Annotated in this window: 114 protein-coding genes, 1 tRNA gene and 1 riboswitch (2 of these 116 cut by a window edge); of the genes, 33 read left to right on the forward strand and 82 right to left on the reverse strand. The window is 46.1% G+C overall.

Translation table 11 applies throughout. The features are described 5' to 3' along the window. The 15 genes from fliJ to Q1Q15_RS02920 form a co-directional block, all read right to left on the reverse strand. Window positions 1-42 carry the 5' portion of a flagellar export protein FliJ gene (fliJ, locus tag Q1Q15_RS02850; RefSeq protein WP_300456381.1) on the reverse strand. Its footprint begins 414 nt before the window's first position, so the window shows 42 of its 456 coding nt (coding positions 1-42); the start codon lies at window positions 40-42; its stop codon lies off the left edge, out of view. Window positions 43-45: 3 nt separating this feature from the next. Further along, window positions 46-1,380 carry a FliI/YscN family ATPase gene (locus tag Q1Q15_RS02855; RefSeq protein WP_300456384.1) on the reverse strand — a complete coding sequence of 445 codons (1,335 nt, stop codon included), beginning with the start codon at window positions 1,378-1,380 and terminating at the stop codon, window positions 46-48. Then, window positions 1,377-2,513, reverse strand: coding sequence for a FliH/SctL family protein (locus Q1Q15_RS02860; protein WP_300456387.1), 1,137 nt, complete (start codon window positions 2,511-2,513; stop codon window positions 1,377-1,379). Before Q1Q15_RS02860 ends, Q1Q15_RS02855 begins: the two co-directional genes overlap by 4 nt. Next, a complete protein-coding gene (gene fliG / locus Q1Q15_RS02865; protein WP_300456390.1) occupies window positions 2,497-3,513 on the reverse strand; it encodes a flagellar motor switch protein FliG in 1,017 nt (338 codons plus the stop codon). The genes Q1Q15_RS02860 and fliG overlap by 17 nt, the downstream gene beginning before the upstream one ends. Continuing rightward, a complete protein-coding gene (gene fliF / locus Q1Q15_RS02870; RefSeq protein WP_300456393.1) occupies window positions 3,510-5,219 on the reverse strand; it encodes a flagellar basal-body MS-ring/collar protein FliF in 1,710 nt (569 codons plus the stop codon). Before fliF ends, fliG begins: the two co-directional genes overlap by 4 nt. Window positions 5,220-5,253: 34 nt before the next feature. Beyond that, complete coding sequence (fliE, locus tag Q1Q15_RS02875) at window positions 5,254-5,544, reverse strand: flagellar hook-basal body complex protein FliE (protein WP_300456396.1); 291 nt, start codon at window positions 5,542-5,544, stop codon at window positions 5,254-5,256. A gap of 15 nt (window positions 5,545-5,559) precedes the next feature. Continuing rightward, window positions 5,560-6,057: a flagellar basal body rod protein FlgC gene (gene flgC / locus Q1Q15_RS02880; RefSeq protein ID WP_300456399.1), complete on the reverse strand. Its 498-nt coding sequence runs from the start codon at window positions 6,055-6,057 to the stop codon at window positions 5,560-5,562. Window positions 6,058-6,060: 3 nt separating this feature from the next. Beyond that, complete coding sequence (gene flgB, locus Q1Q15_RS02885) at window positions 6,061-6,468, reverse strand: flagellar basal body rod protein FlgB (protein ID WP_300456402.1); 408 nt, start codon at window positions 6,466-6,468, stop codon at window positions 6,061-6,063. 98 nt (window positions 6,469-6,566) lie between these two features. Beyond that, the gene (locus Q1Q15_RS02890) at window positions 6,567-7,925 is read right to left on the reverse strand and encodes a sigma-54 dependent transcriptional regulator (protein WP_300456405.1); all 1,359 of its coding nucleotides are present in this window, start codon (window positions 7,923-7,925) and stop codon (window positions 6,567-6,569) included. A 24-nt stretch (window positions 7,926-7,949) separates the two neighbouring features. Continuing rightward, a complete protein-coding gene (locus Q1Q15_RS02895; RefSeq protein WP_300456408.1) occupies window positions 7,950-10,553 on the reverse strand; it encodes a tetratricopeptide repeat protein in 2,604 nt (867 codons plus the stop codon). A gap of 198 nt (window positions 10,554-10,751) precedes the next feature. Beyond that, complete coding sequence (locus Q1Q15_RS02900) at window positions 10,752-11,816, reverse strand: sigma-54 dependent transcriptional regulator (protein ID WP_300456410.1); 1,065 nt, start codon at window positions 11,814-11,816, stop codon at window positions 10,752-10,754. Further along, on the reverse strand, window positions 11,813-12,187 hold the full coding sequence (locus tag Q1Q15_RS02905; protein ID WP_300456683.1) for a chemotaxis response regulator CheY: 375 nt from the start codon (window positions 12,185-12,187) through the stop codon (window positions 11,813-11,815). The genes Q1Q15_RS02900 and Q1Q15_RS02905 overlap by 4 nt, the downstream gene beginning before the upstream one ends. A gap of 18 nt (window positions 12,188-12,205) precedes the next feature. Beyond that, on the reverse strand, window positions 12,206-12,667 hold the full coding sequence (locus Q1Q15_RS02910; protein WP_300456413.1) for a chemotaxis protein CheX: 462 nt from the start codon (window positions 12,665-12,667) through the stop codon (window positions 12,206-12,208). 33 nt (window positions 12,668-12,700) lie between these two features. Then, the gene (locus Q1Q15_RS02915; RefSeq protein WP_300456416.1) at window positions 12,701-13,054 is read right to left on the reverse strand and encodes a PilZ domain-containing protein; all 354 of its coding nucleotides are present in this window, start codon (window positions 13,052-13,054) and stop codon (window positions 12,701-12,703) included. A 34-nt stretch (window positions 13,055-13,088) separates the two neighbouring features. Beyond that, the gene (locus tag Q1Q15_RS02920; RefSeq protein ID WP_300456418.1) at window positions 13,089-14,621 is read right to left on the reverse strand and encodes an HD domain-containing phosphohydrolase; all 1,533 of its coding nucleotides are present in this window, start codon (window positions 14,619-14,621) and stop codon (window positions 13,089-13,091) included. Window positions 14,622-14,851: 230 nt separating this feature from the next. Between Q1Q15_RS02920 and Q1Q15_RS02925 the strand changes: the two genes are divergently transcribed. The 4 genes from Q1Q15_RS02925 to Q1Q15_RS02940 all read left to right on the forward strand — a co-directional run bounded on the left by Q1Q15_RS02925 (window position 14,852) and on the right by Q1Q15_RS02940 (window position 18,976). After that, complete coding sequence (locus Q1Q15_RS02925; protein ID WP_300456421.1) at window positions 14,852-15,313, forward strand: Lrp/AsnC family transcriptional regulator; 462 nt, start codon at window positions 14,852-14,854, stop codon at window positions 15,311-15,313. Between the two features lie 14 nt (window positions 15,314-15,327). After that, a complete protein-coding gene (lysA, locus tag Q1Q15_RS02930) occupies window positions 15,328-16,596 on the forward strand; it encodes a diaminopimelate decarboxylase (RefSeq protein WP_300456423.1) in 1,269 nt (422 codons plus the stop codon). Between the two features lie 38 nt (window positions 16,597-16,634). Beyond that, entirely contained in the window at window positions 16,635-16,961 is a 327-nt protein-coding gene (cutA, locus tag Q1Q15_RS02935; protein ID WP_300456427.1) for a divalent-cation tolerance protein CutA, read from the forward strand. Window positions 16,962-17,104: 143 nt separating this feature from the next. Then, a complete protein-coding gene (locus tag Q1Q15_RS02940; RefSeq protein WP_300456429.1) occupies window positions 17,105-18,976 on the forward strand; it encodes a GNAT family N-acetyltransferase in 1,872 nt (623 codons plus the stop codon). Between the two features lie 3 nt (window positions 18,977-18,979). Here Q1Q15_RS02940 and Q1Q15_RS02945 read toward each other — a convergent pair whose 3' ends face one another. Then, a complete protein-coding gene (locus tag Q1Q15_RS02945; RefSeq protein ID WP_300456431.1) occupies window positions 18,980-20,746 on the reverse strand; it encodes an AMP-binding protein in 1,767 nt (588 codons plus the stop codon). Window positions 20,747-20,903: 157 nt separating this feature from the next. Between Q1Q15_RS02945 and Q1Q15_RS02950 the strand changes: the two genes are divergently transcribed. Next, window positions 20,904-21,866 (forward strand): tRNA-dihydrouridine synthase family protein, encoded by a 963-nt coding sequence (locus tag Q1Q15_RS02950; RefSeq protein ID WP_300456434.1) that lies wholly within the window; start codon window positions 20,904-20,906, stop codon window positions 21,864-21,866. 155 nt (window positions 21,867-22,021) lie between these two features. Beyond that, window positions 22,022-22,549, forward strand: coding sequence for a universal stress protein (locus tag Q1Q15_RS02955; protein ID WP_300456437.1), 528 nt, complete (start codon window positions 22,022-22,024; stop codon window positions 22,547-22,549). A 3-nt stretch (window positions 22,550-22,552) separates the two neighbouring features. On the opposite strand, the gene Q1Q15_RS02960 is transcribed toward Q1Q15_RS02955, so the two are convergent. Continuing rightward, window positions 22,553-23,347, reverse strand: coding sequence for an alpha/beta hydrolase (locus tag Q1Q15_RS02960; RefSeq protein WP_300456440.1), 795 nt, complete (start codon window positions 23,345-23,347; stop codon window positions 22,553-22,555). Continuing rightward, complete coding sequence (locus Q1Q15_RS02965) at window positions 23,331-24,788, reverse strand: MFS transporter (protein WP_300456443.1); 1,458 nt, start codon at window positions 24,786-24,788, stop codon at window positions 23,331-23,333. The genes Q1Q15_RS02960 and Q1Q15_RS02965 overlap by 17 nt, the downstream gene beginning before the upstream one ends. An 86-nt stretch (window positions 24,789-24,874) precedes the next feature. Here Q1Q15_RS02965 and Q1Q15_RS02970 point away from each other — a divergent pair, with 86 nt between their 5' ends. From Q1Q15_RS02970 to dusB, 3 genes are read left to right on the forward strand one after another with little or no spacing between them, the layout of a single operon-like run. After that, window positions 24,875-25,246, forward strand: coding sequence for a hypothetical protein (locus Q1Q15_RS02970; RefSeq protein WP_300456446.1), 372 nt, complete (start codon window positions 24,875-24,877; stop codon window positions 25,244-25,246). Beyond that, window positions 25,227-26,153, forward strand: a complete 927-nt coding sequence (locus Q1Q15_RS02975) for a DUF1848 domain-containing protein (RefSeq protein WP_300456449.1) — start codon at window positions 25,227-25,229, stop codon at window positions 26,151-26,153. The genes Q1Q15_RS02970 and Q1Q15_RS02975 overlap by 20 nt, the downstream gene beginning before the upstream one ends. Further along, window positions 26,150-27,115: a tRNA dihydrouridine synthase DusB gene (dusB, locus tag Q1Q15_RS02980; protein ID WP_300456451.1), complete on the forward strand. Its 966-nt coding sequence runs from the start codon at window positions 26,150-26,152 to the stop codon at window positions 27,113-27,115. Before Q1Q15_RS02975 ends, dusB begins: the two co-directional genes overlap by 4 nt. Window positions 27,116-27,163: 48 nt before the next feature. Here the strand turns inward: dusB and queF are convergent, their stop codons facing one another. Continuing rightward, window positions 27,164-27,568, reverse strand: coding sequence for a preQ(1) synthase (gene queF / locus Q1Q15_RS02985; RefSeq protein WP_300456454.1), 405 nt, complete (start codon window positions 27,566-27,568; stop codon window positions 27,164-27,166). Between the two features lie 534 nt (window positions 27,569-28,102). Between queF and Q1Q15_RS02990 the strand changes: the two genes are divergently transcribed. Next, the gene (locus Q1Q15_RS02990; RefSeq protein WP_300456456.1) at window positions 28,103-28,864 is read left to right on the forward strand and encodes a hypothetical protein; all 762 of its coding nucleotides are present in this window, start codon (window positions 28,103-28,105) and stop codon (window positions 28,862-28,864) included. A 53-nt stretch (window positions 28,865-28,917) separates the two neighbouring features. Here the strand turns inward: Q1Q15_RS02990 and Q1Q15_RS02995 are convergent, their stop codons facing one another. The 6 genes from Q1Q15_RS02995 to hisI are packed head-to-tail and all read right to left on the reverse strand — an operon-like array spanning window position 28,918 to window position 33,102. After that, entirely contained in the window at window positions 28,918-29,211 is a 294-nt protein-coding gene (locus Q1Q15_RS02995; protein WP_300456458.1) for an HNH endonuclease, read from the reverse strand. Between the two features lie 4 nt (window positions 29,212-29,215). Further along, window positions 29,216-30,112: a GTPase Era gene (era, locus tag Q1Q15_RS03000; protein WP_300456459.1), complete on the reverse strand. Its 897-nt coding sequence runs from the start codon at window positions 30,110-30,112 to the stop codon at window positions 29,216-29,218. After that, window positions 30,102-30,698: a ribosome biogenesis GTP-binding protein YihA/YsxC gene (yihA, locus tag Q1Q15_RS03005; protein ID WP_300456462.1), complete on the reverse strand. Its 597-nt coding sequence runs from the start codon at window positions 30,696-30,698 to the stop codon at window positions 30,102-30,104. Before yihA ends, era begins: the two co-directional genes overlap by 11 nt. Beyond that, window positions 30,698-31,852 carry a pyridoxal phosphate-dependent aminotransferase gene (locus Q1Q15_RS03010; protein WP_300456465.1) on the reverse strand — a complete coding sequence of 385 codons (1,155 nt, stop codon included), beginning with the start codon at window positions 31,850-31,852 and terminating at the stop codon, window positions 30,698-30,700. Before Q1Q15_RS03010 ends, yihA begins: the two co-directional genes overlap by 1 nt. After that, window positions 31,853-32,728, reverse strand: coding sequence for an ATP phosphoribosyltransferase (gene hisG, locus Q1Q15_RS03015; RefSeq protein ID WP_300456468.1), 876 nt, complete (start codon window positions 32,726-32,728; stop codon window positions 31,853-31,855). Further along, a complete protein-coding gene (gene hisI, locus Q1Q15_RS03020; RefSeq protein WP_300456471.1) occupies window positions 32,728-33,102 on the reverse strand; it encodes a phosphoribosyl-AMP cyclohydrolase in 375 nt (124 codons plus the stop codon). The genes hisG and hisI overlap by 1 nt, the downstream gene beginning before the upstream one ends. 486 nt (window positions 33,103-33,588) lie before the next feature. Between hisI and Q1Q15_RS03025 the strand changes: the two genes are divergently transcribed. After that, entirely contained in the window at window positions 33,589-35,496 is a 1,908-nt protein-coding gene (locus tag Q1Q15_RS03025) for a PAS domain S-box protein (RefSeq protein WP_300456474.1), read from the forward strand. Window positions 35,497-35,603: 107 nt separating this feature from the next. Continuing rightward, on the forward strand, window positions 35,604-38,003 hold the full coding sequence (locus Q1Q15_RS03030; protein ID WP_300456477.1) for a PBP1A family penicillin-binding protein: 2,400 nt from the start codon (window positions 35,604-35,606) through the stop codon (window positions 38,001-38,003). Between the two features lie 7 nt (window positions 38,004-38,010). Here Q1Q15_RS03030 and Q1Q15_RS03035 read toward each other — a convergent pair whose 3' ends face one another. The 6 genes from Q1Q15_RS03035 to Q1Q15_RS03060 form a co-directional block, all read right to left on the reverse strand. Continuing rightward, the gene (locus Q1Q15_RS03035; RefSeq protein ID WP_300456479.1) at window positions 38,011-39,072 is read right to left on the reverse strand and encodes a radical SAM protein; all 1,062 of its coding nucleotides are present in this window, start codon (window positions 39,070-39,072) and stop codon (window positions 38,011-38,013) included. A 9-nt stretch (window positions 39,073-39,081) separates the two neighbouring features. Continuing rightward, the gene (gene rnc / locus Q1Q15_RS03040) at window positions 39,082-40,644 is read right to left on the reverse strand and encodes a ribonuclease III (protein WP_300456482.1); all 1,563 of its coding nucleotides are present in this window, start codon (window positions 40,642-40,644) and stop codon (window positions 39,082-39,084) included. 18 nt (window positions 40,645-40,662) lie between these two features. Continuing rightward, entirely contained in the window at window positions 40,663-41,025 is a 363-nt protein-coding gene (gene dksA / locus Q1Q15_RS03045) for an RNA polymerase-binding protein DksA (protein ID WP_300456485.1), read from the reverse strand. A gap of 128 nt (window positions 41,026-41,153) precedes the next feature. Then, window positions 41,154-42,431 carry a glutamyl-tRNA reductase gene (hemA, locus tag Q1Q15_RS03050; protein WP_300456488.1) on the reverse strand — a complete coding sequence of 426 codons (1,278 nt, stop codon included), beginning with the start codon at window positions 42,429-42,431 and terminating at the stop codon, window positions 41,154-41,156. A gap of 26 nt (window positions 42,432-42,457) precedes the next feature. Further along, a complete protein-coding gene (gene ccsA / locus Q1Q15_RS03055) occupies window positions 42,458-43,291 on the reverse strand; it encodes a cytochrome c biogenesis protein CcsA (RefSeq protein ID WP_300456491.1) in 834 nt (277 codons plus the stop codon). Next, window positions 43,288-43,956, reverse strand: a complete 669-nt coding sequence (locus Q1Q15_RS03060; RefSeq protein ID WP_300456493.1) for a bifunctional precorrin-2 dehydrogenase/sirohydrochlorin ferrochelatase — start codon at window positions 43,954-43,956, stop codon at window positions 43,288-43,290. Before Q1Q15_RS03060 ends, ccsA begins: the two co-directional genes overlap by 4 nt. A gap of 95 nt (window positions 43,957-44,051) precedes the next feature. Here Q1Q15_RS03060 and Q1Q15_RS03065 point away from each other — a divergent pair, with 95 nt between their 5' ends. Next, window positions 44,052-44,891: an amidohydrolase family protein gene (locus Q1Q15_RS03065; RefSeq protein WP_300456495.1), complete on the forward strand. Its 840-nt coding sequence runs from the start codon at window positions 44,052-44,054 to the stop codon at window positions 44,889-44,891. Window positions 44,892-44,939: 48 nt separating this feature from the next. Here the strand turns inward: Q1Q15_RS03065 and Q1Q15_RS03070 are convergent, their stop codons facing one another. Both Q1Q15_RS03070 and Q1Q15_RS03075 read right to left on the reverse strand, forming a co-directional pair. Beyond that, the gene (locus Q1Q15_RS03070) at window positions 44,940-45,383 is read right to left on the reverse strand and encodes an ATP-binding protein (RefSeq protein WP_300456498.1); all 444 of its coding nucleotides are present in this window, start codon (window positions 45,381-45,383) and stop codon (window positions 44,940-44,942) included. A gap of 4 nt (window positions 45,384-45,387) precedes the next feature. After that, entirely contained in the window at window positions 45,388-46,509 is a 1,122-nt protein-coding gene (locus Q1Q15_RS03075) for a fused response regulator/phosphatase (protein ID WP_300456501.1), read from the reverse strand. A 234-nt stretch (window positions 46,510-46,743) separates the two neighbouring features. Between Q1Q15_RS03075 and Q1Q15_RS03080 the strand changes: the two genes are divergently transcribed. From Q1Q15_RS03080 to Q1Q15_RS03095, 4 genes are all read left to right on the forward strand, one after another. Further along, window positions 46,744-46,992, forward strand: coding sequence for a cytoplasmic protein (locus tag Q1Q15_RS03080; protein WP_300456504.1), 249 nt, complete (start codon window positions 46,744-46,746; stop codon window positions 46,990-46,992). A gap of 140 nt (window positions 46,993-47,132) precedes the next feature. Further along, window positions 47,133-47,963 (forward strand): substrate-binding domain-containing protein, encoded by an 831-nt coding sequence (locus Q1Q15_RS03085; protein WP_300456507.1) that lies wholly within the window; start codon window positions 47,133-47,135, stop codon window positions 47,961-47,963. A gap of 85 nt (window positions 47,964-48,048) precedes the next feature. Then, on the forward strand, window positions 48,049-48,735 hold the full coding sequence (locus Q1Q15_RS03090; RefSeq protein ID WP_300456510.1) for an ABC transporter permease: 687 nt from the start codon (window positions 48,049-48,051) through the stop codon (window positions 48,733-48,735). Continuing rightward, window positions 48,732-49,760, forward strand: coding sequence for an energy-coupling factor ABC transporter ATP-binding protein (locus Q1Q15_RS03095; protein ID WP_300456512.1), 1,029 nt, complete (start codon window positions 48,732-48,734; stop codon window positions 49,758-49,760). Before Q1Q15_RS03090 ends, Q1Q15_RS03095 begins: the two co-directional genes overlap by 4 nt. A gap of 8 nt (window positions 49,761-49,768) precedes the next feature. Here the strand turns inward: Q1Q15_RS03095 and Q1Q15_RS03100 are convergent, their stop codons facing one another. The 6 genes from Q1Q15_RS03100 to Q1Q15_RS03125 form a co-directional block, all read right to left on the reverse strand. Beyond that, a complete protein-coding gene (locus tag Q1Q15_RS03100; RefSeq protein WP_300456515.1) occupies window positions 49,769-50,365 on the reverse strand; it encodes a hypothetical protein in 597 nt (198 codons plus the stop codon). 564 nt (window positions 50,366-50,929) lie between these two features. After that, a complete protein-coding gene (locus tag Q1Q15_RS03105) occupies window positions 50,930-52,165 on the reverse strand; it encodes an MltA domain-containing protein (RefSeq protein ID WP_300456517.1) in 1,236 nt (411 codons plus the stop codon). After that, window positions 52,162-53,298: a DNA recombination protein RmuC gene (locus tag Q1Q15_RS03110; RefSeq protein ID WP_300456520.1), complete on the reverse strand. Its 1,137-nt coding sequence runs from the start codon at window positions 53,296-53,298 to the stop codon at window positions 52,162-52,164. Before Q1Q15_RS03110 ends, Q1Q15_RS03105 begins: the two co-directional genes overlap by 4 nt. 34 nt (window positions 53,299-53,332) lie before the next feature. After that, entirely contained in the window at window positions 53,333-53,809 is a 477-nt protein-coding gene (moaC, locus tag Q1Q15_RS03115; protein ID WP_300456522.1) for a cyclic pyranopterin monophosphate synthase MoaC, read from the reverse strand. Between the two features lie 8 nt (window positions 53,810-53,817). Then, window positions 53,818-54,177 carry a molybdenum cofactor biosynthesis protein MoaE gene (locus tag Q1Q15_RS03120; RefSeq protein WP_300456525.1) on the reverse strand — a complete coding sequence of 120 codons (360 nt, stop codon included), beginning with the start codon at window positions 54,175-54,177 and terminating at the stop codon, window positions 53,818-53,820. A gap of 16 nt (window positions 54,178-54,193) precedes the next feature. Next, window positions 54,194-54,802, reverse strand: coding sequence for a molybdenum cofactor guanylyltransferase (locus tag Q1Q15_RS03125; RefSeq protein WP_300456528.1), 609 nt, complete (start codon window positions 54,800-54,802; stop codon window positions 54,194-54,196). Window positions 54,803-55,179: 377 nt separating this feature from the next. Between Q1Q15_RS03125 and pyrR the strand changes: the two genes are divergently transcribed. The 4 genes from pyrR to Q1Q15_RS03145 are packed head-to-tail and all read left to right on the forward strand — an operon-like array spanning window position 55,180 to window position 58,342. Next, window positions 55,180-55,716 carry a bifunctional pyr operon transcriptional regulator/uracil phosphoribosyltransferase PyrR gene (pyrR, locus tag Q1Q15_RS03130; RefSeq protein ID WP_300456531.1) on the forward strand — a complete coding sequence of 179 codons (537 nt, stop codon included), beginning with the start codon at window positions 55,180-55,182 and terminating at the stop codon, window positions 55,714-55,716. Between the two features lie 3 nt (window positions 55,717-55,719). Then, on the forward strand, window positions 55,720-56,223 hold the full coding sequence (locus tag Q1Q15_RS03135; RefSeq protein ID WP_300456534.1) for a molybdenum cofactor biosynthesis protein B: 504 nt from the start codon (window positions 55,720-55,722) through the stop codon (window positions 56,221-56,223). Window positions 56,224-56,227: 4 nt separating this feature from the next. Next, window positions 56,228-56,632, forward strand: a complete 405-nt coding sequence (locus Q1Q15_RS03140; RefSeq protein ID WP_300456537.1) for a hypothetical protein — start codon at window positions 56,228-56,230, stop codon at window positions 56,630-56,632. A gap of 18 nt (window positions 56,633-56,650) precedes the next feature. Beyond that, window positions 56,651-58,342 carry a bifunctional sulfate adenylyltransferase/adenylylsulfate kinase gene (locus Q1Q15_RS03145; RefSeq protein WP_300456540.1) on the forward strand — a complete coding sequence of 564 codons (1,692 nt, stop codon included), beginning with the start codon at window positions 56,651-56,653 and terminating at the stop codon, window positions 58,340-58,342. 27 nt (window positions 58,343-58,369) lie between these two features. On the opposite strand, the gene Q1Q15_RS03150 is transcribed toward Q1Q15_RS03145, so the two are convergent. Genes Q1Q15_RS03150 through Q1Q15_RS03165 form a run of 4 tightly spaced genes read right to left on the reverse strand, consistent with a single transcriptional unit; the run spans window position 58,370 to window position 60,774 of the window. Then, window positions 58,370-58,906: a hypothetical protein gene (locus Q1Q15_RS03150; RefSeq protein WP_300456543.1), complete on the reverse strand. Its 537-nt coding sequence runs from the start codon at window positions 58,904-58,906 to the stop codon at window positions 58,370-58,372. A 12-nt stretch (window positions 58,907-58,918) separates the two neighbouring features. After that, window positions 58,919-59,536, reverse strand: coding sequence for a methyl-accepting chemotaxis protein (locus Q1Q15_RS03155; protein ID WP_300456546.1), 618 nt, complete (start codon window positions 59,534-59,536; stop codon window positions 58,919-58,921). Further along, window positions 59,533-60,264 (reverse strand): hypothetical protein, encoded by a 732-nt coding sequence (locus Q1Q15_RS03160; protein ID WP_300456549.1) that lies wholly within the window; start codon window positions 60,262-60,264, stop codon window positions 59,533-59,535. The genes Q1Q15_RS03155 and Q1Q15_RS03160 overlap by 4 nt, the downstream gene beginning before the upstream one ends. Before the next feature lie 60 nt (window positions 60,265-60,324). Continuing rightward, on the reverse strand, window positions 60,325-60,774 hold the full coding sequence (locus Q1Q15_RS03165; protein ID WP_300456552.1) for a hypothetical protein: 450 nt from the start codon (window positions 60,772-60,774) through the stop codon (window positions 60,325-60,327). A gap of 53 nt (window positions 60,775-60,827) precedes the next feature. On the opposite strand from Q1Q15_RS03165, the gene Q1Q15_RS03170 reads away from it, so the two are divergent. Then, the gene (locus tag Q1Q15_RS03170) at window positions 60,828-61,748 is read left to right on the forward strand and encodes a tetratricopeptide repeat protein (protein ID WP_300456555.1); all 921 of its coding nucleotides are present in this window, start codon (window positions 60,828-60,830) and stop codon (window positions 61,746-61,748) included. A gap of 18 nt (window positions 61,749-61,766) precedes the next feature. Here Q1Q15_RS03170 and ychF read toward each other — a convergent pair whose 3' ends face one another. Then, window positions 61,767-62,837, reverse strand: a complete 1,071-nt coding sequence (ychF, locus tag Q1Q15_RS03175) for a redox-regulated ATPase YchF (protein ID WP_300456558.1) — start codon at window positions 62,835-62,837, stop codon at window positions 61,767-61,769. Between the two features lie 16 nt (window positions 62,838-62,853). Further along, window positions 62,854-63,159, reverse strand: coding sequence for a ribosome assembly RNA-binding protein YhbY (gene yhbY / locus Q1Q15_RS03180; RefSeq protein ID WP_300456561.1), 306 nt, complete (start codon window positions 63,157-63,159; stop codon window positions 62,854-62,856). 217 nt (window positions 63,160-63,376) lie between these two features. On the opposite strand from yhbY, the gene Q1Q15_RS03185 reads away from it, so the two are divergent. The 4 genes from Q1Q15_RS03185 to hgcB are packed head-to-tail and all read left to right on the forward strand — an operon-like array spanning window position 63,377 to window position 67,050. Further along, complete coding sequence (locus Q1Q15_RS03185) at window positions 63,377-65,353, forward strand: PAS domain S-box protein (protein ID WP_300456564.1); 1,977 nt, start codon at window positions 63,377-63,379, stop codon at window positions 65,351-65,353. Beyond that, entirely contained in the window at window positions 65,350-65,565 is a 216-nt protein-coding gene (locus tag Q1Q15_RS03190; RefSeq protein WP_300456567.1) for a heavy metal-associated domain-containing protein, read from the forward strand. Before Q1Q15_RS03185 ends, Q1Q15_RS03190 begins: the two co-directional genes overlap by 4 nt. A gap of 4 nt (window positions 65,566-65,569) precedes the next feature. After that, a complete protein-coding gene (gene hgcA / locus Q1Q15_RS03195) occupies window positions 65,570-66,736 on the forward strand; it encodes a mercury methylation corrinoid protein HgcA (RefSeq protein ID WP_300456569.1) in 1,167 nt (388 codons plus the stop codon). A 23-nt stretch (window positions 66,737-66,759) separates the two neighbouring features. Then, window positions 66,760-67,050 (forward strand): mercury methylation ferredoxin HgcB, encoded by a 291-nt coding sequence (hgcB, locus tag Q1Q15_RS03200; protein ID WP_300456572.1) that lies wholly within the window; start codon window positions 66,760-66,762, stop codon window positions 67,048-67,050. A 111-nt stretch (window positions 67,051-67,161) separates the two neighbouring features. On the opposite strand, the gene Q1Q15_RS03205 is transcribed toward hgcB, so the two are convergent. The 6 genes from Q1Q15_RS03205 to Q1Q15_RS03230 all read right to left on the reverse strand — a co-directional run bounded on the left by Q1Q15_RS03205 (window position 67,162) and on the right by Q1Q15_RS03230 (window position 73,807). After that, complete coding sequence (locus tag Q1Q15_RS03205) at window positions 67,162-68,979, reverse strand: long-chain fatty acid--CoA ligase (RefSeq protein WP_300456575.1); 1,818 nt, start codon at window positions 68,977-68,979, stop codon at window positions 67,162-67,164. Next, window positions 68,970-69,746 (reverse strand): ABC transporter ATP-binding protein, encoded by a 777-nt coding sequence (locus Q1Q15_RS03210; protein WP_300456578.1) that lies wholly within the window; start codon window positions 69,744-69,746, stop codon window positions 68,970-68,972. Before Q1Q15_RS03210 ends, Q1Q15_RS03205 begins: the two co-directional genes overlap by 10 nt. Further along, window positions 69,743-70,528 (reverse strand): ABC transporter ATP-binding protein, encoded by a 786-nt coding sequence (locus Q1Q15_RS03215; protein ID WP_300456581.1) that lies wholly within the window; start codon window positions 70,526-70,528, stop codon window positions 69,743-69,745. Before Q1Q15_RS03215 ends, Q1Q15_RS03210 begins: the two co-directional genes overlap by 4 nt. Window position 70,529: 1 nt before the next feature. Next, window positions 70,530-71,723, reverse strand: a complete 1,194-nt coding sequence (locus Q1Q15_RS03220; RefSeq protein WP_300456583.1) for an ABC transporter substrate-binding protein — start codon at window positions 71,721-71,723, stop codon at window positions 70,530-70,532. Window positions 71,724-71,790: 67 nt separating this feature from the next. Next, window positions 71,791-72,666, reverse strand: coding sequence for a branched-chain amino acid ABC transporter permease (locus Q1Q15_RS03225; protein ID WP_300456586.1), 876 nt, complete (start codon window positions 72,664-72,666; stop codon window positions 71,791-71,793). Between the two features lie 91 nt (window positions 72,667-72,757). Next, entirely contained in the window at window positions 72,758-73,807 is a 1,050-nt protein-coding gene (locus Q1Q15_RS03230; protein WP_300456589.1) for a branched-chain amino acid ABC transporter permease, read from the reverse strand. 416 nt (window positions 73,808-74,223) lie between these two features. Here Q1Q15_RS03230 and Q1Q15_RS03235 point away from each other — a divergent pair, with 416 nt between their 5' ends. The 7 genes from Q1Q15_RS03235 (at window position 74,224) to Q1Q15_RS03265 (ending at window position 83,287) form a co-directional block, all read left to right on the forward strand. Then, entirely contained in the window at window positions 74,224-75,492 is a 1,269-nt protein-coding gene (locus tag Q1Q15_RS03235; RefSeq protein ID WP_300456592.1) for a multiheme c-type cytochrome, read from the forward strand. A gap of 17 nt (window positions 75,493-75,509) precedes the next feature. Further along, on the forward strand, window positions 75,510-76,214 hold the full coding sequence (locus Q1Q15_RS03240; protein WP_300456594.1) for a hypothetical protein: 705 nt from the start codon (window positions 75,510-75,512) through the stop codon (window positions 76,212-76,214). Next, window positions 76,198-77,019 (forward strand): cytochrome b/b6 domain-containing protein, encoded by an 822-nt coding sequence (locus tag Q1Q15_RS03245; protein ID WP_300456597.1) that lies wholly within the window; start codon window positions 76,198-76,200, stop codon window positions 77,017-77,019. Before Q1Q15_RS03240 ends, Q1Q15_RS03245 begins: the two co-directional genes overlap by 17 nt. 102 nt (window positions 77,020-77,121) lie before the next feature. Beyond that, window positions 77,122-78,984 carry a GNAT family N-acetyltransferase gene (locus Q1Q15_RS03250; RefSeq protein WP_300456600.1) on the forward strand — a complete coding sequence of 621 codons (1,863 nt, stop codon included), beginning with the start codon at window positions 77,122-77,124 and terminating at the stop codon, window positions 78,982-78,984. A gap of 315 nt (window positions 78,985-79,299) precedes the next feature. Further along, window positions 79,300-81,702, forward strand: coding sequence for a penicillin acylase family protein (locus Q1Q15_RS03255; RefSeq protein ID WP_300456602.1), 2,403 nt, complete (start codon window positions 79,300-79,302; stop codon window positions 81,700-81,702). A 95-nt stretch (window positions 81,703-81,797) separates the two neighbouring features. Next, window positions 81,798-81,873 (forward strand) — tRNA-Thr (locus Q1Q15_RS03260). A gap of 382 nt (window positions 81,874-82,255) precedes the next feature. Then, a complete protein-coding gene (locus Q1Q15_RS03265; RefSeq protein ID WP_300456604.1) occupies window positions 82,256-83,287 on the forward strand; it encodes an STAS-like domain-containing protein in 1,032 nt (343 codons plus the stop codon). A gap of 39 nt (window positions 83,288-83,326) precedes the next feature. Here the strand turns inward: Q1Q15_RS03265 and Q1Q15_RS03270 are convergent, their stop codons facing one another. The 31 genes from Q1Q15_RS03270 to Q1Q15_RS03420 form a co-directional block, all read right to left on the reverse strand. Continuing rightward, complete coding sequence (locus Q1Q15_RS03270) at window positions 83,327-83,764, reverse strand: 3TM-type holin (RefSeq protein ID WP_300456606.1); 438 nt, start codon at window positions 83,762-83,764, stop codon at window positions 83,327-83,329. Next, a complete protein-coding gene (locus Q1Q15_RS03275; RefSeq protein WP_300456608.1) occupies window positions 83,764-84,315 on the reverse strand; it encodes a glycosyl hydrolase 108 family protein in 552 nt (183 codons plus the stop codon). The genes Q1Q15_RS03270 and Q1Q15_RS03275 overlap by 1 nt, the downstream gene beginning before the upstream one ends. Before the next feature lies 1 nt (window position 84,316). Beyond that, window positions 84,317-84,619 (reverse strand): hypothetical protein, encoded by a 303-nt coding sequence (locus tag Q1Q15_RS03280; protein ID WP_300456610.1) that lies wholly within the window; start codon window positions 84,617-84,619, stop codon window positions 84,317-84,319. 104 nt (window positions 84,620-84,723) lie between these two features. Next, a complete protein-coding gene (locus Q1Q15_RS03285; protein WP_300456611.1) occupies window positions 84,724-92,292 on the reverse strand; it encodes an LPD38 domain-containing protein in 7,569 nt (2,522 codons plus the stop codon). A gap of 16 nt (window positions 92,293-92,308) precedes the next feature. Continuing rightward, a complete protein-coding gene (locus Q1Q15_RS03290) occupies window positions 92,309-94,123 on the reverse strand; it encodes a hypothetical protein (RefSeq protein ID WP_300456613.1) in 1,815 nt (604 codons plus the stop codon). Between the two features lie 12 nt (window positions 94,124-94,135). Next, the gene (locus tag Q1Q15_RS03295) at window positions 94,136-94,429 is read right to left on the reverse strand and encodes a hypothetical protein (protein WP_300456615.1); all 294 of its coding nucleotides are present in this window, start codon (window positions 94,427-94,429) and stop codon (window positions 94,136-94,138) included. Between the two features lie 2 nt (window positions 94,430-94,431). Then, window positions 94,432-95,049 carry a hypothetical protein gene (locus tag Q1Q15_RS03300; protein WP_300456616.1) on the reverse strand — a complete coding sequence of 206 codons (618 nt, stop codon included), beginning with the start codon at window positions 95,047-95,049 and terminating at the stop codon, window positions 94,432-94,434. Then, window positions 95,046-95,573, reverse strand: a complete 528-nt coding sequence (locus Q1Q15_RS03305) for a hypothetical protein (RefSeq protein WP_300456618.1) — start codon at window positions 95,571-95,573, stop codon at window positions 95,046-95,048. The genes Q1Q15_RS03300 and Q1Q15_RS03305 overlap by 4 nt, the downstream gene beginning before the upstream one ends. Before the next feature lie 11 nt (window positions 95,574-95,584). Further along, complete coding sequence (locus Q1Q15_RS03310; RefSeq protein ID WP_300456619.1) at window positions 95,585-96,700, reverse strand: hypothetical protein; 1,116 nt, start codon at window positions 96,698-96,700, stop codon at window positions 95,585-95,587. Window positions 96,701-96,719: 19 nt separating this feature from the next. Next, window positions 96,720-96,980, reverse strand: coding sequence for a hypothetical protein (locus Q1Q15_RS03315; protein ID WP_300456621.1), 261 nt, complete (start codon window positions 96,978-96,980; stop codon window positions 96,720-96,722). Window position 96,981: 1 nt separating this feature from the next. Then, window positions 96,982-97,896 carry a hypothetical protein gene (locus tag Q1Q15_RS03320; RefSeq protein ID WP_300456622.1) on the reverse strand — a complete coding sequence of 305 codons (915 nt, stop codon included), beginning with the start codon at window positions 97,894-97,896 and terminating at the stop codon, window positions 96,982-96,984. 3 nt (window positions 97,897-97,899) lie between these two features. Further along, entirely contained in the window at window positions 97,900-98,436 is a 537-nt protein-coding gene (locus Q1Q15_RS03325) for a hypothetical protein (protein ID WP_300456623.1), read from the reverse strand. Window positions 98,437-98,442: 6 nt separating this feature from the next. Continuing rightward, window positions 98,443-98,673: a hypothetical protein gene (locus tag Q1Q15_RS03330; RefSeq protein ID WP_300456625.1), complete on the reverse strand. Its 231-nt coding sequence runs from the start codon at window positions 98,671-98,673 to the stop codon at window positions 98,443-98,445. 12 nt (window positions 98,674-98,685) lie between these two features. Beyond that, entirely contained in the window at window positions 98,686-100,014 is a 1,329-nt protein-coding gene (locus tag Q1Q15_RS03335) for a hypothetical protein (RefSeq protein ID WP_300456626.1), read from the reverse strand. Continuing rightward, on the reverse strand, window positions 100,014-101,621 hold the full coding sequence (locus Q1Q15_RS03340; protein ID WP_300456628.1) for a hypothetical protein: 1,608 nt from the start codon (window positions 101,619-101,621) through the stop codon (window positions 100,014-100,016). The genes Q1Q15_RS03335 and Q1Q15_RS03340 overlap by 1 nt, the downstream gene beginning before the upstream one ends. Then, window positions 101,621-102,166 carry a hypothetical protein gene (locus Q1Q15_RS03345; RefSeq protein WP_300456630.1) on the reverse strand — a complete coding sequence of 182 codons (546 nt, stop codon included), beginning with the start codon at window positions 102,164-102,166 and terminating at the stop codon, window positions 101,621-101,623. Before Q1Q15_RS03345 ends, Q1Q15_RS03340 begins: the two co-directional genes overlap by 1 nt. 1 nt (window position 102,167) lies before the next feature. After that, on the reverse strand, window positions 102,168-102,797 hold the full coding sequence (locus tag Q1Q15_RS03350; protein ID WP_300456632.1) for a DUF6682 family protein: 630 nt from the start codon (window positions 102,795-102,797) through the stop codon (window positions 102,168-102,170). A gap of 3 nt (window positions 102,798-102,800) precedes the next feature. Continuing rightward, on the reverse strand, window positions 102,801-103,157 hold the full coding sequence (locus Q1Q15_RS03355; protein WP_300456634.1) for a hypothetical protein: 357 nt from the start codon (window positions 103,155-103,157) through the stop codon (window positions 102,801-102,803). 64 nt (window positions 103,158-103,221) lie between these two features. Then, a complete protein-coding gene (locus tag Q1Q15_RS03360) occupies window positions 103,222-103,629 on the reverse strand; it encodes a hypothetical protein (RefSeq protein ID WP_300456636.1) in 408 nt (135 codons plus the stop codon). Window positions 103,630-103,683: 54 nt separating this feature from the next. Further along, window positions 103,684-104,634 carry a hypothetical protein gene (locus Q1Q15_RS03365; protein ID WP_300456638.1) on the reverse strand — a complete coding sequence of 317 codons (951 nt, stop codon included), beginning with the start codon at window positions 104,632-104,634 and terminating at the stop codon, window positions 103,684-103,686. Between the two features lie 15 nt (window positions 104,635-104,649). Further along, window positions 104,650-105,624, reverse strand: coding sequence for a hypothetical protein (locus tag Q1Q15_RS03370; protein WP_300456639.1), 975 nt, complete (start codon window positions 105,622-105,624; stop codon window positions 104,650-104,652). Window positions 105,625-105,777: 153 nt separating this feature from the next. Beyond that, window positions 105,778-106,029, reverse strand: coding sequence for a hypothetical protein (locus Q1Q15_RS03375; protein ID WP_300456641.1), 252 nt, complete (start codon window positions 106,027-106,029; stop codon window positions 105,778-105,780). Further along, window positions 106,029-106,430 carry a hypothetical protein gene (locus Q1Q15_RS03380; protein ID WP_300456643.1) on the reverse strand — a complete coding sequence of 134 codons (402 nt, stop codon included), beginning with the start codon at window positions 106,428-106,430 and terminating at the stop codon, window positions 106,029-106,031. The genes Q1Q15_RS03375 and Q1Q15_RS03380 overlap by 1 nt, the downstream gene beginning before the upstream one ends. Window positions 106,431-106,461: 31 nt before the next feature. Then, window positions 106,462-108,612: a hypothetical protein gene (locus tag Q1Q15_RS03385; protein ID WP_300456645.1), complete on the reverse strand. Its 2,151-nt coding sequence runs from the start codon at window positions 108,610-108,612 to the stop codon at window positions 106,462-106,464. Then, window positions 108,612-110,231 (reverse strand): hypothetical protein, encoded by a 1,620-nt coding sequence (locus Q1Q15_RS03390; protein ID WP_300456647.1) that lies wholly within the window; start codon window positions 110,229-110,231, stop codon window positions 108,612-108,614. Before Q1Q15_RS03390 ends, Q1Q15_RS03385 begins: the two co-directional genes overlap by 1 nt. Next, entirely contained in the window at window positions 110,228-110,809 is a 582-nt protein-coding gene (locus tag Q1Q15_RS03395) for a terminase small subunit (protein WP_300456649.1), read from the reverse strand. The genes Q1Q15_RS03390 and Q1Q15_RS03395 overlap by 4 nt, the downstream gene beginning before the upstream one ends. Before the next feature lie 582 nt (window positions 110,810-111,391). Beyond that, window positions 111,392-112,102 carry a PEP-CTERM sorting domain-containing protein gene (locus Q1Q15_RS03400; RefSeq protein WP_300456651.1) on the reverse strand — a complete coding sequence of 237 codons (711 nt, stop codon included), beginning with the start codon at window positions 112,100-112,102 and terminating at the stop codon, window positions 111,392-111,394. 37 nt (window positions 112,103-112,139) lie between these two features. Beyond that, a riboswitch (cyclic di-GMP riboswitch) is annotated at window positions 112,140-112,218 on the reverse strand. A gap of 729 nt (window positions 112,219-112,947) precedes the next feature. Further along, window positions 112,948-113,100: a hypothetical protein gene (locus Q1Q15_RS03405; protein WP_300456653.1), complete on the reverse strand. Its 153-nt coding sequence runs from the start codon at window positions 113,098-113,100 to the stop codon at window positions 112,948-112,950. Beyond that, window positions 113,097-113,564 (reverse strand): hypothetical protein, encoded by a 468-nt coding sequence (locus Q1Q15_RS03410; protein ID WP_300456655.1) that lies wholly within the window; start codon window positions 113,562-113,564, stop codon window positions 113,097-113,099. The genes Q1Q15_RS03405 and Q1Q15_RS03410 overlap by 4 nt, the downstream gene beginning before the upstream one ends. Beyond that, window positions 113,561-114,547 carry a hypothetical protein gene (locus Q1Q15_RS03415; protein WP_300456657.1) on the reverse strand — a complete coding sequence of 329 codons (987 nt, stop codon included), beginning with the start codon at window positions 114,545-114,547 and terminating at the stop codon, window positions 113,561-113,563. The genes Q1Q15_RS03410 and Q1Q15_RS03415 overlap by 4 nt, the downstream gene beginning before the upstream one ends. 8 nt (window positions 114,548-114,555) lie before the next feature. Continuing rightward, window positions 114,556-115,343 carry the end of a DEAD/DEAH box helicase family protein gene (locus tag Q1Q15_RS03420; RefSeq protein WP_300456659.1) on the reverse strand. Its footprint extends 991 nt past the window's final position, so 788 of the gene's 1,779 nt are visible here — the last part of the coding sequence; its start codon lies beyond the right edge, outside the window — the gene reads right to left on this strand; its stop codon occupies window positions 114,556-114,558.

Below are 115,343 nucleotides of genomic sequence, written 5' to 3' on the forward strand. Positions count from 1 at the left end.
GTAATTCAGCAGCGGCTGCAGTTTAAATTCAAATCGCTTCATTGATTATGCTTTTTTTATGCCCAGGGCTTTTTTTAACCCGCTGATACTGGACGACATATCGACTTTTCGCACCATGTCCTGCCGTAAAAATTGAATGACCCCCGGCATCAAGTGCTTGGCTTCATCAACATCCGGGTCTGACCCGTCTATATACGCCCCGATGGTAATCATATCTTCCGCATTTCTATAGGCGGACAAGATGCTCACCGCTTTATCCCTTAACACCACATGCTCTTTGTGACTGACATCCCGCATCACTCTTGAGACACTGGCCAAAACATCAATGGCCGGATAATGACCCCTGTTAGCCAGGTCCCTTGACAGAACAATATGCCCGTCAACAATGGATCGAACCGTATCCCCCACCGGATCATTTAAATCATCTCCCTCCACCAGAACCGTATATATCCCTGTAATGGATCCCCCGTTTTCCATATTCCCGGCGCGTTCAAGGAGAATGGGAATCTGCACGAAAAATGACGGGGTATACCCCCTGGATGTGGGCGGCTCGCCTGCTGCAAGCCCTACATCCCTCGAAGACATGGCAAACCGGGTGATGGAGTCCACCATCAATAAGACATTTTTCCCCTGGTCCCTGAAATATTCAGCAATGGTCGTGGCCAGATACGCCCCTCTCATCCTCACCAGCGGGGGAGAATCTGACGTTGCCGCAACCACCACCGCTCTTTTTAATCCTTCTTCTCCCAGGGTATCCTTGACAAAATCCTTTACCTCACGGCCCCTTTCTCCGATCAAACCAATGACGACCACGTCCGCACTGGTATGTTTGGTCATCATTCCCATTAAAACACTTTTACCCACCCCTGAACCGGCCATGATGGCAACCCGCTGACCTTTGCCCAGGGTTATCATACTGTTGATGGCTGCCACCCCCACATCCAGCGGTTCTTTAATCTGTTCTCTTTCCAGGGGACTGATGGGTTTTCCATACAGATTATACGCCTGGGTGTGTTCGATCCGGCCCTTGCCGTCTATGGGGGTTCCCATGCCATCAACCACTCTTCCCAGCAAAAGGTCTGAAACCCCCACCGTCTGAGATGCTGCAACGGGAATGACCCTGCTGCCCAGACGGATACCACGGATATCACCATAGGGCATAAACAGGGCTTTTTCCTTTTTAAATCCCACAACTTCAGCTGTTATTTCCTGACCATAATCATTGACGATACGGCAGAGACCGCCAATGCCCAGTCCTAAACTATCCCCTTCCGCAATCAGGCCGACAACCTGGGAAATCCGTCCTGTGGGCTGCATCGGGACACATTGATCCACTGCCCCAGCATATTTATCAAAATCAATATGTAAACGGTCTTTCATCCTGCAGTGCCTGCGGCTTTAATGGCTTCGAAGATGACGTCAAGCCTGGATTCGACATCTGCTGAAACACAAGCCGTATTGGTCTCAATTTTACAGCCGCCCTTTTTAACGGAAGAATCTGATTTTATGGTCACTTTGTTTAAAGAATCAATTTGTTCAAAAAAATCATCCTTTATCATTTCAATATATTCATAATCATCTAAAGACACGCTTAAAACCACTTCCTCCGGTTGAACAAGCATTTTTAACGCTTCCAGGATCATGGGCCTGACAATTTCATTATCAATGTCCACCTGGGCCATGATAACTTTTCTGGTAATCTGTTGAATCAAAGAAATAATCCGTTTTTCATATTTTTCAACCAGTAGATCCAACGTCTGATCGACGGCCTTTAAAGATGCTTCAAGGGGTTCAAAAATAGTGTCAACCCTTTCCCGGCTTTTCTCCGTCTCTTTGGCGACTCCCTCGTCAAACCCCTGCTTAAGACCCTGCTCAAGACCCTGCTGATGACCTTTCTCACGCCCCTGCCGGTCCCCCCGTTCAAAACCGGTGATCTCTCCGGTCTTGAATCCTTCATCGTAGCCCTTCTTTTGTCCCTGGGCCATCCCCGTTTCAAGGCCTTGTTCAACCCCCTCCAGATACCCTTTTTCTTCAGATATTTCCCCAGACGTTAACGGTGGTGGGGGATCAAATGGTGGCAGACTTTCCATGTCCTGCAATTCTTTGCCCACCGCATTTTCTTGAGAAGGCAGGACTTTTTCTTGGGCAGGAGGCTTTTCCGGGTCGTGCAGTCCTTTGCTCCCGTCTTTTTTTTCAGAAGGCACCACTTTTTCATTAGAGCGCGATTTTCCCGAATTTTTCAGCGCTTTGTTTACCTCCTTTTTTTTAGAAGGCATCACCTTTTCTTTATTTATGGCGTTGAAACCGGTTTTTCCATTTTCTCGTTCAGCATCATGACGGATGTCGAATTCAGTGAATGCTTCTTTCTCAAACCGGGGTTTTTCATACAACAGCTGAAACCGATCAAAATCCGGCTTAGATGTATCGGTTTTATTGGAATGTTCTTCACCAAAATTCTGTAAAGAGGTCAACACCAGCGGCTGAAACTGATCCGTATCAGACAAGGACATCATCTTTTCCTTTGCCAAGGGTTACCGTTCCGTCTGCTTCAAGCTCCTTTGCTGCACGCACAACCGCCTGTTGTGCTTCCTCGACTTCTGCCAGGCGGACAGGCCCCATGGCATCAAGATCATCTTTAAGCATTTCACCGGCTCTCTTGGAAAGATTGGAAAAAATCTTTTCTTTCATTTCATCTGTTGCAGTCTTGAGGGCATAGGTCAACTGACGTCCCTCGATCTTTTTGAGAATTTCTCTCATTGCCATATCATCAATCCCGGCCAGATCTTCAAACACAAACATTAACTTCCGAATATCATTGGCCATTTCAGGGTTGCCCTCTTCGACAAATTCCATGACGGAATCTTCTGTTGTCTTGTCCACCCCATTGATAATATCCACGAGCACCTTCAATCCGCCCGCTTTTCCCCCCGGTCCCACAGCACCGCTGAGTTCAAGTCTCAAGGCCTTGTCAACTTCCCTGACAACATCTTCGGAAATCTGGCCTAATTTTACAATTCTCATGGCAATCTCCCCTTTTAACTCATCAGGGAGGGTCATCAATATTTCGGATGATATTTCAGGGGGCATATGGGCAAGGATCATGGCAATGGTTTGGGGATGCTCGCCCACCACGTAGCCGGCCAGGGTGCCCACATTCACATTCCGACTCCACACAAAGGGTCTGTCCCGTTTTTTCCGCTCAAGGTTCTCAAGAATGGCTATGGCTTTATTCTCTTTTAATGTCCGGTTAACCACATTTTTAACAAATGAATCACTCTCAATGATCATTTTTGACTCCCCTTCAAAGTGTCCCACAAATTCCAGGGAAATCGATTTTAATATTTCCGGGGTAATCTGATCAATCAAAGACATTTCAAATGCCAGGTCACCAATTTCCTGTTCATTCATTTTTTCAAACACCCGTGTGGTATATTCCTCTCCCATGGCCATCAGGAAAATCGCGGCTTTCCGGGGACCGGAGATGCGCGCAAGCGCTGCACCATCAGCCATCATTCTTCCTCCTCTTCTTCGCTTATCCAGTTTTTAAGGATATTGACTGTCCTGTAAATATCTTTTTGGGCATAATATTTTGCTTTTTCATTCACTGGCAGGTTCTTCAGATAAGATACCCGCTCAGGGGCACTCATGTTCATTACAAAAGTTTCTTTTTGTTCTTCCGTCATCAAGGACAGGTATTCTTTTTGCTGTTTTTCATCCATTTCAATGAATGCGAGCTCTTTTTCCTCTTCTTCAAGCAAAGCCATTTCTTCAGGTCCGGGTAAGGCCTCCTGCTCAACCGTTGTCTTGATTTCTTTCACGGTTTTAATGATGGGCCGGATGATAAAAAAGAACAATAACAATACCAGAAGCAGGTTCGCGATGGTTCTGCCATACTCTTTCTGAACCTTTTTCCATCCTGCGACAACCGGCTGTGACTGGATGTCCGCAATAGAGGCAAACGGGAAACACTCCATGGACACCTGATCATTTCTTTCTTCATTATACCCCATGGACTTGATAACGATATTTTCAAATTGTTTCATTTCTTCCATTGACCTTGGTACATACACTTTTTGTTGATTACCCGTTTCATCGGTCTTGATTTCATATTTCCCGTCAATGACCGCAGCAACCGAAAGACGGGTTAAAACCGCCATGGGCTTTCTGGTCTCCCGAATCCGTTTGCTGATTTCATAATTAAAGGTATCATCCCTTTTATCGGTCAATTCATTGTTCTGTCGACCGGAGAGGCCTTCTTCTCCCATAATGGGATTCACACTGGATGGTGTCGGGATTTCCTCGGCAGTGGCTGTGAGTTTTTCTGCCCGATTTTTCCGGCTCCGGATAAACTCTCCTCCCCGTTCAAACGGATCATAAATTTCCTCATTCATATCGTTTTTCGAAAAATCCATTTCAGATGTCACCCGGACAATGGCCTTATCCTTTCCAACAATTCTCTCCAGCATGGTCTGGATTCTTTGGGTAAGATTTTTTTCAAACCGGACTTTATGCTGATATTGTACATCCGCCAGGTTCTGGGCCTGTATCTTGGCATCTTCTTCTTCGGATTTCCCCTCAAACAGAATTCTACCGGCCGTATCAACGATGGTCACCAGTTCCGGAAGTAAATCCTGAATGGAACTGGCCACCAAATGGGCAATGGCCGTGACTTTATCGCGTTCAAGATCCGAATTTAACTCCAGCAAAATAGAGGCAGACGGTTTTTTCACTTCTTCCACAAACACAGAATCTTTGGGCAGTACAATCATTACACGGGCCGTTTTCACTTCATCAAAGGCAGAGATGGTTCTTGCCAGCTCTCCTTGAAGGGCCCTTTTTTTATTAATCTTCTGCACAAACTCGGTGGTGCCGAATTCTGTCTTATCAAAGATTTCAAATCCGACATGTCCCCCTTTGGGGATTCCCTCTTTTGCCATTGAAAGCCTGACATCATAAACAATGGCCTCGGGAACCAAAATGGTGGTACCATCCCCGGTCAATTGATAGGACGTATTAGACTCCTTGAGTTTGTCAACCACCATTGCGGCATCTTCTTTTGAAAGCCCGCTGTAGGCTGCCTTGAACTGGGTCTTGTTGGTCCAGATAAACAGGGTGGTAAAGCCGGCAACCATGACCATTGCGAAAAGACCCAGGCCAATTTTTCTGGAAAGCGGCACGGATTTAAATGTGGTAATTATTCTGTCGAAGACGGGATTCATAACCTTATATCACTCCATTTGACCCTTACAAAAATCATACCTGCATGCGCATGATTTCATTATATGCAGCCATGACCTTATTTCTGACCTGGGCTAGAATTTTTAAAGATGTCTCAGCCTTTCCAATGGTCATCATCCCCTCATGAATCCCCATTTCCCCCTTGATCACATGTTCAATGGCATCATCTGCCACCTGCTGTTTTGTATTCACATCTTTGATAGCCGCTTCCATACGCATGGCAAACTCAGGGGTACGCCTGCTGATTCTATCGGGCAGCGGCTCAGTATGTAAAGAAATTTTATGGATAGCCTTTATCCCATTCATGATGATCTCCTTGTATTATTTACCGATTTCAAGTGCTTTCATCACCATATCCTTTGTGGCGGAAAGGGCTGTGGCACTCGCCTCATAACTCCGTTTGGCCACCAGCATGTCGGCAATCTCCGTCAAGTGATCCACATTGGGCATTCGCACATAACCCGTATCCGGATCCGCATCCGGGTGCGCCGGATTATGAACCAGCCTGAAATTTTCCTGGGAGTTTACAATCTGGTCAACACTTACACCCGTAGCGGTATTCTGTTTTTTTCCAGCATCAAATTCAATGGGAGAAAACCGTATTCCTGACGACTGTGTTTTTAATTGCTGTGTCTCCATCACGCTTTTAAACGAATCAATATCCTGGCCTTTAAACACAACCATTTTTCTTCTATAGGGGCCCCCCTCTCTGGTTCTTGTGGTATCCACATTGGCAAGATTTTCTGCAATGACATTCATCTTGGTTCGGTGGGCCGAAAGAGCGGTGCCGCTTATTTTTGATGCCGTTAAAAGATCCATCCCTTATTTCCCTCCCTCATCAATGGAATAATGCAAGATTTTCATTTTTCTCAATAACAATTCTGTTGTTGTCCGATATTTTAAATTATTTTCCATAAGGTTCATCATCTCCGTATCAATATTCACGGAATCCAGGTGATAGATATCCACATCTTCACTAGGGTTACCGCGCATGGCAACGTCATCTCCATCCTCTGTTGACAAATGCCCGGGGTGAGTCTTGTCCAGACCATCAGGCTCGGTTTCCCCCATTGCCCGATCAAGCGTTCTGTTAAAATCAAGGTCTGACGGTTTATACCCGATGGTATCCATATTCGCAATATTGCCGGCAATCAGGGTATGACGTCTGGCAGAAACATTGAGTGCTGTTTCAATCACCTTTGCTGTGTGGCCAAAAATTCTCGAGCTCACCGCTTTTCCTCTCTATATGCGTTAAAAACAAACTCCGATACCAAAACTATTCTCTGATTCTCTGATTTCTTAATGCAAGTTATATACCTAAACTCGAATCAATTGTTCTCTTTATACTCGTTGAGTTTATTTCGAAGGGTTCGGACACTGATGCCCAGAATTTTTGCAGCATGGGTTCGGTTACCCTCGGTTTGATCAAGGGTTTTAAAAATCATTTTCTGTTCCATTTCTTTTAATGAATTGGGTTCAGATGCAACGGCCTGATCCCCTTCCGGCTCTGGCAGATCGTTGGTGGATGCCCCCTCAATCATCAGGTCTTTCGCCTCGATCCGGTCAGAATCGGCAAGAAGAACGGCTCTGTGAATTATATTTTCAAGTTCCCGCACATTCCCCGGGAACGGATGGCAATTCAGAAGGGAAACAGCCTGTTTTGTCATTCCTTTGACATGGCGGCCGTCAATTTTACAATATCTTTGAATAAAAAAATCACACAATACGTCAATATCTTTCCTGCGATCTCTCAACGGTGGAATCACCAGGGGAATGGTATTGAGTCTGTAAAACAGATCTTCTCTAAAATCACCGCTTTCTACGGCTTGCCGTGCATCCCGATTGGTTGTGGCAATGACCCGAACATTCACATCAACCGGTTCTGTCCCGCCCACCCGGTCCACCACCCGTTCCTGGAGAACCCTTAAGAGCTTTGATTGAAGATGAAATTGCATTTCAGTAATTTCATCCAGAAACAATGTCCCGTTGTGAGCCAGTTCAAATTTCCCTATTTTTCTGGATATAGCACCGGTGAAAGACCCTTTTTCATGGCCGAACAGCTCACTTTCCAAAAGATTTTCCGGCAGGGCAGCACAGTTCACAGCGACAAACGGCTTATCACATCTGTCGCTCTTTTCATGGATATACTTTGCAAACAGCTCCTTTCCCGTCCCGCTTTCACCCTGGATGAAGACAGAAGCACTTGATCTGGCAACCCTTGAAGCCAGCGTAAGCAGCATTTGGATGCCGTTGTCCCGGGTAATAATTTTGACCCGTTTCCGATGTGAAGAAGAGATGTGTTTGGGGGGGGACGTCTGCCTCACTGCTGCCAGGGCTCGTCTGGCACTCAGCTCAAGCTGTTCCATTTCAACCGGCTTGACCAGATAATCCAGGGCACCCAGTTTCATCAGATGTACCGCATGCTCAACAACAGGGTCTGTGGCAAGCAACAGGGTCTGGCAGGAAAGATTGGCTTTAACGACTTTTTTCAAAAAGTCAGTGGCGGAAAATCCAGGAGTGGCCACATCGGCAATGACCATGTCAAATTTTTTTTCGATAAGATGTGATAGGGCATTGGATCCGTCCGGAATCGCATCCACCAAAAAACCAAGATTCTCAAAAAACCGGACATATGCCATTCTCTCCTTGTGATTTTCAAGTATAATAAAAATTCTATGTCCCGGCATATTTTTTTTTACGTCCCCGACCGCTTAAGAGTTTTCAACCATCTCCGCCAATTCAAGCGTATTCAGCCGCTGCTGGGCAAGCCGTGCCCATACGGAATCGTATGATGTGACCACCTGCTTGAAGGCTTTTTTAGCCGCCGAAATACTATTTCCCTTTTGATAGGCATCCCCCATTAAGAACCCAAGCGTTGCCTTTTCCCGATCATTCGTTGAAAAGCTTAATGCTTTTAGATAGGCGTCTGCGGATTTGATATATTTTTTAAGCGATATATAGGTTCGTCCCAATTCTTTATAAGCGCTGGTTAACACCTCATAATTTTCACCCGATGCCAGGGCAATCTCTTTTATGGCTCGCTCACGAAGATCAGAAGCGGTTACCATATCCCCCTTTTCTTCATAAACGGCTGAATTCAAAGTTAAAATATTCCCTTTTTCAAGGGGGCGATTTGAAATTCCGTATGCGGCATTAAATTTTTCAGAAGATAAGGCATATTTTTTTTTTTCAAAATAGATTCCCCCTGACCGACAAAGCGCTTCCACCTGACGGGCATCTTTCGGGAACCGTTTTGAAACGGCATCAAACAATTTAAGGGCATCATCATCCCTTCCGGACTCATCCATGGCAATTCCCAGTCCCAGCAGCAGTTCCATTGATCTTAAAGATTTTTTAGATTGTTTATATGCCGTCATCAAATGGTTAAATGATTCTTCATACAAGTTTGCCTTAAGATAGGCAAGCCCGACACTTAACGCAATCTTCCCGCTTCCCATCCTGTCAATTTTTTCGTGTTCAAGTTCATACAGGTTTAACACCTGTGTATAATCATCTGACTTTAACTGTTGCTCAAACAGGGCTTCATAGGCTCTTTGCATGAGCTTCACCGCTTCATACTGTAATCCTCTGGGATGGGTTGATAACAATGACTCTATTTCTTTAATGCAGTTATGGTATTCACCCTTTGCCTGATAAATCTCTGCCAGACGCATCATGGCGATTCTGGCAAATTTATTTTCAGGAAAGTCTGTTTTAATCATCTGGTAAATATCAATTTTTTCCTGATCTTTTTTCAAATATCGGGCAATCCCCATGGAACTGGCAATATAGCCTTCGGAACCAGGGAATTTTTCCCTGACCAGCTCATAAATTTTCATGGCCTTTTCATTATTATTTTCCAACCCATAGGTGTCACCGATTTTACTTAAAATAACATCCCGATTCTTAATTTGGGGAAACAAATTCAATGCCCGGGTCAGGGTTTGTCGTGCCGCCTTGCTCTGCCCCACCTCGAAATTGGCATTTCCGATCTTCAGTAATAATTCATGGGAGGCGTACACTTTTTTGGGGTGTGATACCACAATCGAATTCAGGATTGTTAATGCATCAAGATATTGCTGGTTGTCAAACAAAACTCGCCCATATCCGATGCCGGCATCCGGGATATAAGCGTTCTGGTTCGGATCTTCGAAAACCTGTCGATAATACCGCAGTGCTTTATTCGGATATCCTTTCTGGTAATATATATCCGCCAGATGGTACAGAATCTCGACACGTCCTGGATAGGCCGGATAGTCTTGTTTAACAATATTAAAATACCCCTCGGCAGCCGATATATTATTCATTTTTTTTTGAATCAATCCAATGGCGGAATATCCATAGGGGCGCAATGATGATTCAGGAAAGGATACCAAGGCATCTTGAAACAATCTTTCCGCCTTGATCAACAGGGCAAAATCATTCGCTTTCACCGTGTTATAAAATGCATACGCCTTTAAAAAAGAAACCGGCTCAAGGCACAGGACATTCTCCTGGGAAGCATATTGCTCCAGCCCCTCAAACGCCGCCTTGTATGCTGCTTTTTTCAACAGCAGAATCGCATGGACAACCGCTGGTGACTCACATTGAAACCCATCAATACTCCGGATAAGGTCACTGATGTCCCCTTTGTATTCACTTTGCACTCTTTTGACCGGTACATAAACAGCCAATGGTGATACGTTGACGGATTTCCGGGGGGCTCGATTATGGGGGGGCGTTGAAATTTTTCCGGATGGTTCCTGGGGTATTGCCGTTGGTGAAGATGTCTGAGGATCTTTATCTTTTTTTTCCGGTGGAGCGGAAACCGTTTCCGGAATTGTTTTCTTTTTCGGCTCAGGCAGTGTTTTTTTTACAACATTCCCGGGGGGTGCGTTGATCTTATGTTGAAGGTGCTGTGCTGTTTCAAGGGTAATCGTAAAACTTGAATCTGATGGATTGAATTCGGATTGGATGTTCCCATACGGACGACGACTGGTTAACATCACCGCCAGCACATTGCCCTGCAGATCTTCCAGGGCAACGGTCTGGATTGATGACCCTGCCTTCCCTGTTATCTTAAACCCTTTGTCTAGTTTGACATTTTTCAACGCCACCAGAAGTTCTCTTTTTTCAACCTGAATGACTTTAACCGGGACCTTTTGGCTCAAAAAAAATGTCACAACCAGCGGATCATGCTGGATGTGTATTTTCGCCATCACTGCCTGCTTTGCCACAGCCATATGCGGAACAAAACACAACACAAGGATCAACAGGATCAGGACGGTCCATATGCTGAACGCGTTTGTCACTTTATGGGTTGATTTGCTCATCATCGTTACTTTGCCTTATGGATGTATATCATTTCAAGACAGAGTTAAGCAAGGAGTATGCCATGCTTCGATCCGTTTTCCCCTCTTAACCGCTCAAATCAAGAAAACAGGGCATGTCGTATGGATAACCGTATTTTTCGAGCAGAGCAGTTGACAGTCAAGCGGTTCCGAAAATGTCAAAAAAATGACAGGCTCTTCTGTTCAAAAAAATGGTTCCGGGCTTTCCGGCTCAATATTCATTTTTTTAATTTTTTCCACAAGCGTGGTTCTGTTCATTTTCAGACGTTCGGCAGCCCTTGCTTTGACCCATCCGGTTTCATCCAGAGCATGCCGTATCAACGACCGTTGATACTGATCCACTGCTTCATTAAATCCGATCCTGTTGTTAAGGACCGATGACACAGAAACAGATGTGCTTTGCCGTGTATTATGAGTAATATAGTCCGGTAAATCCGCCAGTTCAATGGTTTGATTTTCAACCAGAACAGATATCCGTTCGATTAAATTCTCAAGCTCCCGGATATTTCCAGGCCAATCATAGCGCAGCAATGCTTGTTTGGCTTTTTCGGAAAAAATTTTCACCTGATAGCCCTTCACCCGTTTGGTCAGATAATGTTGGAAATGATCCGTTAATGAAAAAATATCTTCTTTTCGTTCCCGCAACGGAAGAATTTGAATGGGGATAACGTTCAACCGATAAAAAAGATCTTCTCTGAAGGCTCCCTGGGCAATGGCAGCGGGCAAATCTTTATGTGTTGCTGAAATCACCCGGATATCCACCTTGATGGTATGGGTTCCCCCCACGCGTTCAAATCGTCTCTCCTGGATCGCCCTTAATAATTTAACCTGCAGGTCAGGACTCATATCACCAATTTCATCCAGAAAAATCGTTCCCTGATCTGCAATTTCAAACCGTCCGATCCTGGAACGATGGGCGCCGGTGAAGGCACCTTTTTCATGTCCGAACAATTCACTTTCCAGCAGTTCACCGGGAATGGCACCACAATTGATGACCACCAGGGGGCCATTCCGCCGGGAACTGTTATTATGAATTGCCTTTGCTATCAATTCTTTGCCCGTGCCGCTTTCCCCGGTTATCAATACGGTAGAATCAGATTTAGACACCTTTTTTACCGTATCAAGGACTTGTCGGAGTCCTTTGCTGACACCGGCTATTCCTACCCGGTCAAATTCCATTTCTTTGACATCTCGCTTTGGATTGATCCCAGGTCCTTCTTTTGCATCGCAAATCGGAACCATGGTCATTTTAAAATCTTTTCAAGTTTCTCAGAAATCGCTTCTGCTGTAAATGGTTTAACAATATAATTTGACACCCCTGCCTGAACCGCCTCAATCACATTTTGTTTTTGCGCTTCCGCCGTCACCATCAAAAAAGGCGTTGTTTTATACACATCACTGGCCCGGACCTTCTTTAGGAATTCAATCCCCGTCATTTTGGGCATATTCCAATCTGATATAATCAGATCTATTTTCTGGCCCTGGAGTTCATCCCAGGCAGTTGAACCATCATCGGCTTCAACAAAATCCTTAAACCCCAGCTGTTTTAAAATATTCTTAAGGATACGGCGCATGGTAGCAAAATCGTCAACAATCAAAATCTTAATGGATGTGTCCATTGCCACATTTTCCTCCTTCTATTTTTCAAAGCACACTTCAATTGTAAACTCTCCATTTTCAGTACTAAAGGGGATCGCAATTTTAGGTCCTCTTGTATATTGAACGACACTATGATTTTTTCCGGTTATCACTGACGGAATTGCCGATTTAAATATTTTCCCTGTTTCTTCCAGTTCCCGCCTGGCCTGGCCTGAAATCATGTTTGTCAGCTCGCCCACAGCATCTGTTATTTCATTATTCAGTTCTTTCATGGTTTCACCAAACATATTGGACACCACTGACAGAATACATTTCTCTTCAAATGTTACCGAAATGGTTCCGTTTGCAGCCCCGGTAAGCCCCAAAACACCTGACACATCTCCCACTGCAACACTATTTTTCTTCAGGTAGGGGTTACCCGCAGTCACCTTCATAAATGCCATGGTTTCCAACACATTTATGGTTGCATTGATAAACGGATTTATAAGTCTAACATCCATAATCTGTCCCTGTTTCATACCATACGTCAAAATTCAATAAGCGTCATCCATACGATTATAGCACACAATATTTTTAAGATGAGAATAAGACCCCACATCCATGGAATCAAACCCTATTCCCATGCCGGTATCAACTACCCTGACAACTGTCCCATTTATCAGCAATTCAATTTTATCCGTCCCGCAGGTCAGTTGAATTTTAATCACACATTCTGCTCCGAACGTTAAGGTTTCCGACGTCCTGATAAATATGCCCTTAAGGCTTAAATTCATGGAAGTCCCGTGCAAGCAGATCTGTCTGCCATTGGCTTCAATCAGTATCTGGATTGGCGTTGTAAACCCCACTCTGGAATTCCTGCGCCGTTCATCTGTGTTAGAGACAGCCATGATAGATGCCCTCCTGAGGTTTTTTTTCAAGCCGTTAAAAATCGTCCGGCAAGTCTTGGTCTGCAATGGCTAAAAACGCTCGAACAGCCACGGGATCAAACTGTGAACCAGAGTTCTCCTTTATGATATCAAGGACTTTCTGTTTCTCCATCTTATTTCGATAGGCCCTGTCCGAAGCCATGGCATCATATGAATCGGCAACACATAAAATCCTTGACAACTTTGGAATTGCCTCTCCTTTTAACCCATCGGGGTAGCCTTTACCATCATATCGTTCATGGTGATGCCGGATAATCTTCATTTCCCGATCCCACAACCCCAACCGACTGATAATATCTGCCCCAATCACAGGATGTTCCTTGATTTTCTCATATTCGTCATCGGTGAGGCGACCTGGTTTTAGAAGAATGTCATCCCGGATGCCGATTTTACCGATATCGTGAAGGCTGCCTGCAAAACTGATAATATCCAGTTCTTCTTCTGTGCACCCCATTTCTTCGGCCGCCATCTGTGCATATTTTGCCACTCGTGTGGAATGTTTTCGCGTATACAGATCTCTTACCTCAAGGGCGGTTACAAATGCGTAAAGTGTTGAAAAAAGGTTGTCATAAATATTTTCATACAGGGCAATATTTTCAATGGCGGCAGCGGCCTTCTGGGTGATAAAACTCATATAATAGATATCTTTTTCATTAAACCGCTTATCTGCCTGAAATGAAAAGGCGCTGGCAATACCAAAAATTTTATCCCGGATTTTCAACGGTACCACCATTAATGAATGAACCACATCATCTAACCGGTCAATTTTCCCGGCACCTGAAATCAGGCAGGGGTTGTGATCCGTGCTCAAAAGATCAAGAATGAAGTCATTGGCCGATTTTGAAAGATCCTTCCCAAACAGTGAATGGACGGTTTCATTTTCAATACTATAATCTGAACTGGCCACAAGTACCAGAGATTTATCCTGATCCGAATAGATATGAAAAAAAACTTTATCCGCTTTTAATTCCTCCACACCCAAATCAACGACTTTATTAAAAATACCATAACTTGAGTCTGTTGAAGAAAAGTCCTCCATCACCCGGTTCAAGGTATTCACTTCTTCAATTCGTTCAAGTAATTCATTGTTGAGTTTTTTTAACCGTTCCTGCCGTTCCAACTCTTCTTTTAAAATAAGATTCTCAACAAACAGCTCGCGTTCCCTTAAAATTCTTTTGAGCGTTAACTCCATTTGCTCAAGGTTAACCGGTTTGATCAAGTAATCCACAACACCATTTTTCAACGTCTGTATGGTATTCTCCAGGGAAGGACATCCCGTCATGATAACCACCGGGAGGGTACTCTCTGTTTCCCGGATCTTTTCAGCCAACTCCAGACCGTCCATTATTGGCATATTAATATCCGTAAAAACACATCCAATTTTTACCCTGTCCAAAACTTCAAGGGCTTCAATCCCGTTGCCGGCGGTATAAACCTCATAACCCTTTCTTTGAAAATACCCTTCCGTTACATCAAGAATACCTTCCTCATCATCAACCACTAAAATTTTGATTGGGTCATTCAGCATCGCTAAGACTATACCTTCATTTGGAATATATAAATTTTATTGGCCAAATGTATCTTAAACATTTTATTTTATCAACAAAAATCAAAATTTTACCCATTCCCGAATCCCAAATGGATATAATTCGCAAAAATATATATTTTTAGAAAAAATATTCTTTACAAGAAGAAAAACTAAGAATATTATATCTTATTGAGGGATTTAAAAAATATAAAACAGAGATATTAAATACAATGGATAATACAGATCTTCACATCTTGCAAATCTTGCAGAAAAAAGCCCGGGTACCCAATGTGGAAGTCGCCAGAAAGATCGGAATGGCGCCCTCTGCAGTGCTCGAGCGAATAAAGAAGTTAGAGGCCCAGGGCGTGATTGAAGGATATGAAGTTCGTTTAAATCCGGATATGTTCAAGTGTTCAATGATCGCATTTGTCCAAATCAAGGTGGCGACCCCGGGCCGGCTGGCGGAAACCGGTGAAATGCTTTCAGCCATAGAACAAATTCAGGAAGTTCATTATCTGGCAGGCGAAGACTGTCTGATGATTAAACTGAGGGTGTCAGACAACACTGAGCTTGAAACCATTTTAAGAGAAAAAATAATCAATCGGGACGTGATTAAGGCCACCAAAACGTTCATCGCACTTTCAACTTACAAGGAAAGCGCCAAAATAATGTTGCCCGAAACCATCGCATAAGGAATTGTTCACCCATGCCAATGTCAGACACATATAAAGAAAGACTCGCCAGAAGTCTGCCCCAAATTATAAAGACCTTTAAAACGCCATTTCATATTTATGATGAACAAGGCATCAAAGAGACCTGCAGCAAGCTGACCACTGCTTTTAAGGATATTGACGGGTTCAAAGAATTTTTTGCCGTCAAAGCACTGCCCAACCCCTCCATCATGCGAATTGTGCAGAAAATGGGCTTTGGATTTGACTGCAGTTCCACACCTGAGATACACCTGTCCCGTCAGATCGGCAGCGTTAATGAGGATATCATGTTTACCTCCAACAATACCAGTTCTTCCCAGTTTGAAACTGCCATGGAAAATGGTGGATGCATTCTGAATCTGGATGATATTTCCCTGATTTCAAAATTAACCGACATTCCCGATCTTATCTGTTTCAGATACAATCCCGGGGCCCGGCGAAATGGCAATAATATCATTGGAAACCCTGTAGAATCAAAATACGGTGTCAGCCATGATCAAATTATGGATGCCTACCGGAAATCCATTCAACTTGGCGTTAAACGATTTGGTATTCACACCATGCTGGCATCCAATGAACTCAATTACGAATACATGGTCGAAACCGCCCGGATGCTGTTGGATATCATAGAACGGGTAAGTGAAAAACTCCACATCACCTTTGAATTTATCAATATCGGCGGAGGGCTCGGTATTCCTTATACTCCGGATGCACTGCCATTTGATCTGGATGCCATGGCCCATGAGATTACCCAGCTTTTTCATACGTTCAAAAGCATCCATGGCTGGTCACCCAGACTATACATGGAAAGTGGCAGATACATCACGGGCCCTCACGGTGCACTGGTCACATCCGTCATTAACCATAAAAATATTTATCGGAAATATGTTGGTGTGGATGCATCCATGTCAGCTCTCATGCGACCGGGCATGTATGAGGCCTACCATCATATCCATATCCATGGGAAAGAGGACGCAACCCGGTTGGAAAAAGTGGATGTGGTGGGCGCTTTATGTGAAAACATAGACAAATTTGCCGTTCAAAGGCAATTACCGGTGACGGTGGAAGGGGATATACTGGTCATCCACGACACCGGGGCCCATGGTCATGCCATGGGATTTAATTACAACGGCCAATTAAGACCCAAAGAATTATTGTTCAAGGCAGATTCAAGTGTTGAATTGATCAGAAGGGCTGAAACCATGGAAGATTATTTTTCAACCCTCCATTTTGAGCCCCGGACATTAACCTTAAAAGACGCGTAATTCAACCGTAACCGTTCATTAAAAGAAATATAAAAATTATGGAATACTGCATTGTTCTGACAACCTGCCCCAATGATGAAGAAGCCAAAACCCTTGCGTCAAAGCTCCTTGAAAAAAATCTCGCCGCCTGTGTTCAACTCAGTTCTATCACCAGCTATTATAACTGGAAAGGCATTACACATGCAGATCCAGAGATCAGACTAGTCATCAAGACACGGGCCCGGCGCTATGAATCTGTTGAACAATTTATTAAAAAAAATCATTCCTATGATGTCCCTCAAATTGTTCAGATCCCCATAACGGACGGATCAGATGAATTCTTAGACTGGATGGACGAAGCCACTCCGGATCAGATCAGTGGGTAAGATGCCGACAGCCCGGCACCGGCGGGTGCCTGATCTCTTTTGATTAAATTATATTGAATCGCTTATTTTCCCTGTACTTTAATTGAAAATTATTTAATACTTAGTATGTCAAATTATCCTTTAGCCTCAGCAGGAGACATTGAATGAATCTTAGGGAAATTTATCCTGGAAAAGTCCTTACAGCGCAAGAAAGTGTCAAAAAAATTAAAAATGGCTCCCGGGTTTTTATCGGAACCGGATGTGGTGAACCCCAGCAATTAATCAAAGCCATGATCGAAGATTTTTCCATTCAGGATATTGTTATTTACCAGATGCTTTCTCTTACGCTGTCAAAATATGTCAATGATGAAAATTTTCTTTCAAGATTCTCCATTAAACTGTTTTTTATTTCCGCCTTAATGCGGCAATCTGCGTTTGAAGGAAAAATCGACTATATTCCGGTTTATCTGTCACAGATCCCTGAAATTTTTGAAAACCACGAGATCGGCCTTGATATTGCACTGATTCAGGTCAGCCCGCCGGATCATCATGGATATTGCAGCCTGGGTATTTCCGTTGACATTACCCTTTCCGGGATGAAAAATGCGGCCATTGTCATTGCCCAGGTCAATCCCGAGATGCCTAGAACCTGGGGGGATGGCCTTGTCCATATTGATGAAATTGATTATCTGGTAGAGTATACAGAGCCCATTCTTGAATCCCTTCCGGGAATAAAGAACCAGAAAGTCATTGAACGAATCGGGCATTATGTCAATATGCTGGTAGATGACGGGGCAACCCTTCAAATTGGATTTGGTCATCTGCCCGATGCGGTGGTGGGATATCTTTCCGACAAAAAAGACCTGGGTATCCACACCCAGGTGATCACCAACGGACTTTTACCGCTCTTTAAAAAGAAAGCCATTACCAACAAAAAGAAATCCTACCTCCCGGACAGGGTTATTGCGTCATTGTGCATGGGCTCCAAAGAATTATATGACTATGTTGATAACAATCCTATTTTTTACTTTAAATCTTCGGAATTTGTAAATGATCCCAATATCATTGCGAATAATGATAATTTTATTTCCATCAGCTCTGCCCTGGAGGTGGACCTGACCGGCCAGGTCTGCACTGATTCAAAGGGATATCTTTTTTACAGCGGCATTGGAGACCAGGTCGATTTTATCCGGGGCTCTGCCATGTCAAAGGGGGGATTTTCCATTATTATCCTTCCGTCGACAGCCCAAAATGGTGAGATTTCAAGAATTGTCCCCCATTTAAGTGAAGGGGCGGGTGTGGCAACCACCAGGGGGGATATTGATATTATTGTCACCGAGTACGGCATCGCTGAAATGCGCCGGAAAAGTATCTATCAACGGGTAATGGAACTGGCCCGGATTGCCCATCCAAAATTTAGAAAAGACCTGATCGAAGAAGCCAAAAAAAGACATTATATCTTTCCGGATCAGCTTCCCCCGACCACCCAGGATCTTTTGTTCCTGGATCGATACCACTACTCATTCAAACTTGCCAATGGGAAAAACGTCGATTTCAGGCCCCTTTTACCGTCTGATGAGTTTGAATCCAGGCATTTTTACTATTCTCTGCAGGAAGATTCCATTTACTACCGGTTTTTTAACAAACGAAAGGTTTTTTCCAGGAACATGCTTCAAAAACAATGGGCAGAAGTGGATTATCGAAGAAATATGACCATTATCGGGTTGATGCAGCTGGGTAAACGTAAACAGATTGTGGCCATTGGCTCTTATGCGGAAGCCGGTGTGGATTCTGCTGAAGTGGCCTTTCTTGTTAAGGAACGGCTCCATGGAATGGGAATTGCGTCCTACCTGCTTAAAATTCTTGAAACCATTGCAAAGGAAAACAATTATAAACAGTTTGTTGCAACCGTTCTGGCCGATAATCGAAAAATGATCAAAGTCTTCCAGAAAAAATATCCGGCTGCAAAATTCTTAAGAAGCGGCAGCGGTGAAGTGGAGGTTGAAATGGCATTCAAACCACAGGAGACTCCCTAACGGTCACCGTTGTCTCTGCTTTGAACTCAATTCCGGAAAATCCCAGTAAAAATATTCTTTAATACCATCTTCAAGATCTGTGTCCTGTTTGGTCACCTCAATTTGTCTTAATTCAATTCGTCTGATCTTACCACTGATGGTTTTTGGAACTTCAGGAACAAACTCAATGATTCTGGGAATCTTAAATTTGGGTAAAATGGTAAGGGTATGTTTAAACAATTCCAGTGCCAGTTCCCGGGAAGCCTCATAACTTGGATTTAAAATCACATAGGCTTTCACCAGCTGATACCGGTTCGCATCGGGAGAACCAATGACAGCCGCCTCTGCCACACTAGGGTGTTCCACAAGGGCACTTTCAACTTCAAAGGGACCGATCCTGTAATCCGAAGATTTAATCACATCATCTGCTCTTCCCACGAACCACCAATACCCATCCGCGTCAAAAGATGCCCGATCACCCGTATAATAATAGTGATCCACAAATACGGAACTCATTTTTTCAGGACTGCCGATATATTCTGAAAAAAGTCCAATGGCCCGCCATTTGTCGAGTTTTATCACAATATGCCCCACCTGGTCTGCCTGGGTGATCTCGTTACCTTCATTGTCGGCCAAAGCCATATCATACATCCCAGACGGATATCCAAAAGACCCGGATCGCATTTTCCCTTTTATCCAGGGCGGATTCCCTATCATGGCAGTGGATTCCGTCTGGCCGTAAACGTCTCTTATTTCTGTGTGTGTGTGTGTGTTCCATTTGTTTATCACATCGGCATTCAGCGGCTCTCCGGCACTGATGGACTGCCGCAAACTTGACAGGTCAAAAGAGTCGAGATTCATGTTTACAAAGCTTCTCCAGGCCGTGGGCGGCCCACAAAAGGTGGTGACTCGATGCCGTGAAACTGCATCCAGGTATTGTTCCCCATCCAGAAAAGAATATTTAAACCCCGTGGTTGTGGCACCCACATTAAACGGGGCAAAAAAGCTGGACCAGGACCATTTTGCCCATCCAGGGGTACTCAGGTTGTTATGAATATCATCCGGCCGAAGCCCCATCATGATCGTGGTTGACAAATGCCCCACCGGATAGGATATTGCTGTGTGCCCGACCCGTTTGGGCAGACCGGTTGTTCCCGAGGTAAAAAAGCAGAAAAGGATATCATCGGATCTTGTGTGTGCTCCCTGGGCTTCCGGGGATTCATTGTCAATCACATCAAAGGAGGTCCAACCGTATTTTTGTCCTAAAACCAGCTTGAGTTTGGGGTCACTATGATTTTGTTCAAGCGCTTTATCAATCAGGTCGGCCGATGCTTCATCCGCAATAATCACCTTGGGAGAATAGGTTTCAAACCTGAATTCCAACTCTCTTTGGGTCATTGTCGTTGCAGTGGGAACACTGACGATACCGGCCTTTATACCGGCCAGGCAGGCAAACCAGTTTTCAGGTAACAAAGGGGTCATCATATAGAGGTTATCCCCTTGTACCACCCCTGATTTAGCAAAGAAATTGATCAGTTGATTTGCCTTTTGTGATACGGCTCGGTACGTGTATGTTTTGGTCTTCTGGGTATCGATATCGGTCCATATCAAGGCTTTTTTATCTGGGGTTTCTTTCACATGAAGGGCTTCAAAAATATCTGAGGCCCAATTAAAATGTTCAGGGATTTCCATGACATTTAATTGGCCAAACAGTTTATTGGCAGCATCTTCCATGGCCGAGATGTCTTCCATCGTATTTATCCTGATAACCTCTCTGAAAAGCTCTTTCATTCCTTTAAAAACACTCCTTGCATTCTGTTTTAATGTTATATAAGCTAAGACCAAAAACACTTGGTTGTATAGTTTATCACCCTAATGTTTGTCAAAGCTTATTTATGATTTTTACCATCTCAATTTCAGGTTTTTCGCTTTAATGGAGTCGTCATTAATGCCCCCCCCTCCCATTACCATCATTCTTGCCCCGCTTCAGGGATTTACCGACGTGACGTATCGGAATGTATATTCAGATCATTTTTCAGGCGTGGATGAAGCCGTGGCACCGTTTATTTCAACCATGGGCCAGATGCGAATACACCCTTCCAGGATCAAAGATCTATATCCTGAAAAGAACAGGAAGCTGCCAGTGGTGCCTCAAATTCTTGGGAATGTTGCAACCGATTTTATTTTTCTTGCTGATCAGCTTTATACCATGGGGTATCACCGAATCAACTGGAATCTGGGCTGTCCCCATTCAAAAATAGCAAAAAAAAAGAGGGGCTCAGGGCTTTTAATGTATCCGGATAAAATTGATGCCTTCCTGGAAACGGTGCTGTCGAAAATTTCCAACACACTGTCCTTAAAAATCCGGTTGGGCAGACGATCAAAACGTGAAATTTTTACGCTTCTGCCTATTTTGGACAAATACCCTCTGGATGAAATCATCCTTCACCCCAGGACCGGGATACAGATGTATGAGGGAACATCGGATCATGATGCATTTGGTGAAGCGCTCCAAAACTGTCAACACCCGTTCACCTATAATGGTGATATCACCAACGTAAACACGTTTCATACCGTTCAAAAAAAATTTCCCCATATCAGCAGATTCATGATAGGCCGGGGAATTTTGTCCAATCCATTTCTTGCAGAGCAAATAAAAGGACTTCAAGTGGATAAAAACCCCATTGAACGATTAAACGCATTCCATGATGCCCTTTTTGACAGCTATCAAACCATCTTCTCAGGCCCTGCTCATTTAACCGGGCGAATGAAAGGATTCTGGAGTTACCTGGGTCCTTCGTTTAAGGAAAGCAAAAAACCGCTCAAGGCGATACTGAAAGCCGGCTCTATTGATAAATACCAGGACAGGGTGGCCGATTTTTTTAAAGACGCGCCTGAATTCATAAAATAAACCGGGCGGGTTCAAATCAGCACTTGCATATTCATCATTTTGATTTATTATAGGGCCATATAAAAGCGTGTTGATGCGTATTTTATCAACAATAACAAACAGACACGGGAGGGCCGGACAACCGCTCCATACCGATAACTTCTGGAGGAATTAAAATGGTTCCACCCACAAAAAATATTCTTTTCGCTTCTGACCTTTCTGTTAATATGAAAAAAGTGTTTGAGCATGCTGCAACTCTGGCGATCTGCCATCAGGCCAATATTATTGTTCTTCACGTCATGGAAGAAACCCCGTATGCTGAAAAACAGATCCGCATGGCGTTTGGTGAACAATTATATCAAAACTTGAAAGCCGATCATCGAGCCGGGGCAAGAAATATACTCATCGGAAAAAATGTTGATGCCCTGAGAATCCGCAAGGCCATTGCCGGCTTTTTCAAAGGCACCGAACAGGAAAAAGAGATTTCTGAGAACAACTCCCTGATTAAAAAAATTCTGGTGGCTGAAGGGCGTTCCATTGCCGATGAAATCACATCAACGGCGGCAGAGGAAGGCTGTGATTTGATTGTTATGGGGTGCAAGCAATTGGGATTGCTGGCCGATGCCATGGGCGAACATGTGGTCAGAAAGGTGTTGAAACGGTCTAAAATGCCGGTTTTCATCGTTCCGTTTCCGGAGAAATAAGCCTTATTGAAGGCAGATCTGTTTAATCTGTTCCAGGTATTGGTCCCTGCCTTTGAAGAAAATATCATTATGATTGGCCCCTTTGACCTCCAACAGTATTTTGTTGCGCGACGCACAGGCATCAAATAGTGCCTGTCCATCTGAGAAGGGAATAATGTGGTCAAATTGGGCATGGATCACCAGGCAGGGATTTGAAAAGGTCTTGATTTTATCGATATTTTCAAACCCCTGGTTTTCTTTAAATCCGATGCAGTGTGGATTGATACCCAATTTCTGCAGCAAAGGAGCCGCCCAGGCGAACCCGCTTTCTATAATCAGGCAATTAAAATCATTTGCCCGTGTGGCACACAGTTCAATGGCGGACGCACTGCCAAGAGACCGGCCCATTACACACAAAGGACCGGTCAATTCCCTGTTGGATCGATAGGCCCGTACAAAATCAAAAAGGATATGACAATCCGCCATCATTGATGTGACAGACGGTATACCGGTTGATCTTCCGTATCCCCGGTAATCAACCACAAAAAGATTGATCCCCATGTCATTATACAGACAACCGACATCATCATAATCCGATACAATTTCTCCATTGCCATGAAAAAAAAGGATGACGGGTGCATCGGTCCGGGCCAAATGAAAGGATGCCGCCAATTGAACCCCTTTATCAACCGGGATAAGGATATCCTCCCGGTTCGTCCGGGTCTGGCGAAACCCCGGCTCAACCCGGGGATGAAAAAGAGACCTGACAACCTCTGGCTGATCCAGTACTGCATAGGGGAGCTTATTCCATTGTCTCATTTACGCCTCCTTCATGGGGATCATCCTTCAGCTGGGACTCTTTGCCCCGGGCAAAGGTCACGAATATGCCCCAGATTGAGAGGATAACACCCATTCCCATTGCTCGTTTAAAGCTGATCATAAAAAAAGGTTCCATTGCCGCTGTGTAATCTTCAAGACTTGAACCACTTGTCAGTGTTGAAAAAGAAGTGGAAAAAATCAATCCTGCCAGGGCAATCCCGATCACCATGCCAAGATTCCTTGCCGTGGCAACAGCCCCTGAAGCGATGCCGCGCCTTGACAATGGCACACAACTCATTACGGCGGTATTATTGGGAGACACAAAAAGCGCTGTCCCAATCCCGGCAAGGGCCATCCGCCATAACATTGATCCCGCACCCATGGCCGGACGAATCATCATTAATGACACCAGGGACAGGGTCAAAATACTCATTCCCATCATACACAGACGTCTTGAGCCGAGGCGATCATATAACATCCCTGACAGGGGACTGACAAACAAAAGAAACAAAAAAGGCGCAATCATTATGGATCCGGTTTTTGATGGGGAAAACCCGCACGGATATGTCAGATAAAACGGCATCATAAACACAATCACAAACAAGGATGCAAACAGAAGCGCCGAAGACATCACCGGGAACAAAAACAACTTGAGTTTTAAAAGCCCCAGATCAAATAACGGATAGTCAGACCTTGCCTCAGTGACGGCAAATCCGATACATGCCAGAATGAAAGACACGGCAAAGGACAGGGACAGGAGTGAAATGATCCCCCACCGGGACAACTGGGTCAAAAAAACAATCAGGGTGGACAACATGATAACCAATAAGACACTGCCCGTCTTGTCCAAGGGCTCCCGGCATCCTTGAGCAGCTGGCGCGTTGTTTAAAACAAACAGCCCCCCCAGGGCAGCGGCAATCCCAATGGGAATATTGATATAAAAAATAAACCGCCAGGATAGATATTCAAGGATAACACCCCCCACAACCGGTCCTGTGGTCAGTCCGGCAGCCACCACAGCGCCAATCATACCCAGGGCTTTTCCCCGTTCCTGAACCGGGAAGGCATCGACGATCATCGCTGGAGAACAGGCCATCAGCATGGATGCCCCTCCCCCCTGCAAGGCCCTTGAAACGATCAAAAACAGAGGCGTTCGAGCCATTCCGCACAACAAAGATCCAACCGCAAACAGGACAAACCCCATCACATAAACAACTTTTCTACCGTAAATATCTGAAAGTCTGCCAAAGGTTAACAGTAATGCGGAAACCGTTACCAGATAAATTAATACCACCCACTGAATGGTTTGAATATCTGTTTGCAACTCCTGCATTACTTGGGGAAGTGCCACATTAACAATGCTTGAATCCAGTGTCGACATAAAAATTGACGTTGCAACAAGGAAAAAAATCTTCCATTTTTTTTCATAGACAGGTGCCATATATCCATTCCATTTCTTTGCTGTTATATGAAGATTATGTTATATAAAGCCAGTTGACAAGAAAAATCAAACCACATGAGGAGACTATGACCACCGTCAATGATGTTGTCTTAATCTATATTGAAGATACCCCTGTGTCTTTTGCAAGGGTGGAAACCATCCGTCCGGATCTAAAAAAAGACTGGTATGATATCACCTTGTTAATGCTCCAGATCCCGGTGCAGACCGTGACATGGATTCTAAAAGACGATTATATCAATGGCCAGGAATTTCATATGAATGGGAAAAAAATGAAGCTGGAAAAGGTTGAGCACCCTGTTGATACTGCACCCGATTCCAGCCGGTCAGGGTCCGGGGATCAGGACGACTTAAAAAAGGAAGCCCCCCCGGAAAAAAATCAAGCCACCATCATTTCCTTTTCCGATTTAAAAAAGAAACATGACCCAACCGCCGGTTAACATCCTGTCTGCTTCCCGAAGAACTGATATACCGGCCTTCTATATGGACTGGTTTATGGACCGCATCCACCGCGGTTTTTTTAACGTAAAAAACCCCTACACCCGAACCGTTAAGCCCGTCACGGTATCAAGGGATGTCGTTCATTCCATTGTCTTCTGGTCAAAAAACTATGCAGCCTTTATTAACGCCAGGGCGGGCGAACGGCTGACACAACTTGGATTCAATCTGTATTTCAATTTTACCCTTAACTCTGAATCGGCTTTGCTTGAACCCATGCTGCCCCCTTTAACCCAAAGACTTGAACAATTAAACGAACTTGCCGATGTGTTTGGACCGGATAAAATTTCCTGGCGGTTTGACCCCATTTGTTTTTATGGCACCCAACACAATGGTAATGGTTCGACAAAAAACAATCTTTCAGATTTTCCAACCATCGCAGAAAAAGCATCAAGACTTGGCATTCAACGCTGCGTCACCAGTTTTTTTGATACTTACCCCAAGATTCAAAGACGTCTGAACCGTTTATGTCAAACAAATTATCCATCTGTATTTTTTACGAACCCGTCCATGGATAAAAAAACACAAGTGATTCGCCGAATGGCATCGCTTTTGACCGGAACAAACATCACCCTTTATCTGTGTTGTGAACGAGACGTCTTCTCAGCACTTGACGGCGATACAAGGGTAAAAGAAAACGCATGCATTGACGGCCATTTATTAAAGCACCTCTTTGGGGGTACACCTGAAAGGAAAAGAGATTACGGCCAGCGGTCAAAAAAAGGATGTCACTGCACCCGATCCATAGATGTCGGATCATATGAAGACCATCCGTGTTACCATAATTGTCTTTTCTGTTATGCAAACCCCCAGATGGATGCCTGCCTGAAAAAGCCCAGGACACAATGAAAATAAACCACCTGAAAATAAATGGAAAAACATTTTTGGCGCCCCTGGCAGGCATCACCAACCTGCCGTTCCGGCTTCTTGTAAAAGAATGTGGATGTGCGGTTGTCTGCTCTGAAATGATCAGCGCAAAAGGGCTTTTTTATAACTCAAAAAAAACCTTGACCCTGTTATCCTCAAAAAAAGAAGAAGCCCCCTTGTCAGTTCAATTATTCGGATCTGATCCAGACACAATGGCAAGGGCGGCAACCGCTGTGCAGGATCTGGGAAACGCCGACATCATTGATATTAATTTTGGTTGCAGTGTAAAGAAGGTCGTAAAACAGGGCGCCGGGGTGGCCCTGATGAAAGACCCCGGACATAGCGGCCTGCTGTTGACAGCTGTTCGGAAGGCAACCCATCTGCCCCTGACCATAAAAATAAGATCCGGCTGGGACCCTTCCGGGAAAGACGCGTTTAAGATAGCGCAAATCGCTGAGGATACAGGAATTGATGCCATTACCATGCATCCCAGGACCGCTGGCCAGGGATTTAAAGGCCATGCAGACTGGAACCTGATCCGGGACCTGAAGCAGCAATTGGCAATCCCCGTTATTGGCAATGGGGATATTAACAGTGTTGAAGATGCAGCAAGAATGATCACGCACACCGGGTGCGATGCTGTCATGGTGGGGCGTGGGGCCATGAGAAATCCGTTTATCTGTTCCCAGATCGATGCGTTTCTTGAAACCGGATCCTATCAAGCGCCCTCAGAACAAGACATTTTCAGAGCAATGGCGCGGTTGACGGAAATGTATGTGGCCTATTTTGGAGAACTGTCGGCCTGCAAAATGCTGAGGAGCCGGCTTTCATGGTTTGTGAAAGGCCTGCCGGGATGTTCTGCCTTCAGGCAGGAATTATCCCGGATCAATTCAAAGACACATGCGCTGGCGCTTATCAAAGAGTTTGAAACCCGTATCGCGTAAATCGCTTCCGCGACGATTTCGGGCTTCGACCTTTAGCAGTTGACTCGTTTAATTTTTTTCATAAACAGCCGTTGCAATGGAGCTGATTCCCCCCCTGGGGGTAAATTCGCCGGTGACCTCCATTCTCAAGGGCTTTAAAACCAGAACCAGGTCATCCAGAATCTTGTTGACCACATGTTCATAAAACATGCCCACATTTCGGAACTGCAACAGGTAATATTTTAATGATTTAAGTTCCACAAGGGTCTCATCCGGTCTGTACAGTATGGTGATGCAACCATTATCCGGTAACCCGGTCATGGGGCATACCGACGTATATTCAGGCTGCTTTATGGTGATATCAATGCTTCGTTTTGATTTATAGGCGTACGGGATGGGTGTCAGCAGATCCGCTTTAACAATACCCGGATCTTCAATTTTATAATGGGGTATATAGGTCTTATTTTCAATCATGTTCCGATTATCCTTACGATTCATTAAAAAAATTAGTACCTCAATTTTCAGAGGTTACCTTAATCGACGGGCTCAGGCTTTTTTTATCGTGCTTTTTATCACTATTTCATAACCAGACAGATAAAAAGTGCCATAATGAAAGCCTGACCCCATATAGAAATGGTCAACTCCGAAAGTTGAGTGACTAAGTTACAGTTACTATCACAATGGCAATCATGTTTCAAACGAATAAAACAGGGAACAGAAATTCTCATTATAAAACGCAATAGTGGCCGGACAATGGTTCAGGTATCTTCATAATGGGAATTGTTGAACAGCGAAAACAAACCGCTTTGTGGTCATTTGAAAAATCGCAGAAAAGCTTGACAAAGACATTAAAAAGAAAGATATTAACAAAGGTCGAATAATATGCTAATATAAATCTATCAACTTTATTTAAAATCAAAGAGTTGAAAAAAATACAGTAGTTTTAGTCAAATCTGGTGTCACCATTTTTTGACATATTTAATATAGTCCCAAGGAGACAACAACCCCATGAACGATTTTCTACAAAGCCTTCGAAATGGTCAGGCTGAAAAACCGCGCGCCCCGAAAACGCGCAAAAACTATGATAATTCTTACCACTATACCAGCTCCCCCAGATTCCCTTCCCATGGTGGATACCAGAACAACAGAAACCAGCAAATGAAAAGACCCCCCATGCAACATCAACCGGGAAATCAGATGCCAATGGACGATACGCCAGCAGTGTCCTTGCTGGCAGACGCCATTGAAAACTTATCCAGTCATATTGAAACCCTGACAAAAAACCAGGATTACCTGATAAATGCCCAGGAAAGAACTGCGGATATGCTGGAACGTCAGGCCATTGCCCTTGAAAGAGTCGTGGGTCACCTGAATATCGCCCTGGCACCGGAAACAAACCGTGAACAGGAGAGTGCGACGGAAAAACCGTTTAGACACCATTATGTAACCTCCCGGGAGCCGGAACAGGATCTCCAGCCGGAACTTGACATCCCGGAACCCGTGGAAACACCTGTTGAAAAAATCCAACCGGTAAAAGCGATCATTCGAAAAAGAAAAAAAGTGGTGGCAAAAAAGACAGATGCCAAGGTTTCAACGGGCACCAAACTTCTCAGCCGTGAAGCCGTCATGGATATCGTCCACACCATGCGGGCCGAGGGTGCCACATTTGATCAGGTTGCAAGCCGCTTGGTTGAACTAGGACAGCCCACCTTCTCCGGTCGTGGAGAATGGCATGCACAAACCATTCACAGGCTCTGCAATAAAAAATAAGCCGGTCTTATTTTTTAACAATCGCCAGCGGACAAAAAAAAATTGTCCGCTGGCTATTGTTTTATGGAAGCCATATACGCGTCCCACTCAGCCGGAAGCTGCTGTTTTTTTTTCGTATTACAGTCTTTGCAACATGGCACAAGATTAAATTTTTCCGACTTCCCCCCCCGGGCAAGGGGAATGACATGATCCATGGTGAGGTCTTTGGGCAAAAAAATATGCTTACAATAGTGACATATTCCCAAGGCGCGTTTTCGCTTCCACCATTGACTGCCCCGCAATTTCCTTGCTTTGTCCCGTTCTTTTTTTAAGACCGCCTCATCAATGAACCAAGTAAACGGATTCATGGCATCAGTAACCAAACTCGTTCAACATCCGTCCGTTGTCGATCCAGTCTTTCGTCACTTTTACAAACAGTTTTAACAGTACTTTCTGCCCGGTCATTCGTTCGATGTCTTTTCTGGCAGCAGACCCTATTTTGGATAACATGGACCCTTTCTTCCCAATAATGATCCCCTTTTGGGAATCCCGGATGACATGAATGCTGGCATGGATGACAATTAACTTTTTTTCAACGACAAAGGAATCCACTGTAACCGCACTTGAATAAGGGATCTCCATGCCTGTAAATCGAAATACCTTTTCCCTGATCATCTCTTTGACCATAAATTTTTCAGAGACATCCGTAAAGGTCTCCTCCGGGAACAGCCGGGGACCCGGGGGCAACGACGCTTCAACTTGCTGGAGAAGCACCGTCACTTGAATGTCTCGCCGGGCCGAAACCGGGACAATGGTGTTAAACGCATGCAATTTTTGAAATTCCTCAACAAGTCCATAGACCCTGGCCTTATCAACCAGATCAATTTTATTCAACGCAAGGACAATCGGTTTGGGTTTTTTTTTCAATTGGGACAGGATCAATTTCTCTGCTGCATAATTCCTGGAGGCCACGTCCACCATCAACAAAATAACATCAACATCTTCCAGTGCCAGCATGGCCTGGCCAACAATCCGTTTGTTTAACAGGGTGGTACTCTTGTGAATCCCCGGCGTATCCACAAAAACAATCTGGGATAACGGCCGGTTCACAATCCCCAGAATTCTATCCCGGGTCGTCTGGGGTTTGCTGGAAGTGATGGAAATTTTTTGACCCAGCACCTGGTTGAGCAAAGTGGATTTCCCTGCATTGGGCGCACCGATAATACCGACAAACCCTGATCGAAACACATTTTCATTTTTATGATTCATTTAACCCGCCCATTAAATTTTCAATTTCTCCTAGAACCGTATCCCGGCCTTTTTTTGTCTTGGTTGAAAAAAGAATCACCCCGTTCTTTTCCCGGTTCAACTGGCCACAAATAGCAGTCAGCCGTTTCTGTTGAAGGGTTTTAGACAGTTTATCAGATTTTGTTAAAATCACCAGATACGGCATTCCATGGGATTCCAGCCAGGCCATCATATCAAACTCTTCTTTTTCCGGATCTCTTCGAATATCAATGAGTAAAATCAACCCCAGAAGGTTCTGGCGATGGGCGAGATATCGTTCAACCATTGGCTGCCATTGAGATCGAATTTTTTTGGATACCTTGGCATACCCATACCCGGGAAGATCCACAAACGAAAACATTTCATTGATCATAAAAAAATTGATCAGCTGGGTACATCCCGGTTTTGAACTTGTTTTCACCATATCTCTTCTCTGGATCAATGTATTGATCAAAGATGATTTTCCCACATTGGAGCGGCCTGCAAAAGCAATTTCCGGAAAATCATATTCCGGGTAATGGGACGGTTTGACCGCACTTTTAACAAATTGAACCGATTTAATAATCATCACAACCCTTTTAAATACCCTTCCATACGGTCAAGACCCATTTCCAGATTTTCCATTGAATTTGCATAGGAAAACCGCAAATATCCCTCCCCATTTGCCCCAAAATCAATTCCCGGGGTAACCCCAACATGGGCTTTTTCCAGGATATCAAACGCAAGGGCATAAGAATCAGTTGAGATATGTTTCGCATTGGCGAACACATAAAATGCACCCGTGGGCTCAACCGTAATGCCCAGACCCATGTGCTTTAATCGCTCAATGACATAGATACGACGTTTATTATAGGTCTCTCGCATGGCCTGGGTCTCTTTATGGGCATCTTTCAAGGCAACGGCACCAGCCAGCTGGGCCACGGAATTGGCGCAAATGAAAAAATTCTGCTGCAGGATCTGCAGTGCCCGGACAAACCAGGGAGGGGCGATCAAATATCCGAGACGCAGGCCGGTCATGGCAAAAAGTTTTGAAAACCCGTTCAACACAAAGGCCTTGTCTGTAAATTCATAGATGGAATGCTCCCGTCCTTCATACACCAGCCCATGATAAATTTCATCTGAAATCACATAGAGATTGTTGGCCTGGGCAATATCCACAATCTGCTGCATTCGTTTCTTTGGAATGACATTTCCCGTGGGATTAGAGGGGGAATTAATAAAAATCGCCCGGTTTTTGGGCGTAATTTTCCCTTTTATTGCTTCCGGTGTATAGATAAAGCCATTATCTTCATAAACCGGAACCGTCACCGGAACCCCTTGTACATAACGAATGAAATTGGCATAACAGGCATAATGCGGATCAGATATAATGATCTCATCCCCCGGATTTACAAGGACGGAAAACAATAACAGCATGGCCGGTGAGGTGCCTGACGTCACCAGGATCTGACCCGGATCAATGGCGGTGCCATAGGTGGTTTGATGATACGCACTGATGGCTTCTCTCAGGCGGATATCGCCCAGACTGTGGGTATAATGCGTTTCATTTCCCAAAAAAGCATCAATGCTGACCCTGTTGACACATTCGGGCACATTAAAGTCCGGCTCCCCGATTTCCATATGAACAACATCAATACCGGCCGCTTCCATCTTATGGATTTTTTCAAGGATATCCATAACAATGAAAGGGGTTATGTGTTCACATCTATCTGCGGGCTTCATTTACAGCACCTTGTTTAACGAATATTCAATAATGCCTTCTGCCCCTTCTTTGAGCAGCCGGGGAATCAAATCTCTTACCAGCCCGGTATCAACGATTGTTTCCACAGAATACCAGTCGGATTGATACAAGGATGCAATGGTGGGGGCATTCAGGCTGGGGAGAAGAGACACAACCTTGGCGATTTTCGTTTCAGGCACATTCATTTTTATTCCCACCAGTTGATCCGCAACCAGGGCCGCCTGCAATAACAGGGCGATCTGTTCTATTTTCTCTCTTTTCGCAGGAATTTCCCAGGCCGCTTTATTGGCAATGAGCTGTGTATTGGTTTCCATGACTTCATGGATCACCCGTAAGTTATGCGCCCTGATCGTGCTCTCGGTTTCCGTAATTTCTACAATGGCATCCGCCAGGCCTGAAACAATTTTAGCTTCTGTGGCGCCCCAGGAAAATTTCACGTTCACATCAATCTTACGGTCCTCAAAAAACCGCCGTGTAAATTTTACCAACTCCGTGGAAATGGTTTTCCCTTCAAGATCTTCAAGGGTTTTCATGGGAGACTCATTTGCCACGGCAACCACCCATCTGGCAGGCCGGGCACTGACCTTTGAATACACCAGATCCGCCACCACGTGGACATCGGATTCATGCTCGGCAATCCAGTCAAGGCCGGTCAATCCCGCATCAATAACCCCACTTTCGACATTGATGGACATTTCCTGGGCACGACACAGGGCGCATTCAATGGAATCATCATTAATATCCGGGAAATAGCTTCTTCCTTCAATATTAATTTTCCACCCGGACCGTTTAAAAAGATCTATGGTTGCATTCTGAAGGCTGCCCTTTGGAATGCCCAATTTCAGTATTTTTTCCATTATTTATATACCTCTTTTGGATCAAAAATTTTCGATTCTACAATGGTTAAATCATTGCCGTCCACCCGGGAAAAAAAACAACTTTTATATCCTTTATGACAGGCGGCACCGCCGACCTGATCCACTTTTAAAAGAACGGTGTCCTTATCACAATCCACCCGGATTTCCTTCACATGCTGCACATGACCGGATGTTTCCCCTTTTTTCCATAAGGTATTCCTGGATCGGCTGTAGTAAGTGGCGGTGCCACTTTTAAGTGTTTCATCAAAGGCTTGTTCGTTCATATAGGCAAGCATCAGGACTTCACCGGTTTTATAATCCTGTGCAATGGCAGGAATCAACCCCTTGGTTTTTTCAAAATCAAGTTTTACCATAACCCTTAACAACTCCTTTAGGATGTAATAATCAAAACTTAATTAAATAACCGATATTGTTCAAAAAGTCAAATTGTAAAAATTAACCGCGGTACGTCTTAGGATGAAACTCAATCGCCACTGGACGATGGGTCAGGCGTGCGTTATTGACACTTTTGCCGGCTTCTGCCCTTAATCGTTCAGGTGTTGGTCAAAGGCATGGCGCCTGATAAAAGATTCAGCCGCCAATACCACAAGCCTGGACCGGTTTAGGTATCGCCATAATGAGAATTGTTGAAAAAATTTATAGCACCTTTACTTTTTTTACGCTATCATATCTGGAAAATCGTATCGTCTGAGCAGAAAAAACGCACCGTTCAGACATCAGCTTTAATGGACAGGATCTGACTTTTTTTATGGTGGTTTTTATCCATATGGCATGACCCGGCTGGCTGAAACCACCCCAATAAAGCCTGACCCAAAATCTTATTTTTTCAAGGGGTACAAATGAAATTGGCGGACAACCCATCAGCACTTCAAGCGGCACAAAACGCAGAAAAATCAGCCAAACAATTGTATCAGAAAAGCCGACTGGCACAGAAACGGCTCCGCACACTCCTGAAATTCCTGCCGGATCCGGTGTTTGCCTTCACCCGGGACAAAAAGATTGAATATATTAATCCCGCGTTTGAAAGCGTATTTGGATGGACCCTCAAAGATGTGAAAGGAAAAACCATTAAGTTCATTCCGGATCACCTGATGGACCAGGCAAAACAGGGAATGAAACAATTGTTTAAAAACCGGTCCATTCATGACTTTGAAACCCAGAGATACACCAAAGACGGCCGGATTCTTGATATCGTGATCAACGGCTCCATTTTATATGATGAGCATGGCGCCCCGGCCGGACAGGTATTGATACTGCGGGATATGACCGCTGAAAAGCGCATGGCCAAAACCAACCAGGCCCTGCTCAGGATCTCCAGGGCCTTGCACCAGTATCAGGAACTTGGAGATCTCATCGCCTTTATCAACAAGGAAATTCAAGCCCTGATATCCGTTGAAGGGGCTTTCATTCTGCTGGCGGACGAATCAAAGGATCAACTCTATTTTTTCTCTGCCCAGTACCGGGACCTTGAATCAGAACAAAAATTTAAGAAAATCCGGTTTTCAGCGGACCAGGGGGTTTCCGGACGGGTATATAAAACCGGCACCCCCCTTATTATTCCGGATGCCGCCAACTGCTCTTTTTATCTGCGACGGGTCAATGATGAAACCGATCTTGTCACACGGAACATGTTGTCCGTACCCATAAAGATTAAGGACCGAACCATTGGGGTGGTTTCTCTGGTCAACAAACACCATGGCGAATTTGATACCACGGACATTGAACTGCTGAGCATGGTGAACAATACCATTGCCCTGCCCATTGAAAACACCCGCATCCATGAAGAATTGATAAAATCCTACAAAGAGCTGAAAACATTGAACCATGCAAAGGACAAGGTCATCAACCATCTGGCCCATGAATTAAAGACCCCTGTTTCGGTGGTGAGCGCTGCCATGTCGCTTTTATCAAAAAAACTCAGGGCCCTGGACATGGAAACCCCTTTGATTAAAAAAATATTCAACCGGGGGCAACGGAATCTTGACAGAATCCTGGACATACAGTACGAGGTTGAGGATCTGTTGAGAAAAAATGATTTTAAGGCCTATAATATCCTGAACAAGCTTCTGGAAGCCTGTAAAGATGAATTGACCCTCCTGATGGAAACCGAAACAGACAACGAAAAGATCATCAACCGGGTGCACGACGTCATAGAAAGGCTTTTCGGTCCAAAACAGCTCCACGCCAGATCGCTTTGCATGGAGGATCATCTGACACACCAGATCGAACACCTCAAACCGGAATTCCAGCATCGGAATTGTATTTTGAACCCCCGGATTGAAAAAACCGTTCCCGTTTTTATGCCGCCTGAAATTCTGGGCATCATCACAAAAGGCATTATCCGGAATGCCTTTGAATACACACCGGATAACGGTAAAATTGATATTATCCTAACCACCACGGGAGGTGATCCCGAGCTGATTATCAAAGATTATGGCATCGGATTTACCCAGGAGAAACTATACCTGATATTTGAAAATTATTTCAGCCCGCCGGAATCCATCGATTATTCGACAAAAAAACCCTTTGATTTTAATGCCGGCGGCAGGGGATTCGACCTGCTGAGAATAAAAATCTTTTCTGAACGGTATCATTTTATCATATGGATTGATTCACACCGGTGCCCCGTCATCCCCAAAGACACGGATGTCTGTCCCGGTGATATCCGCCTGTGCCCGGCATGTAACACCCCGGATGACTGCTTCAATTCCGGCGGAACTTCCGTCCATATTCGATTTCAATCATAACCATAATGAGAATTCCTGTACCAGGGCCATAAGTCTTGCCATAAGAAATGGAATCTGATAATACCTAGCTGAAAATTAATCAATACAAAATCCGTTTCCAGGGTGTTATGGCAAAGAGTAAATCTGAAATACTGAAACAAAGAAGTAAAAAAAAAGAACACGGCAGGGTTCTGTCGTTTTTCAAATGGTGCCTTGCTCTGTTTTTTCTACTGGCGATTTTGGGGTGTGCCGGGATTGCCGGGCTTTACTATTATTTCAGCCAGGAGCTGCCAAAGATAAACACATTAAAAGATTACCATCCGGCCACAGTGACCAGTGTGTTTTCAGATGATGGCAGAAAAATAGGAGAATTTTACAAAGAACGAAGAATTGTCATCCCTTTATCCGAAATGCCGGAAAACCTGATCCATGCATTTGTAGCAGCAGAGGATTCAAGATTCCGGGAACATCCGGGCATTGATATTGTTTCTATCTTCCGGGCATCGTTAAAAAATTTTAAGGCCGGCACCATCGTCCAAGGGGGCTCCACCATCACCCAGCAGGTCACAAAATCCTTTTTACTGACCCCGGAACGGACCTATAAAAGGAAGCTCAAAGAAGCTATCCTTGCTTACAGGATTGAAAAAAAATTCACCAAGGATGAAATCCTTTTTCTTTACATGAACCAGATCTATCTGGGTCACGGCGCCTATGGCGTTGAATCGGCATCTGAGAACTATTTTGGCAAACATGCCAAAGACCTTAACCTGGCAGAATGTTCAATGCTTGCAGGGCTTCCCCAGGCACCCAGCCGGTATTCCCCTTTTCGTTTTCCCGATCGTGCAAAACAACGGCAGATTTATGTGTTGAACCGCATGAAAGAAGAAGGCATGATAACGAACCTTGAGGCCACAGCGGCCATTGATCTGAAACTGGACATCAAACCCAGAAAAAACTGGTTCATTGAAAGGGTGCCGTGTTATACCGAACATGTCAGACGATATGTTGAAAAAAAGTATGGTAAAGATGCCCTCTACAAACAGGGGCTTCAAATCCATACCGCTGTCAATATTGAACTTCAGAAAATCGGGAGGGCCGCCGTTAGCAAAGGCCTGAATGAACTTGACAGGCGGACAGGGTATCGCGGCCCAATCAAAAATATTTCTGCCCTTCAAATCGAGACGTTCTGCCAGGAAATTTCAGAAACCATGGGCAATCGACTGCTGGAAAAAGGGAAGGCCTATCAAGGGGTTGTCGTACATATTGATGATGAAAAAAACATCACCACCATCCGGGTGGGCAATTTTAAGGGCATTATTAAACTGGAAACCATGACATGGGCCCGAAAGCCAGACCCTGATGTCGCATATTTTGAAAGCAAGGTGAGCCGACCGTCCCAGGTGTTTAAACCCGGGGATATCATTCGGGTAAAAGTGGTCAATGAAACCATCGAAGCAGACGTCATTGAATTTACCCTGGACCAGGAACCCATTGCCCAGGCAGCGTTGTTGAGTATTGAAGCGGAAACCGGGCATGTGAAAACCATGATTGGTGGGCGCGATTACAAAAACAGTCAGTTTAACCGGGCCTATCAATCCCGGCGCCAGCCGGGAAGTGCCTTTAAACCCATTATTTATGCCGCCGCCCTTGATAAGGGGTATACAGCTGCCACCATCATTATTGATTCTCCGGTTGTCTATGAAGACACGAAACGGGATTTCACCTGGAAGCCCCGGAATTATACCGAAACCTTTTTTGGTCCGACCCTGTTCCGTGAAGCTTTAGTTAAATCAAGGAATATTGTCACCATTAAAATCCTCCAGGATCTGGGGATAGATTATGTCATTGACTATGCCAGAAGACTTGGCATCACCTCGGATATCAGCCAGGATCTCTCCATTGCACTGGGATCATCCGGCCTTTCACTACTGGAAATTATCAATGCCTATTCGGTCTTTTCAAACCTGGGATACCTGATTGAACCGGTCTTTATCACCAAAATTTATGACCGCAACGGCGCTTTGCTGGAAACCGCCAAACTGGTTCGAAAAAAAGTCATTGATATGAGCACCGCCTATATCATGACCAATATCATGGAAAGTGTCGTACGATCAGGAACCGGGTGGCGAATCAAAGCGCTCAAACGGCCGGTGGCCGGAAAAACCGGTACAACAAACAATCTGTTTGATGCCTGGTTTCTGGGCTATACCCCCCGATATACCACGGGGGTGTGGGTGGGCCTTGACCAGGAAGCCCCTCTCGGAAAAGGAGAGACCGGATCCCGGGCCGCCAGTCCCATCTGGCTGGACTATATGAAAAATGCCCTGGAAGGAAAACCGGCCAGGGCGTTTAATGTTCCCGAGGGCATTGTTTTTGCCAAAATTGATGCCAAAACAGGATTGCTTCCCATTGAAACGTCAGAAAAAACCCTTTTCGAATGCTTCAAGGAAGGCACTGTGCCCACCGAGCATACGCCAAAGCCGGATACCGCATCTGACGTTGAAGACCTTTTCAAACAAGGGATTTAATCTGCCTTCAAATCCATTTCCCGGCAATGTTTCCACCGCCCTCACCAATATCGACCTGATCCAGGGGCATGTTTTCATCCAGCCGAATGGCAAGGCCAAGTCCTGGATACCGCAGGTTGAGTTTTTTTAAATTGGTATTTTTATCCCCCCTCAACCGGGATTCTGATTTTGGATGAACAGTCAAGGTCAGCCCCCGGGCCTTCAAGTGATCCGGATATACCTCTATCTTTCGGCAGGCCCTGTCATATACCATCGCAGAAAACACCAGGTGGCCAAATGCCGGATGCCATGGCCCGGCCAGCACCATGGATGCATCTTCCATCAGGTCGGATGCCTGGAGCCCCAACCGAATAACCTTCACCCCTTCAGCCTCAAATATATGAACCATTTGTTTCACCCATTGGACACTCTGTTCAAGGGTCAACGGCGTATATTTTCCCTGTTGATACCAGTGCGCCATCAGGCTGCCGTTTAACACCATCAACGGATAAATTCTTGCAAAATCAGGGGCCTGGTCAGCCACGATTTTTGTACTTTCAAATAAGGATGCGGCCGTATCCCCGGGCAACCCCACCATGACCTGGACACCGATCTTATAAGCGGTTTGCTTCAATTGGTGAAGGGCCGTCAGAGTATCGCTGCTGGTATGCCCCCTTTTCGAATGGGACAAAACCGCATCGTTCATTGACTGAACCCCCAGTTCCACCGTGGATATCGTGTAGGGACGGATAAGGTCAAGCGTCTGCCGGGTGATCGTATCCGGTCGGGTGGAAAACCGTATGCCATCAATCTGTTTTGTCTGGACATAGGGCTGAACCAGATCAAGCAATTGAAGAATGGTTGGATGATCCAGTCCTAAAAAATTTCCTCCAAAAAAAGCCAGTTCCACCCCGTCTCTTTTGCCTTTATACCGGGAATACCGGCTTACAATATCGTGAATGGCTGCTTGATCCGGCAGGGTTGAAGGGTGGTGAGTAATGATGGTTTGATTACAAAATGCGCATTGATGGGGGCATCCTGAATGGGGAATAAATACCGGGATAACAAGGGGTTTTCTGGGCAGGATCATGGGGTGCCCTTATGAATAATTTTTTTTTAACCGGTTCAGGGCTTTTTTCGCAGCATCCTGCTCTGCTGCTTTTTTAGTTTTCCCTGAGCCCTTGGACGTCGAACCGAAAAGTGTCAACCGAATCTCAAAGGTTTTATCATGATCCGGACCTGTTTCATTAAAAACGACATATTGAGGGGGGGCTTCTCCCTGTTCCTGGGCAAATTCCTGCAGCATACTCTTATAGTCAATGACCCGTTCATTGGTCAGAAGTGCATCCAGGCCATCACTGAAAAGATCATATGTCAGCCGGTATACCATATTAAACCCCCCATCCAGGTAAACCGCTGCAATAACGGCTTCAAAGGTATCGGACAATATGGAATCTTTATCAAATCCCCGGGAAAGTGCTTCTCCTTTTCCCAGCCGGATAAACCGGCCAAGATCGATAAATCTGGCCATATCCGCCAGGGTCGGTTCACTGACAAGGCTGGACCTTAGCTTTGACAGTTCTCCTTCTTTTTTCAAAGGGCTTCTTTCCATTAACAATTGTCCGATGCATAATCCTAAAACTGCATCACCCAGGAATTCAAGCCGCTCATTATCTGATGAACAGGACGTTTGATTTTCATTCAAATAAGACCGATGACACAAAGCATTGCTCAACAGGGAGGGATCATTAAACCCGTATCCGAGATTATTTTCCAGGAGACTTAACGGTGTATGGACGTCTTTGATGGCTTCCAGACGATCTGTTAATGCTTTAAATAAATCGTATCCAATATTCAGATTGCCTTTCCCCGATCCCAGGAGAACCCCGTCATTAAATGCTCCGTGAAAATCTGACCCCCCGGTCATCATAAGGTTTTTTTGGTTTGCAAGTGCGTGATAAAAAGCGGTTAATGATGCGTCATGATCCGTATAATAGACCTCCAGGCCTTCCAGGCCATAGGCCATGAGCACATCAATAAACATTTCCATCTGGTTACTTCGTTGAAACGTCAACAGCCCGGGATGTGCCAGGACAGAAACCCCGCCGGCTTCAAAGATCGCTTGAATGGCCTTTTCACAGGAGACTTTAAATTTATCCACATATGCAGGCTGCCCTTTGCCAAGATACTTGTCAAAGGCTTCTTTGAAGGTCTGAACATATCCCTGTTCCTTCATGAATTCTGCAATATGGGGACGGCCTGCCTGCGTCACCCCAAACCGGGTTTCAACCTGTTCCATGGTAATAGCGAATCCAAGGGTGTTTAAGCGGTCAATAATTTTCGGATTTCTTTGGGCCCGGGCCTTTTTTGCCTCATCCAGAATGGCATTGAGCTGTTTATCATAAACACTGAACCCATATCCCAGCAGATGAATGCTGCCCAGATCTTTAAATTCCAAGGGCGGTTCACAACTGATTTCAACGCCGGTAATAAATTCAGGGCATGTAAACAGGGGATGTTTTAAAATATCTTTGACACCGTCCAGGGTGTCATGATCGGTTATGGCAATGGCTGTGACTCCGGCTTTTTTCGCCAGAGCCATGATTTCTAAAGGAGAGAAGGACCCATCCGAAGCGGTGGAATGTATGTGAAGATCAATCAATGCACTGTCTTGCACCGGCTAAATGCCAAGAGCTTTCTCCATATCCTCTTCCCGGGTTTTGCACTCAATGCATTGAGTGGTGACCGGTCGTGCCTTGAGTCGTTCAATGGAGATCTCTTCTTCACACACCTCACAAATACCAAAGGTTCCGTTGTCAAACCGCTCAAGCGCTTTCTTAATTTTCTTGATCAATTTGTGTTCCCGGTCCCGGATACGAAGCTCAAAGCTTCTTTCTGCTTCATGGGACGCTCTGTCCGTTGGATCGGCAAAATTTTCTTTTTGCTGGGTCATGCCGGTTACAGTGCTATCCGCATGGGAAAGAAGCTCAGTCAGCCTGTCATTTAAAAGATTTTTAAAAAATTCCAAATCTTCTTTTCTCATTGTTTTTCGCCCTTTATCTTAAGATTATAAGCACACCCGAACGCAAATATTATACTGAAATTTACCAAAATGTAAAGCCCTAAATAGCAGGATCAGGCCTGATGCCGGGCACCCAACCCCATTAAAGTTTATTCTCCTTCGGGTATATCCAGGTTGAACAACTGACGGGTGACATTGAGATAAAGGGAATCATCCCTGTGATCACCGGTATGGCGCAAAAACAGGATGGGGTCATGAATCGTTCGAGTGGCAATGGCCTGGGTCATCCGTTTGATGGCCTCAATATCTTCCGGTGCGAGGTGCTTCAAATTGGAAAGGGTTTTTTTAAATTCCATATCGACAATAGAAGACATTTTGTCGTTCATCGCCTTAATCGTCGGCACAATCGCCAGGCTTTCCAGCCAGGTACGAAACTTTACCACGGCTTCATCAACATATCTCTCCGCCTTTACCGTCTCTTTTCCCCGCTGCTCAATGTTTGACTCGACAATACTTTTCAAGTCATCAATATCATAAACATACGCATTGGAAATCGAGTTGATGTCCGGGTCAATATCCCTCGGAACAGCAATATCAATAAAAAAAAGGGTTTGATGATGCCTTTTTTTCATGGCCCGTTTGACCTGTTCGCAGGTTAACACATAGTCGGTGGCACCGGTGGAACTGATAATAATATCCACCGATGGTAACACGGATTCCCTTTCTTCAAACTTGATGGCCTGCCCCTTGAATTTGTCCGCCAGGGCCACAGCGTTTTTAAAGGTTCGATTGGCCACTTGTATCTGCTTCACCCGGTGGGAAATCAAGTGTTCCACAGCCAGTTCGGCCATTTCACCGGCCCCCAGCAGCAGAACAGTCTTTTGGGATAAATCCGAAAAGATTTTATTGGCCAGCTCTGTGGCAGCATAGCTGATGGAAACCGCATTGTCACCGATGCCGGTTTCCCGCCTGATTTTTTTTGCAACACTGAACGACTTGTGCATCAGCCGGTTCAGCAACACGCTGGAGGCCTTGTTCGCCACAGCGACCCGGTAGGCCTGTTTGATCTGGCCCAGGATCTGGGGTTCGCCCACCACCATGGAATCCAGGCTGGATGCCACTTTGAACAAGTGCCGGATCGCCTCATCGTCTTGATACACGTACAAGGCACTTTTAAATTCAGCCGTGTCGACCTGCTTATGATGTGAAATAAACCCAATGATCTTATCAATCTGTTCACCGGTTTCCGGAATATATAAAATTTCTGTCCGGTTACAGGTGGAAAACACAAGGCTTTCTCGGATGTCGGCATCCTGCTTTAAAAATTCAAGGGCTGCCAGGGTCTCTTCACTGGAAAACGACAATTTCTCCCTGAGCGCCACAGGTGCGGTTTTGTGATTTGCGCCGATTAACATAATTTTTGGCATGGTTCTTTCTTTATTTTCTTGTTGCTTTATTTTGTAAATGCCTGGTGATGGCCGCCCACCAGCAGATTGACCCCAAGGAAGGTGAACACGACGATCAGAAAACCGATAAGGGTCATGATGGCTGATTTTCTACCGCGCCATCCCGAATACATCCGCAGGTGCAGCAAGGCCGCATAAACAAGCCAGGTTCCCACAGAAAAGACCTCTTTGGGGTCCCAGCTCCAGAATCTTCCCCAGATGGCTTTTGCATAGATAAAACCGGCCACAAGCCCGATGGTGAGCAAGGCAAATCCAGTGGTCAAACAGGTATACCCCACATTATCCAGGAGATCCAACGAGGGCAATCGCTTGAAAAAAAAGCCGGGACTTTTTGTCTTGATGCCTTTTTCCTGGAGAAGATATAAAATGCCGGCCCCGCCTGCCAGGGCAAGGGAGGCTTCGCCGGTAAACACCAGAAGGATGTGGGCGTAAAACCAGAACCCCTTTAAGGCGGCATTCTGTTCCACCGGCACATCAGGAATCATCAACACCGCCAGCATGACGGCTGACAACATTAGGGAAACAAATACCCCTAGAATTTTAAGATCAAACTTGTATTGGACAATTAAAAACATGCCCCCCAGGGCAAGGGCCGCCAGGGACAAACTCTGGGACAAATTCTGTATGGGCACCTGCCGGGTGGCCATGGTGTAAACCATCATGCTGATCAAATGAACCACAATGGCCAGTGAAATCAAACGAAACGCTGATTTTTGATAGATTTTTTTTTGATTAAACAAAAACAACACATACCCTGCCATGCTCAAAAAATAGAGTACAGTTGTTATCTGCAACCCCATCTGGGTTGTTTGAGGATTCATTCATCGCTCCTTGAAGAAACAAGATCCTGATAGACATATCCTTTTCCAAGCACATCCCCCAGTATCCGGTTTAAGTTGATGTCATCCTTTGCCTCGATCATTTCAAGGATTCCTTTCTCGATAAGGGTGTGGAATACCTGTTTATGATCTTCCGGGGCATGCCCCGATGACAAAAGTCTTTGACGGATATTGCCCATGAGCTGCAGCAATGTTGCATACGCCGGTCCGAACTGGTGCGCCAGATCCTGCCGAATCCGCTTGGCCATTGCAGGACTTGAGCCGGAGGTTGAAACCGCCAGAATCAGGTCCCCCCTGTCCACTGTGGCCGGCAGTAAAAAGTCGCTTTTGCCCGGTGCGTCCGCCACATTACAAAGGATATTGAGCCCGGCCGCATCGGCTTTGATCTGCTGGTTCAAAGCGGGGTTATTGGTGGCGGCAAAAACAAGAAACATCCCGTTTACATCCTTTTTTTCATAGGCTTTTTTCTCAAGACAAATAGACGAGTGCCTCAATTCATCAAACCGGGCTGAAAACCGATCACTGATCACGGTTACCCGGGCACCACATTTTTCAAGGGTTGCCGCCTTTCTTGCGCCCACCGCTCCCCCGCCCACAACCAGGCAGGCCTTACCTTTCATATCAAGGAATATGGGATAATATTTCATGGTTATCTGTATTCAACCCTTGTTTGCATAAAACATTTAATATATATTGCCCCAGGATATTTTTCAATGTTTAACTAATGCTTAGGATAAGTAACATGATTATCGATACCCACACCCATATTTTCCCAGAACGGATCAAACAGGACCGTTCCCCCTATTTTAACAATGAGCCGGAATTCAAACTGCTGTATGATTCACCCAAAGCAAAAATCATCACGATTGACACCTTAATCGCATCCATGGATACCCATCAGGTCGATATCTCGGTGATTTGCGGATTCCCCTGGCGCGACTCCGACACGGCACGCCGGAACAATGATGCCATCATTGCATCTGTTCAGCAATACCCGGACAGGATTAAGGGACTGGCCTGTTTTGATGCCGCTTGGGAGGGGGCCGCCCATGAGACCCAGAGATGTATTGATGCGGGTCTTTGCGGGGCCGGAGAACTGGCCTTTTATCTGTCCGGGATTGACACTGCTGCATTGGCGTGCCTTGAGCCTGTCATGACCGTTTTACGGGCCAACGGCGACCTGCCTTGTATGATCCATACCAACGAGCCCGTGGGACACATTTACCCCGGCAAAACCCCCATCACCCTGGAACAGATCTACACGCTGGCCCAGACCTTCCCTGACAACAAGATCATCCTGGCCCACTGGGGAGGGGGCATCTTCTTTTACAATCGAATGAAAAAACAGGCAAAAGACATTTTAAAAAACATCTGGTATGACACGGCAGCCTCCCCGTTTTTATACGATGCCCAGGTCTATGACCTGGCCGTTGATGCCGGCGTGATAGATAAAGTGCTGCTGGGAACGGATTTTCCGTTATTGTCCCCTGCCCGGTATTACACGGATATGGAAAACTCAGCGTTAACCACCGTTCAAAAAGATCTTGTTCTGGGAAGGAATGCCGCCCTGTTGTACGGATAATCCTTTTTTATCGGCTATGGCTTTCGTGTATGACCCCTCCCATTAAAATCAGGAAGAGAGATCTTTTTCAAGGTACAGGATATTGCCCTTATCATTGTACGAATAGCGATTGAAATACGTTCCAATGATACGGATTCCCCGGCCATGGTCATTGTTCTCAAGCTGACCTAATGTTTGCTGTTTTCTCCAGTCAAACCCGTCCCCCTCATCCTGGATCATCAACTGAATGGCGCGTTTGCTAACGATGGTAAATAAAAATCGCACCATTTTAGCCGGATCATCTCCATTCCCATGCCGGACCGCATTGGTAAGGCCTTCTCTGATCACAAGATTGATGGAGAACAACAGGTCGTCAATATCGTTTAAATTTGACCGAATATACTGGTTGGTCCGTTCACAGACATCATCAATATTCTTCATGGTTGAAGAAAATGTAAAACAAATTGAATCGGCTGTCTGCCGGATCATTAACACAGGCTGCTTTCCCGTCATCGGTCTATACCTCTAAGCACAAGACAACGATATCGTCTTCCGCTGAAAAATCATTGCCAAACAGATGATGGATTAATTCGGTGGGCGCATTTTCATAGGGCACCTGTGCCAGTTGCCGGCAGGCCGGAAGGAGACTGGCGGCTCCGCTGACCCATGTGACCTTGTTTTCTGCCGACTCAACGAGCCCGTCAGAATAGATAAAGAACCGATCCCCTTTTGATACGGTGCGGCTTTGAATACCAAACTGCGCATCTTTGAAGATGCCAAGGACATCACCTTCAGTGGTAATCAGATAGGGATCCGCCCCCCGGGGCAGACAAACCACCGGCGGGTGACCGGCATTGATGATAATCATTTTTTTTGTGGCGCGATTGAGATGCAGGTAGCAGGCGGTCAGGTATTTACCCGCCGGCAGAATCGCCACCAGCACATCATTGATCATTTTCATGCTTTCAGCAGGTGTGTAAACAGGGGTGCAGTTCTGTACCAGCAGCGCCTTTAACGAAGCCGTCAGAAAACTGGCTGTAATATCGTGCCCGGAAAAATCCGCCACAAAATAACCGGTAATGGTATCTGAAATATTCAAGATGTCATAAAAATCACCCCCTGCTTCCTCAAGCGCTTTATAATAGATGCCAAAGGATGCATCAGGCTTGTCCCCGGGTGTTGTCAGCAGGGCGGCCTGGGCTTGTGTCACCTGTTTGAGACGGTTTGCCTGGGTGGCAATCAATGAGTTGGTGGCAATGGAAAGCTTCAGGTGGAGTCGCACTCTTGCCAGCACCTCAAGGGGATGAAACGGTTTGGTGATGTAGTCCACAGCCCCCAGATCAAATCCTTTTAACTTTGAAGCCACGCCAGTATCCCCCGTAAGAAAAATAACGGGGATGGCATTGGTTTCCGGGGTGTCTTTCAGTTTTTTTATGACATCGAATCCGCTTTCTCCCGGCATTTCAATGTCCAGCAGGATCAGATCCGGTTTTTCCTTCAGGGCCATGACCAGGGCATCTGGTCCATTTTCCGCACTCACGGTTCGATACCCTTCTTTGGATAAGGATTTTTCTATGAGTATTAAATTCAGCCGCTGATCATCAACGGATAAAATTTTATAGGGGGAAGTGTTTCCCATTCGCAAAGACCTTTACATAGGACTTTCGTTGTTGGACTTTTCAGCAGCCTGACCCCGTCCATTACAGCCGAAAACCAGTTGAGTTATAGGTAAATTTTAATCGGTTGTAAACCTTTCAGGAGAGAAAACCAGCCAATGATCGATTTTATTTAAAATTGACAATTCGAATAAAAGAAGCATCTTAAAACCTCAAATTATGACGATAAAAGGGTTTTGCCCAGAGGATTGAGTGATATGAAAAAAGATACCCACCTGTTTGTTCAGGAATATAAAGGCCTGGGGGCTTTTGGCCTTGACCGGGAAACCGATGAAGACACCATTATGTTTTATCTTCAAAAATTTTCTGAAGATACGTTTTTAAAAACCATTGTCCCCAGATTGTCAGACAAGGAACTTGAAGAAATCTACCTGTTTGTGAATGACAAGCTCAAACAGCATCTCTCGGAAGATGAATATCATCAGATTTTTCTAAAAGACCGATAGTCATCCATGGTTATTTTAAGTTTTTATGAGTTATTATTTTCTTCTTAGCCTGTGATATTACTATTTTATTGACTGTTTACCCGTTTTAGCCTATTTTATCGGATCAGGTAATATCAAACACCAAAAAAAGGAGACCAAAAATGAACACCAAAAAAATTTTTATCAGCGTTATATCCGCTGTTTTTTTTATGGTGCTGGCCACCAGTGCCCAGGCTGAAACCAAAAGTTTGATGATGGCCACCACCACCAGTACCGATAACACCGGGCTGCTCGAGTACCTTATTCCCCACTTTGAAAAGGAAACCGGCATTTCCCTGAAATGGACGGCCACGGGAACGGGGAAGGCTCTGAAACTTGGCCAGAACTGTGATGTGGATGTGTTGCTGGTTCACGCGCCGGCTGCTGAAAAAACCTACATTGAAAAAGGATATGGAAAAGACAGAAGACAGGTCATGTACAATGATTTTGTCATCATCGGGCCTGAAAATGATCCCGCGGGTATAAAAGGCAAAACCATATCAGATGCCTTAAGCACGATCAAGAGCAAAGGGGCCATGTTTATGAGCCGGGGAGATGATTCCGGAACCAATAAAAAAGAAAAACTGCTCTGGAAAGATGCCCGTATCCCCTTACCAGACAAAGAAAACTGGTATATCCAGACAGGACAGGGCATGCTGGCCACTATCAATGTGGCCCAAGAAAGAAAAGGATACACCATGACCGATCGGGGCACCTACATCAAATATCAATCCCAGCAAGGCGGCAATGCCCCGTTGAAAGTGCTGGTGGAAGGGGATACCATCCTGTTGAACCAATACAGTGTGCTCACCCTTGATCCCGGCAACTGCCCCACTGCCAAATACGACCTGGCCCTCAAATTCTCAGACTGGATGGCATCACAGAACGCCCAGACCCTGATAAAAGACTTCAAGCTCCTTGGAGAAAAACTGTTTATCCCCAACGCGAAATAAATTAAAGGGGCTCAACTTTCGGTCTTTTGCTGTAATGAAACCCATGTAAAAATGGTCACATCCGAAAGTTGCGTTAAAGGAGATTATGGATTTTATTGTTGCAGGTTTTATCAAGGCCATTGAGCTTCTGATAAGCGGCGACATCTCCACATGGACTGCTGTCTGGGCCACATTAAAAGTGTCCACCTGCTCCATGCTCATGAGCATTGGCGCAGGGTTGCCCTGCGGATTTGTGCTGGGTTTTTTTGAGTTCAAAGGCAAAAAACATTTAAGGACCCTTGTGGATACACTCCTGGCCTTACCAACGGTTTTTGTCGGCCTGGCGGTTTATGCGGTGATTTCACGCCAGGGACCGCTGGGTGAACTGGGCCTGCTGTTCACCTTGACCGGCATTGCCATAGGCCAGACCATCCTTGCCTTTCCCATTGTAACCGCCATTACAGCTTCCACCATTGAAAATATTGACTATGACCTTAAATTGACCCTTGTTTCCCTGGGGGCGGGCAAACGCCATATCATCGCCACCTGTCTCTGGGAAGTCCGGTATGGCATCCTGGCGGCAGCCGTCACCGCCTATGGCCGGGTGTTAACCGAAGTCGGCATCTCCATGATGGTGGGAGGCAATATCAAGTACCACACCCGCACCGTCACCACCGCCATTGCCCTGGAAACCAACAAAGGCCTGTTTGCCGACGGCATTGCATTGGGGCTGGTGTTAATCACCATTGCGTTTATCGTGAATCTCTCCCTGTCTTTTTTAAGGAAACAATGACCCCCCCCCATCCAGCATACCAGTTACGCCATATCCAACACTATTATGGGGATAAAAAAGTGTTGGATATCCAGGATCTTACCATTGAAAACGGCTCGATTACCGGCCTGATCGGGCCCAATGGCAGCGGGAAAAGTACCTTGCTGAAAATACTGGCCTTTGCCCTGAGACCCACCCGGGGACAGATTTTCTACAACGGGCGACCGGAAGTGCCGTTTTCACAGACGATCCGGTCAAAGGTGACCCTTTTGACCCAGAAACCTTATCTGCTAAAACGCACGGTTTTTGAAAATATTGTGTATGGATTAAAAATCCGTCGAGACGATAATGATCTTACAAACAGAGTAAAAAAGGCCCTTTTGAATGTCGGGCTTGACTATAACCGGTTTGCCGCCAGGAAATGGCACGAATTGTCAGGCGGAGAGGCACAGCGGGTAGCCATGGCAGCCAGGCTTATCCTGAAACCTGAAATCCTGCTCCTGGATGAACCCATTACAAGTGTGGATACGAAAAGCGCAAAATTGATTCGCCAGGCATCATTAAATGCCCGGGACAATTGGGGGACGACCCTGGTCATTGCCAGCCATGATGTGCAGTGGCTGGGCTCCATCAGCGACCGACAGCTTGCCATCTTTAACGGTACGATTTTCGCTACGGGCATGGAAAATATTATCACCGGACCTTTTGAAAAAACAGGTAAAAAAACCATTGTGAAAGCCCTTGATGACGGCCAGAGAATCCGCCTGAAAGCGCCTGCCCAAGAGTTAGGATCGGCCATTATCCGGAAACAAAACATCACCATTGGCCTTGAACAGCACCCCGACAAAGGATTGGACAATCAATTGTCCGGCCATATTGTGTCCCTGATGCTGGAAAATAAAAGCGGGCATATCATGGCCACCGTCGCTATTCACGATCTTACGCTGATCACGAGGCTGTCTCCCGACCAAATCAGCCGATTTAACCTTTATCCCGGCAAAAGCGTTATGCTCGGCTTTCATTCAACCGATGTTGAATGGATATAATGTTTGATCTAAGCAACGGCAACCCTTCGATTTTCTATCATTTTAGGACAAATGGCGTTTACAGCATTTACTTTATACACTAGGGCATCTTTTATGAACCCCATGCTGTTTGCTGAAAGGGGGTTGTTATTTTTAAAAACAGCTTCTTCCATCGGGAAAAAGATATTGTCTTTCTGGGTTGTTTTATTAAAAAAATCAATCACATATTCCTGTGTTTCCAGGTAACAATCCATCTGTATACCACAAATCCTTGACGTCAGGATATACCAGTTGACGGCTGCCTCAAACAATTTCCGGCCGATTTCAATCTTTTCCTCTATACTGATCATCCGGGCAATCACAAACCGGACAAACTCAATGGAATTTTTTTCGCAGACAACTCCTTTAAAAGACTCCTGAAACGGCAATTTACCATTTTGCTGCTCAATGATCCCCAAAACACCCACAATTTCATACTTGGAAAAATCCAAAACAATGATATATTCATCGGGTTTTGGTATGGTTTTTCCTTCAGCAAGCATTTTACGCGTAATGTACTCTTTTTCCACCAGTGCATGGGCGTCATCAAATGCTTTTCCCCTTTTTGTAAAATAAACACTTTTCATCTTGATTTCCTTTTTTTTACTTGATTTTTCTTGAACCACCCATTTTAAAAAAATCAATCCTAAATATGAAAAAAATTTTCATAACTTACTTTAATTGTTGCCAATTTTAAAAAAACCTTAAAATACATGCTTTTTTTTTTGACGGTTTTATCCTCCTTGAAAAGGCTGACTTCCCATTAAAAAAAAGGACATTACCATATCAAAAAAAAAGCCACAACGAAAAAGGACACTGTCATATCAGTCCCCTTTTTCTGCCCCACCCAACTGAATAAAATAATGTGCTTACCATCCCCCCCTTTTTAAACGCAAACGGGTTAAGAATATTCAGCCATCATTCCATTTTTAATTGACACTGCAAGTTCTGTTCCAATTATCACAATGAGAATGGATTGTATTCTCTACTGATTTGGTCAACAAAGCGTATCACCCGCTCAAAAAAATGATTCCATTTGCGACTTCAACAGAATGAAACAAAGGAAAACAGGACATTTCTGGATAATAAAGGTTATAAAATAAGGAATAAATGTAATACCATTGTGTACTAATTTATATGAACCAGGCGGTTCATTTCACCCCGGCAGCCATCTCCGGTTTTAAGACAAGAAAAAACAATTTCCCGTAGGTGTTCATATGACCGGCCGTAAATTCGGCATATGTCCCATTTCCACAGAAAAGATCCGCCCTTGCCGGCCCTTTAATGGCACCGCCTGTATCTTGATTCAACACAAAAAACGCAGCGTTTTCCCACGCCTTTAATGGCAGTAGTGTTTGTTCGTCCGGTAATTGTGCCTGGGCAAAGCACAAGGCCCCTTTGGGAAACAGCCGGCTGTCCGTGGCAATGGACCGCAGGGCCGTAACCTCAACACCAAGGCTGCCATAGGGGCCGCCTTGTTCCCGTTGAAAAAAGACAACACTCTTATTCTGGTGTAGGACCTCATCCATTCTTTCCGGGTGCTGTTCCAGCCAGGTTCGGATGGCCTGCATGGACATGTTCTCTTTTAAAATTTCGTTTTTTTTCATGAGGTATCGTCCAATGGACCGGTAAGCATTGCCATTGGTGCCGGCATAATGCACCCGCAGCACCTCCCCCTGGCCCAGATCAATCCTCCCCGACCCCTGGATTTCCAGGAAAAACCGGTCGACCCGGCTTTTCAACCACACCACCGGCACAGATTTCATATGAAACGCGTCCAAAGAATTAATTTGGGCCCTTGAATAATATGGCACGACCCGATTGGTGGCCTCATTGACCCGTGCCACCAGGCGTTTGTGACCTTTATACTGATCTGAAAACGCTGACAAATCAATCTCCAGTAAATCATTGGGCCGGGAATACACCGAATACGGATAGGCATCGCTCCGGGTGAGCCGTCCCTCATAGGTGGGCTCGTAATAGCCGGTGAACAGCACCTCACCTGCCTCGTTTCCAGCGGCGGCATACACGGCGCAGCCGCGCCGGACAAACGTGTTCAACGCCTCGGTGGACGGCCCTTCCAACAAAAAGGCCTTAATGGTTTCCAACGACACGATCATATGCGCGGCCGTGTACCGCTCGTTTCCATACGCATATTGTCGATCCAGGGGAACCCGGTTAAAATACGCAAGGCTATGATCAATGGCAACCACCAGATCCTGGAAACCAAACCGGTCCATAAACACCGGATACTGCTGCGGTCTTAATTTTTTCAGGGACCTGAAAGGGACAGGCTCTTCTTTAACCCCTGGATGACATCCGTTAAAAAAACAGACCATGACCCCAAGAAAAATCCCCCCCATTATTTTTACTACGATTGCCTTCATCGCCTGGACACCGTATTAAATTCCCGGGTAACGGTGTTTGAATAGTCAATGCCGTGCAGGTCATCCATGGCTTTAGATGACACCTCAAGGGTTTCCAGTTTTTTTGCCGTGGACATGACCCGGGTTTCCATTACCCCCACGGTACGGTTATAGGCTGACACACACTTTGCCAGATCCTTTCCCAGACCGTTGACATGATCGGTCATGCTGCAGAGCCGGGAAAAAAGTTCCCCCCCCAGCACTCGGATCTCTTCGGCGTTTTCATAGCTTTTTTTTTGTTTCCAGGAATAAGAAACCGCCTTTAAAAGGGCAATCAAAGTAGTGGGGGTGGCCAAGATCACGCCCTTTTCAATGCCCGTTTCAATCAAATCCGGTTGAACCGCTAACGCGGCACTGAAAAAATTCTCACCAGGAATAAACAACACCACAAATTCAGGGGTCGGGGAAATCTGTTGAAAATAATTCTTGGACGACAGATTGACAATATGCTGGTGCACCTGGCGGGCATGGTCTTTCATGCGGGTTTCCCTTTCGGTTTCACTGGCAGCTTCCAGGGCATCCAGGTAGGCCATTAACGGCACCTTGGAATCAATGATAATGTGGCGGTTTTCCGGCAGGGTCACCACCATGTCCGGACGGATAGCCCCTTTGCCGACCCCGGATGCCAACTGCTCCTGAAAGTCGCAATGGTCGGTCATCCCGGCCAGCTCTGCCACCCGCTTCAAGGTGATCTCCCCCCATCGTCCCCGGACATGGGGCACCCGTAATGCCTTGACAAGATTTCCGGTTTCAATGTGCAGCAAGTTCTGATGCCGCCCCATTTCCAGGAGTCGTTCAGCAATGGCCCCATAGGCCTTTTCCCGGTCTTTTTCCATGAGATGGAGATGGGCTTCGTATTTATCAAGGGTCTGCCGGACCGGATCCACGGTTCTCAAGATCTCATTTCCCTTGATATCAAACTCTTTCCTGGCTTCCTTCACATAGGACGAAAAATACTGGTCCGCCAGGGCCATAAACCGGGTTGAATTATCATACAGGGCCTCTTTGGACAGGGTTTTCAATTTTTTTGAAATAAACATCCCGCTGATCCGTCCCAGGATCATGCAGACCAGCAACCCCACACCAAACCCCATACCCAGATAAGCCAGATTTTCAAGGGTGACCCCGCTATGTTGCAGTATAGGTTCCGCTTTTTCCCCCTGATTTGGATTTCAGATAGATATCGGAAATCCGCATGGCCCGGTCATAGGATTTGCACATGTCGTATATGGTTAAGGCAGCCACGGAAACAGCGGTCAAGGCCTCCATTTCCACACCGGTTTTTCCCACCAGTGATACCTCGGCCTCAATCATAATGGCCGGGGCGCTGGTATCAAAGGAAAAGTCAACCCTGGCATGGGTGATATTCAATGGATGACACATGGGGATCAGGTCCGATGTTTTCTTGGCCGCCATGACACCGGCAATTCTGGCCGCTTCCAGCACATTCCCCTTTTTGACTTTTTCATCCATGATCCGGTCAAGGGTCGCGGCCTCCATTGAAATTCTGCCGACCACAACAGCCACCCGTTTGGTTTCGGCCTTCTCGCCCACATCCACCATCCGGACCCGGCCCTCTTTATCGAGATGCGTAAACTCTGTCATTTTTTGTCCTATTTAAAATATTGGGTCTTGCTGGTCACCTCTTTCTTGACCAGGTTCAGTGTATCCGTCAGGGAAGCCAATACATTTTCCCGGATATCCCCGGCCACCACCAGGAACATGACATCATCTCCCACGGCAAGGGGTTTGCCCTCATTGATATGAATCAGGATATCAACGATACCCGGCCGTTTTTTCTGTTCTTCCAGGATCTGCGCCAGTCGGTCATGGTCCACGACAATCTCAAGCCCGGTCACTTCATCCCCTTCCCGGGACGTCTTCCTGACCACACCATTGTGACATAAAATCATTCCGGCCTTGTGGTAATCCGGATGCTGTTTGATCTGCTCCAGCAGTGTTGTAATGTTCATGGGATTCTCCTTATTCTTAGGGTTTGGTTCTATCCACCAGCCGTTTGGCGGTTTCAAGGTCTTCGGGGGTGTTGACATTAAAGATAAAGCGCATGTCCGGGTCCAATGCCTTTAATTGATCCACGGGCACTTTCTTGACTTTTTTTTCCCTGAAAAATTTTTTGATCATGAAAATTTCTTTTTCAAGGTTTGCCTCTATCAAGGGAATACAGTCTTTTGAATACACGGCGGACAAGGCTTCAAGCCCGTCATCCGTCTGGGGAACAATCACCTCATACCCGGGTTCGATCTGGTTCACCATATGTTCAATCACCGCCGGTTTGACAAACGGGGTATCACAGGCGGTCACGTAGGCATACGGACAGGCAGCATAAAAAAGCCCGGCGTGAAGGCCTGCCAGGGCACACCGTGACGGGATAATATCGGTGACCACGGTCATGTCCCAGCCGGCAAAGTCCCGGGGATCATTGACCACGATAATGACCTCTTTGAACAAGGTGGAGAACACCTTGTAAATGCTTTCCAGAATCATCACCTCCCCGATCTTTCGAAAGGTCTTTTTCTTGCCCGGCAGCCGGATGTTTTTCCCGCCGGCCAGTATCACACCTGTACAATCAAATTTCATTCCCACCTGTCCTTTATTTATACGGCTTTCTTTATTGCGCTGATTGCCGGCCGGTCATTAAAGTTTTGATAACCGCAACAACAAAAAAAACTGACCCTGTCTGTCATCAACAAAAGTTGAATACGTCATCTTAACACTGCTTATAGCAACTCAAAGTTAAAATCAAGGTGTTGCCCACCATAAAAAAAGATGATACAGATTCTACTGCACTCAACTTTCGTGTAAATGTAAATGGGGTCAGGCTTTCTTTATTGCGCTTTTTGCTGGCTGGGTCATTAAGATTTTGATAAAAGCAACAATAAAAAAAAGCCTGACCCTGTCCATCATCAAATTTAAAAGTTGCGTCACACACATATTAAACAAGGGAAGGCGGGTATATGAAAAAAAAAAGGACTCTCCTGAATGATCAGGATTTTAAGCGCATCATCACAAGAATGTCCCATGAAATCATAGAAAAGCATAAAGGCACCCAAAACCTTGCCCTTGTCGGGATCCAGACCCGGGGAGATTTTCTGGCCAAACGCCTGGCCGACCAGATCCGGACCATTGAAACAGTGGCCCTTCCCGTGGGCAGTATGGATATCAATATGTACCGGGACGACTGGACAAAAATCAGCCATCAACCCATTGTACGGCCATCCAATATCCCTTTTTCCGTGGATGACATGGACATTATCCTGGTGGATGATGTGCTGTTCACCGGCAGGACCATCCGGGCGGCCATGGATGCCTTGATGGATTTCGGCCGTCCGTCCCGCATCGAACTGGCCATCCTGGTGGACCGGGGGCACCGGGAATTGCCCATCCAGGCCGATTACAAAGGGATTTCCATTAACACCGAACACCCGGATATGATCACCGTCCTGGTGTCTGAACATGACCACCAGGATATGGTATATATCGAACAGGATTAACACATGAGCACACTTTTACACAAAAAAAACGTACCCAATCATATTAAAATTGCGATAATTTCAGTGTCCACCACACGGAATCTGTCCCAGGACGAATCCGGTGCCTGGATCAAAAAACAGGCCAAAAAAGAAGGCCATGAAGTGGTCATTCACCAGACCGTCACCGATGATATTGCAGCCATCAGGGAATTGACCCGGCATGTCACCGAAAAAATCTGCCCAGATGTCATTATCATGTCCGGCGGCACGGGGATCAGCCCCAAGGACGTCACCATCGAAGCGGTCAAGCCCCTGTTTGCTAAAGAGCTCACCGCGTTTGGCCCCCTTTTTTCCCAGCTGAGCTTTGAAGAAATTGATTCTGCGGCCATTCTCTCCCGGGCCACGGCCGGCATCATCGAAAAAACCCTCCTGTTTTGCATGCCCGGCAGTATAAAAGCCTGCAAACTAGCCTGCAATGCCCTGATATTTCCGGAACTGGGACACCTCATGAAACATATTAAGGAATAAGATAATGAAAGAAATTGACGCGTTTATTGACAACTGGACTGAAACCGACTCGAAAACAAAACAGGCCTTCACCGAACTGTATGACCACTTGAAAACCCTGTCAGATACCACCTTTACATTCAATGCCCGGCCCAAGGTCAGCTATTCCCTGCGTCCCCGGCACACAAACCAGCAGAACCGCACCCTGTTTGCCATGGTGGATGTCATTGATGATGATCCCAATGACAGGTGGCTGTCGGTCTGCTTTTACGGTGAAATGATCACCGACCCGGATGAAACCGGTGACCTCATCCCCGAAGGCCTTTTGGGGGAAGACGGCTACTGTTTTGACCTGTATGCGTATGACCCGGATGACATCAATTACCTGAAACAGCGGCTGTCCCAGGCCCATGAAACGGCTAAACAATAAAAGGGCATAACAAATACAATGAATCCTGATCCCCTGATCAACCTGCTGGTATCTGAAGAACAGCAGCCTGTTCTCAAACAATTGTCCGGGGCCATGCCGGATATCATTTTAAATGACCGGCAGATCTGTGATTTTGAATTGCTGGCCACGGGGGTGTTCTCCCCCTTAAACGGATTCATGAAACACATTGATTATGAATCCGTCCTGGACCGCATGCGCCTGGAATCCGGAGACCTCTGGCCCGTCCCCATCTGCCTGGATATCCCGGAAAGCCTTGCCGCGCCCCTTGAAACCGGTCAATCTGTGGCGTTAAGAGACCCGGAAGGGTTCCTTCTCGGGACCATGACCATCGAAGACATATGGCCTGTGGAGCTGGAAAAGGAAGCCCTGGCCATCTATGGCACCCGGGACATCACCCACCCTGGTGTGGACTACCTGTACAATAAATCCGGCAAAACCTATATCGGCGGTGAAATCCAGGCCCTGAACCTCCCCATCCATTCGGATTTTAAACAGATCCGGAACACCCCGGCGGAAGTACGAAAGATCTTTTCAAAACTCGGCTGGAACCGCATCGTGGGGTTCCAGACCCGGCAGCCCATCCACCGGCCCCAGTTTGAAATGACCATCCAGGCCATGCAGGAAGCCCGGGCCAATCTCCTCCTGCTGCCCATTGCCGGTGTCACCAAACCCGGCGACTTTGATCATTTCACCCGAATGCGCTGCTACCAGAAAGTTGCGGCCCACTATCCCCCGGATTCCTATGTCTTAAACCTGCTGCCCCTGGCCATGAGAATGGCAGGCCCCAGGGAAGCCATTCTCCACATGATCATCGGGAAAAACTTTGGCTGCACCCATTTTATCATCGGCCATGACCATGCCTCCCCGGGCAATGATAGCACCAACACCCCGTTTTACCAATACGACGATGCCACCGAGGTTGCCCGGAAAGCCACCAAGGAACTGGGCGTTGAAACCGTCACCTTTGAAGAAATGGTCTACCTGCCCTTTGAAGATGAATATAAAATTGCCGGCCAGGTCCCGGAGAAGATCGACACCATTTCCTTTAACGGAACCGACATCCAGAAACGAATCCGGACCGGCAAACGGGTGCCGGACTGGGCCACCTTCCCGGAAGTGATCCAGGAACTGCAAAAATCCTATCCCCCCCCAATCAAGCAGGGACTGACCGTTTTTTGCACCGGCCTATCCGGGGCGGGCAAATCCACCATTGCCAAAATCCTCTATGCCAGATTTCTTGAAATCGGCACCCGGCCAGTTACCCTTCTGGACGGGGATATTGTCCGGAGAAACCTGTCGTCTGAACTCAATTTTTCCAAAGAACACCGGGATATCAATGTTAAACGCATCGGGTTTGTGGCAGCAGAGATCACCAAAAACCGGGGCATTGCCATCTGCGCCCCCATTGCCCCCTATGAGAAAACAAGGGCCCAGATAAGAGAATCTATCGAAGCCCATGGCGGGTTCTTTGAAGTCCACGTGTCCACCCCCATCACGGAATGTGAAAAAAGAGACCGCAAAGGCATGTATGCCAAAGCAAGGGCCGGTCTGTTAAAAGGCTTTACCGGTGTGGACGACCCATACGAAGATCCGTCCAACCCGGAACTTAGAATCGATACATCAGGCCTGACACCGGATGAAGCAGCGCAACAAGTCCTGATCTACATCAGCCGGAAAGGATTTATCTAAAAGGGAAAAACAAACAACAATAAAAAATCAATCCATAACATGCTGCTCTGCAAACTGGGCCAGGACTTCGTGAATTCTCTGGGGAGGTGAGATGGTAAAATAATTTTCAGCAACCACATGGCCGATCTCATGGGCAACCACCCTCAGCCGGGCATTATCGGCCGAGTAGAAGACCCTGTTCCTGGACGGGGAATAAAAGGCAATATAATCCACATCAACATTGTAAAGCCTGCGGAAATCTTGATGGACTGCTCGTTCATCCGGATGAATCATGATGGAGAACGTCAGTTGGGGCAGGGACATGTCCAGGGCGGTCATCACCTTTTCCACAATAAAATTAATCTTTGTGATCACTTCATCCTCCAGGGTATCTCCCCTGTTCGTTTGAATTCTTGACCTGAGCCGCCCCATGTATAATTCATTGTTGAATGCCCTTAAATCATCTTTGTGAGAATAGGTGATGGTGGCATGTCTTGACACAAGGTCCTTTGCAACGGCATTCCCCGTGAAAAAAAACATCATTCCTGTTAAAAGGATTATATAGAGATCCTTTACACCATTCATCAAACAGTCTTCCTAGAGCTTTTCCCTGGGAAAGGTATAGTCATTAATCATGGTTTGAATATTTTTTTGACTGTCCCGGATATCATTTAGCAGTGGTAAAACAGCCTCTGCATACCCATCCGACTCTTCCAGCGCCTTTTTCAAATGCAGGGAGGACACGGCAATTGAGGCATTAAACCCCTCTATGAGTGCCAGCTTGTCACCCAGTATATAATTAAAGGCATTTATCTTTTGGGCCAGTTCTTTGCCTTCATCCTTTTTTCGCAACCGGATGGGATGAGAGATATCGCCTTCGATCATTTCATCAACGGTTTTTTCAAACCGGTAAAACGGACCTGCCACCCGGTGGGTTAGAAATAAGGTAATGAGGAGTACACCGCCCCCCCCGAAAACGATCAACAGCCACTGGGTGCTGAGGATCTTTTTAAACAGTATTCCCGGGGTTAACCCAATCTGCAGATGATAATCATCAAACACAATCGAGAGTGTATTTAAAGAAAAAAAACTGAATACCGCCACAAACAGGAGGCTTCCCATTACAGTCAGCAGGAAATAATTAAACAGATACCGCCCTTGAAATTCTTTGTTGATAAAATAATTGCGTCGCTTATACTGGAGCCGGTTCGTCATTTTTTCCTCCATATGTCTGCTGATGCCTTTATGGCACGGGTCCATTCATCCAACCGCTGTTCTTTTTTTTTATCCTGGATAAAGAGCGACACGCGTTTCATATCCACCGCCTGAACCGAATCCCCCGGCTGTTTTTTTTGGATATCATCCAGCCGGTAAACAGACACGCCATAGGCATCCGCCCGGGGATTTGAAGATTCCCCGGGGCTAAGGGGCAATACGATAAATTTCAAATCATCAGACAAGTCGATAAAATCAGCATTAATTTTTTCAACGGTTTCATTGGTTTTTGCCTGTGCATCTTTCATGCTGGGATACACCTGCTTGGTCAATGACAGTGTTTGCTGACACAATCTCTCGTAGGCTGCCAGTTCGTCCGGGGTGACCGCCACCACCAGGGATGACAATTTCCGGTCCAGGAGAATTTTAATCAACGACTGTTCATAGAAATTTTCAACCGATTGCCGAAAACTTTCTTCTGTATTAATTTTCATGCGGATGGCTTCCTGGATCAGCAATTGCCGGTCAATGACCGATTCGATAAATTGTGCCCGGCTCATGTAGGACGGTTTTCTTTTCAGCATGGTTTCAAATTCATCTTCAGAAATAATCCGGTCGTTTATGGATAACACCGGTGATGACATTTCAACACGGGTATCCACCAGTCCATAGACGGCCAGGCCGGAACACACCATCATGATCACAATAATGTAGTAAATATACTTCATCCTTGTTTTGTCCTTTACCTCAACTTATTGAAGACCGAACGTTGAGTCCTTTAATTAAAATTAATCGTCAACAATCAGTCGGCCGGTATTTCTCTCCACCTGAATGCAGCGGTCATCATAGAGCCTTTGCATACCATAGTCTTTAATATTCGTTATTTCAAGATCCGGCAGGCCATTGTCCCGCAGCCATTTTCGAATAATCGGCACCTGATCGGGATCCTCTACCCGGGCCGTGAAAATTTTAACCCGTATGCCGTTGTTGATCATTTTTTTAACCAGTGCCAGCATGGCGGGAACCGGTTCGCCCACCTTGCCATATGCGGCTGTCCGGCTATAATGGGCCAGGGTTCCGTCAAGGTCCACGCCGGTCCAGATCCTGGGGCGTTCCCGGGTTGATGTGTCAAACGCGTCAGGCGTATCCGCCCTTGCCGGACCAGGGGACCCAATGGCATATTCCCTGGACACCTGCTCTTTTGCTTTTTTAAAATATTTTTTTATTGAATTTAGCATGGTCATTTATATAATATAAAATTTGTTGAAAACAAATAAAAAGGGAGTTTCTGTTGAAAAAAGTCATATGTCTGATGATACTGCTCGTATCTTTATCTGCCCCCGGGTTCGCCGACACCCAGAAAGACCTGTTTGAAACTGGGGTTCGCCTGTTCAAACAAGGGCACTACCAGAAAGCGGTGGAGAGGTTTTCACAGTTGATCCAACTGGCTCCCGACCATGCAGATGCCTACAAAAACCGGGGGGTATCCTACATGAAACTGGAAAAATTTGATCTTGCGATCCAGGATTTTGAAACCGCAAAAACATTGTTTCCAGAACTGAAAGGACTCTATAGTAACCTTGGCGTGGCCTGGTATTACAAGAAAGACTATGAAAAAGCCATAGAAAGCTATGATACTGAAATCCAGATGGATTCAGAAAACCATGTGGCCTATTTTAACCGGGCCCTGTGCCTTGCTGAACTGGGCAGAAACACGGATGCCCTTGATGACCTGTCCAGAACACTGGCCCTTAAACCTGAATTTTACTGGGCCCTCTGCTATAAGGCGGATCTGCTTGCCCTGTCCGGGCAGGATATCCAGGCCATCAAAGCCTATGAAGCCGCCATCCGCCAGGACCCGGAAGACACGTATGCCCGGGAAAAACGGGTGCAGCTCAAGCAAAAAATGGGCACCAAAGAATCGCCTGACCTGCCCAAGCCCCCTTTGGGAAACCCAAAAGAGGATCCGCTTCAATATACCCTTCAGGCCGGCGCATTTCTCAATCCAACCAATGCCGACAAAATGAACACCAGATTACGGGATAACGGTTTTGATGCAAGGATACTGACACTCAAAGGGGCCAAAAACAAAACCTGGTACCTGGTCAGGTCAGGCCATTATGCAACAAAGGATGCCGCTCATAAGGCCGCTGAAATGCTAATGCAGACCCTTGCCGTAACATCGGTGGTCCGCACCAGGGACTCCTGGTAAAAGACGCTGACAGTGGAATCAGACTGAAAACCGGATGTTCAAGATATCGCCATCTTCAACTGTATAGTCTTTGCCTTCCACATAAATTCTGCCCGCCTTCTTGAGTTCAGCCTCACTGCCGGCTTCCATGAGGTCATCATATTTAAAGACCTCTGCCCGGATAAAGCCCCTTTCAAGATCGGAATGGATGACCCCGGCGGCCCTGGGGGCTCTTGCGCCCTTCCTGACCAGCCACTGGCGGACTTCATCTTTTCCCACGGTAAAAAAAGAAATCAGGTTCAACGATTTTAAACACAGCTTTGTCAGACTCTCAAGGGCTGTCTGGGTGATGCCAAGGTCCTGGAGGAACTCCTCTTTTTCTTCCTGGGTATCCAGCAGGGCAATCTCGGCCTCAACCTTTGCAGACACCAGCATGACTTCAATCTCCTGGGTTTCACAGCGAAGTTGAAACTGTGACAGCAACGGGCCACTTTCCAGGTCCTCTTCAGATACATTAACGGCGATGACCAGTTTTTTCCGGGTAATAAACGGATAACTCCGGATCATCTTTTCTTCATCATCTGTTAATTCAATCCGTCTTAACGGGGTTTCCGATTCAAGGAACTCTTTCAGGCGGCCCATCAGAACCAGCTCTTTTTGCTGATCCTCATCTTTTATTTTTTTGACCATTGCCTCCAGACGGTCGATGCGTTTTTCAACAAATATCTGATCATGCATGATCAGTTCTGAATTGACCATTTCAAAATCTCTTATGGCATCCACAGAGCCTTCCGCATGGTAAATGGCATCATCTTCAAAGGCCCGGACCACATGGCAGATGGCATCCATGTCCGCGATATCCTTGAAAATGGATCCCTTGGCAATGGTTTCCGCTTCCATTTTCGGCAGCAATACAAGATCAATTCTGGCCCTGACATTTTTTTTAGGGTCGTACATCTCCACCAGCCGATTAAATCTTGAATCAAGAATATCTGCAGCGCCGGGAACAGGCTTAGCTGCTTTGGACGGTTCTTTGATTTCATTTCCCGTTAAAATCTGAAACAATGTTTTTTTGCCTGTCTGGGGCAGGCCGATAATTCCAACCTTCATGGGGTATGCGGTATCCTTAAATTAAGTTAATTTTTTGTTTTTCCACCACTTGATTTTGCCGGTATAAAATCGCCACATGCCCTATCATGCCGGCGACATGGGATTTGGTAGCTTTGGCAACCGCCTGGATCAAGGCATTTTTTTGATCTTTTTCTTTAAAATCATTAAATTTCACTTTGATCAGTTCCGTGGCTTCAAGCGCTGTATCAACTTCTTCAATCAGCGCTTGGGTAACCCCCTTCTGACCGATAAATACAGCAGGGTTCAAATTATGGGCAAGCCCCCTTAAGTATTTCCGTTGTGATCCTTTTAAGTCTTTCAAGTCATGCATCCTTTAAAATATGGGTTAAGATAGATATCATATCATATAAAAAATAAGTTTTACAGTATAGTTGACCGCTCAATTTAAAAATTAATTTGCCTTGCACCCCAATATATTGTAAACTAACTGCTTATTTAAAGTTACTGGAGTAAGGCACTATTTTCCAGTACTTTTATCGTTAACTCATGTTCATTTTAAATTTAAAAAGACGTCTCATATGGATGTAAAACCAACTTATGAAGCATTGGAACAAAGGGTTCAAGAATTAGAGAAGTCTGAGAATAAACTGCGGGAAAGCGAAGAACGGTTTCGCGTGGCATTCCATACAAGTCCTGATGCAATCAATCTCAACAGGATTTCTGATGGAATGTATATCGATATCAATGAGGGGTTCAGCAGACTCACGGGGTATACCCGGGATGATATTTTTGGAAAAACCTCCCTTTCCCTGGACATCTGGGAAAACCCTGAAGACAGAAAACGACTGGTCGATGGTTTGTCGCGGACAGGCCATGTGGAAAACCTGGAGGCCCGGTTTGTCCGAAAAGACAGAACTGTCGGCGTGGGCTTGATGTCCGCCCGGACCTTGCAAATCAATAATGAAATGGTCATTTTATCCGTAACCCGGGACATTACTACACTCAAAAAATCCGAGGTGGCATTGCGGAAGAGTGAAGAAAAATTCCGCCAAATTTATAATAATATTCTGGATGTCTATTATGAAGCAAGCCTGGATGGGATTCTTTTAGAAATCAGCCCTTCAATTGAAAAAGTTTCTCAGTATAAGCGGGAAGAGCTTATCGGTAAATCACTCTATGAGATTTATACCCATCCTGGCGATCGGGATACCCTTATTGAGATAATTTTAGACAAGGAAATTGTCAAAGACTATGAACTGAACCTTACAGATAAAAACAACACCCAACATATCTGTTCCATAAATATCGAACTGGTCAAAGACACAGCAGGTCGCCCGTTAAAGATAGTTGGTATTTTTCGTGATATTTCAGATCGAAAAAAAATGGAAGATGAAAAAATTAACGCGCAAAAAATTGCAAATGAACATGAAAAACTGGCATTGGTGGGACAGGTCGCAGGAAAAATGGCCCATGATTTTAATAATGTCCTGGGGATTATCATGGGGAACGCCGAGCTCTCTCTTTTGGATTGCAAGGATGCTGAAACAAAACAGACCCTCGAATTGATATACCAGCAAACCATACGCGGTAAAAATTTAATAAAAAACCTGGTGGCATTTGCCAAAGACCAGGAACCCAAGCAGGAATTTTTTAAAATAAATGAAAAAATTGATCTTGTCATAAACCTGCTGAGAAAAGATTTGGACGGCATTGAGCTGATAACGGAAACCAAACCCGGAATACCGGATTTACTAGCAGATCCCGGAATGATCGAACATGCCCTTGTAAACCTGATTCAAAACGCCATTCATGCCACCAGTAAGGCGGATGATCCGATGATCACCCTGCGATCGTATTGCCTTGACAATACGATCTGTTTTGAAATTCAGGACAATGGATGCGGCATCCCCAAAGAGCATTTAACCCATATTTTTGATCCCTCTTTTACCCTGAAGGGCAACAAGGACGTGACAGGTTCATATGCTCGGGGTATTAACGGCACCGGGTATGGGATGTCCAATGTTAAAAAATATATCGAACTGCACAAGGGTGATCTTTCATTTGAATCCAAACCGGGCTCAGGAACAACCTTTACCATCTGTCTGCCGATTATTCGAAAACGATTAACCCGGCAGGAAAAAACAGATCTCCGGAAAGACATCACCTGTTCTGGAAAATATATTCTACTGGTTGAAGATGAAACCGCTATCTCAGATGTACAATACACGGTATTAACCCAGGATCCCTGCAGCCATAAAGTGGATATTGCCAATAACGGAACCGTTGCCATGGATTTGTTCAATCGAAATAAATATGATTTGATCAGTTTAGATCATGTTCTGCCAGGAAAAACAAGTGGGATGGACGTGTATAAGCATATTCGACGAACCAACCAAACCCTTCCCATACTGTTTATTTCGGGCAATATCGAATTCCTGGAGTCGATAAAGGGTCTCAAACAAAAGGATGTCAATATTGCGCATCAATCAAAACCCTGTCAAAATAAAGAATATGTAAACAGCATCAACAACCTGCTCAAAAGGAGGCTGAAATGACAACACAAAAGATAACGTTGACAATTGACGGCATGAGTTGCGGCCATTGCTCGACAATGGTCCAGAGAACCCTTGACGCAATTGAGGGTATTTCCAATGTATCGGTGGATCTTGACGGGAAACAGGCCCGGTTTGATACGGATACGCCAGCACGCATTGAGACCGCTATTCAACAGATAAATGAAGCCGGTTATACGGCATCACGGCCGTAGTCCAATGGCTTCTCCGGTTCAACCCAGACAGACCCTCTCAACCCCGGGCGTTACAATCCTGTCGGGTATGGATGGGCAAATTCCCGCCGGTCTGCCCGTGAGTGCCGCCCCCCTGGCAGCACATGAAAAACCGGGCTATAGGATGTGTTCATATGTAAAAACATTCATCAAAACCGATGCAGGGCATATTCCCATCATCACCTCCCTGCTGGGAAAAGCAGACCTTTTTTCAACTTTTTATGTCAGATGCGGCATCAACCGACATCAATATACAGTGGCTCCCGGACTTTACGGCATTGGAGAGCCGGATAAAACTTCTGACGTACTGGTGACAGCAAATTTTAAATTGACCTTTGATCACCTGAGAAAGGCACTTGCACACGTGAATGCATGGATCCTTGTCCTGGATACAAACGGCGTCAATGTCTGGTGTGCGGCAGGCAAGGGAACCTTTTCCACCCGGGAACTGGTGACAAGGATTAAAACCACGTCCCTTGATAAAATTGTGGATCACAAAAGGGTCATCGTTCCCCAACTGGGTGCCACGGGTGTGTCTGCAAAGGATGTGAAAACTCAGTCCGGGTTCAGGGTGGTATATGGTCCCATCCGGGCCAATGATATTCCGGTTTTTTTACAGAACCATAGAATCGCGGACAAACAGATGCGACAGATCACCTTCAGCCTGTATGAACGGTTTATTCTCACCCCCGTGGAAATTCAGATGGCGCTGAAACCATCTTTGATCGCCATCATTGCCCTGTTCATCCTTTCAGGTTTTGGCCCGGGTATATTTTCTTTTTCCGGGGCCTGGGAAAGAGGGGTCCTGGCGGTTTATGCCCTGGTGGCCGGCATCATTTCCGGGGCCATTGCTACCCCGGTACTCCTGCCCTTTATTCCCTCCAGGGCCTTTGCCCTCAAGGGGATCATTGTTGGAAGTATCTTTGCCGTACTTGTTTTGCTGCCAATGGCAAATACCATTAACGGCATCGCCGGAGGCCTGGCACTTTTTTTATTCAGTGTGACCATCAGCTCGTATCTGGCCATGAACTTTACCGGGGCAACACCGTTCACCTCACCTTCCGGGGTTGAACACGAGATGAAACAGTACATCCCGGTGCAGTTGGCGTGCCTTGCGATATCAACCGGGCTGTGGATATATGCTGCCTTTTAAACCGAACGTTAAAGGAGTCAACCATGAAAGACATCAGATATCTGGATGACATATCAAGCCTGGTGCTGACAGATGAAAAATGCGTCGGGTGCGGCCTGTGTATCGAAGTCTGCCCCCACGGCGTGTTTGAAATGCAACACAACAAAGCCCGTATTGTTGATTTCAATGCCTGCATGGAATGTGGTGCCTGTGTGAACAATTGTCCTTCAGGCGCCCTCTCCGTCAGTCCCGGGGTGGGCTGAGCCGCCTATATTATCCAGGTCTGGATAAAAGGCAAAGAAAACGCATCCTGTGGCACGGGCGGGTGCTGCTGACCCCATAAGAATGCTTGGGGTCAGGCTTTCTTTATGGCACTTTTTACCCGTCTGGTCATGAAATAGTGATAAAAAGCACAATAAAAAAAGCCTGACCCCGTCAAACTTGAGTTAATACATGGCTTCGATCAAGTCTTTAAAGGCCTTGTTGACGAATTTTCGTTTGATTTTCATGGTGGGGGTCACCTCCCCGTCTTCTTCGTACAGCCGCTTGGGCAGAAGGGTAAATTTTCTGATCTGTTCCACCCGGGCAAGGGTTTCATTGACGTTTTTGACCTCCCGGTCAATCAGGGCAATCACCTGTTCGTTAGCGGTCAGGTCCTTATAGGTTGAAAACTGGACCTTGTTATCCTGGGCAAACTTCATTACATTGTCATCATCGATCATGACCAGGCAGGATAAAAATTTCCGCCTGTCCCCGATGACCACGGCATCATTGATGTAAACACTTGCCTTGAGCTTGTTTTCAATATACTGGGGGGTAATATTTTTACCCCCTGCCGTAACGATAATGTCTTTTTTGCGGTCGGTAATTTTTAAAAACCCTTCCGCATCCATCTCCCCTACATCTCCTGTATACAGCCAGCCATCCTTAATGGTTTCAGCCGTTGCATCATCCGCCTTATAATATCCCTTAAACACCCCGGGAGACCGGACCAGGATTTCGCCGTCCTTGGCAATCTTTATCATGACCCCGTCAAGGGCCCTGCCCACGGTGCCAAACCGCGTCATTTTTTCCGGAGAAAGGGTGGTGACACCGGTTCCCTCGGTCTGGCCATATCCCTCGATCAGGTTCATTCCAATGGACTGGAAAAACCGCAGCACCTCTTTTGAAATGGGTGCGGCCCCGGAAATCGCTACCCGGATGTTTTCAAAGCCCAGCCGCTCTTTCAGCTTTCTGAAGACAACCAGCCAGGCCACGGCGTAAGCCCCTTTGAGGAAAAGATTGACCGACGTTGAATTCATGATCCGATCGGCCCGCTTTTCGCCAATTCCCAGGGCCATATTGAAAACAACCCGCTTGAACCATGTGGCATCTGCCATTTTGATCATGATATTGGAATAATATTTTTCCCAAATTCGTGGAACCGCATATCCTATGGTGGGGGAGACTTCCATCATATTTTGCATGACCGTATCCGGTTTTTCCACAAAATTAACCGTATACACAAATTTTATATGGATAAACACAGTGAAAAGCCGTTCAAAAATATGGCACAACGGCAGAAAAGACAAGACATTGTCTGCCATGTCTATCCGGATGGTCTGGTCCACTGCACCAGCCATCCAGGTGACATTTTTATGGGTGAGCATGGCCCCTTTGGGCGGCCCTGTGGTTCCGGAGGTATAAATAATCACGGCCGGATCATCCGGGGTAACCCTGGCCTGCCGGTCAACAAACAATGTGGCATGGGCTTCATCCGCCTGGTGACCCTTTTCCAGCAACTGATCAAAGGTCATGACCATGGGATCGGTGAAGGTGTTCAATCCCTTGGTATCCCATACGATGACTTTTTTCAGCAATGGTGAGGTCTCCCGGAACATCAACCACTTGTCCAGCTGCTCTTCATTTTCCACAAACAAAAACCGGGCATCGCTGTGATTGACCACATACGCCACCTGCTGCCAGGCGTTGGTGGCATAAATTCCCACGGATACGCCACCCACACACTGAATCCCCAGATCGGCCATCACCCATTCCATGCTGTTGTCACCAATGATACCGACACAGTCCCCTTGCTCAAGGCCCATGGATACAAGGGCACACCCGATTTTTTTGGCCTTATCATGATATGCCTGCCAGGTAATCTCCTGCCAGAGTCCAATATTTTTTCTCCGCAGGGCTATCTTTGAGCCATGCTGGGCAACCGTCCGGTTAAACACCTGGGGAACGGTCTCAAATTGGATCTCTACCGGTTTCACCGCCATGCTTTCTTCCTTTTCCATCGCTGGTAGCCTTTGGCTGATGTTTCAGATTTTATGCCAAGATAAAACTCTTTGACATCCTTATCCTCCAGAAGATCTGTTGAGTTGCCTTTCATCACAAACCGGCCGTTTTCAAGGATCAGGCCGGTACCGGATATGGACAGCGCCATATTTGCATTCTGTTCCACCAGGAGAATGGTGGTGCCTGTCAAATTTATCTCCCGGATAATGGCAAATATCTCTTTGACCAGGATAGGGGACAGGCCCAGGGAGGGTTCGTCCAGAATCATCAGTCGGGGCCTGAGCATCAATGCCCTGCCAATGGCCAGCATCTGCTGTTCCCCGCCGGAAAGTGTCCCGGCCCACTGGTGGGTTCTCTGCTTTAAAACCGGAAAATACGCAAACACCTTTTCAATGTCCTGTTTCACCCCTGGGGTATCTTTCCTCAGATACGCCCCCATCAACAGATGTTCGTGGACAGTAAGTTCTTCAAAAATCTCCCGGCCTTCCGGCACGTAGGCAATGCCTTTCCGGACGATCTCATCCGTATCCCGGTTCTGGATGGGTACCCCGTCAAATTCAATGACGCCCTTTTCCGGCTGGTCTTTTATCAACGCCATAATGGTCTTTAGAATCGTTGATTTCCCTGCACCGTTATTGCCCAGGATGGCGGTGATACTGCCCTCTTCCACCGCAAAAGACGCCCCCCGGATGGCATAGACCAGATCATAATAGGTCTCGATATTTTTGACTTCCAGCAACGCTGTCATACCTGCTTTTCCTCTCCGATATAGGCTTTCAGGACTTCCGTGTTCTGCTGAACCTGTTCAGGAGTGCCCAGGGTAACCTGCTTTCCAAAATTAATGGCCAGAACCCGGGTTGAAATATCCATGACCATTTTCATATCATGCTCAATGAGCAGAATGGATACCCCCAGGTCATCCTGGATATCCTTTATCCAGAAGATCATATCCTGTTTTTCCTCTGAATTCATTCCCGCACAGGGTTCATCCAGCAGGAGCAGCTCCGGCTCCAGGGCCAGGGCCCTCCCCAATTCAATCAATTTCTGGGTGCCATAGGGAAGCCCCCCCACAAACGTATCCCGCACATTCTGCAGTTCAAGGAAATCGATAATCCGTTCCACCCGTTCGCGATGCCGGGTTTCTTCTCTGCCGGCAAATGACGACTTTCCCCACATGACCATTCCCCTGAAAAGTCCTGTTTTCATATGGATATGGCGGCCCAGCAGGATATTTTCCATGGTGTTCATGTGGGAAAAAAGTTCTATGTTCTGGAAGGTCCGGGCAATGCCCATCCGGGCAATGGCATCGGGTTTTTTGTTTTCAATGGCGGTTTCCTTAAACCGGATACTTCCCTGATCCGGTTGATACAGACCGGAGATACAATTGAAAAGGGTGGTCTTTCCTGCCCCATTGGGACCGATCACGGAAAAAATCTCACCCTTGTTCATGGTAAAACCGATATCCTGGAGGGCCTTTATCCCGCCAAAGGAAATAGACAGGTGGTCAACCCGGAAAAAAGGCGCCCCCATTCTACTTGATATCCATCCAATCGGTGAGCCTTTTTGCTTTTCCCCCGGCCAGGCACTGCAGCAAAAAGGTCTGGGATGCCCCCTGCCGGGAATACATATCATTCTTGTTGTAGGGTTTGTAACTGACTTCCGGACCGATCCCCTTGAATCCGCTTATACTTTCCATGGCCGTAATAAAATTTTCCCGGGTCAAATCCCGACCGCACCGTTTCAATCCTTCAATCATGGGCTCAGTAAAAATAATGCCCGCATAATAAAAAACCCCCCATCTTTCGCCCTTGGCAGCATAGGTATCAAACACTTCTTTTTTATACTTATTGAGCAACGGATACCCTGACTCCGGCAATTCGCCCAGTGTTGCCGTAATGACCCCTTCCCAGAGCCCTTTTGTGATATGCATCATGAAGGGAAAGTCCGATGTGGTGCTGGTGCTCATGAATTGCGGGGCAAACTTCATGGCCTTGCTGATACCGACAATCCTTGCAGAATGGGGCACTGTTGTCCACATTAAGACCATGTCCGGTTTGGCTTTTCTCAACTTCATGACATGGGGTTTAAGGTCGGAGTCCTTGGCTTCCATGGAGACCTGGGCCACGGCTTTCAGCCCATGGGCCTTTAATTCGGCGAGCGCCCCCCGCAGCCCGTTTTTTCCATATTCATCATTGAGGTAAGCAATGGCCACCCGTTTTTTGCCCATGGTCTCAATGGCATATTTTACCAGGGCCTTTGCCTCACCCACATACAGCGGATATACGGCAAACAGATTTTTCTGGGGCGGATTTACCCAGTGCATGGACCCTGCGGCCGGACCGACCCAGGGCACATTTCTTTTGGCCAGGTAATCACGAACCGACAAACCCGGAGAGGTGCCCACACCGCAGGCCCAGGCAAATATACCGGTGCCTTCCTGGAGTTCTTTCACCCCGGCCTTTGTCTTGGCCGGATTATATCCGTCATCAAACATGTGATAGACGATTTTCCGGCCATGGATACCGCCATTGTCATTGATCCATTTAAAATAATCACCGGTCCCCCTGGCCACATTCCCCCAGGCCGCTGCAGGACCGCTCTGGGGACCCCACTGCCCGAGATGAATTTCCGTATCCGTCACCCCCTCTTCTGCAAAAAGATCCGGGGTAAAACTCAGTAAAATGGCAAAAAAAACAAATAAAGTAAGCAATAATTTTTTTTTCATCATGTCCTCCTTTTTAAATGATCATGGGTTTATATCATGTTCCTTATTCCCTGATAAACGGCCCTGACTATACCTTTTTCACATAATGCCTGGCAAAAAGGCCACTGGGTCTAATACACAGCACCAGTACAATGATGACAAACGCCACCACGGTCTTAAACTCGATGGAGACATACCCGCCAAACAGATTTTCAATAATCCCCAGCAGATAGGCCGCCACCACCGCACCGGGCAAAGAGGTCATCCCGCCCATGACGGCTGCGGCAAATCCCTTGAGCATGGGATCCCACATCATGTAAGGGTGCATGATGGTCGGGGAAATCAACAGCCCGGCCACAGCCCCGACAAGGGATGAAATCCCCCAGGTTATCATCAAAATGCGATTTGTCCTGATGCCCACAATTTGTGCCGCCACACGGTTTTGCTGGGTGGCTTTCATGGCCAGCCCCAGCTTGGTAAATTTAAAAAACAGGAAGAGAACGATCATCAGCAATAATGCCGCCACCAATGTCAGGACTTCAAGCTTACTGATAAAGATATCCCGGATGATTAAACTGTCATAGGGCCCTATGGGAAAGGGCATGGTCTTTTGTTCGGCCCCGAATTTCCATGACACAAATCCTAAAAGGATCATCTCGATACCAATGGTGATAACAATCATCCCAAGGACATTGGGTTCTTTTGCCCGCCGGAGGATAGCAAATTCCAGGAAACACCCCAGTAAAACGGCAAACACAAGGGTGAAAAAAAAGGCCAGGTACACTGACAGGTGAAAAGAGGTGAGGAGCATCATGGCAAAAAAGGACGAAATCAGGGCCATTTCCCCCTGGGCAAAATTCGGCACTTCAGATGTTTTATAAATAATGACCATGGCCAGTCCCATCAATGCATAGGAGCTTCCCACGGCAATGCCGCTGACAATCATCTGGATAAAATCTATCATTCAGGCTCCTTTTATCTGAAAAACCGGTTACGCCTTGACATCAAGCGTCTTTCATATTTTGTTGTCACAGGGTGACCTGCCATGGCCGGTATTAAAACGGCCAGGTTCGCCAGTATTTTTTCGTTCGAATCCATACGCCATAGAGCCCCAGGGGTTCAAACAGCATGATCAGGACCATGATGGACCCAAACACAATAAACTGGATATTCGAGACACCGGTGATGGAAAACCAATTTTGAGAAAGGGTTTCCAGCCAGTCCCCGATATAGGGAATATCCAGAATATTCCGTAATTTCAGGTCCAGCCAGCAAAGCAATGCAGCACCGGCTATGGAACCCATCATGGACCCTAAGCCGCCCACCACCACCATGGCCAGAAACATAATGGACATCATCAGGGTGAAAATTTCAGGTTCAATAAACTTTAAGACAAAGGCATACAAACCACCGGCCATACCGGCATAAAAAGCACTGACGGCAAAGGCCAGGGTTTTATAATACACGATATTCACCCCCATGGTCTGGGCGGCGATATCGGCGTCCCGGATGGCAATAAATGCCCGTCCCACCCGTGTCTTGATAAGGTTCCGCATGAACAGCAGCAACAGAATGGTCAGGGTAATCAACAGAAAATAAAACTCTTTATCCGTATCCAGAACCCAGGAACCAATGATAATGTCCGGTGCATGGAGACCTTCCCTGCCACCGAAAATCTCCATCCGGCCGATGATCTGGGTAATGGTCAATCCAAACCCCAGTGTGGCAATGGCCAGGTAGGGTCCCTCAAGCCGGAGGGCCGGCAGTCCCAGTAAAAACCCAAACCCGGCGGCAACAAGAGCGGCACATGGCAGGGCCAGGAGAAAAGGAACGCCTGCCTTGGCCATCAGAATAATCGTGCCATAGGCACCAATGGCAAAAAAACCGGCATGACCCAGGGAAATCTGACCGGTATAGCCGACCAGAAGGTTCAGGCCGGTTGCCACGATAATATTAATGGCAATATAGTTGGCCACATACACATAATAATTGTCTACAAACAAGGGAAAAAGATAAAGAGATACTATCAAGACAACAAACCAGAAAATAACGACCGGTGAGGACAAAAGCTGTATATCCTCATAATACTCTCTTTTCATATCCATGGAAAACAATCCTTTTATGGTCAATGGCCGGATAAAACGATCTATATTACTACTTATTTTTAAGCTTATGGGTTGTCAAGCAAAAAGAAAAGAAGCTTCAAATAATAAACAAGGTTTAGATTTCGCATATTCAGCGAAAAAATATCGTCACCTGGAAAATCGCCTGGGATGACCTGTCTTTTTGATGGGCCCATTAATTCCTTGACAGATGAAATAATTATCAATAAACTATAATAAACGTTGTATTTCATTTCTCATTGATCTCATTCATTTGAACCGTCTGACGATTTTAATGTTTCGTTCTATGTGCGATATGCTCGCATTTGTTTCAGACCATTTGTTTTCATTTAGTGTAAATTCGTCATTGTTTAAAAACACAATAGTGTTATCCGCTCTATAATTTTAAGGAGAGACAGATGAAATCATTTGCAACAATTCTAATTCTAATCATTTTTTCATTGGGATTTTGGGCCTGCAGCAGTGAGCCGGTGGTTGATATTGCCGCCATAACATCCCAGCCAAAAGGCTTTGTGGGTTCCGACACATGCAAAATGTGCCATCTGGAGCATTTTGATTCCTGGAAGATGACCCTGCACAGCCGCATGCTTCAGGATGCAAAAGCCAACGAGGATGCCATTATTGTTCCCATAGACGAAAAAACCATCCGCGGGGACCTGGCTAAACTCAGTGACAAACTAAAGGTTCCGGCCGATAAAATTTATGTACCGAAAAAAGAGGAGATCCTCTACACCATCGGCAGTCAATGGAAGCAACGATACCTGGTGAAAAAGAATGATATCTTGTATATTTCGCCCATTCAGTACAATGCCGATACCCACCGGTGGGTCAATTACCATGAGCAGGACTGGGACAAAAGACCCTGGCTGTTAAAATGCGGGGGCTGCCACGCAACGGGCGCGGATATTGCGAACGGCACCTTCAAAGAGCCCGGAGTTGCCTGTGAGGCCTGTCACGGAAAAGGATCATGGCACGCAGCGCTCCCAAAAACTGCGGTGTTTGAAAAACGAAATACCATCGTCAACCCGGCCAAACTGACCATGGGGGTGGCTGCACAAATCTGCGGATCCTGCCATAACCGGGGCAAGGCAACCATGCAAAAAGGCGGGGGATGGCCGGTGGGGTATGAGCCGGGCAAGGCCCTTGCCGCCTATTATGAATCAACTTCCTTTGAGGCAGGGGATGTAAAACATGTCTATGCCAACGAATTTTCCAAAGGACATCATCAGCAATTTATTGACTGGCAGCAGTCCAAGCATTCAACAGAAGGTGTCACTTGTACCTCCTGCCACTATGTTCACCAGATCGGCATGCCCCAGACCCGGTCACAAACATCAAAATCCGGTTCCATGCAATGTTTTCAGTGTCATGTACAGGTGAATACCAACATGGCCCATTCCATCCACTCGTTTGCCAATTGTGTTGGCTGCCACATGCCAAGAATCGCCAAGAGTGCTGAATCCGGGGATATTCGCAGCCATGTTTTCGTCACCCTGCTGCCGGAAGATACCCTGAAGAACCCAAAGGTGCCCAACTCGTGCCAGACCTGTCACAAGCATAAAAATGATGATTTACAGGAACTTCAGTCCAACTGGAAAAAACTGGCAACCCTTCCGAAACCAGTGGGTAAGGCCATAGATCCTGTTGAATACAGGTATACGCGGTAACCGCACAGGGGGCTGATATGACGCTTAAACATATAATTTTTAAACCCCTCATATGCTTTGCACTCCCCATGGTAACATGTGTGTTCATTGTATCCGGTATAGGCTGGGGACAGGAGGAGACAGCCTCCTTCATTAGGCGGTATAAACAATATGAAGTGAGCTCCGGTTATTATGAACAATACGAAGTCAAGCCTCGTCACGAGCGGCCCTTTGTAGAGATACCAGGTGTTCGAACCGGACGGTTTCCCTATAGTCCTTCAGGGGCTGCTGTCAGGTTCAATGCCCGGCGGGCGGATGCCCACCAGGGCATCCGGTTTTATGAAAACCGGCGGTGCGAAGACTGCCATATGGCCCAAACTCTTGATCTGCATACGATCAGGGCAAACCTCACCTGTCGACAATGCCATGGGGGGGAACCCATTGCCAACAATGATCATTATTTTTCACCCATGAACCCCATCAGACGGCATGCATATGTGTGTTCAAAATGTCACCAGGGGGCAAGTGCCGCTTATTCAGCCTATGTGATACATGAACCCAACCCGTCTCTGATGGCTACCCAGGAATCATTTCCGGTCCTGTTTTATGCGTTCTGGATCATGATTGGCATTGCTGTGGGGACCTTTGCTGTATTCCTTCCCCATACGATTTTATGGGGGATTCGTGAACTGTTTTTCAAAAAGGAAACAACCGTGGAGGCGCCCCATGAAAAACAGACTTAAAAGATTTACCCCGGTTCAGCGTATTTTTCATGCCGTACTCATGCTCAGTTTCATATTCATGGGTGCAACAGGTCTCTCGCGCATGTATATGAATACTCCCTGGGGAAAATGGATGGGCTCCCTTTTTGGCGGATATGACGTCAGCCTTGCAGCCCATAAGTATGTAGGCATTTGCATGATCATCGGATTTCTGATCCATTTTTTATATCTGATGATAAAAATCAACTGGTTGAATTTCCCCAAAAGTGTTATCGGACCGGATTCACTGCTGCCCAGACCCAAAGATATGACTGATTTTTTCCAGCACATCGGATGGTTCTTTGGTGCGAAAAAGCTTCCCGAGTTTGACCGGTGGGGATACTGGGAGAAATTTGACTACTGGGCTGTTTTCTGGGGCATGGCCATCATTGGTGTTACCGGGTTGATGATGGCGTTCCCTCTTTTTGCCACGCGATACATGCCAGGATGGGGATTAAATGTCGCTTTCTGGATACACCGGATTGAAGCGATTCTTGCCATGGCCCATGTGTTTATCATCCATTTTTTCATAGCCCATCTTCGGCGCCATCATTTTCCCATGGATCGTGCCATGTTTGAAGGCAGTTCAGACCTGGCAACCATAAAAAGTGAAAAGGCTGCGTGGCTGGACCGCCTGAAAAACAGCGGGGAGCTCGAAGGAATGCTGGTGGCACAGGCAGCCCCCTTGAGACGAGTTGTTTTTTATTGTTTCGGGTATGCCGTGGTGGCATCAGGATTGTTTCTTCTGATCGGGGCATTGGTCAATTTCAGATTTATCCTCTGGTAGTGCACCGCTGGACCCATCCTCCTGCAGACCCGGCATTTAACGCCCTGGTTAAGTAAACGCCACCCCCCTTTCAGATGGATCTTCGGCAAAAATGGGGTCAATATGAATTGGAAACAAAAAATTGTTGATCCTGATGTTGTCATGAAACGAATAAAACCGGGAATGCGTATTTTCCTGGGAACCGGTATTTCCGAGCCCCGAACCCTTGTTAAACACCTGATGAAGGCTGATGATAACAACCTGGTGGATCTTGAGCTGATCCAGCTGGTCAATTTCAGTGATGCCATTTCCCTCAAGACCCTTGATGCCAACAAATACCGGTTTAAAACCTTCAGTTCGGGGCATATGGTGAACCGGGCCATTGCCCAGGGACTGGTTGACCTGATCCCCACACGCTTCACCCGGCTGCATCGACTGTTTGACGTTGGGCGTATCCGGGTGGATGCGGCATTTGTCCAGATTTCCCTGCCCGACGATGCCGGAAAAGCAAGCCTGGGGGTTTCCCTGGATGTGGCACGGTCTGCCATGGGACAGGCCCGTCTGGTTGTGGGAGAAATCAATCCCAAAATTCCCAGGACATTCGGCAATACCTTTGTCACCACATCTGAATTTAATCTGCTGGTCCGTTCAACCGAAGACCCTGTTTATTTTAACCGGTGGGAAACCAGCCCGGCCTTTGACCGGATTGCCCGGCGCATTGCATTTTTAATCCCGGACAAAAGCTGTATTGCCTTCTCCATTGGTCCCCTGTTTGAATCCCTGAGCCGGCAGCTGATGAACAAACGCCACCTCGGGGTCCACTCGCCGGTATTTACCGATGCCTTGATGGACCTGATAAAAAGTGGAGCGGTGACCAATCTTTACAAGACGATCTTCCAGGGAAAATCCATTGCATCCTATGCGTTTGGAACCCCGCGGCTCATGACCTGGCTGGACCGGAACCCTTTGATAGAATTCCATGGGATACGCACCGTGTTTGATCCGGTGAATATCGGGAAAAACCCCCGGTTTATCGCCATTATTCCCGCACGAAAAGTGGATTTAGCCGGCCGCATTGTCCTGCACCACGGGAAAGGGAATGTCATCTCCGGTCCCATGGAGCTGATGGACTCTTTTTTCGGGGCCCAGATTTCCAGGGACGGCCGTATCATCTTTGGCCTGCCGTCCCGGAACCTGCGCAACCAGTCCAACATTAGACTTTCCATTGAACGGTATTACAACCAGCTGGGATTTGAAGAATCCATTGACATGGTGGTGACCGAATACGGAACAGCCATGCTCAACGGGCTTTCCATCCGGGAACGGGCCCTGGCCCTGATCGAGATTGCCCACCCGGATGACCGCCCGGATCTGTTTGACCAGGCCAGGCAAAAAAAAATCCTCTACCCGGACCAGATCTTCTTAAAAAAAAGCGCCCGCCTTTATCCCCATGACGTTCACGATCAGCAGACCTTTAAGACAGGTGTCATTGTCCGGTTCCGACCCATAAAGCCTTCAGATGAGGAACAGATGCGGCAGCTGTTTTATCGTTTTTCCGATGAAGCCATTTATCACCGGTATTTTCATTCCATCATCACCATGCCCCATTCCAAGATGCAGGCGTATGTAAATATTGACTGGGCCAACGCCATGTCCATGGTGGGACTGGTGGGGGAACCCGGACAGGGGATTTTAATTGCTGAAGCCCGATATTTACGGGAGAACTCCGGCAACAGAGCTGAAATCGCTATCATTGTTGATGAGGCCTACAATAGTCTGGGTATTGCCACCCATATGGTGACCCTGCTGAAAAGACTTGGCAGGGACAGGGGTATTACCGTCTTTACGGCTGAGGTATTATTTTCCAATCGCAAAATCATGAAGGTGTTTAAAAAAGTGTTCCCCCACCTCAAGAGTGTCCTGGCGGAAGGGGTTTACAGTGTTGTCATGCCCATCGCGCCGGATGACCATCCGAACCCCACCTGACAAAGGAAGGCACTCGCCTTCACCATTTTTTTAACCCTGCTTGGCTGCTGTGCCGGCAATTCTCCCTATAAAAGGCAATAGTCCCCGAACAATGGGTCAGGCTTGCGTTATTGACACTTTTGCCGGCTTCTTCCCTTAATTATTCAGGCTTTGATCAAAAGCACAATAACACAAGCCTGACCCGGTTTAGTTATCGCCATAATGAGAATTGCCGGCTGCTGTGCCATTTCTGTTGACACCCGCTTGTCCCCTGGCATATGATTATTTTTTTTGACATCGGCTGTTTGATCATTCAACCAAAGGAGATGATTATCAATGAAAGGATTCCGCCGCATTCTCACCCTCATCATCGGCCTGGCTGCCTGTATCGTCATACTGGTGCTATACCTGCCCTTTTTAAATGACTTCAAAACCAAAGGGACCCTTACCCTTCCCGGACTCACGGACAGGGTTACCATTCAGCGGGACGAGAACGGAATGGCGTATATTCATGCCCGGAACCTTGAGGATGGATTTATGGCACAGGGATTTGTTACGGCCCAGGACCGGCTTTTCCAGATGCAGCTGACCCGCCTGGTTGTCCAGGGACGGGTGTGTGAGCTGGCCGGACCCGTTGCCAAAAATTTAGATATTCGCATGAGAACCATTGGCCTGCACAGGATGGCAAAAAAACAGGCCAACATCCTGAATGATCAAACAAAGGGCTATTTCCAGAAATATGTGGACGGGATCAATGCCTTTATTGCCCTTTGTCCCGATGATATCCACCTGGAATTCAAACTGGCCGGCATCACTCCTGAAAACTGGAATGTTGTTGATTCCCTGGGTATCCTCTATTACATGGGATACTCAACCTCGGCAAATCTCAACACGGAAATAACGGCCCAGATGCTGCTGGAAACACTGGGGTATGAAAAAGCATGCCAGCTCATGCCGGTGAACATCAATGCAGATGATCCCGACGATACCGGCAACCTGAAAATACCCCCCAAAGACCATCTGTCCATCTCACCGACCGGTATCAAAGATGTTCTGGCGTATACCGGGAACCTGCAGCTTCGCGTCGGAAGCAACAACTGGGCCGTCTCCCCGGGGCGGTCTGCATCGGGCAGTACACTGCTGGCCGGCGATCCTCATCTGGATGTCCGGATACTGCCCGGGGTCTGGTATCCTTTGGGTCTGATAACACCCGAAACAAGAGCGGTGGGTGTTAATATTCCGGGCATACCCGGTATGGCCATCGGCCGTACCGATCATCTTGCCCTCTCGGTAACCAACAATTATGGGGACATGCAGGATCTGTACATCGAAACCATTGATCCTGAAAATTCTGACAATTATCTGGAAGGAAAAACCACCATACCGTTTATTCAGATCCGGGAGACCCTTAAAATAAAGGACAAAGACGACCCCAAAGGCTATCGGATGGAACCTGTAACCATCAGGGCCACCCGCAGAGGCCCGGTTGTTTCAAAGGTGTTGCCGGATTTAACCACCCAAAAGGTCATCAGTTTCCGCTTTGCCCCGGCTGAATCCATGGAACCGTTCATTGGTCTGATTGAAATTTTAACGGCGAAAAATGCGGCAGATCTTGTGAAGGTCTTAAAAAATATTCCCATGGTCTGCCTTAACTGGGTGTTTGCCGATACAAGCGGCAACATCGGTCACCAGGCTTCCGGGAAAATTCCCATCCGGCATAATGGGGATGGGACCTTTCCCTTTCCGGTAAAAAATGCCGGGGACAACTGGCACGGATGGATTCCCCAGGACCAGATGCCCGGAACCCTGAACCCTGAAAAAAACTGGATCGGTACCTGTAACCAGAAAACCATAAAACACGACTACCCCTATTATTATTCTTCCTACTTTGCCCCCTCCTACCGGTATAGAAGAGTAAAGGAACTGATGGCCTCTTCAAACAAAAAAACCATTGATGACCTGTGGATGTACCAGAGAGATACGAAAAATTTAATGGCCCAAAGCCTGTCCCCGATCATGGCCAACGCCCTTCTAAAACATGAGGATACCCGTATCATGGGCAACATTCTTTCTGCATGGGACTTCAGGGATGACCCTGAAAAAGCCGCACCAGCCATCTTTCAAGCCACCTATCGATTGTTTGCCATGCGTGTCTTCGAAGATGACCTGGGCGAAGAAAATGCCATGATCCTGCTCAACAACTGGTATTTCTGGCAGGAAAGACTGGAGCACATTATTTTAACCGGGGATGCGGCATGGATTGATGATACGAGGACAACCGATACCATGGAATCCCTTGAAGACCTGTTTCACCAGGCGGCTGTAACCGCGAAAACCTTCTTAAGCTCACACTTGGGCGATACGCCTGAAAAATGGCAGTGGGGCAAGGTGCATGCCCTTGAACTTGTCAACCCGATCCGGAGAAAGGGAATAGGAAAAGCACTGCTGGGTTCCGGCCCCATGCCCATGGGCGGATCAGGGGAGACCTTGTACAGGGGATCATATGATTACGACACCCCTTTTGCCGTCAGCTATTGTGCCGCACTCCGCATGGTGGCGGATCTTTCAGACAGGGAAAAAGTACTGGCTGTCCTGCCGGGCGGTGTCACCGGCAGAACATTTCGTTCCCATCAAAAAGACCAGGTAGCCCCTTTTATGTCCGGGGAAAAGCGTTACTGGTGGTTCAGTGACACCGCCATTGACGAACACCAAACATCAAAATTAATCCTGGTGCCTTGAGCAAATGCGTTACGATATTCAAACCACCGGTTATTTTTTGATTTTTTTAAACTATGGCTTGAATTTTTACATTCAATATAGTAGGTTCCCGGCAAGCCAATGTAGCTCAGGTGGCAGAGCAGCTCACTCGTAATGAGCAGGTCTACGGTTCGAATCCGTACATTGGCTCCACCCAAAACCACTGATACCAAAGCTTTTCAGCCTTTTTAAGAATTTTCATATATACACCAGAAACCTCTTCAAACTGCCCCAAACCGATCAAAACGCGCCCTGTTTTGCACCCTGTTTTGCACCCTGTTTTGCACCCAACTATATCGCAGGATATCTTTTAGATTCCACATAGTAAAAAAACTTTTTTCCAGCAATTCTGACAGTCAGATAATACAACCAGCGCCATGGATGATATCTCACCCACAAGCAATATTTCAGAAATAAAATCAGGTCTTTCTATGTGTAAAATTTTTATAAGAAATTTATTTTTTTCTTTACAACCGATTTTTATTGTTTTATTTTATCTATTAAAAGTTTTTATTCTAGCGTAAAGGTTTAAAAAATGAAATTCACAAAAGAAGTCATTTGGACAATAAAAAATTTTATTCTTGATAATATAGAAACCCATCCAAATGATATAGTACAAATCGCATCTGATTATTTTCGTGTTTCAAAACCGACCATTTTAAAATATATAAGAGAATTAATATCCCAGAAACAAATAGAAAGGCATGGAAATGGTCGATATCCTAATTACAAACTACAGACGGTAAAATTTGAATTTAAATACAAGAACAAAGAATTACAGGAAGACGTCTTGTGGGCAAATGATATATCAAATAAACTCAAGGATGTTCAGCCAAATGTAAAAGAGATATGCCAATACGGTTTTACTGAAATTGTGAACAATGTTATTGATCATTCTGGATCTGAAGATTTAACTGTCTTTTTTGAAATAAACCATAAATTAATTTGTATAACTGTTAGAGATTTTGGGGTTGGAATTTTTAACAAAATCAAACAAGATTTGGGCTTATCCGACCCAAAGCATTCTATCTTGGAGCTTGCAAAAGGGAAGTTCACATCCGATCCGGACAACCATACTGGTGAAGGTATTTTTTTTTCATCAAGAATGTTTGACCATTTTCATATTCTGTCACATAAATTGAGCTACTTTGGGCAGGGTAATGAAGACGGATGGTTGTTTGAGGATCCTGATGATGTGGATATCGATGGAACTGTAGTATTGATGAAAATCCGAAAGGATTCTGAGATAAAAATGAATGAAATTTTTAACGAATTCGCGGATCCAGACAAAACACCAGGGTTCCATAGGACAAAAATTCCAGTTGAATTGATGCAACATGAGGGAGAATTGTTATTATCAAGGTCTCAAGCCAAAAGGCTGATAACAAGATTTGATAAATTTTTAGAGGTTGTTCTCGATTTTAAAGGGGTTACGCAGATAGGCCAAGCGTTTGCTGATCAGGTTTTCAGGGTTTTTAAGAACGCACACCCCAATATCCATTTGATACCTGTTAATATGAATGAAAACGTTAGAAGAATGGTTGAACGTATTCAAAAAGGAACCTGATTTATTTCATCTACCCCCGCAAGGAATAACCTGCGGGGGTTACTTTTTAATCATATCGGTGTTCACACCTTTAACCTTATCAAAGCTTCGCATACCGCCAATACCAAGCATCCCGGTAACAACCATGAGCAATGCCCCAGTATCGAGCATAGGTGGAGGATTAAGGGTGATGGGTATCCATTTTTTTGCCTGGCCAAAACTCCAGAACCATAACAGCAAAGGATAAAGAATGAATTGATAGGCAAGAGAAACGGCACCGATCCACCCAACCGCAGGCCGCCACCCGGCAACAAAAATTGATTTGTGTCCAGCTTCAGCTTTATTGACTTCCATCTGACCCTTAACAAGATCATTTGCCATGGCCTTTTCCTGCAGGGCAAGTTCTCCACGTTCTTCATCAGATGTAAAAAGATCATCCAAGAGGTTCCCGCCGGTCTTTATAACATTGCCCAAATCGATATTTAATAATCCCGCCATTATATAAACCCCTCCTGAACCCTGTTGATCCACCCACATAAAAACTTTTGATCGCTTTCAACCTGGTCATATTTTCGCCGGACATCATTCATGCAAATGTTTTTGTATCGAAAAATCTTTAACAGACTGAAGGTAGTGGTAAAAATGCGGACGTCTTTTTCATCCTGGATGGCGCCATCCAATTTCCGGAATGTTTTATCCCCGAATATCCCATCCGGTGTTGCGCCGATGATCCGCTGGCAGATCCGGATAGAAGTTTTCAAGCCGGCATTAACCGCAAAGGCGTATATGTGGTAGGCCACGGCCTGGGCCCCGATGTCATCCCCCAGTATCCGGTCCCAAAATTCTTTTCTATAAAAGGTCCGGACCATGCCGGTCAGTTCTGCATCAAACTCTCCGGCATCAATTTTGTCCCACCCTTCCCACTTAGGCCAGATCTTCCGGGCGATCCCGGCATACGTCATGCCGCCCCGATCTCCCTTGACTTCGGTCAACCGGTACCCGCCTTCTATCAATATTACTTTCTCATAGCATGCTTCAAAATTTGCCATTCTAAAACAGACCTCCTATTTTCCCGCCGACTATTGCGACCAAAAACATAATGACCGCCCACTGTCGATTGATTGTTTTTTCAATCGTGTCTCTTGGGCATCCGTTCTGGAATTCTTTAATTTTCACAACCACGCCGTCTTTTGGATTGAACGCCAAATCATAATTTTTAAACAGAATGCTGACCTGCTTTTGAATCGTTATGATTTTTTCATCCTGTACGGCCATCAAAGCCATAGCAGTTTCTATGTTTGATAGCCTGACAGACTGATCATCAAGTTTTTGTAATATCAATTCCGTTGTCATCCTGGCTCCATTTTGCAGTCGATTCCAAAATTGCTTTGATAGTTAACCTTTCCACAATTATATGGGAGATGCCAATCATTGTTCCCCATATAAAACTATATAGGTTATTGTGCCCGGATCGCTTCAAAAAGCTTCTGGGTTATCTCTTTTTTGCGATTGTTTAATTTATCAATCCTTGATTGTTTTTCGAGAGGCGGTAGCTTTAATCTCAGCACCCGTTTCAGTTCCGCGTTTGTTTCAGACAGGATAGACCGGATTTTATTCACAGGAGCTTTTAAGTCAATAAGAGCCCTCTTTTCTTGCAGGTAACCCTCCGCTTTGTCGATCTGTCCAGTCTTGAGGTAATGGTTGAATGTCCGGTTTGCACTGTCGATATCTTGGTAAAGCTCATAAAACCGGGTAATATATTTTGTTGACCTAGGGTTTGCTGAATCTTTAATCCTCAGATTAAAAGGGTTGGGTGACCCAGCTGGCCTTGACGGGTATTCCATAGCGTACCGGGTAATAGCATCAGTAACGGACAGGCCCATCATGCCAATAGTTGAGAGATATCCGTTCACGTAATGCTGCAGTTTAATTGGAGACACATTCAATGCCCCACCCACCATCCGCATGGTATCAGATGTCCAGGGGTGATACTGCTCTGATGGTTTTAACTTGGCCATGTAGTCTGGGACCACTGGCCTATCACGGAAAGTATTCATGTTAAATCGTTCTTCTATGACCGGCTTCACCAGCTGGGGCATATCAACATTGAACACCCCGGTTGATGTGAACTTAAACCAATCCCATACAAACTTGCCCTCTTCTGTGCCATTCTGAACATTGGCTATACTTTCGGGAAGAGAACAAAACAAAGCTCCGATTTCAAACGGTTTGGGTATCCGGTAATGATCCTTCCCTAACCAGAAATGGAAGTATGTCCATTTATCCCAATCCTCCAGCTCTTTGTATCGGTCATCATCCTTATACAGTGACCACAACGCCAAGGCTGCGGTTGTCAGCATGGCAGATTTTAACAAGAACGCTTTGGGGTTTTCCCTGGAAGCCCGGCCCAATTTATAAAGGGCCTGGAACCGAGCATTCAGGAAGGGGACTATCCTGGTAACGATCTGTACTGTCTGGGAAGATCCCCGCATGGTGAAGTCCATAAGGTCTCTGCCCTCAAACCCGGCATCAAAAGTTGTGGCCCCTTTTTTCTTCAAGTTGGTATATAGCCCAAGCCTGGCCGCATTTTCAGAAGCGGAACCAATCTTTTCCCACACGCCAAACAACTTCTTCGGGGTATCCAGGACACGGCCGGTGGCCCCGCGCCCTTCATTTTTAACAATGCGCTTGATGAACTTGGAACCTACTTTCGGATCATCAGAGTGGACATAGGAAGATCCAAACCCGAACCCTGACGACATATATTCAATGTAGTCCTGGTCCTCTCGCATGGCCTTTACAAAACCCTTTGCCGTATCAATGGCCGGTATAAAAGATTTTGAAACGACGGCTGTATGGACCGTATCTCGGATCATATTCCTGATTCGAAAAGCAGGCCCGAAGGTGGCGCCATAAGAAAGCAATCGTTTTGCACCACCCATCATTCGCATAAAGACGTTATTAAACGCCTTGGTATCGATTTCTGACAGGCTTTCAAATAGGTCTTGATCCTCTGTTTTAAAATAGACGGGTTCCCCATTTTTCTGGAAAGAAAGCAGGCCGTAATCCTTCATGCTGCCAAACATGACCTTGTATATTTTCCGGGGTTGAACTTTATAATCACCTTTCCCGCGATCGGTCAGGTCATAGGCCCAGGCTTCGGCCTCTTCTTTTGTGTCTAAGATATTCGCGGCCCTGGTCGCACCTTCTTTAATCACCGCATACCGGGTGATGGTTTCGGATCCCAGGACTTTCACGAGTTCTTTTTTGGGGACCTCTTCGATAATCCCTATTTGCTGGCCAACCTCAAAGGCCGCTGCTCGGGCTTTATTCCTTGCGGCCGCATCCACCAGGTGCATCCAGTTTGTTAAAACATTTTCAAGGGGATCCCCTATCTTGGCTTCTCCACCTTTCAGTTTCCTGATCTGTGCCGAAATATGCTGTTTACTGCGATGGGGCCCGGACAGGAATTCATTCTTTGTGGTTTCATCTTCAAATATCCGGTAGAAGGGAATATAAAAATTTGACTCCCACATCGCCCTGGCTTCCGGATCAATCAAACCCGATTGCTCGGCAATGTCCAGGACGTTCTTATTGATGGACTGGAATCTTAAATTTAATGCCGCCCAGGTCTGGCCGTTCTTTGAATGGGTACCCACCTTGGCAAAGATCGCGTCCCTTGCCGATTTATCCAGCCAGTTTTCCCGGCCCTCGGCTTCCAGCTGTTCTGCTCTTTTGGCAGACACCCAATAAAGCAGGTTCTGCCAATCCGGGCCAATGGATTTAAGGAAGGGCAGCACCCCCCTATCCTTTGTCTTGACCGTCAATGCATCACCATCCCAGGATAAAGGCCCGTGTTCCAAGAACATGGCAAAGGTTGCGGACTTAACCCCGGTCAGCATCCGGTGCATTTTGTAAGCCCGGTCCCCCAAGCGTGTTTTTATAAAATGGAGGTTGTCCAGAGTCTTTGTGATAAACCGGTCGGTTGCCAGGCTGCGTTCATCCTTTGATTTGGCTTTATTGATCAGGTCCCCTGCAGACTCTTTTATGGTGGGATCTGAATTGAATTTTTGTTTTATGATGTCATCTGAGGTTTGAAGTTTAGCTGCACCCCTTGAGGTCCCGGACAGTTTTCGGGAAAAAATTTTCCCGCTTTCAACTTCGCGGGCAAGCTTGCGGGCGGAGTGCCGGCCGATATAAATCAACCCATCAATGAAATCCGCTATTCTTTGAAGAATTCTACCAATGGCAGTATCCCGGTATGATTCTCTATCCTGCAGGAGCTGGGCAAAGGCATTGGCTTCATTTTCTTCTTTGTCTTTGGATATTTTAAAGGTCAGTTCACCCTTCTTTCTCAAACGATTCATTTCACCGATTAAAATAAGTCCATCCCCAGGGGAAACCATGCCCGTATCTTTCAGGAAATGATAAAGCTCGTGGTCCCGGGTGAAGTTGGATGCAAGGTCTTTGTTCAGGGTGATGGTATTGTTGACATACTTGCCCAGGATCACTCCCTTACTCGTCATCCTACCGGACTCAATAGCAAACTGTGTATCACCCTTGCCCATGTCGTTGGTGGATATTATACGCAATCCTTGACCGTTTTTCAGGCGGATAGACACCTGGCCATCATTGGATATAAAAACCTCCTGGCCTTTGAAACGGGACTGGATGTCTTTTAGGTCTAATCCCTTGCCTGGTAGGGTGTCGGTGTCTTGGTCAATGGAATAAAGGGCGATCCCTTTGTCTGCCTTTTTGCCACCCATCTTCGGAATGGTTAACTCTTTCCCTGCACCACAATTACAGGCACATTTTTTCTTATGTTTTTTGCTGAAGCATTTCCCATCATTCTGACAGCAAACTTTTTCTGCTAAACCCTCAGTCTCTTCAACGTGTTTTTTGAGAGCTTTGCCACCAGTGACCTTGTGACCCATATCAACATAACCGGCAGGTATTGCACCATCACCGTCATGGTGATAGGGGGTGATGACTTCGACAAAATTCTTAACCCCGCTATGTTCAAGGGTGCTGAAATAATCCACTGCCTCAGGATTTACAGCAACAGTCCGAATATGGACATTGGGGTATTTCTTGGTTAATTCAGCAGCAGTATCCCAATCAACCCCAAAAAGGCCTTTAGGGTTATCATCTATCGATACGTTTATTGTAATTCCGGTATCCCCGAAATCCTCGACAAAGTCAGGGTTCTTAGTAATAGCTTTTATAGACAACCCTCTTTGTTCTGCGTGTCTTAAAAGCTTGTCTATTTCCGCTCTATGGGATGCTCTGACATAATCTGAGAAGGAAAAAAGCCTCAACCCACCAGATTCGTTCATCTCCTTTATTGTGGATTTGGACATGAAAAGGATTTTGTTTTTATAGGGAACGGATTTAAAAACGTGTTTTGCCTGGGCAAGATAATTTAGAGTGCTTCTTGCGGTTATTTTTTGGTGTAGGGATATCGCTTTCCTTCTGGCTTTTTCGACATAACAATAAGAACATGGGACATCAATTCCCTGTGCCAAAGCCTCATCATAAAGACCAGCTAAAACATCGACATTCCCCAAGTCTTCAATTTTCATACCGGGGGTCTTCTTGACAATATCTGTGATGAAGTTTACAAAATTCTCTTGCTTCGGGCAGATAGTGGAGGGGTCATAACTCCATCCAGTTTTCGCGTTTGTCGAGAATCCCTGACCCTGAATCCTTTCTTTTGTCGGGTCAGTCCCAAGGATGTATTTTAAAACAATTTCTTCGTCTGAGTAAAAATAGTTTTCTTTCTTGGTGATATCTCTCCCTGTGGTGACAATATCATTGAAAAGGCCTTCCATCGATTTAGATATCTTACCAAGGCCTTTGAACCTATTCGCAATACTTTTAATGGCACCTAAAACCTTCCTGAAAACTGTCTGCAACTCTGAAGGGGCTTGATATTTTTTCACCCACCATTTTTCAAACTGCGTGGCGAACCATTCATTTTTATACATCGACCGGGGTCGCTTCAAATCTTTCTTGAAAAATTTACTTACCAGTTCTTTGTCTTTTTGAGACAAAAGCCTGTCATATGCGAATTCCCCAAACTCATGGGCGAAGTCAACAACATCAGATCCTTTAAACAGAACAGCAATGTGTTTGGCATCAGTTCCTTCGCCATTTCTTTTTGCTGTCAGAACACTGGCAACACGTTGTTTGGATCGCTCCTTCTTAGGGATCCCAACTTTGTCCATCTGGAGATCGGTTGGGGAAAACTCCTGATCAGATATTTCTACGCTGAAATATTCTTTATAAGCATCAGGGAAACTTTCTATAATGCCATCAATAACCTGCCCTTCTTCTATAGTAATCAGGCCTTTCAAGACCGCCTCTGAAACCGGGACTGATTTTATCTTGGTTTTATCGAAAGTCTCTGCTTGATTTTTTGACTCAGTAGATCTAATCTTAGTAGCAGGTTGGGGACTTGGAGAACTGGCCTCCCTTGAAACCTCATCCTGCTTGCCCTCGCTTGCCAAGTTAAGGGGGGCATTTTCTTTTTCCCGCCCAACCCAACCACCATCAAGTTTAACTGCACTATGAGTGTCTTTTTTACCATCACGGAAAATAGCAAGGGTTGCGTTACTTTTGTTTTTAAACGGGGTTCCTTTTTTGGTGAGGATGTCTGAGGGCTCCTTACTTTTAAGGAGGCTCGCTTCATCTGGAGATATCCGTGATTCTATGTTACCAATGGCTTTTGTTTTCGCCTCCGGTATATCTACCTGGGGTTCTGTCTTCCCGGAATCTGTTTCGGGAACATCCTTGGATTGACCTTTTGACGGGGGTATCTCATTATCCGGACTTACAGCCAATGGCTTCTTTGTGCGCTTCCCATCTTTCAGCCATGCCTTAAAATCATCTATGCCCATTTCGGTGATTTCGCCAAACCCCTTCCAACCTTTTTCATAATTTGACAGGTAAAGGGTTTTGGCTTCTTTCTGGGACTCTGCACCCATGACAACCTTGTGTTCATCAAATTTTCCAGTACCCGGATCGACCTGGTCAACCACAAACACCTTTGGACTTGTCTCGGTACCGGACTTAATAACCACATCAACCTGATCCCCGTCTTTTCCAAGTGTCCGTTTGAAATATCCATAATGACCATGCATTGTGGATTCCCATTTCTTACCGGATACATCCTTGCCTTTTCGGGTGGATCCGTCCGGATTTTCAATGGAGATATCAAGGCCATCGATCTTAATATGGTCTTTCTTGTAGTTGCCGGCCTCTTTCTGGGCATCGGATGGGTCGGTGTTGACTTTATCCGGTTCAACCTCATGCTCAAACACGGGGGCCTTTTCTCTCCCGCGCAAAGCTGTTTCAATTTTAATGGGTGATTCAGGTACCGGTTCCGGTCCTAATGGTTCCAGCCTGCCTCCAAGCCTTTCAGTGAGAGCAGCAAAAGGATGATATTTCACTTCACTATCTGGAGTTGCAACAACCGGAACGGGAATAAAAGGAGACCTCGCACCCTGGACAATGGGAACTTCTCCGGGCAAATGGGTTTCCGATCTGTTCTCAAAACCCTGCAGTGCAGATTGTGCGGACTGGGCTGCCGGGGGAAGGTAGTTACTCGGTTGCCCCATGGCCTGCTGTCTTCTTTCAAGTGCCGCAACTGATGCCTCCTGGCTTTTTAACCGTCTGAACTCATCAATATTCTTATCCAGGAGATTCTTGGCACCCTTCATGGTATAGTCAGGGACAGACTCCATGTTTGCCATCTTCTGTTGGTTCTCATTATATAAGCCCTGAATCGCTATATCTGTGGGGTCTGGACCTTGCGCGGCCCTTGCTTGAGCTTCTCTTTGAGCCTGAATCTGTTGTTCCCATTGGTTCCATTCGGATTCGTTATCGTGTTCGGGATACAATGATTCACTTTTCTGCCCTTCCGCAGTATCCCCGATATCTTCACCTGAAAAACCTTTGTTCGGGTCAAGAAGGTCCTGCCTATCATCTTTTGACGGGCCAGGCATAACAGATTGTGCAACGGCTCCACCAAGGCCACCGACAGCACCGGCACCCATGGATTCGATTATCTGTTCCATGTTTTCACCGGTCAGAAATCGTTCATCCGTATTGGCCACGGTGTTTAAAATGCTGAAAGCCTCCTGCCCGCCTTCCTGCAAAGCTTCTGCCGGTACGTTGGTGATCAGCTCTTTGGCAATCCGTTTTACAAGATCGCCTTTCCCGGTAGCCACCCCATCGATTAAAGAATCAATCAGCCGGCTGTTACCACCAGCATATTCAAGGGAAGTGGCAAGCGCTCCAAAAAACAAAGCAGTCCCTGGGGCATCGATCCCTTTTTCTTCCAACAGGCCTGCATAATTTCCACCGGATTCCATGGGAAGGACCGCCGCACCCATGCCAACCTTGCCGCCAAGTTTTTTTAATGCCTGCTTGGTAACTTCTTTTTTTATCCCGGCCTCTGCAGCTTCCCGGGTACCGGCTTTGATGATTCCTTTTTTGATCTTGGATTCAACCGCTTCTTTCGTCAATTTTTCGATGGATTTTTTAAGAATCGTCCTGCCAGCAAACCCGCCTACAGCGGTTCCAGGCCCAGGAGATAAAGCAGTACCAATAAGGGCACCCGTCGCAGCCTCTACCATAGAGGGGATCAGTTCTCCAAATGTGCCTTGCATCCAATCAATGGTTCCGCCTATCCCGGCTTTACCCGTATAGACATCTTTAAATGTTTGGCTTTTCGGGTTCTGTCCGGCCTCTTCCATATTCCGGGCATACCCTTCCATCCCCCATTGTTTTAAAGAGCCCATACCAAGGGCTGATCCGGCAAGTGCCGCGGCACCGTATCCCATGGCCTGGGTTTGATCGATACCCCTTTTAATGCCTGGTATAAAATCCCCTGTCTGTTGTTCGGGTTCTTCGGCGAACGGATCATAATCAACTGGTATTAACTTAATACTGGGGTTATCAATGGATATGATTGCATCCTCTGCGAACGGATCATAACTGACAGGTACGAGATTGATTTTCATATTTTTTTTATAATCCTTATCGTGAAAGCTTCTGTGTTCCAGTGGCATTCCTTTTGAACCAATCCACACCTGCGCCAATTGCCTGAGTTCTTTGCTGTGCCGAAAACTCTTTATACATTTCAACTTCTTCCGGGGTTAATGGAATAGGCCCCTGATCAGTTATCACCACCGGAATTCTTTGTCCGTTCTGGGGGATAACCTGGACGTTCCATTGACTAATATCCTGGGGCAATTCCGGCCTTATCTGCTGTGGTGCGTTTGGCTGGGGTTGTGGGGGTGGCGGATCTGGTTGCGCTTGCTGCCCACCATTCATGGCCGATTCTTTTTTATTGTGAAGGCCTTCAAGGTCTCTGTAAGACTGCTGAATTCTTGCCCATCCATCTCCCTGCTTGACATACCAATCGCCGTCCTTTGCCTTTTTTGCCCCTTTTACGGGTGGTGTGTTTGGCCCAGGTTTTTTAGGCTCTCCGGGTTGCTGGTTGTATTGGGAGATAATATTTTGGGACATCCCGTTATAAAGCTGGATGGCAGACTTTGCCTTTTCAAGTTTCATCTGATCTGTCTTAGACAGCCCCTCAGCGTTTGAGTTTTTCTCATAAAAGGACATAGCGGCCTCAAGGGCACCCTTGCCCTGGGACGTCATCCCATCACCATCAAACATGGCTGAAATGTCTGTTCCGGGCTTGACGAATGGGGTAAGGACAAAAGACAAATCCGCTTTAAATTTCTTTGTCATTTTTGTGGAAGTCTCAATGCGATCTTTTTCTCCGGCCCTGTTATGGGCACCCATGGCCGCCTTGGACGTTGCAATCTTCTGGGTGTTCAATGCGACATCCCCCAAGGCCTTTTCCCGTTTCAAATTTTCAACGGTTATCCCGGCATCCTGCAAGGCTTCCCAGGAAGAGAACATAATCTTTTCATTGGTCTTTTCGTTCCGGACCTCAATCTCTACTTGATTCGGGTTTAATACATTCTTTTGGGGGATGATGAGATACCTTGAACCCTTCGCATTCTTTCCGTACATAGGATTCATCCTCTTCTCAAGGTTGCCTTGCCTGGTGGTTTCAAACCCCTTGGCCAATTGCCCCACGAATTCTTTTTCTCCAGTAGTATTCAATTGAGACACAACTTCCTGTAGGGATCTTCTACCCGTTTCCTGGAATTTTCCGGAAGGGCTGTCTAAATATTGGACTGAAAAAGTTTTGGTTTCGGGGTCATATTCCCCTACCTGATAAGGTAACGGCAATTCTTGCGACATCTTTTCAATACCATTGACAGCCTTGTCAATATCCCCTTGGCTAAGGGCTTCGTTAATATACCCTTTTGTCGCCTGGAATTGTCCGAATGCCTGTTTGGTCCTGGCAAGCCGGTTTTGCATAATCTGGGTCCGGCCCTGTTCGCTCTGGGCTTCTTGGTCAATGAGGGTGGCATATGCCTTGTGCCCCTGGGCGCCTGAATATAAATCAAGGGGAGCTTTCTCCCAATCGGCATCCTTGTTTGCCGACCTCCATTGGTATAGGGCCTCCATTTTTGAGTCATACTCTTTTGATTCTTTTGCCCCTTTTATGGACTTGTCGGCCTCAAGCCCTGTGGCATATGATTGTTTTGCTGCTATACCAACATGGGCAGGCGTACCTTCCGGCAATTCGCCCGTCCCCTGCAGGCCTGTTAATGCCGTTTGGTACTGCCCTTTTTCATCAAGCTTTGTTTTCCGATCCTGTTGCTGCTGATTAAATGTCGTGTTCCGCTGCCCCATGGCCTGGATACCATTCAAGGTCTGAGCAATCCCCATGAAATCATTGTAGCCAACTCTGCCCCATTTATCAGGCATGGTAGAATCTCCCTATGAAAATAAATATGAACCTATGCCAAGGGCAAGGCCACCAACGGCCCACCCGACTGGCCCCAAACCTAACGCTGTCGTTGCCGCCGCCGTGCTTGTCGCAGCCGACGCACCTAAAAGGGCTCCTGTTTGAGCGCCCATGGCCGCTCCGCCCATACCTGCCATGGCTGCACCACCGGCATTCGGCCCGGGGTCCCTGTTCGCTGGAATATCTTTCATCATGCCACCATACGTTCCGGCTGCATTGTTCATCCCGCTCATGGCTTTTCCCATTGGGTTCTCAATTTGATACATAGCTAATACCCCATCGCATTGGTTAATCGCCCAAAATTTTCCTGCTCAGCGTTCGTCCTGGCCGCTGTCCTGGCTCCGGATATGGCTTTTGCCCGGTTCAATGCGTTTGCGTTTGACATGGCTGCAAACCTGCCGGAATTTGGGTTAATCCCCATCCGGGAACTGTCCCGGCCCAGGGTTGCCTGTGATCCCATGAACGCCTGAGCTGCATCCGCCGCGGCTTTGTTTGCCCGGCCTTCCACGTCAACACCGTTAAGGGCTTCCTGGTAAAAAGCGCTCCTGACTGGGGCCTTTTCCTTCATGGCCGCCGTCTGATCTGCCATGGTTGCACTGGCGAACGCTGTCTGCTGCGGCAACAGGGAGAGTGCCGCTTCGTTCTGGGCAAGATTCAAGCCTGTTTCAGACGGGATCAACTCCATGTTAGCGTCAATCTGGGCCTGTTCCATTGGCTTGTAACTTTCTTCCCAGAACTTGAAGTAATCTTCCGCCATCCCCTGTTGAGCTTCCGCAATGGTTGCCATCCTGGCGTTATACGCAGCATCGAATGTATCCCCTGAACTGCCACCTTTAAACCAGACCTGTCTTTTTTCAAAATAATTGTGGTTGTTTTGAAAAATCATTTTTCACCTCTTGTGTAATAGATAAAAAAAGCGTCTTCGCTCTTTTGTTTTTCTTTATTCCATATGGCGTTTGGGATTATCCCGGCAGACTTGGCCCCACATTGCAGGCAAAATTTTATTGCATACTGGTTCCATCCCGGGATAAACCCGGTAAAAAGATCAAAGATGAATTTCCCGTCGTTATCTTTCATATGGATCAGAGTAGAAATAACCTCTTTTCCGATACCAACGGCCTGGCCCCACACTTCTGAGAATCCGCAAAAATGGTTCCTTGCCGTATGATTTTCAAACCGATTCAACCAGGTGAAGCCAACGGGCTCAGTTCCAATCATCACGACATAAAAAAGAACACCAGGTGACTTCATGACAGACAGGAATTCATCCCGGTTGGAAATGGTCCCCTCATAGAATACTGTTTTATCCGTTCCGTCCTTAACCGTTCGGTCGTAAAATTTTTTCATGTCAGAATCAGGAATGGTCCGGATTCCATCTATTTCTGTATATGGAAGTAATGTTATTTTCATGTTTTCGAATATCATCCAATCGCTATGTAATTTACGGTTCCAGTGCAAAGAACTGCTGCGCCTGCCAAATCAGCACTATAAGAAATAAGGTTTGCTGTCATAGAGGTATAACTCCCAGATCCTTCCCATGTATTGGACGAATAGACGGTGCTGATAGAACCCCTTTCTATTGTTACTCGAATCTGGGTAATGTCCGTAACAGACTCAGGAGATTCAAGCGTCCATGTCTGTATTGTATCTGCAGATAATTTATAATCAGACCAGTCACCATTGACCCAATTGCCATTATAATATTCGAGACGTATTCGTATATTGAGCCTCTTATAATTGATGGTATCCGATTCGCCGACTATGTATTCTCGATTGAATCCTGAACCAGACACGTTGACGGTCACTTGTTTTAAATTTGCGGGCAGATCGGTAAAAGCTGCTGTCGTTACAGTCGAAGTGATCCCTGTATTCGTTAAATTCACTGGAGATCCGACAGTCCCATCAGCCGCAATCAATTGAGCTACAGGCTTAAATGCGTAGATATGCGATCCCTCATAGGTTTCTTCTATATCGATCGCGCCTATCTTTAATGATTGACTTTGACTGACATAACTGACGTCAAAGGACGTTAGAGAGGCTGGGCTTACAATTATTCTGGGTTCTGTTTCCCAATAACCCGGAAGAGTGATAGTAACGCCATTAGCAGCCGTTCCAGCCTCTATCCGTTTAAGAGATTTGGTTTTCCTATGGTCCCCATTCAGCCATTGATAAAACTCAATGTCCCCGCCATAGATTTTACAATAGTTGCCGTCAATATCATCACCAATGGTGATTATAGAACCGGCATGAATTTTACCACCATCTATTTGTGTACTGTTCGCATACCTCAAGTCTGCATCATTCGTGGCGCCTTCATTGCTCCATTTTTCGGTATAATAAATCGCAGGTGCATTTACGATGCCTTTAAGTGCGCCAATCAATGTTCCGTCGGCATTAATGGCATTTCTCAACTTGCCGGCCGCAACAGAATGACACACCTTGATTTTTGAAATGGTTCCGGGAAGGCTATCCTCAGCCCATATTTTAAGGGAATTCTGGCCCTTTTTAAGCGCATTGGTTGGAAGTGATACCCACATTATACATAGTTCTCCATTATCAACTATTTATAAATGTGAAGCTTGTCACAGGTTTCCATGTACCGTTGACCATAACCCAGGCAATATTTGCTGCTGCTGTGGCTTCCCCTATAAAACCTGTTGGGAGAGCACCCTGACCGATACTGGTAATAGTAGGTAGTGCGTTTAAAGTAAATGCCCCACCTGTCTGGAATCCTGATGGAAGTGGCCCTTGACCGATAGCAGTTAATGTAGGAGCATCCTGTAAAATAAATGCCCCTCCTGTAGTAAAACCACTCATTTTATTCTGACACCGTGAAGTTTGGCGTACACCACTCTACAGCTACACCGGATTTAAATACCATCCATTCAGGACTTGTTGTGTTTGGAAACTGTGTTCCTGGGGCAGTGATGATTAATTGGTCTGCCCCTTCTGCCAGAACACTTTTTAAACCCGACATGTATCCAAGCGCATATATTACAGTTTGTGCGGATACATCAGGATCTTTTCCATTAATAGAACCCTCCATGGGCCTCAGTATTACTGAATTTACATGGTCCCCGATACCTGCTGTCGGAGCGGAATAATACCATACGGCCTGCTGGGTTAACCCCCCAACCCTTGCTGCATATAGAGATGTGTTATATGTATTCCATAGATAAGTCCGTATACTTTTTTGTAAATCCGCATCACCGGCAGCATTTAAATCTAAAGTATCATAGGAATGTCTATCAAAACCCCCTACTATATGCGAATATGTTGCCCAAGTTCCTGCCATATCTTTCATGGTTACAAATAGATGCTTATCTCCGGCACTGACACAGAGAGTTCCGGCAAGTTGGTAGGTGTGAGATACACCATAAGAGTAAGTACTTTGAGTACATGGGTTAGTTCCTGTGTGAGTAGTGGTATTCCAATCTTCGTAGGTAGTCAGTAATATATACCAGTTTGAACTGTAGTACAGCGCCCTAATTTTAACGTATAGTGTTTCATCAGTGTAACCCTCGCCCGGATCATCAACCTGGCTAAAATCTTTTGAAACAACCCATGCAACTTCTGCGTTCAAAGATGGTGGGTTAGTAATAGTGCCGACTGTCTGTACCAGCGTATCGTATAAAGTCCAACCGGCAGCAACGGCACAATCTTTTATATTAGTGGCAAACTCTGTCAAGGTAACATCTGAATCAAAATCCCATACCATACATTTTAAAGCCATATTTTAATCCTCCCAGGTAGTTGTAAGTACAGTTAATTCATCTGTTGCTGCTGTAATTATTGCTATTTTTGATAGATACTTTTCAGTGATTGCAGTTAATTCGACTCTGCTTGAATCAATTTGCATTGCCACATCAATTGCTTTAGTGGTAACAGAGACACCTTCCAGAGCAGCAACTTTTGTAATCAGCAAATTACTGAAATCTGTTATTGATCCGTTTTTTATCCCAACGGCGTCTTCATAAAGAACACCCCAGGCAGGGTTTTTAAAAACAGATCTCTGTCCACTTACAACTGCACCCTCTTCTGTCATCAATGCTTCAAACTCTACCTGTTTTTGTGCTTTCATTTGATCAAGTGTTAAATGCCACTCAAGGACTTCAATTTCAGCCTGATTATCAACCACACTTAACACCCGGCACTTCTTTGCATAGGAAGGCCATTCACACCAGGCTGTTTCAAGCCCTTCTGGACAATCTATATGATGCCCGATTTTTGTGCTTATAACTTCCATTGTTTCCGGATCGTATGTTATTTTCATTTGTCCTTACTCCTCCTCAATTTTTAAATACAAAGAACCATTTGGATATGTGCCTTCTGGCGGATCGCCTGTTCCATAAAAAACCATACCTGTTTGTCCAGTAAAAGGGGCCCCTCCAGGAGTAACGCCATCATGTAAAATCAATAAATTCAAATCCGTATCAATGGTTATAGACCGGGCTTTTCCCACTAAAAGCGCAGTCTCCGCCGTCGTATACCCGGGAAACATTACCGCCATTGCAAGTCTCCTTTATATTTCATAGTCTTTATCTTCTTCTGCAAAATCCATGTGAAAATCAGTGTCCTGCAAATCGACATCACCAAAAATTTCATTGGTCAGGATGTCATCATTCAATGCAAAATCGAGTTCACCGGCATAGTCATCATTGATTTCAATATAGACCATGGCCCCGCCTTCAAAATCACTGCTGAAAGCAATTTCTTCCGCTTGGGCAAAGGTGGTGGATGCGTCCAGAGTCCTTTCCGTATCGTCCGAGAAAACAATATTTTCAGCCGAATCGTTAAGATCCCTCAATTCATCAATATTGATATCCCCGAGACTATCCGGTTTGTTTTGAAGATCGTTAAAGGACATGACAACACTGTTGAACTCAGCTGTTTGTGCAGCTGCGTCTATTTTCCAACCCTGGACACCTGATATAAAATTAGAACTCTGAACACTTAGACCAATAAAGACCTCACTGGTATCGATATGATCAGCGTTAATTGAATCAGCCTGAATGTGCCGGGCAAGGATGGTTTTATCGACTACCAGATTTCCATCAATACCCACTGTTGGGATATCATCTACATCCCCCTGCATAAGAATTCCGGCCCGCTCCCAATAAGTTGTATTGGGTGGTTCGTTCCCGGAGTGTGCCGCAACGGAAATGCTTTTCCATCGCCTTCCATCGCTGGTCCGGCAAAGCTCATTTAACACATAAGAATGACCAGCATCATACAAATCAGGGGTTGTCCCGGACAGCATGTCAATAATACCATCAATGGTTTCACCCACGGATTCATCACCGGTTACCACGTATCCGCCCTGGGCATCCGGTGGGGCCCAGATTGAATTTTTACCGGTATAACTGACCGCTCGTATCCAATAGGTAAAATCGTGGGTAACCGTGAACCCGGAGTGCTTAAAGACCCCGGCCTCTCCCCTGGTGGTGCTTGTCATGGTTACAATCCCGAGCAATACGGCATCATCCCGCTCCTGGCTGGACTCCGCCACCCATACTTCAATATGGGAAACAATCGTATCAATCGGATTGGTCCAGGTCAGTGTGTGAACAAATGGCCCCTTGGTCACCGTTAACGATCTCGGTGGATTTGGGGTTTCCAGGGATCCGGATGATGATGTAATTACGGCATACGGTTTTGTTGATGAACTGTTCTTGAATTGATTCAGGTTAATCCCAAGCTTTTCAAGATCACTGACTCTTAATGCTTTTTGTTCATCCGTGTTCCGTCCCTGGCCTGATAATGTTTCGAGCAGGGATTTAACCGCCGTGAAAAAGGCCACCTGGTCAGTTGAGGTGGATGCCGGTATATTGGGGACATTGGGATCAGACATTATGCCCTCACTATTTCCATTGCCGATCTGCCGATCATGATCCGGTCAATGGTTGCTTTTCCTACTGCTTTGATCTGGAAGGACTTCCCCCCGGCAAGCTTCACCCGGAAAATACGGTCATTGCTTACGGCTTTGGTTGCAGCCAATATGCCGTCCACATAAAAGGAGAGTGTAACACTGCCGGCCGTAAAATCTCCGGCTACCTTACCCGCCGTGTAAACCTGTCTTGAAGAGAACTCAAATATTTTTGACAGCCAGGTATAATCCGAAATATTCCCTGTCCGGAAAGAAACGATTTCCCGGACAGCACTTTTTGTTTGAATCAAATACAACAAATCTGCATCAGGGGAATAATGTCCGCCGTATACGTTCTGAGGCATGGAAAGGGTTTTATACTCTCCGGTCCCCAGGTGAAGAGAAAAGCCAATGGTGGTACCAGAGAAAAAACCGACATAGGATTCATTATAGTAGAATCCAAACAGGTTCTCAGGGGAAAGGGCTTTCCATTGTTCCCGGGTAAAAATATTTTCTGTGATCAGCCTGCCGGTCCCTGTTTCATCGATAGCATACAACCCGTCCGGAGAAGCATACACAACCCCACCGGGAATATTCACAATCGATCTTGCGGACACGCATTTCTGTTGGTACCCAAGCCGCTTCATTGAAAGGGTAAGTGGGTCCTGGCCGATCAGTAAATATGGTACCGTTTCAGTCAGAACGGCAACAAGGCTGCCGGTGTATCCAAACCCAACAATATCAGATTCGGTTGTCAGGCTATATATTGCCGGGAAAGCGTATGGAATAAAAACCTCAGACGGATAAATGGTATTCCCATTGAACCCGAAAACAAGACCGTGTGACGTGGCAATTAAACCGCTCAAGGCTTCAACAGGTGCCGTCCAATCTGTGGTTGAAAGGACTTCGCCCAGGTCATCATCTGTTTTGGTATCATCATAGGTAATTTCAGACCTGGCGATCTCATCAACATACTGATATTCAGAACCATTATTCCCGGCATTCAGCCGATAAAACCGGTAGTGTGTCGCATAGATACCCTCGGCATAGGACATGGCCATTTCTGTCAATCTGGGAGTGATACCGGAATAAACATCGAATACCGCTGTAGGCGGAGACGGTGCAGACTCGACTTCACTTCCGTCTTCCCATTTTGCCACCATTGTATAAACATATGAAGACGAGTGAACCAGTTCATCTGTCGCTTCTCCGATCAGTGTGACTGTCGGTGCTATTGTAGGCGCCGGGATACCCAATCGCCGAGTTGTCGTCGGGAAAGGAGAAGAAACCAACGCCAAGGCGGCATTTGTCTCTTTGGGATACCCGGCCCCGGTCAATACAATCCTGTTCCCGGAGTCTGCAACCAGGGATTTAACGATATTTACGGTTTCATCCCACTGCAGAAAGGAACTGTTCATCTTAAAAATGGTGGTGATCGCTGCCCCAATATCCATGATGGAAGAAACGCCTTTAACCGGTTGGATATTCCCAGATTCAAGATCACAATTAATAGCACTGGCTGCATGATCCACAGGCAATAGCTTGTCTGCTATCCTTGGTATTTCTCCTTTAAAGCCGCTGATATCAATCATTATACAAAAGACCTTTGCTGTACCATTAACCGAGTTTGGTCATTCGTCTGCATCGCTTTAATCTTTGCAGACCCAAGATCCTCTAAATATTTTGAATAATTGATCCTTGCCAGCTGTGGGTTTGACCATGTTTTTTCAGGCATCATCATGAGGCTGTATTTTGCATAGGATTCAATAGCCTCAAACCAATCATCATATAAAATATCTGGAAGACCGGTCGCGGCCCGGTCAGGCTTAAGAAACGTCGTCACCTCAAACGTGGTGTCACTGGTTACTGCATTGTCCAGGGTAACGGTTACCCCGCTTCTGGTATACTGATTAAACGCCTTGCTGCTGATTGAAAGCCGGCACCCGGTTACGGTTGATTCATCTGCAATGGTCAGGGTGATGGTAGATGCATCCGCCAAGACTTCCGTTTCTGCATCGATCTGCCATATATGGGAATCCCGGCAAAATTCGATGGCGCCTCTTAAAAGTTCTATTTTCATCAACGATTTTGGACATCCCGGGGTCTGGGGTATAACATGATCTATAAACCTGTCCATTTTACGCTCCTTGCACCTGCATTAACGCTGCATCATTTTTCGCTTTAACCCCAAGGGCAGTATAAAGCGCATTCAAATAGCCATCAGCCCTGCCAAAGTCAGCCCCTTCCGTGTGCATGGACAGACACCGGTACAGGACATAATCCATTACGGGAGAAAGAAATGTTTCAGATATTCCAATGTTACCGGATGCAGCCGTAAATGTTGCAGGGGTATCGGAATAGATAATTTCAACGGAGAGGGTGGTCGACGGCATTGGATAGACAAAGAAGCCTTTCGGGTTTTCAGCATCAAACATGAAGTGTTCAATGGCCGTAGCTGTCTCTTCAATGGTCCACCCGGGGACAGAATCATTTAACAATTCACGGGTTATCCGTCTGATGGGTCTGCCTGCTATATTCCGGGTGACATCAAGCAATCGAACGCCCGTGGCCGGGATCACCTGCTTTGGCGTATCGGCGGTTAATTCAAGGGATGCCGTAACGGCTGTGGCATCAGGCCGCAATAAGGCGATCATATTAAGGGCCTCATTGACAAAAGAAACCTTCAGATCACTATCCCAAATATCCCCATCCGGATCGTTTAGAATTTTACCCAGGTTGCTTAACAATGCTGTCCCCGTGGTTGTCATCTTCTATTCTTCCTTGTCAGCGGGCATAAAGCTATCGCCAAGCAGGGTGGCAAGTCTTGTGACCATTTCAAGCTTTGTCCATTCGGGCTTCAGTTCATCAACATCGTTCTCAATGGCAAAAATTTTTATATCATTCTTCGTTACCTTGGAAACATCACGGCCAAACCATTGCTGAACCAGCTCCTCTCCTTTTTCTTTTGAGATCAACCCGTTTCCTTTTGTGTCACGCCCATCGTCTGTGACCGGTACAACTTTCTTTTTAGAAACAGGGGCCTCGCAGGGGACCATCTCCTTTTTCTTTGCTAATCTTTTGTTCCAGTGCATAACCTGACCGGTTTTAACGTTCTTCAAAAACTTCATTGTTCAAATCTCCTTTTGAATAAGGAGGGCTTTTTACACCCTCCACAAGGTAGCGGGCCTTGTCTTATTTTGTGTCGATATAAAACAGTTCAACAACCATCGAACCACCGCCAGCGGTTACGATACTTGTAAAATCTGCCCCACCGGTTACAGTGACCCTGGGTGTCTTTGCTGCTGAAAACCCTGTAACAGCATCAGCTGCAAGTGCAAGGGACCCGACCACCCCGGCAGCAAGGACACTTTGTGCTGTATTGGCGGAGTATTTATCCAGATCACCAGAGATACCCACCTGCATAACAGCGGTTGTGTCTCCGGCGAAGCCTTCTGAAACAGTCGCCTTCCAGCCCAGGGGGATTGCTCCGACGGGCAAGGGGGCGTCAAAGTCGATGTAACCGGTGGTATTCGTGTTGTCCGTAAAGTCAGCGATCTCCAAAACCTGAGATAATAGACTCTTTACATTCCTGAATTTCATTGTCGTTTTCTCCTGTTTAAGTGGACCCGGGTTTTAATCGGGTCCCTTTAATTATCAAGCCGGTTTGCAGTAAAGATGGCCCATGGATTCAGGCTTGATCACTTTATAACCATAAACCTGAAGCCCTCTCATGAGCTTCCCGAAGTCATCCGGGTTGTCGATCAGTTCATTCTCTGTCAACTGGCTGGCAAAGGTCAGTGCTGATTTATGACCGAAAATAGAACTGTAACAAGTGACGGATCCCTCCAGGGTGGACAGGACATTGTTGGATACAAAAATCTCAAACGTATCAATGACCCCTATCCGGCCATTACGCTTCATTGACACGCCATCACCGGAATAACTGGCCTCGGACAGTTCAGACGTCTTGATCCGGGTGGATGCCCAGGCCGGAATAACAAACCACCGGTTGGTCTGGGGAACGTTCTGCTCGGTGAGGACCTGGCCGCATGCCACCATCTTGTCAACGATGGTAGTCTTTGACAGGGGTTCAGCATCAGACCCGTCCGTATTGGCTGCACCAAGATCGATATTGGCGGATATTTTACCGGCTGTGGCACCAACGTTGTATGCACTCGCATCAGACGGAACGTCAGACAGGATGTCCCCGTCAATCTCAATCTTCATCTGCTCGGACGCGTCTTCCGCCCACTTGGAAACGTAATCGATGTCAGCCTGTTTCTTTTCAACGGAGTTGATGGCAACCCCGTAATATTTACCCTGATCGATGAGCAGCTCAACATTGTCGGATCGGGGCTTTTCATATTTCAGGGACTGACCGATTTCATAATCCCGGATGGTGATATCCGGAACCGTCCTGATAATAACCTTATCGCCGTATGCGGTAATTTCACCCTCATAATCAGTGTTACTGATAGCGGCGAACACGGTGGCCATGTAAAATTTTTCAATGAGCTTCCCTGACCAGATCTCAGGGATGTAAGTACCGGATAACCCGGAATTTGTATCGTATGAGCCTAAGCTCGCATCAATGGGATATACCATGATAGAAATCTCCTATCAGGCAACAATCCTCCCCTGTGTTGGGGCCAGGAAAATATCCGCCTCAAGCGCCTTTGCCTCATCATCCCTGCCCCTGAACTTGCCTGCAGCCTTATCTGTATAGAACTGTGCAATTTGTTTCCGTGTCCACGTCCTGGCACTCTGCTGTGTGGGTGGATTAAGGTCTGTCCCGGTATTGTTCGGGGCTGGTTGAATATTTGGCTTTGGCGTATCAGGTGGTTTCTCTTTGGATTGACTGCCTAAATATTCATCAAAGATCTCAATGGTCGCTTGAAGGTCTCGGTTCGCTTCTGCCCTTTGCAGCTTTGCATGACGCGATTCAAACTCATGTTCAGGAAACTGCCTCAAGAAATTAAGGAAATTCTGATCCGTGTTCAAAGCATCAAAGCTTTCACCCTTTTGGGTAATGGCTTGTTTCACCTGGGACAGGTAATTCTCATACTTGGTTTTAGCGTCCGTTTCCCTGTCTTTTGACACATCACCGGATATCTGGCTGATTTGTTCGGTCAGCTCTTTGTTCTGTGCCTGCAGAGTCTGGATAGTATTGATAAGCTTTCCGAAGTCATCACCATACTGGGTGAAATCATCCGGATTAAGCGGGTCCCCTTCATCAACCGTGGGATCTTTTACATTTTGGTTGTTGCCAGCTTCCGTAAGCTGTGCGTTTTTTGTCTGTAGCTCAGACACGGATGATTGCAGGTTCCTGATTTCCTGGTGGAGTCGCGGTACCTCGGCATCAAATTTTCCCTTGAGCGTGAGGTATTTGTCCTTGTAATGTTCCGGTTCAGGAGTATCTACGGGTTTCTGTGTCTGCTGAACAACCTGTTCCGGCAAAGTATCCCGTTGACCTGGCTGAGGGTCCCCATCAAGTGGGGGTGTCCCTGGCTGATCCTGGGGTTTTCCTTCTCTTAGCTGTTTTTGAATCGCCTCTGATCGTTCAGCGGCTTTTCGTACTGCATCTGGTAATGTCATGTGTTTCCTTTCGTGGCCCTTGCGGGTATCACTGGTTTTGGTGGGTCTTGCACCGATTGTGCAAGGTATCCGATAACTGCAACTTTAAAGGGAGTTTTTGGAATGGACAAGAAAGGCCTCCCTACATAGGGCTATATAGGGAGGATGTTGATTTTATGGCGAGTTTTTTAGTATTTTACTTGCAACACAGGGATGATCAAGAATGATTTGCAGGGCCTGGCATTTGCCTTGATTCCATTTTAACAGTTCCCCGGTCAAGGTGTCGTTTTTCCTCCGCAATGTATCCAGGGAGGATTCAAGGAATTTTGTATAGGTTTTAAATTCTTCATTGAATTGTAACCTGGCAAGGGCTTTGACTGTCCGGTTGTCCGCGTCCGAGCAGTTCATCCCGCCATGGAGTTCCATCACCCCACCCCCTTTACCGTTGTCCGGATATAGAAAGCCGGGATAAGATCTATTTCACTTTCCTGTTTGAATGGGCTGGACACAAACCCGGCAATCTCCAGGTTATCATAGATAAACAGTCCTGTTTGATACAAGGGTTCTTTCTCGTCATAGACTCGATGTTCAACCTTGACCTTACGGGAAGCCATCAGCCTTGAAATTCTTTTTCCATCCATGCCTGGCCTGATCTTTATGCCACATTTCCGCATAATCTTATCCACGCATTGACCCATGAATAGCCGGGCAGCTTTGGCCGTTTGGAACTTGTAGGTCTTTGCATCCCGTTTCATCACATGCGCAAAATTATCTCGGTCCATCCGGTTCAGATCACCCAGGGTTGTTTCTTTATCGATGTATGCCATTGCTCAGTCTCCTTTATTTTATGCTCATATCCTAAACCGTCCTCGCATCCCGACCACCGGCAACATTCCCAGCCGGGTCAGTCTGTTTGCCTTTGCCTGGTTGCTGGCCTGCATCCTGTTCAATCTGGGCCTGTTGCTGCATGAGGAGCTGATTTTGCTTTTCCCTCCTCAGCATTTCCTTTTTGTCCGGAACAATATCGTTATCTTTGAAATCCGCCGCCTTGAAGATGTCATGCAGCATCGATGCAAGGCCTACCTCACCGATGACACTCAGAACGTCCGGGCTGCTGACAACAATCTGTAACAGTTCATTCCTCCGGACAGCTGCCTGCTCCTTGGCAACCATGGTGGAAGATCCCCGGGCAATGATTTTGATATCACCAATGTAATATTCCGGATCCCGGAAAAAGAGCAGCTGAAACTCATGCGTTCTTTCAATCGTCGGTTCGATAATGCCCTCATCGATGTTGCCCACGACACTTTTGATTCCCCGGGCGGCATTGCCCATCATCATTGAGAATCCGGTTGCAGTGCCCAGGGCGCCACCCTTGGCTTCACCGCCATAGGAATATTTCGGTATCCCCGTCTTGTTATCTGCCTCGGCACTGAAAAACTGATAAACCTCTATCAATTCCTTGGCGACTGATGGAGGAACAAAGAAGCTCAACGGTGGTTTGGATGACCCACCCATGGCTCTCTCACTATTCACCTGCCAGAGTTTCCAGGGGTACATATCTGTGACATTCGCACCAACCGGCAATTGAGACACGTCCACCATCACCTGGGGACCCGACGCTATCCCCATGTTATTGATCAAATTCCTGGCAGCTGCATTGCAGGCATCCTGTGCATCTTTAAAAACTTCCGGTGCTCCTGCCCCCCAGATAGACCCATTTCTTTTCCTGAAAGATGCAAAGTTATACGGCACCCGGCCCATGGGATCACCGTTGATTTCAGCCTTAATGACAATGTGCCCGATCAACCAAACCTCAACCGAATAATCAGCAAAGGGATCCTCTACTTCTTCCGGGCTCATGCCATATTGCAAAAGCTTTAACCCCTGGACATTGCCCCAGAACTGAAGCGCATCAATCATGGTTTCCGGGGACCGCCATTCGTTCGGCCTGTTTTCAAGGGTTTGGCGGGTTAGGTCATTGGCAATCGATAACCAGGTTGACTGGCCCGAGTTGCCATATTCGGCCAGAACCATTCGTATGGCATCCTCATCATATCCCTGCACACCAATCAATGATGTCAAAAACCGTCTTGTCAGTCGGTGTCGCTCTATTATGCCGTCTTCTGGTGTACGCGCATTGGGTAAGGGATAAATGTCAAAGGGACTCACCCGGTTGAAATCTATGCAAGTCTCGTTTGTGACCTGGACCATGGGCATTTCTTTCCCCTGAAATCCTGCATCAAGTTGTCCCTGGCTTTGGCCTTGTTCTTGTTGCGGGGTTACCCATTTGAGTTTCTTCTTTCGTCTCAAGACAGGCCCTTTCACAATACCGGCCGGAAAGGTGGCAATGTCGTCAAGGGATTCTTTTACGGCTTTCTTCCACCCTGATTCTGTCACGACGTCATGGAGCTTTGTTTCAATCTTATCCCGGGCTTCTTTGGCCACCTTCTCCATTTCAGACCTGATTTCTCCACTGAGTTCTTCAAGCCTTGCCTGCATTGCCTGCAACATAAATTGCCGGGCCTGTTCTTCTCCCTGTATCTGCCCTGCCTGCATCTGGATCATTAAATCTTGTTTGATGTCTGACTGTGCCTCAGCAACAATTTGCTGCTTTATTTTCATGACTTGTTCCGGCCGCAAATCAGGTACCGGTGTCGGTTTTATTCCCCATGGCTTATCATCCGCAGGGAACAGAATGTCGGACAACCAGGACGAAATGGCAGAACACTTTTCATCTGTCAGCATCATGAAGATTTCAGATCCACCGTGTTCTCTTATTTTTGCAAGCTTTGTAGGATCATAAATGCCATTTTTCCGGCGCAAAGAATCAATCATCACCTTCTCAATCGGTTGTTTTGCTTCTTTTGATGCCTCCCAGCAATCCCGGACATACCCGGCCAGGGACGTGACGACAGATCTTTGTTGCCGGTCCTTTGCGTCTTTTTCTGCTTGTAATTGTGCGGCTTCCTCTGCGTCCAGCTGCTGATTTGTTTTGAACTCTATCATTACGTCCACCCTCCTGATGATTGTTTTTGTACCTGTATTGCCGCACCCATGGACGGCTTGAAGCCATGCCCCATAGACAATGTCTGAAACGCGTCCGCACCGTTGCTGTTGATGTCATGTAGGGGATGATCTTTCCAGGATTCCGTATGTATATTCCATTCCTTCCTGTAATTCTCCAGCCTGGACAGACCTTTCTCACACCGTTCTTCATCAAACCAGCAGATGGCTAAGAAGCGCCTGGCTGAATTGATTGAATCGATCTTCGCTGAAACCCTGGGAATAAGATTGAAATAAATCCCTATTTCCCGTGCAGCCTGCCATCGGCTCTTGCCTTTATTTCCCAGTTCCCGGACAGATAGATCGTGAGGACCATTGTGGTATCCATAAAGATATCCTTTCTTGTCCAACTCGGCCCTGTAGTAATCAAAGCCTTCTCCTGAATCCTCCATATAATCTATGACGTGAACCTCTCGGCCAATGTCTTGGGTAAACCATATCGCCATGACATCGTTCATCCCAAGATCCCACCAAGTGTCAACGCTGATGCCTTTCTGATATGGGACAGAACAAATTCTCTTTTCTTTTCTGATTGCAATAAACTGTTGAGAGAAGTACGCACCCTTGACAGATTGTTCAAAGGCTTCTTCTGGAGTGGAAGGATTCTCCCGTTTCATGTCCTCACCGAGAGTTTTCCATTTAGATATGTACCAGTATTTTTTCTCAGGCTTGAGCTTAACCCCTATTTTAACCTCAACCTCCTCAAAATATTTGACCATTGAAGCCGTAATCGGTACCGGCGTGGATAATTCATTTTCATCATTGTCCCACCAGGGGAAGAAATGGAACTTGAATTCCATCCGATTTGGCTTCCGGCCAATTAACTGGAGGTCTTGAGCATCTTTGCAGTAATCATGGAAATAGCCGCCCTTTCCTTCGGCTGTTGATTCTATTGTAAAAAGGCATTCCCCGGTCTGGGTGTGAATTGCTTCAAACGCGCCGGTGACAATTTCCCGGGCTTTTTCCGGGTATCTGGCGCAAACCTTACCGAATTCTGAAACATGCAGCCGGTTGATCGTCCCTGATCTCATAGAAGTACCGACGCTGATAATTGAATTGTTATTAAATTCGATTTCCGTTTTTGATTTTGACTTTGTCGGGCGAAAACCTTTTATCATTTCAGGTAGATTTTCATACGGATATAAGATCTTCCGACGAAAAATCTTTGAAACATCCTCCCGGTTGTGAGCAATAATTCCGGCCTCAATGTCATTGTAAAAAAGAGCATCATCCAGGTATGAGATATCAATCAGTGTCGTGAATCCCCGCTGTCTGGCCTTGAGGATCAGGTTCATAAACCACTTATTGTGATGAAACTCGGCTTGCTCCTTGTTCGGCTGGAAGAGAACGCGCTGGCCAAACTTGTTGATGATGTAATACAGATGATTTAAGCGCCACCATTTGTTATGAAGACCATCAACCAGCTCTTCCGGGGTCATGTTTTCAAACGGGTGATTCTCTTCTTTCTCTGTTTTATTAAGCCTTGGGTCAAAATCATCCAGAGGGACCAGGATATCGGAAGGATCATCCCATGGATCAGCTTGATGGGTTGCCGGGATCATTCTTTCGGCAATCCTCTATCAGACTTGGCAATGGATTGCAGTAAGGCTTCCATGAATTCCTGCTTAGTCTTCAGATCAGCATTGCCTTTCTGCTCGTTGTCTTTTTTATAGGTGCCCAGATGCTTTTCAAGGGCTTCAAGGGATTTGTCTTTTGGGATCATCTTGATTTTGCGGATGTAATGCTTTTGCTGATCTTCACCTTTTTCATTCTTCACGGTTTTAACACCGATGGAAACCTCATTGATTGCTGCGCCCAGGTCATCATCGATTTCAAGGATATCTTTAAGCGTACCATCCTCATGATATAGGTCTCTTACTTGATAAAAAGCCAACCTCGCTCGTTCCAGAAGTACACGATCCGCTGTAATATCTAAGCGTTTTGAGCGGCTTGCCATCAATCTTGCCAATTCTTTTTGTATCTCAACATTTTTCAACAGCCGTTGACCTTGTGAATAGGCTGTCTTCTTTGAGTATCCGGCCCGGATTGCAGACTGAGTTGCATTAAAATCTATAATATACTCTTTGCAAAATAGTAGCTGAAGCGGTGACAGTGCCCTAACTTGTTTGGCTTTGCTCATATTCCCGCACCCTTTCCTGATAATCCTCAATCGTGTCAATTCGTTCAGTTGTCGAAAAAGAAAACCCGCAAATCTTGCACTTCCTGCTTCTCAGAACGCTATCCTCAAGCCAACCGATTGTCTCTATGACCTTCAGGTCTGATTTTTTGCAAAATGGACATTTCATGATTGGGATTATGCCGGGATTTAATACTGGAGGGCAATTGATTGACCGGTGGATTTGGGAATTCCACGGAGAAAGAAGATAGATGGACTTATTTGTACGGTTTGTTAATCGTGTTTGTTATATAAATGGGTTAATCAGGAAGAATGGCTTGAGATGATGGTTTTGGTTCATATAGTACAATCGAAAGGCAGGGTGTATGGAGCACATAAATAAAATGGGCAGGGCCAAATGAATGACCCTGCCCATTTTATTGTAATACCAGCTATCTTAATTTAAGACGTCTATCAAAACCAGATCTTCTGTCTTCACCGGATCTTCGTTCTGGAGAATAATCAAAATATGAAAATATCCGCCGTTCAATTCCTAAACGCCTACCATCATTATCCAGCGAAAATGGTTTTGTCGTCTTGTCAATTTCATGCATTTTTCTTTCTGTTAACGCCTGCAAGACCGAGGATGCCGAGACCGAAGAGGAGCATGGTGGCTGGCTCTGGTACTGGGGCTGTGCCATAAGTCAAGTTGTCATAACGAGCTGTGTAGTCGATACCTGTATTCTTTGCATTTAAAATAACAGATGACATGTATATAGTGTCCGTTGCATTATCTGTAAACACAAGGACATCGTTGATGTAATTCTCAACTCCTGCTGCAGTAATGATGAATTTAAAGTTATTAAATGCATCTGTAGAGAAGGTGTTTGAAGGGGGCACAACCCATCCAGAATAACCATCCCAAAATTGTACTCCACCGACCCCATTAGTTACTGCGTATTCAAGAATTGGATATGAGGACAGAGTACCTGTTGTATCATAACCTACTCCCCAGAGACCTGAATATCTTCCTTCGTCAGTCCAAGCGCTGTCAATATACATGTCAATGGACAGAAGTGTTGACTGGCCGATATCTTTCTGCATTCCCTGTGTACTGTAAAAGCCGGCGGTAGTTTTTGTTTCATCAATTCCCATTAGTAATTCATTACCAACAATTCCAAAGGATTCAGGTGCCTCTCGATCTACACCCCAGGCACTTAAAGAGTCCCCATTGTTGAACGTCTCGGTGATGTAATCAGCGAATGCAGTGCTTGAACAAAATAATAAAACAAAGAACAGCGTAATAATTTTTTTCATCCTTTCCCCTCTCTTATATAACAGAAATTCCGTTTTCATCTGCAACCAGGCTATCTCCCCATGAGACCCTATCGGCTTTCCGTCCCTGCCTCATAACAGGTTTGGCTTGTTTAATGTTTAACTACTTAGCAATATTCATGCCATATCTTAAATTCACCAAAGAAGCCCATACATAGCACTTACAGCTTTTTCTTTACTTTTTTCTCAGAAATAAATGTAATATTTTGATGAATTTTTTTCCTAATTGCTTAGCCTTTTAGAAATATTTTTCCTAATGGTTTACCCTTATTTTCGCATATAACGATTTATTTTGATAAATTATATCACCCCATCCTCAACCACTATCCATCCTCTTTTTCTTATACCCCCGCGGTATCCATTCCCGCATATCATCCCCATACCAGCCACAATCCGCACAAACCACTTCAGTCTTGGTTACAGTTTCAGACAAATTCGGGTCCGTCCTGATCCGTCGCATGGGACCACCGCACTTCTCGCATTTTTTCCAAGGTTTTGACCTGGAAAAATCAGAATATCCATGACCAACACAATAGTCCGGCCTGACACAAAGCGCAGTCCTGAGCTTTGCACATTCCCCACACGATTTATGCCGCACAAACGAATCTGTTGACATGCTGTTTCCCTATCCTGCTAAGCTTTCAAGCGGATCATATTTCGTTTTCCGTGGATTTTTTACCCCAGGATACATGCACACTTTGCATGCCGGATGATGCCCGTCCTTTGAATTTTTATTCTTATAAAATTTACTCAAAGCCTTCTTCTCACTGCACCTTGAACAAACTTTTTCTCCAGATTTTGTCTCACTATTTGCATTCATGTTCAATTCACTCTCCCGGAATTAAAAAAATTACGGTAAAATTTAATAGCCCTGCCGACAGCCAGTAAAGACCGGTTCCCCATTTCTGACAGATGAAATACAGGATACAGGCGCCAAAGCTCTCAAGCATAATGGCCATTGGTAAAAACTTCTCCATCATGCAACCCTCTCAACCCTCAAGTCTTCCAGGGCATATTCAAGCAGCATACAGGCATCCGCCTCGTTATCATCGACCGGCTTGTATCCCCTTGCCCTGGCAGCAAGCTTCATAAGCTCCTTTCCGGCATTTCCTTTTCCAGTCGCATATTTTTTCAGGGTCCCAGTATGCACCGGCATGGTATCAGCTCCGATATCTGCAGCAAAAGCCAAGGCATCCGTAACCAAACCGACACACAATTGGGTTGCTGCCCCTCCCCTGTGGTGGGCCTGCTCATACACGATCAAATCAATCTTCCCGGGTGCATACTCAGCCATTTTTTTCAGCCAGGCCCGGAAACGTAAAAACCGCATCCCGACAGATTCTCCCCTTGCCAATCCAAATTCCTGAACACCGGATGAAATTTTATGATCAAAGAAAGTTGCCCAGCCTGTTTTTATTGCCAAATCGAGTGTCAAAATATTCATCGTGCCTCCATGGTCTTTGTCTTCGGTTGAATCGCCTCACCTCGTTCTCTCAAAATTTCAAAAGCATAAATATTCCCAGCCTCTGAAAGTAATTTTAGTTCCTGCTTGGATTTTTTGCGAAAACCCTTAAGAATCTTGTCTTTATCGACAGATTGGGCCATAGGCTTGCCCTCCCGGACAGCCTTGTTTTGTTCCCTGGATAGCCAGCCGGTTATATGCTTCCGGATACCGCCAGATGTTTTTCTGTTTTTCGGATTGTCTTTGTTCCACTGCCGGATTGCCTTTAGTGCCGGCAGGACATTAACGCCAGGGAAAGTATCCTGCCATTCATCAACGTCCTTCTGAAAAACCTCAAACTCACCATCACGGTTAATCAAAAGAATTTTTAAAACAGGCTCCTCTTTTTTCGGGCTGGAGCTATCGGGTAGCTCCGGGCAAGAAGTATCTTCTTTTGGAGAAGGAGAAGGAATAGGAGAAGGAGAAGGAGAAGGGCATAGCTCCGAGCATGATTTAGCATTGCGGTTAGCATCATTTAGCATGTGCTCAGGGCATGCTTTAGCATTTATATTATCATTCTCAGTGGTCTTGGAATCTTCCTGAAAGGCTTTATCCGCTTGCCTCTCAGCTTCTTTTTCCCATCTCACACGGGCAGCTTTCTTTGCCTTTTTAGACCTGTCTTCTGCATGTGAAGCATATTCGTTATGCTCAACCCAATCGTGGATGATATAACCACCATCAGTTTGGTCGATAAACCGAAGCTCAACAAGATACCCGACAAAAGCACCTTCATCACCCTGCCAATCTGCTGCAATCTCTATATCATCAACGTCCATGTTTTTTAGATTGCCATCTGGCCGATTCTGGGTAGCAAATGTCCACAATCTAATGAGATTATAAAAAGCCCTGTCCCCCGCCTTCCGCATTAATTTAATAGTCTTGGGATGCGTTGGCAGCGTAACGGAAAGTCTGAAATCTTTATTCATTTTTCTCCTCAGAACGAACTATGCATCATAAAAACCTGTTTCCTATCCATCATCTCCATCTCCCTATCCATTGCCAACTTCATGCTTCGATCTTCTCTGCTGCCTTTCCATGGCACCACCTTGGTAGAAACTCTTTTCCGTTTTGCCCTGCCCAGACTCACGCCAGGGGGCGGGTCCTTAAGGGTGCTTTGGTATTCGATCGGGTAATACTGTTTGACGTACCGTAAGAGGTATTCCAGGTTTGCCAGATCCAGCAACTCCCTGGGCTTTCCCATCTTCTGTTTAAGCTCTGAATTGATCTTCTGGGGCTTATACCTGTGCTCAAAAGCAAAGCGGTTCACATGGGCGCTTATTTCCTGCCTGATGCGAATTTCCTTCTCTTTTACGGTCTCTATTTGAGCACCTGTTACAGCGGGTTGGAAAATATCCAATTGAGGATCTATCCCCACAAAATGCTCACTCGTACCGGTCATGTCTCCACCAATCGGGGTGATCTCCTGACAGCCTCCCCCCTCCCCATCACCACCAGGTATTGGAGCCTCTATACGCCCAGGGGAAGCCGTTTTTTGTTTTAATACGGCAATCTGCTCTCGTTCGATCCGCTTCACGATCTTCATAAACTTGGGGTCTTTGGGTGCAAACACATGAGCCCTTTGGCTGGAATAAGGACCGGCTGCCGGATCAATCCTCACCGCCCTGGCCACCATCTGCTCAATCCAGGGGACTGATCTGATTTGAGTCAGACAACAGATATGGGTGACCGGTGGGACAGACAAACCTTCATAGGCCATGGCTA

Source organism: Desulfobacula sp. (assembly GCF_030145145.1).
Taxonomy (GTDB): Bacteria; Desulfobacterota; Desulfobacteria; order Desulfobacterales; family Desulfobacteraceae; genus Desulfobacula.

Bases quoted from the DNA above. Each gene is read 5' to 3' on its own strand.
- Q1Q15_RS02925 (WP_300456421.1), top strand. From the start codon at position 14,852: ATGGATAATACAGATCTTCACATCTTGCAAATCTTGCAGAAAAAAGCC.
- cutA (WP_300456427.1), top strand. From the start codon at position 16,635: ATGGAATACTGCATTGTTCTGACAACCTGCCCCAATGATGAAGAAGCC.
- Q1Q15_RS03110 (WP_300456520.1), bottom strand. From the start codon at position 53,298: ATGGGGTTTGGTGTGGGGTTGCTGGTCTGCATGATCCTGGGACGGATC.
- Q1Q15_RS03205 (WP_300456575.1), bottom strand. From the start codon at position 68,979: ATGGCGGTGAAACCGGTAGAGATCCAATTTGAGACCGTTCCCCAGGTG.
- fliE (WP_300456396.1), bottom strand. From the start codon at position 5,544: ATGAATGGGATAAAGGCTATCCATAAAATTTCTTTACATACTGAGCCG.
- Q1Q15_RS02990 (WP_300456456.1), top strand. From the start codon at position 28,103: ATGAACGATTTTCTACAAAGCCTTCGAAATGGTCAGGCTGAAAAACCG.
- Q1Q15_RS03160 (WP_300456549.1), bottom strand. From the start codon at position 60,264: ATGAAGTATATTTACTACATTATTGTGATCATGATGGTGTGTTCCGGC.
- Q1Q15_RS03370 (WP_300456639.1), bottom strand. From the start codon at position 105,624: ATGACATTACCAGATGCAGTACGAAAAGCCGCTGAACGATCAGAGGCG.
- Q1Q15_RS03025 (WP_300456474.1), top strand. From the start codon at position 33,589: ATGAAATTGGCGGACAACCCATCAGCACTTCAAGCGGCACAAAACGCA.
- Q1Q15_RS03315 (WP_300456621.1), bottom strand. From the start codon at position 96,980: ATGAGTGGTTTTACTACAGGAGGGGCATTTATTTTACAGGATGCTCCT.
- hemA (WP_300456488.1), bottom strand. From the start codon at position 42,431: ATGCCAAAAATTATGTTAATCGGCGCAAATCACAAAACCGCACCTGTG.
- Q1Q15_RS02890 (WP_300456405.1), bottom strand. From the start codon at position 7,925: ATGCCGGGACATAGAATTTTTATTATACTTGAAAATCACAAGGAGAGA.
- Q1Q15_RS03320 (WP_300456622.1), bottom strand. From the start codon at position 97,896: ATGGCTTTAAAATGTATGGTATGGGATTTTGATTCAGATGTTACCTTG.
- Q1Q15_RS03325 (WP_300456623.1), bottom strand. From the start codon at position 98,436: ATGAAAATAACATACGATCCGGAAACAATGGAAGTTATAAGCACAAAA.
- Q1Q15_RS03275 (WP_300456608.1), bottom strand. From the start codon at position 84,315: ATGGCAAATTTTGAAGCATGCTATGAGAAAGTAATATTGATAGAAGGC.
- Q1Q15_RS03350 (WP_300456632.1), bottom strand. From the start codon at position 102,797: ATGACAACCACGGGGACAGCATTGTTAAGCAACCTGGGTAAAATTCTA.
- Q1Q15_RS02905 (WP_300456683.1), bottom strand. From the start codon at position 12,187: ATGGACACATCCATTAAGATTTTGATTGTTGACGATTTTGCTACCATG.
- Q1Q15_RS03290 (WP_300456613.1), bottom strand. From the start codon at position 94,123: ATGCCTGATAAATGGGGCAGAGTTGGCTACAATGATTTCATGGGGATT.
- moaC (WP_300456522.1), bottom strand. From the start codon at position 53,809: ATGACAGAGTTTACGCATCTCGATAAAGAGGGCCGGGTCCGGATGGTG.
- queF (WP_300456454.1), bottom strand. From the start codon at position 27,568: ATGATTGAAAATAAGACCTATATACCCCATTATAAAATTGAAGATCCG.
- Q1Q15_RS03295 (WP_300456615.1), bottom strand. From the start codon at position 94,429: ATGTATCAAATTGAGAACCCAATGGGAAAAGCCATGAGCGGGATGAAC.
- lysA (WP_300456423.1), top strand. From the start codon at position 15,328: ATGCCAATGTCAGACACATATAAAGAAAGACTCGCCAGAAGTCTGCCC.
- Q1Q15_RS03245 (WP_300456597.1), top strand. From the start codon at position 76,198: ATGAAAAACAGACTTAAAAGATTTACCCCGGTTCAGCGTATTTTTCAT.
- Q1Q15_RS03250 (WP_300456600.1), top strand. From the start codon at position 77,122: ATGAATTGGAAACAAAAAATTGTTGATCCTGATGTTGTCATGAAACGA.
- Q1Q15_RS03080 (WP_300456504.1), top strand. From the start codon at position 46,744: ATGAAAAAAGATACCCACCTGTTTGTTCAGGAATATAAAGGCCTGGGG.
- Q1Q15_RS02940 (WP_300456429.1), top strand. From the start codon at position 17,105: ATGAATCTTAGGGAAATTTATCCTGGAAAAGTCCTTACAGCGCAAGAA.
- Q1Q15_RS03125 (WP_300456528.1), bottom strand. From the start codon at position 54,802: ATGAAATTTGATTGTACAGGTGTGATACTGGCCGGCGGGAAAAACATC.
- Q1Q15_RS02970 (WP_300456446.1), top strand. From the start codon at position 24,875: ATGACCACCGTCAATGATGTTGTCTTAATCTATATTGAAGATACCCCT.
- Q1Q15_RS03215 (WP_300456581.1), bottom strand. From the start codon at position 70,528: ATGGGGGCGCCTTTTTTCCGGGTTGACCACCTGTCTATTTCCTTTGGC.
- Q1Q15_RS03340 (WP_300456628.1), bottom strand. From the start codon at position 101,621: ATGATTGATATCAGCGGCTTTAAAGGAGAAATACCAAGGATAGCAGAC.
- Q1Q15_RS02960 (WP_300456440.1), bottom strand. From the start codon at position 23,347: ATGAGACAATGGAATAAGCTCCCCTATGCAGTACTGGATCAGCCAGAG.
- Q1Q15_RS03345 (WP_300456630.1), bottom strand. From the start codon at position 102,166: ATGGACAGGTTTATAGATCATGTTATACCCCAGACCCCGGGATGTCCA.
- Q1Q15_RS02910 (WP_300456413.1), bottom strand. From the start codon at position 12,667: ATGGATGTTAGACTTATAAATCCGTTTATCAATGCAACCATAAATGTG.
- Q1Q15_RS03095 (WP_300456512.1), top strand. From the start codon at position 48,732: ATGACCCCCCCCCATCCAGCATACCAGTTACGCCATATCCAACACTAT.
- Q1Q15_RS03150 (WP_300456543.1), bottom strand. From the start codon at position 58,906: ATGAATGGTGTAAAGGATCTCTATATAATCCTTTTAACAGGAATGATG.
- Q1Q15_RS02920 (WP_300456418.1), bottom strand. From the start codon at position 14,621: ATGCTGAATGACCCAATCAAAATTTTAGTGGTTGATGATGAGGAAGGT.
- Q1Q15_RS03310 (WP_300456619.1), bottom strand. From the start codon at position 96,700: ATGTGGGTATCACTTCCAACCAATGCGCTTAAAAAGGGCCAGAATTCC.
- Q1Q15_RS03365 (WP_300456638.1), bottom strand. From the start codon at position 104,634: ATGGTATATCCCATTGATGCGAGCTTAGGCTCATACGATACAAATTCC.
- fliF (WP_300456393.1), bottom strand. From the start codon at position 5,219: ATGAATCCCGTCTTCGACAGAATAATTACCACATTTAAATCCGTGCCG.
- Q1Q15_RS03270 (WP_300456606.1), bottom strand. From the start codon at position 83,764: ATGGCGGGATTATTAAATATCGATTTGGGCAATGTTATAAAGACCGGC.
- Q1Q15_RS03105 (WP_300456517.1), bottom strand. From the start codon at position 52,165: ATGAAGGCAATCGTAGTAAAAATAATGGGGGGGATTTTTCTTGGGGTC.
- Q1Q15_RS03030 (WP_300456477.1), top strand. From the start codon at position 35,604: ATGGCAAAGAGTAAATCTGAAATACTGAAACAAAGAAGTAAAAAAAAA.
- ychF (WP_300456558.1), bottom strand. From the start codon at position 62,837: ATGAAGGTTGGAATTATCGGCCTGCCCCAGACAGGCAAAAAAACATTG.
- Q1Q15_RS02915 (WP_300456416.1), bottom strand. From the start codon at position 13,054: ATGGCTGTCTCTAACACAGATGAACGGCGCAGGAATTCCAGAGTGGGG.
- Q1Q15_RS03065 (WP_300456495.1), top strand. From the start codon at position 44,052: ATGATTATCGATACCCACACCCATATTTTCCCAGAACGGATCAAACAG.
- Q1Q15_RS03165 (WP_300456552.1), bottom strand. From the start codon at position 60,774: ATGCTAAATTCAATAAAAAAATATTTTAAAAAAGCAAAAGAGCAGGTG.
- Q1Q15_RS03070 (WP_300456498.1), bottom strand. From the start codon at position 45,383: ATGACGGGAAAGCAGCCTGTGTTAATGATCCGGCAGACAGCCGATTCA.
- Q1Q15_RS03060 (WP_300456493.1), bottom strand. From the start codon at position 43,956: ATGAAATATTATCCCATATTCCTTGATATGAAAGGTAAGGCCTGCCTG.
- Q1Q15_RS02995 (WP_300456458.1), bottom strand. From the start codon at position 29,211: ATGAATCCGTTTACTTGGTTCATTGATGAGGCGGTCTTAAAAAAAGAA.
- Q1Q15_RS02975 (WP_300456449.1), top strand. From the start codon at position 25,227: ATGACCCAACCGCCGGTTAACATCCTGTCTGCTTCCCGAAGAACTGAT.
- Q1Q15_RS03415 (WP_300456657.1), bottom strand. From the start codon at position 114,547: ATGAATAAAGATTTCAGACTTTCCGTTACGCTGCCAACGCATCCCAAG.
- Q1Q15_RS03265 (WP_300456604.1), top strand. From the start codon at position 82,256: ATGAAATTCACAAAAGAAGTCATTTGGACAATAAAAAATTTTATTCTT.
- Q1Q15_RS02965 (WP_300456443.1), bottom strand. From the start codon at position 24,788: ATGGCACCTGTCTATGAAAAAAAATGGAAGATTTTTTTCCTTGTTGCA.
- Q1Q15_RS02955 (WP_300456437.1), top strand. From the start codon at position 22,022: ATGGTTCCACCCACAAAAAATATTCTTTTCGCTTCTGACCTTTCTGTT.
- Q1Q15_RS03220 (WP_300456583.1), bottom strand. From the start codon at position 71,723: ATGAAAAAAAAATTATTGCTTACTTTATTTGTTTTTTTTGCCATTTTA.
- Q1Q15_RS03090 (WP_300456510.1), top strand. From the start codon at position 48,049: ATGGATTTTATTGTTGCAGGTTTTATCAAGGCCATTGAGCTTCTGATA.
- pyrR (WP_300456531.1), top strand. From the start codon at position 55,180: ATGAAAAAAAAAAGGACTCTCCTGAATGATCAGGATTTTAAGCGCATC.
- Q1Q15_RS03010 (WP_300456465.1), bottom strand. From the start codon at position 31,852: ATGAAGCCCGCAGATAGATGTGAACACATAACCCCTTTCATTGTTATG.
- Q1Q15_RS03085 (WP_300456507.1), top strand. From the start codon at position 47,133: ATGAACACCAAAAAAATTTTTATCAGCGTTATATCCGCTGTTTTTTTT.
- hgcA (WP_300456569.1), top strand. From the start codon at position 65,570: ATGGCTTCTCCGGTTCAACCCAGACAGACCCTCTCAACCCCGGGCGTT.
- Q1Q15_RS03185 (WP_300456564.1), top strand. From the start codon at position 63,377: ATGGATGTAAAACCAACTTATGAAGCATTGGAACAAAGGGTTCAAGAA.
- Q1Q15_RS02950 (WP_300456434.1), top strand. From the start codon at position 20,904: ATGCCCCCCCCTCCCATTACCATCATTCTTGCCCCGCTTCAGGGATTT.
- Q1Q15_RS03335 (WP_300456626.1), bottom strand. From the start codon at position 100,014: ATGTCTGATCCCAATGTCCCCAATATACCGGCATCCACCTCAACTGAC.
- Q1Q15_RS03395 (WP_300456649.1), bottom strand. From the start codon at position 110,809: ATGAGCAAAGCCAAACAAGTTAGGGCACTGTCACCGCTTCAGCTACTA.
- Q1Q15_RS03255 (WP_300456602.1), top strand. From the start codon at position 79,300: ATGAAAGGATTCCGCCGCATTCTCACCCTCATCATCGGCCTGGCTGCC.
- Q1Q15_RS02945 (WP_300456431.1), bottom strand. From the start codon at position 20,746: ATGAAAGAGCTTTTCAGAGAGGTTATCAGGATAAATACGATGGAAGAC.
- era (WP_300456459.1), bottom strand. From the start codon at position 30,112: ATGAATCATAAAAATGAAAATGTGTTTCGATCAGGGTTTGTCGGTATT.
- flgC (WP_300456399.1), bottom strand. From the start codon at position 6,057: ATGGATCTTTTAACGGCATCAAAAATAAGCGGCACCGCTCTTTCGGCC.
- Q1Q15_RS03075 (WP_300456501.1), bottom strand. From the start codon at position 46,509: ATGGGAAACACTTCCCCCTATAAAATTTTATCCGTTGATGATCAGCGG.
- Q1Q15_RS03100 (WP_300456515.1), bottom strand. From the start codon at position 50,365: ATGAAAAGTGTTTATTTTACAAAAAGGGGAAAAGCATTTGATGACGCC.
- Q1Q15_RS03280 (WP_300456610.1), bottom strand. From the start codon at position 84,619: ATGACAACGGAATTGATATTACAAAAACTTGATGATCAGTCTGTCAGG.
- Q1Q15_RS03035 (WP_300456479.1), bottom strand. From the start codon at position 39,072: ATGATCCTGCCCAGAAAACCCCTTGTTATCCCGGTATTTATTCCCCAT.
- hisI (WP_300456471.1), bottom strand. From the start codon at position 33,102: ATGGTAAAACTTGATTTTGAAAAAACCAAGGGGTTGATTCCTGCCATT.
- Q1Q15_RS03380 (WP_300456643.1), bottom strand. From the start codon at position 106,430: ATGGCATACATCGATAAAGAAACAACCCTGGGTGATCTGAACCGGATG.
- Q1Q15_RS03390 (WP_300456647.1), bottom strand. From the start codon at position 110,231: ATGATCCCGGCAACCCATCAAGCTGATCCATGGGATGATCCTTCCGAT.
- Q1Q15_RS03300 (WP_300456616.1), bottom strand. From the start codon at position 95,049: ATGATTTTTCAAAACAACCACAATTATTTTGAAAAAAGACAGGTCTGG.
- Q1Q15_RS03230 (WP_300456589.1), bottom strand. From the start codon at position 73,807: ATGGATATGAAAAGAGAGTATTATGAGGATATACAGCTTTTGTCCTCA.
- Q1Q15_RS03140 (WP_300456537.1), top strand. From the start codon at position 56,228: ATGAAAGAAATTGACGCGTTTATTGACAACTGGACTGAAACCGACTCG.
- hisG (WP_300456468.1), bottom strand. From the start codon at position 32,728: ATGGAAAAAATACTGAAATTGGGCATTCCAAAGGGCAGCCTTCAGAAT.
- Q1Q15_RS03240 (WP_300456594.1), top strand. From the start codon at position 75,510: ATGACGCTTAAACATATAATTTTTAAACCCCTCATATGCTTTGCACTC.
- Q1Q15_RS02895 (WP_300456408.1), bottom strand. From the start codon at position 10,553: ATGATGAGCAAATCAACCCATAAAGTGACAAACGCGTTCAGCATATGG.
- Q1Q15_RS03375 (WP_300456641.1), bottom strand. From the start codon at position 106,029: ATGGAACTCCATGGCGGGATGAACTGCTCGGACGCGGACAACCGGACA.
- Q1Q15_RS03330 (WP_300456625.1), bottom strand. From the start codon at position 98,673: ATGGCGGTAATGTTTCCCGGGTATACGACGGCGGAGACTGCGCTTTTA.
- Q1Q15_RS03135 (WP_300456534.1), top strand. From the start codon at position 55,720: ATGAGCACACTTTTACACAAAAAAAACGTACCCAATCATATTAAAATT.
- Q1Q15_RS03155 (WP_300456546.1), bottom strand. From the start codon at position 59,536: ATGACGAACCGGCTCCAGTATAAGCGACGCAATTATTTTATCAACAAA.
- Q1Q15_RS03360 (WP_300456636.1), bottom strand. From the start codon at position 103,629: ATGAAATTCAGGAATGTAAAGAGTCTATTATCTCAGGTTTTGGAGATC.
- fliG (WP_300456390.1), bottom strand. From the start codon at position 3,513: ATGATGGCTGATGGTGCAGCGCTTGCGCGCATCTCCGGTCCCCGGAAA.
- Q1Q15_RS03385 (WP_300456645.1), bottom strand. From the start codon at position 108,612: ATGATAGAGTTCAAAACAAATCAGCAGCTGGACGCAGAGGAAGCCGCA.
- Q1Q15_RS03400 (WP_300456651.1), bottom strand. From the start codon at position 112,102: ATGAAAAAAATTATTACGCTGTTCTTTGTTTTATTATTTTGTTCAAGC.
- Q1Q15_RS03210 (WP_300456578.1), bottom strand. From the start codon at position 69,746: ATGACAGCGTTGCTGGAAGTCAAAAATATCGAGACCTATTATGATCTG.
- Q1Q15_RS03235 (WP_300456592.1), top strand. From the start codon at position 74,224: ATGAAATCATTTGCAACAATTCTAATTCTAATCATTTTTTCATTGGGA.
- Q1Q15_RS02860 (WP_300456387.1), bottom strand. From the start codon at position 2,513: ATGATGTCCTTGTCTGATACGGATCAGTTTCAGCCGCTGGTGTTGACC.
- yihA (WP_300456462.1), bottom strand. From the start codon at position 30,698: ATGATTATTAAATCGGTTCAATTTGTTAAAAGTGCGGTCAAACCGTCC.
- Q1Q15_RS03305 (WP_300456618.1), bottom strand. From the start codon at position 95,573: ATGAAAATAACATTACTTCCATATACAGAAATAGATGGAATCCGGACC.
- dusB (WP_300456451.1), top strand. From the start codon at position 26,150: ATGAAAATAAACCACCTGAAAATAAATGGAAAAACATTTTTGGCGCCC.
- Q1Q15_RS03190 (WP_300456567.1), top strand. From the start codon at position 65,350: ATGACAACACAAAAGATAACGTTGACAATTGACGGCATGAGTTGCGGC.
- Q1Q15_RS02855 (WP_300456384.1), bottom strand. From the start codon at position 1,380: ATGAAAGACCGTTTACATATTGATTTTGATAAATATGCTGGGGCAGTG.
- Q1Q15_RS03225 (WP_300456586.1), bottom strand. From the start codon at position 72,666: ATGATAGATTTTATCCAGATGATTGTCAGCGGCATTGCCGTGGGAAGC.
- Q1Q15_RS03355 (WP_300456634.1), bottom strand. From the start codon at position 103,157: ATGAAGTTTTTGAAGAACGTTAAAACCGGTCAGGTTATGCACTGGAAC.
- Q1Q15_RS03405 (WP_300456653.1), bottom strand. From the start codon at position 113,100: ATGATGGAGAAGTTTTTACCAATGGCCATTATGCTTGAGAGCTTTGGC.
- Q1Q15_RS03285 (WP_300456611.1), bottom strand. From the start codon at position 92,292: ATGAAAATCAATCTCGTACCTGTCAGTTATGATCCGTTCGCAGAGGAT.
- Q1Q15_RS03120 (WP_300456525.1), bottom strand. From the start codon at position 54,177: ATGAACATTACAACACTGCTGGAGCAGATCAAACAGCATCCGGATTAC.
- Q1Q15_RS03145 (WP_300456540.1), top strand. From the start codon at position 56,651: ATGAATCCTGATCCCCTGATCAACCTGCTGGTATCTGAAGAACAGCAG.
- ccsA (WP_300456491.1), bottom strand. From the start codon at position 43,291: ATGAATCCTCAAACAACCCAGATGGGGTTGCAGATAACAACTGTACTC.
- Q1Q15_RS03410 (WP_300456655.1), bottom strand. From the start codon at position 113,564: ATGAATATTTTGACACTCGATTTGGCAATAAAAACAGGCTGGGCAACT.
- dksA (WP_300456485.1), bottom strand. From the start codon at position 41,025: ATGAGAAAAGAAGATTTGGAATTTTTTAAAAATCTTTTAAATGACAGG.
- Q1Q15_RS02900 (WP_300456410.1), bottom strand. From the start codon at position 11,816: ATGACCATGGTTCCGATTTGCGATGCAAAAGAAGGACCTGGGATCAAT.